This is a genomic window from Pseudomonas antarctica (assembly GCF_001647715.1).
Taxonomy (GTDB): domain Bacteria; phylum Pseudomonadota; class Gammaproteobacteria; order Pseudomonadales; family Pseudomonadaceae; genus Aquipseudomonas; species Aquipseudomonas antarctica_A.
In genome coordinates this window covers 402,715-518,057 of record NZ_CP015600.1, presented here as the reverse complement: position 1 = coordinate 518,057, position 115,343 = coordinate 402,715, and the positions used below count along the sequence as shown (strand labels likewise).

97 protein-coding genes and 3 pseudogenes (2 of these 100 only partly in view) are annotated in these 115,343 nt (G+C 60.9%); 49 read left to right on the top strand and 51 right to left on the bottom strand.

Annotated features, from left to right (window positions below):
• The 13 genes in view from A7J50_RS02095 to A7J50_RS02035 are tightly spaced (at most 33 nt apart) and all read left to right on the top strand, a layout consistent with a single transcriptional unit that may run on beyond the window.
• Positions 1-224: the final stretch of a glycosyl transferase gene (locus tag A7J50_RS02095; RefSeq protein ID WP_064450328.1), read on the top strand. Its footprint begins 712 nt before the window's first position; the window shows 224 of its 936 coding nt (coding positions 713-936); its start codon lies beyond the left edge, outside the window; its stop codon occupies positions 222-224.
• Entirely contained in the window at positions 208-1,749 is a 1,542-nt protein-coding gene (locus tag A7J50_RS02090) for an HAL/PAL/TAL family ammonia-lyase (protein ID WP_064450327.1), read from the top strand. Before A7J50_RS02095 ends, A7J50_RS02090 begins: the two co-directional genes overlap by 17 nt.
• A complete protein-coding gene (locus A7J50_RS02085; protein ID WP_064450326.1) occupies positions 1,742-2,167 on the top strand; it encodes an acyl-CoA thioesterase in 426 nt (141 codons plus the stop codon). Before A7J50_RS02090 ends, A7J50_RS02085 begins: the two co-directional genes overlap by 8 nt.
• Positions 2,164-2,847, top strand: a complete 684-nt coding sequence (locus A7J50_RS02080; RefSeq protein WP_064450325.1) for an outer membrane lipoprotein carrier protein LolA — start codon at positions 2,164-2,166, stop codon at positions 2,845-2,847. The genes A7J50_RS02085 and A7J50_RS02080 overlap by 4 nt, the downstream gene beginning before the upstream one ends.
• Positions 2,837-5,149 carry an MMPL family transporter gene (locus A7J50_RS02075; RefSeq protein ID WP_064450324.1) on the top strand — a complete coding sequence of 771 codons (2,313 nt, stop codon included), beginning with the start codon at positions 2,837-2,839 and terminating at the stop codon, positions 5,147-5,149. Before A7J50_RS02080 ends, A7J50_RS02075 begins: the two co-directional genes overlap by 11 nt.
• 33 nt (positions 5,150-5,182) lie before the next feature.
• Positions 5,183-6,430, top strand: a complete 1,248-nt coding sequence (locus A7J50_RS02070; protein WP_082895815.1) for an NAD(P)/FAD-dependent oxidoreductase — start codon at positions 5,183-5,185, stop codon at positions 6,428-6,430.
• On the top strand, positions 6,427-7,161 hold the full coding sequence (locus A7J50_RS02065) for a class I SAM-dependent methyltransferase (RefSeq protein WP_064450322.1): 735 nt from the start codon (positions 6,427-6,429) through the stop codon (positions 7,159-7,161). The genes A7J50_RS02070 and A7J50_RS02065 overlap by 4 nt, the downstream gene beginning before the upstream one ends.
• Entirely contained in the window at positions 7,158-7,640 is a 483-nt protein-coding gene (locus A7J50_RS02060) for a hypothetical protein (protein ID WP_064450321.1), read from the top strand. The genes A7J50_RS02065 and A7J50_RS02060 overlap by 4 nt, the downstream gene beginning before the upstream one ends.
• On the top strand, positions 7,637-8,803 hold the full coding sequence (locus A7J50_RS02055) for a beta-ketoacyl-[acyl-carrier-protein] synthase family protein (protein ID WP_064450320.1): 1,167 nt from the start codon (positions 7,637-7,639) through the stop codon (positions 8,801-8,803). Before A7J50_RS02060 ends, A7J50_RS02055 begins: the two co-directional genes overlap by 4 nt.
• The gene (locus A7J50_RS02050) at positions 8,800-9,261 is read left to right on the top strand and encodes a hotdog family protein (protein ID WP_064450319.1); all 462 of its coding nucleotides are present in this window, start codon (positions 8,800-8,802) and stop codon (positions 9,259-9,261) included. The genes A7J50_RS02055 and A7J50_RS02050 overlap by 4 nt, the downstream gene beginning before the upstream one ends.
• Positions 9,258-9,986 (top strand): 3-oxoacyl-ACP reductase FabG, encoded by a 729-nt coding sequence (gene fabG, locus A7J50_RS02045; RefSeq protein WP_064450318.1) that lies wholly within the window; start codon positions 9,258-9,260, stop codon positions 9,984-9,986. The genes A7J50_RS02050 and fabG overlap by 4 nt, the downstream gene beginning before the upstream one ends.
• Positions 9,986-11,212 carry a beta-ketoacyl-ACP synthase gene (locus tag A7J50_RS02040; RefSeq protein WP_064450317.1) on the top strand — a complete coding sequence of 409 codons (1,227 nt, stop codon included), beginning with the start codon at positions 9,986-9,988 and terminating at the stop codon, positions 11,210-11,212. The genes fabG and A7J50_RS02040 overlap by 1 nt, the downstream gene beginning before the upstream one ends.
• A 27-nt stretch (positions 11,213-11,239) precedes the next feature.
• Positions 11,240-11,689 (top strand): hypothetical protein, encoded by a 450-nt coding sequence (locus A7J50_RS02035; protein ID WP_064450316.1) that lies wholly within the window; start codon positions 11,240-11,242, stop codon positions 11,687-11,689.
• A gap of 299 nt (positions 11,690-11,988) precedes the next feature.
• On the opposite strand, the gene A7J50_RS02030 is transcribed toward A7J50_RS02035, so the two are convergent.
• Complete coding sequence (locus tag A7J50_RS02030; protein ID WP_064450315.1) at positions 11,989-12,882, bottom strand: LysR family transcriptional regulator; 894 nt, start codon at positions 12,880-12,882, stop codon at positions 11,989-11,991.
• A 172-nt stretch (positions 12,883-13,054) separates the two neighbouring features.
• Here A7J50_RS02030 and A7J50_RS02025 point away from each other — a divergent pair, with 172 nt between their 5' ends.
• The gene (locus A7J50_RS02025) at positions 13,055-14,281 is read left to right on the top strand and encodes an MFS transporter (RefSeq protein ID WP_410524789.1); all 1,227 of its coding nucleotides are present in this window, start codon (positions 13,055-13,057) and stop codon (positions 14,279-14,281) included.
• Positions 14,282-14,461: 180 nt separating this feature from the next.
• On the opposite strand, the gene hemE is transcribed toward A7J50_RS02025, so the two are convergent.
• The 10 genes from hemE to pilM all read right to left on the bottom strand — a co-directional run bounded on the left by hemE (position 14,462) and on the right by pilM (position 29,027).
• Entirely contained in the window at positions 14,462-15,529 is a 1,068-nt protein-coding gene (gene hemE, locus A7J50_RS02020) for a uroporphyrinogen decarboxylase (protein WP_064450313.1), read from the bottom strand.
• Positions 15,530-15,782: 253 nt separating this feature from the next.
• A complete protein-coding gene (locus tag A7J50_RS02015; RefSeq protein WP_064450312.1) occupies positions 15,783-17,201 on the bottom strand; it encodes an FAD-dependent oxidoreductase in 1,419 nt (472 codons plus the stop codon).
• A 124-nt stretch (positions 17,202-17,325) separates the two neighbouring features.
• Positions 17,326-21,771, bottom strand: coding sequence for a glutamate synthase large subunit (gltB, locus tag A7J50_RS02010; RefSeq protein ID WP_064450311.1), 4,446 nt, complete (start codon positions 21,769-21,771; stop codon positions 17,326-17,328).
• Between the two features lie 352 nt (positions 21,772-22,123).
• Entirely contained in the window at positions 22,124-23,698 is a 1,575-nt protein-coding gene (locus A7J50_RS02000; protein WP_064450310.1) for an AAA family ATPase, read from the bottom strand.
• Between the two features lie 10 nt (positions 23,699-23,708).
• Complete coding sequence (gene aroB / locus A7J50_RS01995) at positions 23,709-24,809, bottom strand: 3-dehydroquinate synthase (protein WP_053253955.1); 1,101 nt, start codon at positions 24,807-24,809, stop codon at positions 23,709-23,711.
• Between the two features lie 124 nt (positions 24,810-24,933).
• Positions 24,934-25,452 (bottom strand): shikimate kinase AroK, encoded by a 519-nt coding sequence (gene aroK, locus A7J50_RS01990; protein ID WP_064450309.1) that lies wholly within the window; start codon positions 25,450-25,452, stop codon positions 24,934-24,936.
• A 4-nt stretch (positions 25,453-25,456) separates the two neighbouring features.
• A complete protein-coding gene (locus A7J50_RS01985; RefSeq protein ID WP_064450308.1) occupies positions 25,457-26,785 on the bottom strand; it encodes a type IV pilus secretin PilQ in 1,329 nt (442 codons plus the stop codon).
• A 69-nt stretch (positions 26,786-26,854) separates the two neighbouring features.
• Complete coding sequence (locus A7J50_RS01980) at positions 26,855-27,826, bottom strand: pilus assembly protein PilP (RefSeq protein WP_064450307.1); 972 nt, start codon at positions 27,824-27,826, stop codon at positions 26,855-26,857.
• A complete protein-coding gene (locus A7J50_RS01975) occupies positions 27,823-28,374 on the bottom strand; it encodes a PilN domain-containing protein (RefSeq protein ID WP_064450306.1) in 552 nt (183 codons plus the stop codon). The genes A7J50_RS01980 and A7J50_RS01975 overlap by 4 nt, the downstream gene beginning before the upstream one ends.
• The gene (gene pilM / locus A7J50_RS01970; protein ID WP_064454842.1) at positions 28,371-29,027 is read right to left on the bottom strand and encodes a type IV pilus assembly protein PilM; all 657 of its coding nucleotides are present in this window, start codon (positions 29,025-29,027) and stop codon (positions 28,371-28,373) included. Before pilM ends, A7J50_RS01975 begins: the two co-directional genes overlap by 4 nt.
• A gap of 220 nt (positions 29,028-29,247) precedes the next feature.
• Between pilM and A7J50_RS01965 the strand changes: the two genes are divergently transcribed.
• Positions 29,248-31,710: a penicillin-binding protein 1A gene (locus A7J50_RS01965; RefSeq protein WP_407015984.1), complete on the top strand. Its 2,463-nt coding sequence runs from the start codon at positions 29,248-29,250 to the stop codon at positions 31,708-31,710.
• 117 nt (positions 31,711-31,827) lie between these two features.
• On the opposite strand, the gene A7J50_RS01960 is transcribed toward A7J50_RS01965, so the two are convergent.
• Both A7J50_RS01960 and rpmE read right to left on the bottom strand, forming a co-directional pair.
• Positions 31,828-33,096: a malic enzyme-like NAD(P)-binding protein gene (locus tag A7J50_RS01960; protein WP_064450304.1), complete on the bottom strand. Its 1,269-nt coding sequence runs from the start codon at positions 33,094-33,096 to the stop codon at positions 31,828-31,830.
• 288 nt (positions 33,097-33,384) lie between these two features.
• A complete protein-coding gene (rpmE, locus tag A7J50_RS01955) occupies positions 33,385-33,618 on the bottom strand; it encodes a 50S ribosomal protein L31 (RefSeq protein WP_064450303.1) in 234 nt (77 codons plus the stop codon).
• 358 nt (positions 33,619-33,976) lie between these two features.
• On the opposite strand from rpmE, the gene A7J50_RS01950 reads away from it, so the two are divergent.
• The 10 genes from A7J50_RS01950 (at position 33,977) to A7J50_RS01905 (ending at position 46,818) form a co-directional block, all read left to right on the top strand.
• Complete coding sequence (locus A7J50_RS01950) at positions 33,977-36,196, top strand: primosomal protein N' (protein ID WP_064450302.1); 2,220 nt, start codon at positions 33,977-33,979, stop codon at positions 36,194-36,196.
• Positions 36,197-36,400: 204 nt separating this feature from the next.
• Positions 36,401-38,137 (top strand): arginine--tRNA ligase, encoded by a 1,737-nt coding sequence (gene argS / locus A7J50_RS01945; RefSeq protein WP_064450301.1) that lies wholly within the window; start codon positions 36,401-36,403, stop codon positions 38,135-38,137.
• Between the two features lies 1 nt (position 38,138).
• A complete protein-coding gene (locus A7J50_RS01940; protein WP_064450300.1) occupies positions 38,139-38,840 on the top strand; it encodes an SPOR domain-containing protein in 702 nt (233 codons plus the stop codon).
• A 257-nt stretch (positions 38,841-39,097) separates the two neighbouring features.
• The gene (gene hslV, locus A7J50_RS01935) at positions 39,098-39,628 is read left to right on the top strand and encodes an ATP-dependent protease subunit HslV (protein WP_064450299.1); all 531 of its coding nucleotides are present in this window, start codon (positions 39,098-39,100) and stop codon (positions 39,626-39,628) included.
• Between the two features lie 37 nt (positions 39,629-39,665).
• Entirely contained in the window at positions 39,666-41,003 is a 1,338-nt protein-coding gene (gene hslU / locus A7J50_RS01930) for an ATP-dependent protease ATPase subunit HslU (protein ID WP_064450298.1), read from the top strand.
• Positions 41,004-41,082: 79 nt separating this feature from the next.
• On the top strand, positions 41,083-41,460 hold the full coding sequence (locus A7J50_RS01925; RefSeq protein ID WP_064450297.1) for a gamma-butyrobetaine hydroxylase-like domain-containing protein: 378 nt from the start codon (positions 41,083-41,085) through the stop codon (positions 41,458-41,460).
• Positions 41,461-41,709: 249 nt separating this feature from the next.
• Complete coding sequence (phaC, locus tag A7J50_RS01920; RefSeq protein ID WP_064450296.1) at positions 41,710-43,389, top strand: class II poly(R)-hydroxyalkanoic acid synthase; 1,680 nt, start codon at positions 41,710-41,712, stop codon at positions 43,387-43,389.
• 164 nt (positions 43,390-43,553) lie between these two features.
• A complete protein-coding gene (gene phaZ, locus A7J50_RS01915) occupies positions 43,554-44,399 on the top strand; it encodes a poly(3-hydroxyalkanoate) depolymerase (protein ID WP_053253943.1) in 846 nt (281 codons plus the stop codon).
• An 88-nt stretch (positions 44,400-44,487) separates the two neighbouring features.
• Positions 44,488-46,170: a class II poly(R)-hydroxyalkanoic acid synthase gene (gene phaC, locus A7J50_RS01910; protein WP_064450295.1), complete on the top strand. Its 1,683-nt coding sequence runs from the start codon at positions 44,488-44,490 to the stop codon at positions 46,168-46,170.
• A 27-nt stretch (positions 46,171-46,197) separates the two neighbouring features.
• Complete coding sequence (locus A7J50_RS01905) at positions 46,198-46,818, top strand: TetR/AcrR family transcriptional regulator (protein ID WP_064450294.1); 621 nt, start codon at positions 46,198-46,200, stop codon at positions 46,816-46,818.
• A 170-nt stretch (positions 46,819-46,988) separates the two neighbouring features.
• On the opposite strand, the gene A7J50_RS01900 is transcribed toward A7J50_RS01905, so the two are convergent.
• The 3 genes from A7J50_RS01900 to A7J50_RS01890 form a co-directional block, all read right to left on the bottom strand.
• A complete protein-coding gene (locus A7J50_RS01900; RefSeq protein ID WP_064450293.1) occupies positions 46,989-47,927 on the bottom strand; it encodes a phasin family protein in 939 nt (312 codons plus the stop codon).
• Positions 47,928-47,939: 12 nt separating this feature from the next.
• Entirely contained in the window at positions 47,940-48,362 is a 423-nt protein-coding gene (locus A7J50_RS01895) for a phasin family protein (RefSeq protein ID WP_064450292.1), read from the bottom strand.
• Between the two features lie 105 nt (positions 48,363-48,467).
• Positions 48,468-48,743, bottom strand: a complete 276-nt coding sequence (locus A7J50_RS01890; RefSeq protein ID WP_053253938.1) for a polyhydroxyalkanoic acid system family protein — start codon at positions 48,741-48,743, stop codon at positions 48,468-48,470.
• Between the two features lie 144 nt (positions 48,744-48,887).
• Between A7J50_RS01890 and ubiE the strand changes: the two genes are divergently transcribed.
• The 13 genes and pseudogenes from ubiE (at position 48,888) to A7J50_RS32160 (ending at position 59,024) form a co-directional block, all read left to right on the top strand.
• Positions 48,888-49,658: a bifunctional demethylmenaquinone methyltransferase/2-methoxy-6-polyprenyl-1,4-benzoquinol methylase UbiE gene (ubiE, locus tag A7J50_RS01885; protein WP_003171186.1), complete on the top strand. Its 771-nt coding sequence runs from the start codon at positions 48,888-48,890 to the stop codon at positions 49,656-49,658.
• Complete coding sequence (locus tag A7J50_RS01880) at positions 49,658-50,281, top strand: ubiquinone biosynthesis accessory factor UbiJ (protein WP_064450291.1); 624 nt, start codon at positions 49,658-49,660, stop codon at positions 50,279-50,281. Before ubiE ends, A7J50_RS01880 begins: the two co-directional genes overlap by 1 nt.
• Positions 50,278-51,882 carry a ubiquinone biosynthesis regulatory protein kinase UbiB gene (gene ubiB / locus A7J50_RS01875; protein ID WP_064450290.1) on the top strand — a complete coding sequence of 535 codons (1,605 nt, stop codon included), beginning with the start codon at positions 50,278-50,280 and terminating at the stop codon, positions 51,880-51,882. The genes A7J50_RS01880 and ubiB overlap by 4 nt, the downstream gene beginning before the upstream one ends.
• A gap of 41 nt (positions 51,883-51,923) precedes the next feature.
• Positions 51,924-52,316: a phosphoribosyl-AMP cyclohydrolase gene (gene hisI, locus A7J50_RS01870; protein ID WP_012721796.1), complete on the top strand. Its 393-nt coding sequence runs from the start codon at positions 51,924-51,926 to the stop codon at positions 52,314-52,316.
• 2 nt (positions 52,317-52,318) lie between these two features.
• Positions 52,319-52,651 carry a phosphoribosyl-ATP diphosphatase gene (locus A7J50_RS01865; RefSeq protein WP_053253935.1) on the top strand — a complete coding sequence of 111 codons (333 nt, stop codon included), beginning with the start codon at positions 52,319-52,321 and terminating at the stop codon, positions 52,649-52,651.
• Between the two features lie 25 nt (positions 52,652-52,676).
• A complete protein-coding gene (locus A7J50_RS01860; protein WP_064450289.1) occupies positions 52,677-52,955 on the top strand; it encodes a twin-arginine translocase TatA/TatE family subunit in 279 nt (92 codons plus the stop codon).
• A gap of 10 nt (positions 52,956-52,965) precedes the next feature.
• Positions 52,966-53,385, top strand: coding sequence for a Sec-independent protein translocase protein TatB (tatB, locus tag A7J50_RS01855; protein WP_064450288.1), 420 nt, complete (start codon positions 52,966-52,968; stop codon positions 53,383-53,385).
• The gene (gene tatC, locus A7J50_RS01850) at positions 53,382-54,173 is read left to right on the top strand and encodes a twin-arginine translocase subunit TatC (protein WP_064450287.1); all 792 of its coding nucleotides are present in this window, start codon (positions 53,382-53,384) and stop codon (positions 54,171-54,173) included. The genes tatB and tatC overlap by 4 nt, the downstream gene beginning before the upstream one ends.
• Complete coding sequence (locus A7J50_RS01845; protein WP_064450286.1) at positions 54,170-54,877, top strand: 16S rRNA (uracil(1498)-N(3))-methyltransferase; 708 nt, start codon at positions 54,170-54,172, stop codon at positions 54,875-54,877. Before tatC ends, A7J50_RS01845 begins: the two co-directional genes overlap by 4 nt.
• 186 nt (positions 54,878-55,063) lie before the next feature.
• Positions 55,064-56,122: pseudogene (locus tag A7J50_RS32175) on the top strand (methyl-accepting chemotaxis protein); the annotation flags it as partial.
• Positions 56,108-56,980, top strand: a complete 873-nt coding sequence (locus A7J50_RS32170; RefSeq protein WP_420492092.1) for a methyl-accepting chemotaxis protein — start codon at positions 56,108-56,110, stop codon at positions 56,978-56,980. The pseudogene A7J50_RS32175 and the gene A7J50_RS32170, both read left to right, overlap by 15 nt.
• 136 nt (positions 56,981-57,116) lie before the next feature.
• Positions 57,117-58,166, top strand: a pseudogene (locus tag A7J50_RS32165) (methyl-accepting chemotaxis protein); the annotation flags it as partial.
• Positions 58,161-59,024: a methyl-accepting chemotaxis protein gene (locus A7J50_RS32160; RefSeq protein WP_420492091.1), complete on the top strand. Its 864-nt coding sequence runs from the start codon at positions 58,161-58,163 to the stop codon at positions 59,022-59,024. The pseudogene A7J50_RS32165 and the gene A7J50_RS32160, both read left to right, overlap by 6 nt.
• 13 nt (positions 59,025-59,037) lie before the next feature.
• On the opposite strand, the gene A7J50_RS01830 is transcribed toward A7J50_RS32160, so the two are convergent.
• From A7J50_RS01830 to hutC, 22 genes and pseudogenes are all read right to left on the bottom strand, one after another.
• Positions 59,038-59,772: an amino acid ABC transporter ATP-binding protein gene (locus A7J50_RS01830; RefSeq protein ID WP_064450283.1), complete on the bottom strand. Its 735-nt coding sequence runs from the start codon at positions 59,770-59,772 to the stop codon at positions 59,038-59,040.
• Positions 59,765-60,724, bottom strand: coding sequence for an amino acid ABC transporter permease (locus tag A7J50_RS01825; RefSeq protein ID WP_064450282.1), 960 nt, complete (start codon positions 60,722-60,724; stop codon positions 59,765-59,767). Before A7J50_RS01825 ends, A7J50_RS01830 begins: the two co-directional genes overlap by 8 nt.
• Positions 60,725-60,870: 146 nt before the next feature.
• On the bottom strand, positions 60,871-61,668 hold the full coding sequence (locus A7J50_RS01820) for a transporter substrate-binding domain-containing protein (RefSeq protein ID WP_064450281.1): 798 nt from the start codon (positions 61,666-61,668) through the stop codon (positions 60,871-60,873).
• Positions 61,669-61,889: 221 nt separating this feature from the next.
• A complete protein-coding gene (locus tag A7J50_RS01815; protein WP_064450280.1) occupies positions 61,890-62,690 on the bottom strand; it encodes a transporter substrate-binding domain-containing protein in 801 nt (266 codons plus the stop codon).
• Between the two features lie 169 nt (positions 62,691-62,859).
• A pseudogene (gene mdoH / locus A7J50_RS01810) lies at positions 62,860-65,447 on the bottom strand (glucans biosynthesis glucosyltransferase MdoH); the annotation flags it as partial.
• The gene (locus A7J50_RS01805; RefSeq protein ID WP_064454841.1) at positions 65,440-67,224 is read right to left on the bottom strand and encodes a glucan biosynthesis protein G; all 1,785 of its coding nucleotides are present in this window, start codon (positions 67,222-67,224) and stop codon (positions 65,440-65,442) included. The pseudogene mdoH and the gene A7J50_RS01805, both read right to left, overlap by 8 nt.
• Before the next feature lie 266 nt (positions 67,225-67,490).
• Positions 67,491-67,928, bottom strand: a complete 438-nt coding sequence (gene dtd, locus A7J50_RS01800; protein WP_064450278.1) for a D-aminoacyl-tRNA deacylase — start codon at positions 67,926-67,928, stop codon at positions 67,491-67,493.
• Positions 67,925-68,896 (bottom strand): prolyl aminopeptidase, encoded by a 972-nt coding sequence (pip, locus tag A7J50_RS01795; RefSeq protein WP_064450277.1) that lies wholly within the window; start codon positions 68,894-68,896, stop codon positions 67,925-67,927. Before pip ends, dtd begins: the two co-directional genes overlap by 4 nt.
• A 104-nt stretch (positions 68,897-69,000) precedes the next feature.
• Positions 69,001-69,930, bottom strand: coding sequence for an alpha/beta hydrolase (locus A7J50_RS01790; RefSeq protein ID WP_064450276.1), 930 nt, complete (start codon positions 69,928-69,930; stop codon positions 69,001-69,003).
• Between the two features lie 244 nt (positions 69,931-70,174).
• Positions 70,175-71,122, bottom strand: coding sequence for a choline ABC transporter substrate-binding protein (gene choX, locus A7J50_RS01785; protein ID WP_064450275.1), 948 nt, complete (start codon positions 71,120-71,122; stop codon positions 70,175-70,177).
• A 258-nt stretch (positions 71,123-71,380) separates the two neighbouring features.
• Complete coding sequence (hutG, locus tag A7J50_RS01780; RefSeq protein ID WP_064450274.1) at positions 71,381-72,181, bottom strand: N-formylglutamate deformylase; 801 nt, start codon at positions 72,179-72,181, stop codon at positions 71,381-71,383.
• 29 nt (positions 72,182-72,210) lie between these two features.
• Entirely contained in the window at positions 72,211-73,416 is a 1,206-nt protein-coding gene (gene hutI / locus A7J50_RS01775; RefSeq protein ID WP_064450273.1) for an imidazolonepropionase, read from the bottom strand.
• A gap of 15 nt (positions 73,417-73,431) precedes the next feature.
• Entirely contained in the window at positions 73,432-74,841 is a 1,410-nt protein-coding gene (locus A7J50_RS01770) for an amino acid permease (protein WP_064450272.1), read from the bottom strand.
• Positions 74,842-75,002: 161 nt separating this feature from the next.
• Positions 75,003-76,541 carry a histidine ammonia-lyase gene (gene hutH, locus A7J50_RS01765; RefSeq protein ID WP_156526246.1) on the bottom strand — a complete coding sequence of 513 codons (1,539 nt, stop codon included), beginning with the start codon at positions 76,539-76,541 and terminating at the stop codon, positions 75,003-75,005.
• Between the two features lie 45 nt (positions 76,542-76,586).
• Complete coding sequence (locus A7J50_RS01760) at positions 76,587-78,110, bottom strand: HAL/PAL/TAL family ammonia-lyase (RefSeq protein WP_064454839.1); 1,524 nt, start codon at positions 78,108-78,110, stop codon at positions 76,587-76,589.
• A gap of 136 nt (positions 78,111-78,246) precedes the next feature.
• The gene (locus A7J50_RS01755; protein ID WP_046034013.1) at positions 78,247-79,071 is read right to left on the bottom strand and encodes a quaternary amine ABC transporter ATP-binding protein; all 825 of its coding nucleotides are present in this window, start codon (positions 79,069-79,071) and stop codon (positions 78,247-78,249) included.
• Positions 79,068-79,919 carry an ABC transporter permease gene (locus A7J50_RS01750; protein ID WP_064450271.1) on the bottom strand — a complete coding sequence of 284 codons (852 nt, stop codon included), beginning with the start codon at positions 79,917-79,919 and terminating at the stop codon, positions 79,068-79,070. The genes A7J50_RS01755 and A7J50_RS01750 overlap by 4 nt, the downstream gene beginning before the upstream one ends.
• A gap of 71 nt (positions 79,920-79,990) precedes the next feature.
• A complete protein-coding gene (locus A7J50_RS01745; protein ID WP_064450270.1) occupies positions 79,991-80,956 on the bottom strand; it encodes an ABC transporter substrate-binding protein in 966 nt (321 codons plus the stop codon).
• A gap of 69 nt (positions 80,957-81,025) precedes the next feature.
• Complete coding sequence (locus A7J50_RS01740) at positions 81,026-82,483, bottom strand: purine-cytosine permease family protein (protein WP_064450269.1); 1,458 nt, start codon at positions 82,481-82,483, stop codon at positions 81,026-81,028.
• A gap of 143 nt (positions 82,484-82,626) precedes the next feature.
• Positions 82,627-84,297 carry a urocanate hydratase gene (gene hutU, locus A7J50_RS01735; protein WP_064450268.1) on the bottom strand — a complete coding sequence of 557 codons (1,671 nt, stop codon included), beginning with the start codon at positions 84,295-84,297 and terminating at the stop codon, positions 82,627-82,629.
• A gap of 406 nt (positions 84,298-84,703) precedes the next feature.
• Positions 84,704-85,264, bottom strand: a complete 561-nt coding sequence (locus A7J50_RS01730; RefSeq protein ID WP_064450267.1) for a HutD family protein — start codon at positions 85,262-85,264, stop codon at positions 84,704-84,706.
• Positions 85,261-85,971: a histidine utilization repressor gene (gene hutC / locus A7J50_RS01725; RefSeq protein WP_232000148.1), complete on the bottom strand. Its 711-nt coding sequence runs from the start codon at positions 85,969-85,971 to the stop codon at positions 85,261-85,263. Before hutC ends, A7J50_RS01730 begins: the two co-directional genes overlap by 4 nt.
• 147 nt (positions 85,972-86,118) lie before the next feature.
• On the opposite strand from hutC, the gene A7J50_RS01720 reads away from it, so the two are divergent.
• The gene (locus A7J50_RS01720; protein ID WP_064450266.1) at positions 86,119-87,483 is read left to right on the top strand and encodes a formimidoylglutamate deiminase; all 1,365 of its coding nucleotides are present in this window, start codon (positions 86,119-86,121) and stop codon (positions 87,481-87,483) included.
• Positions 87,484-87,614: 131 nt separating this feature from the next.
• Here A7J50_RS01720 and A7J50_RS01715 read toward each other — a convergent pair whose 3' ends face one another.
• The 6 genes from A7J50_RS01715 to A7J50_RS01690 form a co-directional block, all read right to left on the bottom strand.
• Positions 87,615-88,184: a lipocalin family protein gene (locus A7J50_RS01715; RefSeq protein ID WP_064450265.1), complete on the bottom strand. Its 570-nt coding sequence runs from the start codon at positions 88,182-88,184 to the stop codon at positions 87,615-87,617.
• Between the two features lie 30 nt (positions 88,185-88,214).
• Positions 88,215-88,469, bottom strand: coding sequence for a hypothetical protein (locus A7J50_RS01710; protein ID WP_064450264.1), 255 nt, complete (start codon positions 88,467-88,469; stop codon positions 88,215-88,217).
• A 144-nt stretch (positions 88,470-88,613) separates the two neighbouring features.
• Positions 88,614-89,624, bottom strand: a complete 1,011-nt coding sequence (locus tag A7J50_RS01705; protein ID WP_053253909.1) for a class 1 fructose-bisphosphatase — start codon at positions 89,622-89,624, stop codon at positions 88,614-88,616.
• Between the two features lie 96 nt (positions 89,625-89,720).
• Complete coding sequence (locus A7J50_RS01700) at positions 89,721-91,064, bottom strand: DUF3999 domain-containing protein (protein ID WP_064454838.1); 1,344 nt, start codon at positions 91,062-91,064, stop codon at positions 89,721-89,723.
• Complete coding sequence (locus A7J50_RS01695; RefSeq protein ID WP_064450263.1) at positions 91,064-94,582, bottom strand: DUF2339 domain-containing protein; 3,519 nt, start codon at positions 94,580-94,582, stop codon at positions 91,064-91,066. The genes A7J50_RS01700 and A7J50_RS01695 overlap by 1 nt, the downstream gene beginning before the upstream one ends.
• Positions 94,583-94,753: 171 nt before the next feature.
• Positions 94,754-97,204: a glycogen/starch/alpha-glucan phosphorylase gene (locus A7J50_RS01690; RefSeq protein ID WP_064450262.1), complete on the bottom strand. Its 2,451-nt coding sequence runs from the start codon at positions 97,202-97,204 to the stop codon at positions 94,754-94,756.
• Positions 97,205-97,440: 236 nt separating this feature from the next.
• Between A7J50_RS01690 and A7J50_RS01685 the strand changes: the two genes are divergently transcribed.
• Positions 97,441-97,875, top strand: a complete 435-nt coding sequence (locus tag A7J50_RS01685; protein WP_064450261.1) for a YkgJ family cysteine cluster protein — start codon at positions 97,441-97,443, stop codon at positions 97,873-97,875.
• Positions 97,876-98,234: 359 nt separating this feature from the next.
• On the opposite strand, the gene typA is transcribed toward A7J50_RS01685, so the two are convergent.
• Both typA and thiI read right to left on the bottom strand, forming a co-directional pair.
• Positions 98,235-100,055, bottom strand: a complete 1,821-nt coding sequence (gene typA / locus A7J50_RS01680; RefSeq protein WP_064450260.1) for a translational GTPase TypA — start codon at positions 100,053-100,055, stop codon at positions 98,235-98,237.
• A 139-nt stretch (positions 100,056-100,194) separates the two neighbouring features.
• Positions 100,195-101,649 carry a tRNA uracil 4-sulfurtransferase ThiI gene (gene thiI, locus A7J50_RS01675; RefSeq protein ID WP_064450259.1) on the bottom strand — a complete coding sequence of 485 codons (1,455 nt, stop codon included), beginning with the start codon at positions 101,647-101,649 and terminating at the stop codon, positions 100,195-100,197.
• Between the two features lie 333 nt (positions 101,650-101,982).
• Here thiI and glnA point away from each other — a divergent pair, with 333 nt between their 5' ends.
• Positions 101,983-103,389 carry a glutamate--ammonia ligase gene (glnA, locus tag A7J50_RS01670; protein ID WP_017138628.1) on the top strand — a complete coding sequence of 469 codons (1,407 nt, stop codon included), beginning with the start codon at positions 101,983-101,985 and terminating at the stop codon, positions 103,387-103,389.
• 68 nt (positions 103,390-103,457) lie between these two features.
• Here glnA and A7J50_RS01665 read toward each other — a convergent pair whose 3' ends face one another.
• The gene (locus A7J50_RS01665; RefSeq protein WP_064450258.1) at positions 103,458-103,697 is read right to left on the bottom strand and encodes a DUF6124 family protein; all 240 of its coding nucleotides are present in this window, start codon (positions 103,695-103,697) and stop codon (positions 103,458-103,460) included.
• A 429-nt stretch (positions 103,698-104,126) separates the two neighbouring features.
• Between A7J50_RS01665 and A7J50_RS01660 the strand changes: the two genes are divergently transcribed.
• The 3 genes from A7J50_RS01660 to ntrC all read left to right on the top strand — a co-directional run bounded on the left by A7J50_RS01660 (position 104,127) and on the right by ntrC (position 107,569).
• A complete protein-coding gene (locus A7J50_RS01660; protein ID WP_064450257.1) occupies positions 104,127-104,663 on the top strand; it encodes a chorismate mutase in 537 nt (178 codons plus the stop codon).
• Positions 104,664-105,050: 387 nt separating this feature from the next.
• On the top strand, positions 105,051-106,136 hold the full coding sequence (gene glnL / locus A7J50_RS01655) for a nitrogen regulation protein NR(II) (protein WP_056860661.1): 1,086 nt from the start codon (positions 105,051-105,053) through the stop codon (positions 106,134-106,136).
• Entirely contained in the window at positions 106,133-107,569 is a 1,437-nt protein-coding gene (ntrC, locus tag A7J50_RS01650) for a nitrogen regulation protein NR(I) (RefSeq protein WP_008435682.1), read from the top strand. Before glnL ends, ntrC begins: the two co-directional genes overlap by 4 nt.
• Before the next feature lie 626 nt (positions 107,570-108,195).
• Here ntrC and A7J50_RS01645 read toward each other — a convergent pair.
• Positions 108,196-108,636 carry a hypothetical protein gene (locus A7J50_RS01645; RefSeq protein WP_064450256.1) on the bottom strand — a complete coding sequence of 147 codons (441 nt, stop codon included), beginning with the start codon at positions 108,634-108,636 and terminating at the stop codon, positions 108,196-108,198.
• Here A7J50_RS01645 and A7J50_RS01640 point away from each other — a divergent pair.
• Positions 108,635-109,090 (top strand): tRNA (cytidine(34)-2'-O)-methyltransferase, encoded by a 456-nt coding sequence (locus tag A7J50_RS01640; protein WP_064450255.1) that lies wholly within the window; start codon positions 108,635-108,637, stop codon positions 109,088-109,090. The two genes, A7J50_RS01645 and A7J50_RS01640, sit on opposite strands and share 2 nt — an antisense overlap.
• A 119-nt stretch (positions 109,091-109,209) precedes the next feature.
• Here A7J50_RS01640 and secB read toward each other — a convergent pair whose 3' ends face one another.
• From secB to A7J50_RS01625, 3 genes are read right to left on the bottom strand one after another with little or no spacing between them, the layout of a single operon-like run.
• The gene (gene secB, locus A7J50_RS01635; protein ID WP_064450254.1) at positions 109,210-109,689 is read right to left on the bottom strand and encodes a protein-export chaperone SecB; all 480 of its coding nucleotides are present in this window, start codon (positions 109,687-109,689) and stop codon (positions 109,210-109,212) included.
• 42 nt (positions 109,690-109,731) lie between these two features.
• Complete coding sequence (grxC, locus tag A7J50_RS01630) at positions 109,732-109,986, bottom strand: glutaredoxin 3 (RefSeq protein ID WP_064450253.1); 255 nt, start codon at positions 109,984-109,986, stop codon at positions 109,732-109,734.
• A gap of 1 nt (position 109,987) precedes the next feature.
• A complete protein-coding gene (locus A7J50_RS01625) occupies positions 109,988-110,401 on the bottom strand; it encodes a rhodanese-like domain-containing protein (RefSeq protein WP_064450252.1) in 414 nt (137 codons plus the stop codon).
• Positions 110,402-110,552: 151 nt separating this feature from the next.
• On the opposite strand from A7J50_RS01625, the gene gpmI reads away from it, so the two are divergent.
• The 4 genes from gpmI to A7J50_RS01605 form a co-directional block, all read left to right on the top strand.
• The gene (gene gpmI / locus A7J50_RS01620) at positions 110,553-112,079 is read left to right on the top strand and encodes a 2,3-bisphosphoglycerate-independent phosphoglycerate mutase (protein ID WP_064450251.1); all 1,527 of its coding nucleotides are present in this window, start codon (positions 110,553-110,555) and stop codon (positions 112,077-112,079) included.
• Positions 112,080-112,337: 258 nt separating this feature from the next.
• Positions 112,338-113,633: a murein hydrolase activator EnvC family protein gene (locus tag A7J50_RS01615; protein WP_064450250.1), complete on the top strand. Its 1,296-nt coding sequence runs from the start codon at positions 112,338-112,340 to the stop codon at positions 113,631-113,633.
• 30 nt (positions 113,634-113,663) lie between these two features.
• Positions 113,664-114,980, top strand: a complete 1,317-nt coding sequence (locus A7J50_RS01610) for a S41 family peptidase (RefSeq protein WP_064450249.1) — start codon at positions 113,664-113,666, stop codon at positions 114,978-114,980.
• Position 114,981: 1 nt separating this feature from the next.
• Positions 114,982-115,343 carry the 5' end (the start) of a divergent polysaccharide deacetylase family protein gene (locus A7J50_RS01605; RefSeq protein WP_064450248.1) on the top strand. Its footprint extends 412 nt past the window's final position, so only the first 362 of its 774 coding nucleotides appear in the window; it begins with the start codon at positions 114,982-114,984; the stop codon falls past the right edge of the window.

Here is a 115,343-nt window from a genome sequence, read left to right as displayed (position 1 = left end):
AATGCCCGGTCAACCTGCTGATGTGCCTGAAACACAACGGCCGCTATCGCCTGACCATCGAGCCGTTCACCCCATTGATCGAATGGAAGCGCAGCACCCGCGAGCAGGTGATTGCCCTGTGGACCGCGCGCTACGCCGCGCGCCTGGGCCAGTTCTGCCTGGAAGCGCCCCAACAGTGGTTCAACTTTTACCCTTTCTGGAAGACCGATGACGACGCATCTTGAGCCGGTAACCTTTGGCGAACACGCTTTGCGCATTGAAGACGTATTGGCCCTGGCTAACCGTCAGGTGCCCACGCAATTGCAGGATGATGCCGCCTATCGCCAGCGCATTGCCAAGGGCGCGCAGTTTCTCGACTCGTTGCTGGACAAGGAAGGCGTGATCTACGGCGTGACCACCGGCTACGGCGACTCCTGCGTGGTGGCGGTGCCGTTGCAGCACGTCGAGGCTTTGCCGCGTCACCTCTACACATTCCACGGTTGCGGGCTGGGCAAGTTACTGGACGCCCAAGCCACGCGGGCCGTACTGGCGGCACGTTTACAGTCGTTGTGCCACGGTGTTTCCGGTGTGCGTGTGGAGTTGCTGGAGCGTCTGCACGCGTTCCTTGAACACGACGTACTGCCGCTGATCCCGGAAGAAGGCTCGGTGGGCGCCAGCGGTGATCTGACCCCGTTGTCCTACGTCGCCGCGACCCTGTCCGGCGAGCGCGAAGTGATGTTCCGAGGTGAACGTCGCCAGGCCGCTGACGTGCACCGCGAATTGGGCTGGGAGCCGCTGGTATTGCGCCCCAAGGAAGCCCTGGCATTGATGAACGGCACCGCCGTGATGACCGGCCTCGCCTGCCTGGCCTTCGCCCGTGCCGACTACCTGCTGCAACTGGCCACACGCATCACCGCGCTGAACGTGGTGGCGCTGCAAGGCAACCCGGAACACTTCGACGAGCGCCTGTTCGCCGCCAAGCCGCACCCGGGGCAGATGCAAGTCGCCGCCTGGTTGCGCAAGGACCTGGCGATTGATGCGCCGACCGCGCCGCTGCACCGCCTGCAGGATCGCTATTCGCTGCGCTGCGCGCCCCACGTGCTTGGCGTGCTGGCCGACAGCCTGAACTGGCTGCGCTCGTTTATCGAAATCGAACTGAACAGCGCCAACGACAACCCGATCATCGACGCCGAAGAAGAACGCGTGCTGCACGGCGGGCACTTCTACGGCGGGCATATCGCCTTCGCCATGGACAGCCTCAAGACCCTGGTGGCCAACGTTGCCGACCTGCTCGACCGCCAGCTCGCACTGCTGGTGGACGTGCGTTACAACCACGGCCTGCCGAGCAACCTCTCGGGTGCCCCGGCCGACCGCGCGATGATCAATCACGGTTTCAAGGCTGTGCAGATCGGCACCAGCGCGTGGACCGCCGAAGCGCTGAAAAACACTATGCCGGCCAGCGTGTTCTCGCGCTCTACCGAGTGCCATAACCAGGACAAAGTAAGCATGGGCACCATCGCCGCCCGCGATGCAATCCGCGTGCTGGAGCTGACCGAGCAGGTCGCCGCCGCGACGCTGCTTGCCGCCAACCAGGGCGTGTGGCTGCGCGCCCAGGCTGACGATGCACGCGCGCTGCCACCTGCCTTGGCCGCCATGCATGAAGAACTGGCCAAGGACTTCCCGCCGGTCATCGAAGACCGCGCACTGGAAGGCGAACTGCGCCTGTGCCTCAAACGTATTGCCGAGCAACACTGGAGGCTGCATGCGTAGCCAGGGCGTGTTGCATTGCGACACCGAGATCCTCGTGCCGTTTTTCGATATCGACACCATGAATGTGGTGTGGCACGGGCATTACGTGAAGTACCTGGAAGTGGCGCGCTGCGCGCTGCTGGACATGATCGGCCACAACTACACGGCGATGCTCGAGTCGGGTTACGCCTGGCCGGTGATCGACATGCAGCTGCGCTACGTGCGCGGCGCCACCTTTGGCCAGACGATCAATGTGCGCGCCAGCCTGGTGGAATGGGAGAACCGTTTGAAGGTCAACTACCTGATCACCGACCTCGCCAGCGGCGAACGCCTGACCCGTGCAAGCACCGTGCAAGTCGCGGTGGAAATTGCCAGCCGCGAGATGCAATTGGCCTCGCCCAAACCATTCACCGACGCCGTCGAAAGGGCCCTGAAATGAGACCTCCTGTGGGAGCGGGCTTGCCCGCGATGGACGTTAACGATAACGCCGGGCGCCTGACACTGCGCAGCGCCCTCAGGTTCTTCGCGAGCAAGCTCGCTCCCACAGGAGCCGGATTGTTGCTCAGTCTCAGCGCCCACGCCTTCGACCTGCAGCAGCTAAGCGATCAGTTGGCAAAACCGTCCGTGATCCACGGCAGCTTTATCCAGGAAAAACACCTGCGCGCCTTGCCGCAGCCACTGGTCAGCAAAGGCACCTTCGTGCTCGCCAAAGACCACGGCCTGCTCTGGTTGCTGAAAACCCCGCTGCAACAGGATTACCGCATCAGCGCCCAGGGCATTGCCCGACGTGACGCCAACGGCTGGCAACTGCTGCCGAACAAGAGCGCCGGCGCCGAGCAGAATCGCCTGTTCCTCGCCGTGCTCCAGGGCGACAGCCGCGGCTTGCAGCGCGACTTCGAACTGCAACTGCAAGGCGCAGCCAACCAGTGGAAGCTGACGCTGACCCCACGTTCACTGCTGCTCAAGCAGGTTTTCACCCAGATCAATATCGACGGTGGCGAGCTGGTTAACACCATCGAATTGCTGGAAACCCAAGGCGACAGCACCGTGCTGCGCATGCAGGACAGCTCAGCCAGCCAGCCGTTGAGCGAATCGGAGCAACACGACTTTGCCCAGTGAGCGCCTGCTGCCGCGCCTGTTCCTGATCCTGCTGGTGGCCGTGCTGGCCCTGGCCGGCTGGCAATGGCGGCATGGCGCGCCGCTGTCGGCCAACTTGATGGAGCTGGTGCCCGGCAACACGCCGGATGCCCTCGAGCTGAAAGCCGAGCAGCGCATGCAAGAGCCCTTGAACCGCGAAATGCTGGTGCTGGTGGGGCATACCGACCGCCAGCAAGCGGTGGCCGTGGCACAACAACTAGGCGAGCGTTGGCAAGCCAGCGGCCTGTTTGAAAAGGTGCAGTGGAACCTGCAAGCCGACTTGCCGGCGCTGCGTGAGCAATTGCTGCGCGGGCGACTGGCGATGCTCTCGGCCAAAGACCGCGAACAACTGATCGACCACCCCGACGCCTTCATCCAGCAACGCGTGCAAGCACTGTTCGACCCTTTCACCGGGTTCAGCCTGGTGCCGAGCCAGGACGACTGGCTGGGCCTCACCGGGCGCATCCAGAACAGCCAGCCGCAACACGGTTCGGTACAACTGGATATCGGCAGCGGCGCGTTGATCGCCGACGCCGACGGCAAAAGCTGGGTGCTGCTGCGTGCACGCACCACCGGCAATGCCTTTGATATGAAACTGCCGCTGCAAGTGGCGGATTTGCTCAAGGCCAGCCGCGCGCAGGCCAGCGAGCAAGGCGCGCAATTGCTCGCCGCCAGCGGCTTGCTCTATGCGGCCAACGGGCAGCAGCAGGCCACCCGGGAAATCACCTGGGTCGGCGGCGGCGCGACCCTTGGCATTCTGCTGCTGTTGCTCCTGGCGTTCCGCCGCTGGCGCGTGCTGCTGGCCTTTGTGCCGGTGCTGGTCGGCATGCTGTTTGGCGCGGTGGCCTGTGTGGCGCTGTTCGGCCATATGCATGTGATGACACTGGTACTCGGCTCCAGCTTGATCGGCGTGGCGGTGGATTACCCGCTGCACTATCTGTCGAAAAGCTGGAGCCTGCAGCCGTGGCGCAGTTGGCCGGCCTTGCGCCTGACCCTGCCGGGGCTGAGCCTGAGCCTGGCGACCAGTTGCATCGGCTACTTGGCGCTGGCCTGGACGCCCTTTCCGGCGCTGACGCAAATCGCGGTGTTCTCGGCTGCCGGCTTAGTCGGTGCCTACCTCTCCGCCGTGTGCCTGTTGCCCGCGCTGCTCAAGGGCCTCGAACTGCGCCCGGCGCAATGGCCGCTACGCATTGCCGAATGCCTGTGGCTGTTGCGTGCGTCCTTGATCAAGCGCATACCGAGCCCGTTTTTGCTGGCGTGGGTGCTGGTTTTTTGTGCCGGTGGCCTGTGGCAACTGAACAGCAAAAACGACATCCGCCAATGGATCGGTGCCCCGCCACAACTGCTGCAAGAGGCCCAGGCCGTGGCGCGCATCACCGGGTTCCAGCCCACCAGCCAGTTCTTCCTGGTGCGTGCAGACAACCAGCAACAGTTGCTGGAACGCCAGGCCGGCTTGGGCAAACGCCTGGACCAACTGGTGAACATGAACAAGCTGCAAGGCTACCTGGCGCTCAACCAACTGGTCAGCCAGCCTGCCGAGCAGCAACAACTGCGTGATGCGCTGGACCAACTCCCGCAACACTGGCAGCCGCTGCTGGACCTCGGCGTTCCCGCCAGCGCCCTGCACGCTGAAGTCGCGCAACTGAAAGCACTGCCCACCGAAGACATCGACGCTGCGCTGGTGGGGCCATTGGCAGAACCGTGGCGCACGCTGTGGCTCGGCCCGGTAGACGGCGGCGTGGCCGCGATGGTCAGCTTGCAAGGCTTGAACAACCCGGCGCTGCTGCGGGTGCAGGCGCTGGACTTGCCCGGCGTGCAACTGGTGGATCGCCTGGGGGATTTGAACCGAGTGTTCGCCGACACGCAGATCAGCGCGGCTGAACTGAAATTGATGTCATGCGTGCTGATCGTAGTGTTGCTGATCCTGCCGTTCGGCTTTGGTGGTGCCTTGCGCATCGTCGCCCTGCCACTGCTCGCGGCGCTGTGCAGCCTGGCGAGCCTGGGCTGGCTGGGCCAGCCGTTGACGCTGTTCAGCCTGTTCGGCCTGCTATTGGTCACCGCCATCAGTGTCGACTACGCGATCTTGATGCGTGAGCAGATCGGCGGCGCCGCCGTGAGTCTTTTAGGTACGCTGCTGGCGGCGCTGACGACCTGGTTGTCGTTTGGCCTGTTGGCCGTGTCGAGTACACCGGCCGTGAGCAATTTCGGCCTGTCGGTCAGCCTGGGCCTGGCTTTCAGCTTTATGCTGGCGCCTTGGGCCGGCCATCAGAAGCACGCCTTATGAATGTGATTATCGCCAAAGTGGCAAGGAGCCCTCGTGCCCACAGTTGAAATGGAACGTCGCCAGGTGGTGGTGATCGGTGCCGGCCCGTCCGGTGCCATCGCTGCTGCGCTGTTAAAGCGCAACGGGCATGATGTATTGATTATCGAGCGCCAGCATTTCCCACGCTTCTCGATTGGCGAAAGCCTGTTGTCGCACTGCATCGACTTTATCGAAGAAGCCGGCATGCTCGACGCCGTGCAGGCCGCGGGTTTCCAGGTAAAAACCGGGGCCGCATTCGCCTGGGGCGAGCGCTACAGCGCGTTTGATTTCGGTGACACGTTCAGCAACGGCAAGCCCACCACCTTCCAGGTGCAGCGGGGCGAATTCGACAAATTGCTGGCTGACCAGGCCGCCTTGCAAGGCGTGGAAATTCGCTACGGCGAAACCATCGTCGGCGTGGATTTCGCCGGCGAAAGCCGCTACCTGCATGTGCGCCGCGAGAACGGCAGCGAATACCACCTCAAGGCCAAGTTCGTGCTCGACGCCAGCGGTTACGGCCGTGTGCTGCCGCGCCTGCTGGACCTTGAAGCACCGTCGAATTTCCCGGTGCGCCAGGCGGTGTTCACCCACGTTGAAGACCACATCGCCCACCCGGACTTCGACCGCAGCAAAATCCTTGTCACCACCCACCCAACCCAGCGTGATATCTGGTTCTGGACCATCCCGTTCAGCAACGGCCGTTGCTCGGTGGGTGTGGTCGCGGCCAAAACGCATTTCGACGGCCGCGACGGCGACCTCGACGCCTGCCTGCGCGGGTTTATCGACGAAACCCCAAGCCTGTCCGGCGTGCTGCAAAACGCCGTCTGGGACACGCCTGCGCGCACCATCGGCGGCTACTCGGCCAACGTCAAAACCCTGCACGGCCCGGGCTTTGCGCTGCTGGGCAATGCGGCGGAATTCCTCGACCCGGTCTTCTCCTCTGGCGTGACCATCGCCATGCGTTCGGCGAGCATGGCCGCCGGGCTGCTGCATCGCCAACTCAAGGGCGAAACAGTGGACTGGCAAACCGAGTTTGCCGAACCGCTGAAACGCGGTGTCGACACCTTCCGCTGCTACGTCGAAGGCTGGTACGCCGGGACCTTCCAGGACGTCATTTTCCACCCGGGCAGTTCGCCGGAGATTCGCCGGATGATCAGCGCAATCCTCGCCGGTTACGCGTGGGATGAGCGCAACCCGTTTGTCAGCGAGCCCAAGCGGCGGTTGCGGATGCTGTCGGAGATTTGTGCGAGTGAGCCGGTATGAGCAGCCAGTATTTAAGTAAGAACTACGTCGAAGAAACCAAATTCGGCTTCTGGTTCCTGCGCAGCCATACGTGGCAGCACCACGTATTGCGCGTAGCGATCAACGACCTGCGCGGCCTGTTCAGCGAGCCGCTCCCCGTGGCACCAGTGTTGCTGGACGCCGGGTGCGGCCAGGGCAAATCCTTCAAGCTGTTGCAGCACGCATTTGCGCCCAAGCACCTGATCGGCCTGGATGCCGACCTCCACAGCCTGGAGCTGAGCAAGGCCGAAGCCGCACGCCAAGGCCTGGCCATCGAGTTGATCGGCAGCGACTGCGCCACCCTGGAGGTGCCGGACGAAAGCGTCGATATCCTGTTCTGCCACCAGACGTTCCACCATCTGGTCGAACAGCATCGCGCGCTGAAAGAGTTCTACCGCGTGCTCAAGCCGGGCGGCTATTTGCTGTTTGCCGAATCCACCGAAGCGTATATCGACACCTGGGTAATTCGCTGGTTGTTCCGCCACCCGATGCACGTACAGAAAAGCGCCGAAGAATACCTGGAGATGCTCCGCGAGCAGGGCTTTGAATTTGGCCCGCAGAACGTTTCCTACCCGTATTTGTGGTGGAGCCGTTCGAGCGATTTTGGCCTGCTCGAGCGCTGGGGCCTGCGTAACCCGCCGCCGGTGGGCCAGCGCGAAGAAACCCTGGTCAACTGCGTCGCACGTAAACCTTTAGTGAGCGCCACAGCATGATCCGCATGCTGTTGATCGGTTGCCTGTTGCTGCTGAGCGCCTGCGCCAGCCAGCCGCCGCTGCCGGAGAGAACGCCGGTGTTGAGCTTGCCCATGCAATTGCACGTGCAGCGCCGGGCGGGCGGCCAGAGCCAGGACTGGCTGCTGGTGATCCAGCGCGAAGGCGCTGCCCTTCGCTGGTCGATGATGGACCCGCTGGGCATTCCCCAGGCCCGGCAAAAGCTGATCAATGGCGAGTGGCAGGCCGATGGCTTGCTGCCGCCCAATCCCCAGGCGCGTGAGCTGTTTGCCGCCTTGCTGTTTGCCCTGACCTCGGCGGATGACGTGCACACGCTTTACCCGAGTGCCCAGGCGAGGGACCTCACACGCACGCTGCCGGGCCATTGGCAAATCGTGTACCAGTCTTCCGAGGTGTTTAGCGTGAACATGACGGGCCAACCCTTGAGCTACCGCATCACGCCGCTTGGGGTCGCCCGATGACGGCTTATCTCAACGCGCTCGGCGTAATCTGCGCCCTGGGCCGCGACCCGTCCGAGGTCAGCCGCAGCTTGTTTGCCGGCGACTGTTCCGGCATGCGCGCCGAAAGTGGTTGGGTGCCGGAGCGTGTGGTGCCGGTGGCGGGTGTGCATGGCGAACTGGCGAGTATCCCGGCTGAGTTGAACCAGCAAAGCAGCCGCAATAACCAGTTGCTGCTGGAAGCGGCGTTGCAGATCGAGGTTGAGATCCGCCAGGCGATCCACACCTACGGTGCCTCCCGCGTCGGCGTGGTGCTTGGCACCAGCACCTCGGGCATCGACGAAGCCAGCCGTGGCATCGCGCACTACCTGCGCGACCAGCAGTTCCCCGGCGACTACGACTACCAGCAACAGGAACTCAGCGCCCCGGCGAACTTCCTGGCCGACTGGCTGCAATTGAGCGGCCCGGCTTATGTGATTTCCACCGCCTGCACTTCCAGCGCCCGCGCGCTGATGAGTGCCCAGCGCCTGCTGGACCTGGGCGTGTGCGACGCGGTGATCTGCGGCGGTGTCGACAGCCTGTGCAAGCTGACGCTTAACGGTTTTACCTCACTGGAAGCCGTCTCCAGTGAACGCTGCAATCCATTTTCGGTGAACCGCAACGGCATCAATATCGGCGAAGCAGCGGTGCTGTTTCTGATGACCAAAGCGCCCGCGCCCATTGCCTTGCTCGGCAGCGGTGCCAGTTGCGATGCGCACCATATCTCCGCCCCCGAGCCCACCGGCAAAGGCGCACTGCTGGCCATGCGCAAGGCCTTGGCCAGCGCGAAACTGGCGCCCGAGCAAATCGGTTACCTGAACCTGCATGGCACCGCGACCCATCATAACGACGCCATGGAAAGCCTCGCTGTCGCCAGCCTGTTCCCCGATGGCGTTGCCTGCTCATCGACCAAACCCATGAGCGGCCACACCCTCGGTGCGGCCGGCGCGCTGGAAGCGGCGTTCTGCTGGCTGAGCCTGACCCATGGCCGGGTTCCGCCGCACGTGTGGGACGGCCAGGCGGACCCGGCGTTGCCCGCGTTGCAATGGGCGCACACTGGCGACACCTTGAAAAAACGCTGCCTGATGAGCAACTCCTTTGCCTTCGGTGGCAACAACGTCAGCCTGATTATCGGAGAGGCCCCATGATCGATTGGCCACTCGCCGAACTGCTGCCTCACGCGGGCGACATGATCCTGATCGACCAGGTGCTGTCGTTCGATGAGGAGCAAGTTCACACCCGCACCACCGTCAAGCCCGGCGGCCTGTTCAACCGCCCGGACGGCAGCCTGCCGGCCTGGGTCGGTATTGAGCTGATGGCGCAAAGTGTCGCCGCCTATGCCGGTTGCCGCGCCCGCCAAAAAGGCGAAGCCGTGGAACTGGGTTTCCTGTTGGGCACACGTAAGTTCGAGTGCAACGTGGAATGCTTCCCGGCCGGCGCCGAACTGCGCATCCATGGCCTGCGCTCCCTGGAAGACGACAACGGCATGGGTGTGTTCGAATGCCACCTCACCGGCGACGGTATCCAGGCCAGTGCGCGCTTGAACGTATTTCGACCGCCCCAGGCGGCCAACTATTTAGATGAATCGAAGGACGAAACGCCATGACTGAATCCGTACTGGTCACCGGCTCCAGCCGTGGCATCGGCCGCGCCATTGCCCTGCGCCTGGCCCAGGCCGGGCATGACATCGTGCTGCATTGCCGCAGTGGTCGCGTTGAAGCCGACGCGGTGAAGGTCGAGATCGAAGCCCTGGGCCGCAACGCGCGGGTGCTGCAATTTGATGTGGCGGACCGCGCCAGCTGCAAAGCCATCCTTGAAGCCGATGTGGAGCAACATGGCGCCTATTACGGCGTGGTGCTCAATGCCGGCCTGACCCGCGACGGCGCGTTCCCGGCCTTGTCCGAAGACGATTGGGACGTGGTGATGCGCACCAACCTGGATGGCTTCTATAACGTTTTGCACCCGGTGATGATGCCGATGATTCGTCGTCGCGCGGCGGGCCGTATCGTCTGCATTACCTCGGTTTCCGGGCTCATCGGCAACCGTGGCCAGGTCAACTACAGCGCCTCGAAAGCCGGCTTGATTGGTGCGGCCAAAGCCCTGGCCATCGAGCTGGGCAAGCGCAAGATCACCGTCAACTGTGTGGCTCCCGGCTTGATCGACACCGCCATGCTCGATGAAAACGTGCCGGTGGAAGAGCTGATGAAGATGATCCCTGCGCAGCGCATGGGCACCCCGGAAGAAGTCGCCGGCGCAGTGAATTTCCTGATGTCGGCCGAAGCCGGCTATATCACCCGCCAGGTCCTGGCCGTGAATGGAGGCCTGTGCTGATGAAACGCGTCGTCGTCACCGGCATGGCCGGCATGACCTCCCTGGGCAGCGACTGGGACACCATCGCCGCCAACTTTCGCGCCAACCGCAGCGGCATTCGGCGCATGGACGAGTGGGACCGTTTCACCGAATTGAACACGCGCCTGGCCGGGCCGATCGACGATTTCGTGGTGCCCGCCCACTGGACACGCAAGCAACTGCGCAGCATGGGCCGTGTGTCGCGCCTGGCGGTGTGGGCGGCGGAGCAGGCGTTGCAGGACGCCGGCTTGCTCGGCGACGAGTCGATCAAGGACGGGCGCATGGGTGTGGCCTGCGGCTCGTCCACCGGCAGCACCGACGAGATCAAGGCGTTCGGCAATATGCTGCTGAATTCGGTGGCCGAAGGGCTGAACGCCAACTCCTATGTGCGCATGATGCCGCACACTACGGCGGCGAATATCAGCATCTTTTTTGGCCTCACCGGGCGCTTGATTCCCACGTCCAGCGCCTGCACCAGCGGCAGCCAGGGCATCGGCTATGCCTATGAGGCCATCAAGTTCGGCCGCTTGCCGTTGATGCTCGCCGGTGGCGCCGAGGAATTGTGCCCCACCGAAGCCATGGTATTTGATGCGCTCTACGCCACCAGCTTGAAAAACGATGCCCCACAAACCAGCCCGCGCCCTTATGACAGCGGCCGTGATGGCCTGGTGATAGGCGAAGGCGGCGGCATGCTGGTGTTGGAAGAACTGGAACACGCCCTGGCACGTGGCGCGCATATCCATGCCGAGATTGTCGGTTTCGGCAGCAACGCCGACGGCCAGCACACCACCCGCCCGGAGCAGAAAACCATGCGCCGCGCGATGGAACTGGCCCTGGAAGATGCCGGGCTGGAGCCGTCCGCCATCGGCTACGTCAACGGCCATGGCACCGCGACCGATCAAGGCGATATCGCCGAGACGTTGGCAACAAGCAGCTTGTTCGGCAGCCGTATGCCCATCAGTTCGCAGAAGAGCTTCCTTGGCCACACCTTGGGCGCGTGCGGGGCGCTGGAGTCCTGGTTCAGCATCGAAATGATGAACCGCGACCAGTACGTACACACCTTCAACCTGGATACCGTCGACCCGCAATGCGGCGAGCTGGATTACCTGCAAGGAGGCTTTCGCGAGATGCACCACGACTACGTGATGAACAACAACTTTGCGTTTGGCGGCGTCAATACCTCGCTGATCTTCCGCCGCTGGTCCTGAATTTTTTAATCGATTGGAGAAAACGGAATGTCTTCCTTGCTACGCGCCACCCTGATCACCCTGGCCCTGCTGAGCACCGCCGGCTGCACCAGCAAGCCGGTCCTGAACACCCAGCACGACCTGCCAGCCGCGACCCAGGTCAGCGAAGAAAAAATGAAGCAGGTGATCGTCACTGCGCTGCAAAAACGCGAGTGGACTGTACAACGCCTCAGCCCGCAACTGGTGCAGGCCGAGATCACTGTGCGTAACCAGTATTACGCGGCCATCGACATTCGCTACACCCGCAACAGCTACGCCATTACCTACCGCGACAGCCGCGACCTGGGCTACAAGGACGGCAAGATCCACCGCAACTACAACCGCTGGGTGAGCATGCTCGACCGCGACATCATGGCGGGCTTGCAGAGCAGTGGTGCGAATGTGCCGGGTTCGGCGGCGCAAGTGCTTGAGCAGCCGGGGGCTTCGAAGCAGAACTGAAGTTTTCCGATGCTGCAGAAACGACAAAGGGCGCCTTTCGGCGCCCTCTTCACAAACAGGTTGGCTTGTCATCGCCGCGTCCTGCCTGGCTCTGCGATGGCTGGATGCCCAGGATCCTCAGAGTCTCACAAGCCCCTTTCGGGAACTCGGCCAGTCTGCCTGAAAACAGCTCGCCTGCAATCGGTGGCAAAGCGCCGCTCATCTCTGATCCACTTCATCGCAACCCCAGCGCACTGCGCACCGCCGCTTTATTCTTGCGAATGACTAAGCCGGTTGCGTTACCTGATAGGTGACAGTCCCTACATCGCCGCCTTGCGCGTGAGAAGCTCCACAAACGCCCTGGCCATCGGGGTTTGCGCGCCCTTGCGTTGCACCAGCCACACGGCCGTCACCGCTTCCTGATCGAGCAAAGTGCGATACACCACGCCATCAATGCGTATGCGCTGGTACGACGCCGGCAGCACCGACACCCCCAACCCCGCCGCCACCAGCCCAATGATGGTCATCGCCTCCCCCGCTTCCTGGGCGAAGTGCGGGCTGAAGCCGGCGTCACGCGCCAGGGTGAGCAATTGTGCGTAGAGGCCGCTGCCGTAGCTGCGAGGGAAAAACACGAACGGTTCTTCAGCCAGCTGCGCCAGGTACAAGCCGCGCTCGCTGCCTTCCACCAAGGGATGGCCGGCGTTCAGTACGGCGACCAGGGGCTCACGCATCAGCTCGATGACACTCAACGAGTCCGGCAACGGCAACGGGCGCATCAGCCCCACCTGAATCGACTCATCCACCAGCGACTCGGCCACTTCGGTGCTGCTCATTTCCTGCAAACTCAGGTGCACCGCCGGGAAGGCCTGGCGAAATGCAAAAATCGCCTGCGGGATGCTGGCGTTGAACGGCGCCGACGAAGTGAAGCCGATCTTCAACTCCCCAAGCTCGCCCAACTGCGCGCGGCGCGCCACATCGGCGGCTTTATCGACCTGCGCCAGCACCAATCGCGCCTCGTGCAGAAACAACCGCCCCGCCTCGCTCAGCTCGACACGACGATTGGTCCGCTCAAACAAGCGCGCGCCCACCTCTTGTTCCAGCGCCTGAATCTGCTGGCTCAGCGGCGGTTGCGAGATGCCCAGCACCTGCGCGGCACGGCCGAAATGCAGTTCTTCGGCGACGGCGATGAAGTACCGCAGGTGACGCAATTCCATGCAAGCCTCATTAGGTCGTAAAAGCTATCAAACAGGTCGAACAATATATTGGAAAGAATCATTAGGCAGCTATATTCTTTTTTGCATTGCCAGTCCTGGCAGGCTTTCCCTCGCCGAGGTCCCCGTGAAATCTGCTGTCGCTCCCTTTGCTCAAGAAGTCCCGCCTACCGCCCTGGATGAGGTGGTGGCCCAGCTCAACGAGACGTTCATCGAAAAAGGCACGCCGATGTTCATGCGCACGGTGCTGGCGCTGTTCTCCGGCGGGTTTGCGACCTTTGCCCTGCTGTATTGCGTGCAGCCGATGATGCCGGCGCTGTCTCACGAGTTCTCCATCAATGCCGCGCAAAGCAGCCTGATTCTCTCTGTAGCAACGGCGATGCTCGCCTTGGGCTTGCTGATCACCGGCCCGATTTCCGACACTTTGGGGCGCAAACCGGTGATGGTCGCCGCGCTGTTCTGCGCGGCACTGGCCACCATTGCCAGCGGCTTGATGCCAACGTGGGAAGGCATTCTGCTGATGCGTGCGCTGGTGGGCCTGTCATTGAGCGGCCTGGCCGCCGTGGCGATGACCTACCTGAGCGAAGAGATCCACCCGCAACACATCGGCCTCGCGATGGGCTTGTATATCGGCGGCAACGCGATTGGCGGCATGAGTGGGCGCTTGATCATCGGCGTGTTGATCGACTTCGTCAGCTGGCACACTGCAATGCTGATCATCGGCGCCCTGGCGCTGATCGCGGCCACCGTGTTCTGGAAAATCCTCCCCGAATCACGCAACTTCCGCGCCAGCAGTCTCAAGCCGCGCAGCCTGGTCGACGGCTTCGTCATGCACTTCAAGGACGCGGGCCTGCCGTGGTTGTTCCTCGAAGCCTTCCTGCTGATGGGCGCGTTCGTGACGATGTTCAACTACATCGGCTATCGCCTGCTGGCCTCGCCCTATGAATTGAGCCAGGCCGTGGTTGGCCTGCTGTCGCTGGTGTATTTGTCGGGCATCTACAGCTCGGCAAAAATCGGCTCCCTGGCTGACCGCCTCGGCCGTCGCCGCGTGCTGTGGGGCACCATCGTGCTGATGCTCGCCGGCATGGCCCTGACCCTGTTCACCCCGCTGTGGCTGGTGGTGCCGGGCATGCTGATCTTCACCTTCGGCTTCTTCGGCGCCCACTCGGTGGCCAGCAGCTGGATCGGCCGGCGTGCAGTGAAAGCCAAGGGGCAGGCGTCGTCGCTGTACCTGTTCTGCTACTACGCAGGCTCGAGTATTGCCGGTACGGCGGGCGGGTTCTTCTGGCACTTTGCCGGGTGGAATGGGATTGGTGGGTTTATCGTGGCGCTGCTGGTTGGCGCGCTGTTGGTGGCGCTGAAGCTGGCGAAGTTGCCGCCGCTGAGTACCGTGAAAGCCTGAGGCGATTTTGCCTTAAGTGGGAGCTGGCTTGCCTGCGATAGCATCACCTCGGTTTAACGGATGGACCGAGTTGTTCGCATCGCAGGCAAGCCAGCTCCCACCTTTGAGATGTACCGTCTATGAGATGACATCACACACACAAAAGCCCGGCATAAGCCGGGCTTTTTTATTGGGTGAGGATCACTCGTGGTACTGCGCCGACAGCTCATGCACCGCGCGCAGGAACGCGCCGGCGTGTTCCGGGTTCACTTCCGGCGTGATGCCATGGCCGAGGTTGAACACGTGCCCGCTGCCCTTGCCGTAGCTGGCCAGGATGCGGCCGACTTCAGTGCGGATCGCTTCCGGCTTGGCGTACAGCACGGTGGGGTCCATGTTGCCTTGCAGCGCAACGCGGTTGCCCACGCGCTGACGGGCTTCGCCAATGTCGCAGGTCCAGTCCAGGCCCAGGGCATCGGCACCGGCGTCGGCGATGCTTTCCAGCCACAGGCCGCCACCTTTGGTGAACAGGATGACCGGCACTTTGCGGCCTTCGTGCTCGCGGATCAGGCCGCTGACGATCTTGCGCATGTAGGCCAGGGAGAACTCCTGGTACGCCGCCGCCGACAGGTTGCCGCCCCACGTGTCGAAGATCTGCACCGCTTGGGCCCCGGCCATGATCTGGCCGTTGAGGTAGCTGGTGACCGACTGCGCCAGCTTGTCGAGCAGCAGGTGCATGGCTTGCGGGTTGTCGTAGAGCATGGCCTTGGTCTTGCGGAAGTCTTTCGACGAGCCGCCTTCGACCATGTAGGTGGCCAGGGTCCATGGGCTGCCGGAGAAGCCGATCAGCGGCACGCGGCCGTTGAGCTCGCGGCGGATGGTGCTGACAGCATCCATCACATAGCCGAGGTCTTTGTGCGGATCAGGGATCGGCAGGGCTTCGATATCGGCCAGGGTGCTGACGACTTTCTTGAAACGCGGGCCTTCGCCGGTTTCGAAGTACAGGCCTTGGCCCATGGCGTCAGGGATGGTGAGGATATCGGAGAAGAGGATGGCCGCATCCAGTTGTGGGTAGCGGTCCAGCGGCTGCATCGTGACTTCGCAAGCGAACTCCGGGTTCATGCACAGGCTCATGAAGTCGCCGGCGTGGGCGCGACTGGCGCGGTATTCCGGCAGGTAGCGACCGGCTTGACGCATCATCCATACGGGCGTGACGTCTACGGGTTGCTTGAGCAGGGCACGAAGGAAACGGTCGTTCTTGAGGGCAGTCATGTCGGCATCCGCAAAAAAAGTGCGGGCATTTTCTCAGAGCGCGACGCAAAAGGCACGGAGTGAGCCGTGCCTTTTGTCTATCGGGTCAATTTGTCGCAATGGCTGGCACTCCAAGCCTCAATGTGAAATGAGGTTTGTGTGGGAGCTGGCTTGCCTGCGATAGCATCACCTCGGTGCATCTGATACACCCAGTTGCCTGCATCGCAGGCAAGCCAGCTCCCACATTTGACTGCATTCCACCTTTGGATCGGAGTCAGACTTGCAGGTAGTCCAGGATCCCTTCAGCGGCATTGCGGCCTTCGAAGATCGCCGTCACCACCAAGTCCGAACCGCGCACCATATCGCCACCTGCGAAGATTTTCGGGTTGCTGGTCTGGTGTTTGTACTGACCTTGTTCCGGGGCTACAACGCGGCCCTGGCTGTCGGTCTGGATCTCGAACTGCTCGAACCACGGCGCCGGGCTCGGGCGGAAGCCGAAAGCGATGACCACGGCGTCGGCCGGGATGATCTCTTCGGAACCCGGGATCGGCTCGGGGCTGCGACGGCCACGGGCGTCCGGCTCGCCAAGACGGGTCTCGACCACCTTCACGCCTTCGACGCGGTCTTCACCGACGATAGCGATCGGCTGGCGGTTGTAGAGGAATTTCACGCCTTCTTCCTTGGCGTTCTTCACCTCTTTACGCGAGCCCGGCATGTTGGCTTCGTCACGACGATACGCACAGGTCACCGACTTGGCGCCCTGGCGGATCGAGGTGCGGTTGCAGTCCATCGCGGTGTCGCCACCGCCGAGCACCACAACCTTCTTGCCTTTCATGTCGACGAAATCTTCCGGCGACTTTTCAAAGCCCAGGTTGCGATTGACGTTGGCGATCAGGAAATCCAAAGCATCGTAAACGCCCGGCAAGTCCTCACCAGCAAAGCCGCCCTTCATGTAGGTGTAGGTGCCCATGCCCATGAACACCGCATCGTATTCGGCGAGCAGTTGCTCCATGGTGATGTCTTTGCCAATCTCGGTGTTCAGGCGGAACTCGATACCCATGCCGGTGAATACTTCACGACGGTTGCTCAGTACGGTTTTTTCCAGCTTGAACTCGGGGATGCCGAAGGTCAGCAGGCCGCCGATTTCCGGGTTCTTGTCGAACACCACCGGGGTCACGCCGCCACGCACCAGCACGTCGGCACAGCCCAGGCCCGCCGGGCCTGCGCCGATGATCGCAACGCGTTTGCCGGTCGGCTTGACCTTGGACATGTCCGGGCGCCAGCCCATGGCGAACGCGGTGTCGGTGATGTACTTCTCCACCGAACCGATGGTCACCGCGCCGAAGCCGTCGTTAAGGGTGCACGCACCCTCGCACAGACGGTCTTGCGGGCACACCCGGCCGCAGACTTCCGGCAAGGTGTTGGTCTGGTGCGACAGCTCGGCGGCGGCGAGGATGTTGCCCTCGGCCACCAACTTGAGCCAGTTGGGAATGAAGTTGTGCACCGGGCACTTCCATTCGCAATACGGGTTACCGCACCCCAGGCAGCGGTGGGCCTGGTCGGCCGAGTGCTGGGGTTTGAAGGGTTCGTAGATTTCCACGAACTCTTTCTTGCGTTGACGCAACAGTTTCTTCTTCGGATCTTTGCGCCCGACATCGAGGAATTGGAAGTCGTTGCTGAGACGTTCGGCCATCTTTAAAACCTCGTACACGACAGTTTCAAGCTACAAGCTTGAAGCTGCAAGAAATCAAATAAACCGGCACACCGCGCACTGCTCTTAGCTTGCGGCTTGAAGCTTGCGACTTGCCGCTGCGTCGTCATTGCGGGCTCGCAAGTGTGCTGGAGAGCAGAGATTTCAAACTCGCTGCCTTCGGTTTGACCAGCCAGAAACGACGCAGGTAATCATCGAGGTTTTCGGCGAGGTTGCGGCCCCATTCGCTGCCGGTCTCCTCGACGTACTCGTCCAGCACGTGCTGCAAGTGGTTCCGGTAGGACTCCATGGCTTCGCCGCTGATCCGCTGGATCTCGACCAACTCGTGGTTGACCTTGTCGACGAAGGTGTTGTCCTGGTCCAGCACGTAGGCGAAACCGCCGGTCATGCCCGAACCGAAGTTGTAACCGGTCTTGCCCAATACCGCGACAAAACCACCGGTCATGTACTCACAGCAGTGATCGCCCGTGCCTTCCACCACGGTGTGGGCACCGGAGTTACGCACGGCGAAACGCTCACCGGCAGTACCCGCGGCGAACAGCTTGCCGCCGGTAGCGCCGTACAAGCAGGTGTTGCCGATGATGGCACTGTCCTGGGTCTTGTAGATGCTGCCTTTAGGCGGAACGATCACCAGTTTGCCGCCGGTCATGCCCTTGCCCACGTAGTCGTTGGCGTCACCTTCCAGGTACATGTGCAGGCCACCGGCGTTCCACACGCCGAAGCTCTGGCCCGCAGTGCCGTTGAAACGGAAGGTGATCGGCGCCTTGGCCATGCCCTGGTTGCCGTGCTTGCGCGCGATTTCACCGGAGATGCGTGCGCCGATGGAACGGTCGCAGTTGCAGATATCCAGGGCGAAGTCGCCACCGCTGGCGTCGTTGATCGACGAGCTGGCCATTTCGACCATCTTCTCGGCCAGCAGGCCTTTGTCGAACGGCGGGTTGCGCTCCACCTGGCAGAATTGTGGCTTGTCTGCCGGGATATGGTCGCTGCCCAACAGCGGCGTCAGGTCCAGGTGTCGTTGCTTGGCGGTCTGCCCTTCAAGGATGTCGAGCAAATCGGTACGCCCGATCAACTCTTCCAGCGAACGCACACCCAGCTTGGCCAGCCACTCACGGGTTTCTTCGGCGACGTAGGTGAAGAAATTCACCACCATGTCGACGGTGCCGATGTAGTGGTCTTTGCGCAGCTTCTCGTTCTGGGTCGCGACGCCGGTGGCGCAGTTGTTCAGGTGGCAGATGCGCAGGTATTTGCAGCCCAGGGCGATCATTGGCGCAGTGCCGAAGCCGAAGCTTTCGGCGCCGAGGATCGCGGCCTTGATCACGTCGAGGCCGGTTTTCAGGCCACCGTCGGTCTGCACCCGCACTTTGCCGCGCAGGTCGTTGCCGCGCAGGGTCTGGTGAGTTTCAGCCAGGCCCAGTTCCCACGGCGCGCCGGCGTACTTGATGGAGGTCAGCGGCGATGCGCCGGTGCCGCCGTCGTAGCCGGAGATGGTGATCAGGTCGGCATAAGCCTTGGCCACACCGGCGGCAATGGTGCCGACGCCAGCTTCTGCGACCAGCTTCACCGAGACCAGGGCCTGCGGGTTGACTTGTTTCAAGTCGAAAATCAGCTGCGACAAATCCTCGATGGAGTAGATGTCGTGGTGCGGCGGCGGCGAAATCAGCGTCACACCCGGCACTGCATAACGCAGCTTGGCGATCAGGCCGTTGACCTTGCCGCCTGGCAGCTGGCCTCCCTCACCGGGCTTGGCACCCTGGGCGACTTTGATCTGCAGCACTTCGGCGTTGACCAGGTATTCCGGGGTTACACCGAAACGGCCAGTCGCCACCTGCTTGATTTTCGAGCTCTTGATGGTGCCGTAGCGCGCCGGGTCTTCACCGCCTTCGCCGGAGTTGGAACGCGCCCCCAGGCGGTTCATGGCTTCGGCCAGGGCTTCGTGGGCCTCAGGCGACAAGGCGCCCAGGGAGATACCGGCGGAGTCGAAACGCTTGAGGATCGATTCCAGTGGTTCGATTTCGCTGATTGCGAGCGGCGTGTCCAGGGTTTTCACCTTGAACATATCGCGGATCATCGACACCGGGCGGTTATCCACCAGCGCGGTGTATTGCTTGAACTTGGCGTAGTCGCCCTGCTGCACAGCAGCTTGCAGGGTGCTGACCACGTCGGGGTTGTACGCATGGTATTCGCCACCGTGGACGAACTTGAGCAGGCCGCCTTGCTGGATCGGCTTGCGCGCGCTCCAGGCTTCGGCCGCCAGGGCTTTCTGTTCGGCTTCGATGTCGACGAAACGCGCGCCCTTGATGCGACTCGGCACACCCCGGAAACTCAGGTCGCAGACTTCTTCGGACAAGCCGATGGCTTCGAACAATTGAGCGCCACGGTACGAGGTGACGGTAGAGATGCCCATCTTCGACAGGATCTTCAACAGGCCCTTGGTGATGCCCTTGCGGTAGTTTTTGAAGACCTCATAGAGGTCGCCCAGCACTTCACCGGTGCGAATCAGGTCGCCCAACACTTCGTACGCAAGGAACGGGTACACCGCCGAGGCGCCGAAACCGATCAGCACCGCAAAGTGATGCGGGTCGCGGGCAGTGGCGGTTTCGACGAGGATGTTGGAGTCGCAGCGCAGGCCTTTTTCGGTCAAGCGGTGGTGCACCGCGCCAGTGGCCAGCGAAGCGTGGATCGGCAGTTTGCCTGGCGCTATGTGGCGGTCGGTCAGCACGATCTGGGTACGACCGGCGCGCACAGCTTCTTCGGCCTGATCGGCGACGTTGCGCACAGCGGCTTCAAGGCCGAGGCTCTCGTCGTAGTTCAGGTCGATGATCTGGCGGTCGAAGCCTGGGCGCTCCAGGGTCATCAACGAGCGCCATTTGGCCGGGGAAACAACCGGCGAACTGAGAATCACGCGGGAAGCGTGCTCAGGCGATTCCTGGAAGATGTTGCGCTCGGCACCGAGGCACACTTCCAGCGACATCACGATGGCTTCGCGCAGCGGGTCGATCGGCGGGTTGGTCACCTGGGCGAACTGCTGGCGGAAATAGTCGTACGGCGTGCGCACGCGCTGGGACAGCACGGCCATTGGCGTGTCATCACCCATGGAGCCGACGGCCTCGTAGCCTTGCTCGCCGAGCGGACGCAGCACTTGGTCGCGCTCCTCGAACGTGACCTGGTACATCTTCATGTACTGCTTGAGCTGGTCGACGTCATAAAAAGCCGAACCGTGGTCGTTGTCTTCCATGGTCGCCTGGATGCGCAGGGCGTTCTTGCGCAGCCATTGCTTGTACGGGTGACGCGACTTCAAGCGGTTGTCGATGGCGTCGGTGTCGAGGATCTGCCCGGTTTCGGTATCCACGGCCAGGATCTGACCAGGGCCGACACGGCCTTTGGCGATGACATCTTCAGGCTTGTAGTCCCATACGCCGATTTCCGACGCGAGGGTGATGAAACCGTTGGTCGTGGTGACCCAACGCGCCGGGCGCAGCCCGTTACGGTCGAGCAGGCACACCGCGTAGCGGCCGTCGGTCATGACCACGCCGGCCGGGCCGTCCCACGGCTCCATGTGCATCGAGTTGTACTCGTAGAACGCACGCAGATCCGGGTCCATGGTTTCGACGTTCTGCCACGCTGGCGGAATGATCATGCGCACGCCACGGAACAGGTCGATGCCGCCGGTGACCATCAGCTCGAGCATGTTGTCCATGCTGGAAGAGTCGGAACCCACGCGGTTGACCAGCGGGCCGAGCTCTTCGAGGTCCATCAAGTCGTTGGCGAACTTGGTGCGACGGGCCACAGCCCAGTTGCGGTTGCCGGTGATGGTGTTGATCTCGCCGTTGTGGGCGAGGAAGCGGAATGGCTGAGCCAGCGGCCATTTCGGCAGGGTGTTGGTGGAGAAGCGCTGGTGGAACACGCAGATTGCGGTTTGCAGGCGCTCATCGCTCAGGTCTGGATAGAAGGCGGTCAAATCCGCCGGCATCATCAGGCCTTTATAAATGATGGTCTTGTGCGAAAAGCTGCAGATGTAGTGGTCAGTATCGGCGGCGTTGGACACCGACGAGCGACGACGCGAGGTGAACAGCTTGATCGCCATGTCCTGATCGCTCAAGCCATCGCCGGCGATGAACACTTGCTCGATCTGAGGCAGGCGCTCCAGGGCCAGGCGGCCGAGCACACTGGTGTCGATCGGCACTTTGCGCCAGCCGACCAGCTGCAGGCCGGCAGCGACGATCTCGCGGTTCATGTTCTCGCGTGCGGCTTCGGCTTTGACCGGGTCCTGGTTGAAGAACACCATGCCCACGGCGTACTGCTTGGGCAGGTCGACAGCAAATTGTTCTTTTGCGACAGCGCGCAGGAACTGGTCGGGCTTTTGAATCAGCAAGCCGCAACCGTCACCGGTTTTGCCGTCGGCGTTGATCCCACCGCGGTGGGTCATGCAGGTCAGGGCCTCGATGGCCGTTTGCAAAAGGGTATGACTGGGCTCGCCCTGCATGTGGGCTATCAGGCCGAAACCGCAGTTATCCTTGAATTCATCGGGTTGGTACAGACCTGCTTTCATAGACACTTTCTCACCAGGCTGCCTCTGTTACCGAGGCAAATTTCTTTTCAATTCAACCCGTTACCTTCCACGCCGAACGTACGCCAGCTTTGCGGGGGCAAAAGGGAGGTCATTGTACACACCGACACGAACGCTCACAAATTTAGCGACGAAATGTCGCAAATCTATGTCGCATTTATGAAAGGTTTAAAGCGATATGCTGTGCTAGTCAAAACTTTTTTAATTCTGACCGCTACGACTCAAAAGCCACTGTGACGCAGACACCACAAAGCGCGCGGCCTTGAGGGCAGCACGCACTTGCGGATTTTTTTGAGGTGCCGGGAGAGGCGGCCTGGGTAAGGCCGCCGAATCTTCAGCGAGTTGTTGCGAGTTCTTGTTGAACGCTGGCAACAGTGCGAGGCCAAGGTTTACCAGCCTGAACCTTCGCTGGCAAGGCTTTGATAGCGGAATCAGCTGCTGCACGGCTTGGGAAGCTGCCGTAAGTGATCACGTAGAGAGGCTTGCCGTTGAGCACTTTCTTGAAATAACGGTACTCGCCGCCCTGCTCCTTCACGAAGGCCTGAGCATTAGCTTCGGAACTGGTGCCGAGGATCTGCACCACGAAGTGGCCAGCCGGCTGGCTGGTGTACCAGCTGCTACCGGCGGCGGCAGGGGCAGGGGCAGCTGCTTTGGCAACGGCGGCAGGTTTTTCTGCAGGTTTGGCGGCTGGCGCCGGTTTAGCCACTGGCGCAGGCGCGACAGGCTTGGCAACCGGAGCTGGCTTGGCAGTGGCGACGGTCGGTGCCGGGGTCGGCTTGGCCGCTGGAGTGGCTGCCGGGCCGGCGGGTACGCCCGCAGGCGGCGCGGTAGTGGTCACGGTTGGCGGCGTGGCGCTGGAGCCTTCCACCGGCACACCGTCGTCGCCTTCGGAGATGCCACCGGCTGCTTCGGCGAGCGGGCCGCGCATCACCGGCTGACCCACCATCGGCAGGTTGGTCGGCTGGCCGGAGTTGGCGAATTCAACATTTGGCGTGGGTTTGCCCAGTGGCAACTGCGCCTGTTCGGTTGGCGCACCGGCGGTGGCGGGTGCCTTGCTGCGGCCCGGAATCAACCAGGCGGCGGCAACAGCGACCACGACAACGGCGGAAATAGCCAATACGTGCTTCTTAGGCATAGTAAACCCCATCTTTGGACGCTTAACCGCAGAGCGGCTTGCAATCATGGCTTCGATCAAGGCATCCCGGGCAACCTGGTTGATGGTGCCAGGCCAGCCGTCGGAGCTTTCGTGAATATCAGAGATCTGCGAAGCGGAGAAAAGTTCGATACCGGCCCCGGCGCCTTCGAGGCGTTGAGCCAGGTATTCGCGGGTTTCTTCCTCTTCGTACGGTTGCAATTCGATGACGTGAAACAGCTCCTGGTCGCCACTGATCTGCTCCAGATCGGCGATCAACGACGACTCGCCAAACAGGAATACGTGCGGGCGACCTTCGGGCGTGCCCGCGGCCAGCGCCAGCAGCGCTTCCAGGGCGGACTCATCGAGTTGTTCGGCGTCATCTACCAGCAAATACACTTCTTGCCCGGTGAGGCCCAGTTGCACCACTTGCTTGAGAATCGCGTTTGGCTCGGCATTGGAAACGTTCAGCGCCTGGGCCACCTGGCGCAGCACGCCAGCCGCATCACCGGCGCCACGGGCCGACACCACCACGCTCTGTACCGATTGCTTGTTAGTACTGGCAACCAGCGCCTGGCGCAGCAGGGTCTTGCCACTGCCCAACGGGCCGGTCACAACCAGCAGCAATTGGCTGTAGCGCGCCAGATGGTGCAACTGACCGAGCACCGGCTTGCGCTGGGCAGGGAAAAATTTGAAACCAGGCACCCGCGGAGCAAAAGGGTCATGGCTTAACTGGTAATGGCCGAGGAACGCCTCGTCGGCATGCAAACTAGTCATCGGGATCTTATTAACCTTTAAGCTGGGCCAGGGCGCGGTAATCCGCTCCCAGCGTGGCCTGTAAAATCTCTTTCGGATAATCGTCGGTCACTACCGCTTCGCCCATGTGGCGCAGCAACACCAGTCGCAGGCGACCGTCGATCACTTTCTTGTCTATTGCCATATGTTCGAGGAAATCCGCCTCGGTCATCTCCAACGGTGGAACGACCGGCAAGCCGGCGCGCTGGAACAGGCGTATACCCCGATCCCGCTCCTGAGCACTGATCCAGCCCAGGCGTTGCGACATCTCCAATGCCATCACTGTGCCAGCCGCGACGGCTTCCCCATGCAACCACACACCATAGCCCATGTGCGTTTCGATCGCATGGCCGAAGGTGTGACCCAGGTTCAAAGTGGCCCGCACACCGGACTCCCGTTCGTCGGCATTCACCACCAGCGCCTTGGCCGCGCAGGAGCGGGAAATCGCTTCGGTCAGCGCCACTTGGTCCAGCGCGCGCAGGGCATCCATATGTTCTTCGAGCCAGGTCAGGAACGGCTCGTCGCAGATCAGCCCGTACTTGATGACTTCCGCCAACCCCGCCGACAACTCGCGCGGCGGCAGGGTGTTGAGGGTCGCGGTGTCGATCAGCACCACGTTGGGCTGATAGAACGCGCCGACCATGTTCTTGCCCAGCGGGTGGTTGATGCCGGTCTTGCCGCCCACCGACGAATCGACCTGGGAAAGCAGTGTGGTCGGCACCTGGATAAAGTCCACGCCGCGCTGGTAACAGGCTGCCGCAAAACCGGCCATGTCGCCAATCACACCGCCGCCCAAGGCGACCACGGTGGTACGACGGTCATGGCGCGCAGTCAGCAGGCCATCAAATATCAGTTGCAGGGTTTCCCAGTTCTTGTGGGCTTCGCCATCAGGCAAGATCACTGAGATCACCGAATACGCCGCGAGGCTGCGGCTCAGACGCTCAAGATACAGCGGCGCGACCGTTTCGTTGGAGATGATCGCCACCTGCCGCCCGGCAATATGCGGAGCGAGCAATTCGGGCAGGTCCAACAAACCTTCGCCAATATGGATTGGGTAGCTGCGCTCGCCTAGATCGACCTTAAGTGTCTGCATGTGTCCCCGCGTGAAGATATATGTACGATCGGCAACGCTCAGATCTGACGTCGCCCGATGGCTCTACGCCACACCTGGAAGGGTAATGACGTGCCGCCGAGAATAGCGCATTTCCGACCTGCCTTTAACGGGGCGGCAACTGCTGCAAGCGCTCAAGAATGTCGAGAACGACCATTCGTGGCGGCCGCTCATCGGTGTCCACCACCAGATCGGCGATTTCCCGATAAAGCGGATCGCGCAACGTCAGCAAATCCCGCAACGTTTTTGCCGGGTCGGCCGTGCGCAACAATGGGCGGTTGCGATCGCGAGCGGTGCGGCCCACCTGCTGCTCGACCGATGCATGCAGATAGACCACGCGACCACCGGCATGCAGTGCCCGGCGGTTTTCATCGCGCATGACGGCGCCGCCGCCGGTGGCCAATACCACGCCATCGCAGCCGCACAGTTCGGCAATCATCGCCTGCTCGCGGTCGCGAAAGCCCAGCTCGCCTTCCTTATCGAAGATCCATGGGATATTGGCACCCGTGCGCAATTCAATTTCCTTGTCGGAATCTTTGAACGGCAGGCGCAGCTCTTTGGCCAGCAAACGGCCGATGGTGCTTTTTCCAGCGCCCATCGGTCCTACAAGAATCAAATTTCGCACAGAATCAACGACTCACAGCAATCGCCTGGTTATTCATAATACGCGGAGTCAGGAATACCAGCAGCTCGGATTTTCTTTCCGCCAGCACATCGCGCCGGAAAAGGCGGCCAAGATACGGCACATCGCCCAAAAATGGCACTTTATCTACCACTTTGCTTTGGGTATTGGAGAAAACGCCCCCGATGACGATGGTCTCGCCATCCTTGACCAGCACCTTGGCGTTGACTTCGTTTTTCTTGATCGGCGGTACGTCATTGAGCTTGTTCAGATAGTCGGGCTCGTCCTTGGTGACCTTGACCTCCATGACCACCCAGCCATCCGGGGTGATTTGCGGCGTCACCTCCAGCGACAGCGAGGCTTCCTTGAACGACACCGATGTAGCACCGCGCGAGGTGGATTCCTGATAGGGGATCTCGGTGCCCTTGAGGATGCGCGCGGTTTCCTTGTCGGAGGTGACCACCTTGGGCTGCGAGACGATTTCACCGTTGCCGGTTTTCTCCATGGCCGTCAGCTCAAGATCCAGCAACAGGTTGTCGGTGATATAGGCGATACCCAGGCCTGAAGTACCCGTGAGCGAACCCATGTCGACAAACGGCGAGCTGGGCGGGTTCTCCGGCGGTTCAGCACCCTCGGCCGAAGGTTTGTTGATACCGCCCGCCCCCCACTTGCCACGGTTCAGGCGCCCACCCCAGCGCACGCCAAGGCTTTTGTCGTAATCGACATTGGCTTCAACGATCCGCGCCTCGATCATCACTTGGCGCACCGGGACATCCAGTTGCGCCACGATCCGCCGCAGCTCTTCGAGCCGTTCGCCGGTCTGGTAGGCAATAATGTTATTGGTGCGCTCATCCACGGCTACCGAACCGCGCTCATCGGGGATGCCTTCAAGGCTGGTGACTGATTGGAACAATTTGGCCAGGTCCGCCGCCTTGGCGTAATTGACCTGCAACAGTTCCCGGCGCAAGGGCGCCAACTCGGCCATTTGCTTGCGCGACTCCAGGGTCAGCAGTTCGCGGGCGGCCAACTCTTCGGCCGGCGCCACCAGCAACACACCGGCCTTCACCCGCTTGTCCAACCCCTTGGCTTGCAACACCAGGTCCAGTGCCTGATCCCAGGGCACCTCCTTGAGCCGCAGGGTGATGGAGCCTTGCACATCGTCGCTGGCCACCAGATTAAGCCCGGCGACATCCGCAATCTGCTGCAATACAGCGCGCAAATCGATGTTCTGGAAGTTGAGGTTCAGCTTGTCACCGGAATAGCTTGTATTTACCGCCGAGCTACCGGGAGGTGGCAGCTGGATCAGGTCCAGGCGATTGGGCACAGCAAATGCCATCGGTGCCGTGAACGCTATCCATAGCGCCACACCGAAGGACGAGAAAGTCCTTTTCATTGTTGGATTCCGTTATGAGTTGATAGTTAACACCAGGGTTCGGGAGCGCTCCAGCCATGCGCCCTGCTCATCCGGGAACAGCTCGGCCAGTTCAATGTGGCCTGCATGAATGGCCGTGACCCGGCCGTGGTTGGGCCCCAGGTAATCGCCAACCGCCAGCCGGTGCACAGCCGATGCTGCGCGCAGCAGGACGAAGGTTTGCATGCCGCGGGACAAGGTGCCGACCATTTCGACTTGATCGAGGGCCAGACCTTCCAGCACTCCACGTTTACGGGCCAAGTCCGGCGCACGTGCCGGCAGGCCTGCCGCGTGATAGGCCTGCGAGGTGGGCGGCTGGAACGGATCACGCAGAGAGGTCGCATCGTAGACAAATCGCGCCACCGGCTCGACAACGCGCTCAGGCTTGCCGCCAGGCAACCTGCCGCGATAAGCCTTGGCCAGTAGCTCAAGGCGCAGTAACGGCCCATCAGACCGAAGCGCAACATCGTGCACCGTGACCATCTGCGACAGCCCACCCAAGGCACTCACGAACATCGCCAGGTCGTGATAGGCGCCAAACACCCCAACCTGCACAGGCTCCTCGATGTAGAGCGGCAGAGACAGTTCGTCCAGGACCGTGACGCCCTCGACCACCACGCCGTTGGCCGCCGCCAGCCGAGCAATGGCTTCGAGTAGGCCAGGCATATCCGACTCGCCGGGCAATTGGCGTAAAAGCCCGCCAACCGCCTCCTGCATCACCTGCCCCTGACGGGCACGTTCCTCAAGACTGTCTGCCAAGCCAGCCTTTTGTGTGAGCTCCTGTTGCAGCGCCACTGCCTGCGCTTCCAACGTGTGCAGCCGCTCGCTTGCCGGGGCCAGCAGCCAACCATTGCCCACCACCCACACCAGACCTGCCAGCGCGCAGCCCAGCAGAACCTTGCCCGGCAAGGGCCATTTAGCAGCGTTGTAAGCGAGCGTGGAAAAGTCGAGCCTGGGCAGGCTCATGGCTGGGCCTCGGTGGATTCCCCCTGGCGCACCATCAATTGAAAGGCGTTGCCGCCACCTTGCGCCTCCGCACGCACATGTTGCAGGCGAGTGGCGTGAGCACCTTCAGACGCCTCCAGGCGGCGCATCAGTTGGGCGATATCCTGGCTGGATTCGGCACTGCCGCTGACACTCACGGTGTTGCCCTTGGCTACAACCTCGTGAAGATGCACCCCATCCGGCACCGCACGGGCCAACTGGTCCAATAGCTGGGCGCTGGCCGAGCGGGATTCGTGCAGGTCCTGCACGACCTTCATACGCGCAGCCAGTTGCTGGCTTTGCTCCTGTAAGTCGTCGATGGTCTTGATGCGGGAGTCCTGAACGGCGACTTCTTTGGTCAGGTGATTGTTGCGCGTCACCTGACGGTCTATAGCCTGATCGATGACCTGGTCCGCCAGCCAAACCGCCGCGAGCGCCACACCGGCGAACGCCAGCAGAAATATCAGGAAGTATTTGCGCCGCCGCTCCGCCAGCGCCTGGCGCCAAGGCAAAAGATTGATTCGTGTCATCCAGCGAAACTCCTCAGGGCCAACCCGCAAGCAACTCCCATCCCATGGGCATCCACGGCCCACTGTGCGCCATCAACGCGATAGCCCGGCGTGAAGCTGGCGAAATCCTGACTGCAAGCGCGCTCCAATGCAAACCCTTCGACATCCACCACCCGTGCCGCCAACCCGGCCAGGGCCAAAACCGCTTTGCGGGCCTCGACCTGCTCCTTGAGGCAGGCTGCCAGCAACACTTCGACCCGCGCCGAGCCCTGGGGCGAAGGGCCACGGACCTGAAAATCAATGGCGACATCGTCCAACGGGTAAGGAATGTACTGGTCGGCCTCCATCTGGATCTTCCAGACCATTTCCTCGTCACTGAGCCCCGCGTCCATTTCAATCACCCGTGTGATGACCGATGGGCCCGAGACTGCCACAGCTGCCTGCCGGGCGGATGTATGCAACCGAGATAACGCCTGCTGCAACGTCCGCGCTATCGCCTCGAGGTCCAACAGCGTGCCATCGACTACGGCATTGGCAGGCAGCCCCTGCGTAACATAAGACTGAACGCTGTAACCACCGACTGAATAGCCCAGCTCAATCAGCTTGATGCCTGTGTCATTGATGTCGACGCCCAGCAGGGTGCTGGCTTTTCGCCTGAAAAATCCCTTTCTCATAAAACTCCCCAAAACTTTGCCTGTCATACCGCCTGATTGCGGCCGGGTGTCGTGCATTCGGTCGACTTGTTTAACGGGTACGAATGACGCCCCAAGCCGAAAATGCTTTAATGCCCAGCGTTTTTTCCCGCTTTTTATTTGCAGCTCGGGTCGATCCATGGTTTGCCATGCATGCCCCGACGCCTAACTCATTCTTTTCTCTGGAAATCCAAAAGCCTTGATTCGTCTGCTGAAGTTTTTCGGGTACTCCATTGTCGCGATCGTCTGCGGGCTGCTGCTCGTGCTCAGCGGTGCCTACCTCTACCTTAGTCCGGGTTTGCCTTCCGTAGAGGCGCTCAGAAGTATCCAGTTGCAGATTCCTTTGCGGGTTTACAGCAGCGATGAAAAACTGATCGCGGAGTTCGGCGAAATGCGCCGTACACCGATCCGTTTCGCCGACATTCCACCCAATTTCATCAACGCGCTGCTGTCGGCTGAAGACGATAATTTCGCCAATCACTACGGCGTCGACCCCAGCAGCCTGGTGCGTGCAGCCACACAGCTGGTAAAAAGCGGACACATTCAGTCCGGCGGCAGCACCATCACCATGCAGGTGGCGAAGAACTTCTTCCTCACCAGCGAGCGCAGCTTTTCGCGTAAAGCCACTGAAATCCTGCTGGCATTGCAGATCGAACGTCAGCTGACCAAGGACGAAATCCTTGAGCTGTACGTCAACAAGATCTACCTGGGCAACCGCGCCTACGGGATCGAAGCGGCGTCCCAGGTTTACTATGGCAAGTCGATTCGTGACGCCAGCCTGGCGCAGATGGCAATGATTGCAGGCCTGCCCAAGGCCCCGTCACGCTTTAACCCACTGGCCAACCCTGCGCGCAGCAAAGAGCGTCGCGACTGGATCCTGGGGCGCATGTACAAGCTGGGCAAGATCGACCAGGCCGCCTATGAAAGCGCCGTAGCCGAGCCGTTGAATGCCAGCTACCACGTGCCGACACCGGAAGTGAATGCACCGTACATCGCTGAAATGGCGCGCGCCGAAATGGTCGGTCGTTATGGCAGCGAGGCCTACACCGAAGGCTTCCGCGTGACCACGACCGTTCCTAGCAACCTGCAGGACATCGCCAACAACTCAGTCCATGACGGCCTCGTCACCTATGACCAGCGCCATGGCTATCGCGGCCCCGAATCACGCCTGCCCGGCAAAACCCTGAGCGCCTGGACCACCGAACTGAGCAAACAGCGCCCAATCAGCGGCCTGGAACCGGCCATCGTCACCCAAGTGACGAAAGATGGCGTGCAAGTACTGACCCGCACCGGTGAAGGCCATGTGTCGTGGGACAGCATGAAGTGGGCGCGCCCCTTCCTGAACACCAACAGCATGGGCCCGATGCCCAAGCAGCCGGCGGATGTCGCGCAGGTGGGTGACCTGATCCGCGTAAAACGCCAGAAAGACGACAGCCTGAAATTCAGCCAGGTCCCTGTGGCTCAAGGCGCCCTGGTGTCTCTTGACCCACAGAACGGTGCGATCCGCGCCCTGGTCGGTGGTTTTGCCTTCGAACAAAGCAACTACAACCGCGCCACCCAGGCCAAGCGCCAGCCGGGATCGAGTTTCAAGCCGTTCGTCTACAGCGCCGCACTGGACAATGGCTACACCGCTGCCAGCCTGGTCAACGACGCGCCGATCGTGTTTGTCGACGAGTACCTGGACAAGGTCTGGCGCCCGAAGAACGACACCAACACGTTCCTCGGCCCTATCCGTATTCGCGAGGCGCTGTACAAGTCGCGTAACCTGGTGTCGATCCGCCTGCTGCAGGCGATGGGCGTTGGCAAGACTATCGACTACATGACGCGCTTCGGCTTCAACAAGTCGGACCTGCCACCCAACCTGTCCCTGGCCCTCGGCACCGCGACCCTGACGCCGATGGAAATCGCCACAGGCTGGAGCACGTTTGCCAACGGCGGCTACAAGATCACGCCGTACCTGATCGACAAGATCGAGAGTCGCAATGGCGACACACTGTTCACCGCCAACCCGCCACGCGTGCCAGGTGATGTGGTCAACGGTGTTGCAGCACCCGATGGCATCGCCGCACCCAGCAACGGCGGCATCACCATTGAGCCAACACCCGGTGCAGCACCAGCCGCAAACGCCCCTGCGCCAACCGAGCCACAAACACCTGCGGTTGCTGAACGTGTCGTGGATGGCCGTACCACCTATATCCTCAACAGCATCCTGGAAGACGTCATCAAGAAGGGTACCGGCCGTCGCGCCCTGGCCTTGGGCCGTGCAGACATTGCAGGCAAGACCGGTACCACCAACGAATCCAAGGACGCCTGGTTCTCCGGCTACAACGCTGACTACGTGACCACCGTATGGACCGGCTACGACCAACCGGAAAGCCTCGGTCGTCGCGAGTTTGGCGGCACCGTCGCCCTGCCGATCTGGATGAGTTACATGGGCGCGGCCTTGAAAGACAAGCCGCTGCACACCCAGCCTGAGCCGGAAGGCATTCTCAGCCTGCGGATTGATCCGGTGAGTGGCCGTGCGGCTTCGCCAAGCACGCCAAATGCGTACTTCGAGCTGTTCAAGAGTGAAGACACGCCACCGTCGGTCAACGAGCTGGGTAACGGCACCGCACCGGGCAGCCCGCTGCCGGCGGATGAGGCGGCGCCGATCGATCTCTTCTAACTCGGTCTGCGCCTGAACGCAGATCCAATGTAGGAGCGCCACCAGGCCCAAGCGAATCGCCACAAAAAAGCCCCGACTCGTGAGAGCCGGGGCTTTTTGTTGTAGCGTTACAACAGCTTAGCCGTTGAACACATCATCCACGCTTTGCAGTGGGTAGTGCTTCGGATACGGCAGGGTGGCCACACCCGTCTCGATGGCAGCTTTAGCCACGGCATCGGAGATCAGGGTGATCAGGCGCTTATCCATTGGTTTCGGAATGATGTACTCACGGCCGAACGCCAGCGGGGCACCACCGTAGGCATCGCATACGTCCTGAGGTACCGGCAGCTTGGCCAGTTCACGCAGGGCGTTGGCGGCAGCTACTTTCATCTCTTCGTTGATGCGCTTGGCGCGAACGTCCAGGGCGCCACGGAAGATGAACGGGAAGCCCAGTACGTTGTTGACCTGGTTCGGGTAGTCCGAACGGCCGGTGGCCATGATCACGTCGTTACGGGTGGCGTGCGCCAGTTCCGGGGAGATTTCCGGGTCTGGGTTGGAGCAGGCGAACACGATCGGGTTGGCCGCCATGGACTTCAGGCCTTCAGCGCTCAGCAGGTTCGGGCCGGACAGGCCAACGAACACGTCTGCACCGTTCAAGGCATCAGCCAGGGTGCGCTTGTCAGTGGCGTGGGCAAACATCGCCTTGTACTGGTTCAGGTCGGTACGCTCGGACTGAACAACGCCCTTGCTGTCGACCATGAAGATGTTTTCCAGCTTGGCGCCCATGCTCACCAGCAACTTCATGCAGGAGATGGCCGCAGCGCCAGCGCCCAGGCAGACGATTTGGGCGTCAGCCAGAGTTTTGCCAGCGATTTCCAGGGCGTTGATCATGCCGGCCGCGGTAACGATCGCGGTGCCGTGCTGGTCATCGTGGAATACCGGAATGTCGCACTGTTCGATCAGGGCCTTTTCGATCTCGAAGCACTCAGGTGCCTTGATGTCTTCCAGGTTGATGCCACCGAAGGTGATGGAAATGCGCTTAACGGTGTCGATGAAAGCCTGCGGGCTCTCGGAATCGACTTCGATGTCGAAAACGTCGATGCCGGCAAAGCGCTTGAACAGCACGCCCTTACCTTCCATGACTGGCTTGGAAGCCAATGGGCCGAGGTTACCCAGGCCGAGAATCGCGGTGCCATCGGAAATCACTGCAACCAGGTTGCCTTTGCCGGTGTACTTGTACGCCAGTTCAGGGTCGCGGGCGATTTCACGTACGGGCTCGGCAACGCCAGGGCTGTAGGCCAGCGACAGGTCGCGGGCGGTGGCAGTGGCTTTGGTGAGCTCTACACTCAGCTTTCCTGGACGAGGATGGGCATGATATTCGAGAGCGGCAGTTTTCAAATCAGACATATCGGCATTCCGCTTTTACTGTTGGTCGACGGACCGCCGAGGATACGCGTGTCGCAAAGTCCCTACAAGACTGGGCAGTCACAGGTGTCAAGGGCCCTGCGCTACGACTTTCGGCCAAGAGCCACGGGATACAAGGGCTCAACTGTTCACAATTGACATAAAAAATGTCTACAATTTTTTATTCGAGCGTCGTTTTTTAGCGACACTGCCAAATCACAGGCACAAAAAAGGCGTCCACAAGGGACGCCTTTTTCAACAGCCGGCAAAAACCCAGAGGGCTTTTGAGCCTTACTCTGCTGGAGTAGCAGCAGGCTTCTTGCCGAAAGTACCAAAGCGATCTGCGAAGCGCTGTACACGGCCGCCGGTGTCCAGAGTTTTCTGCTTACCGGTGTAGAACGGGTGGCACTCGTTGCATACGTCAGTACCCAGTGGCTTGCACAGGTTCGAACGCGTTTCGAACTTGTTGCCGCAGCTGCAGGTTACTTCGATGGTTTCGTACGCTGGATGGATATCGGCTTTCATGGTGACTTCCTCGGGCTAGCGTGCCGCCACTCGACACTATTGTCGAATACCGCACGTAATTAGGCCGCGGATTCTACCAGACCTTTTTAAACGCGCAAGCAGCGCTTCCCGTGGTTTACCCACATAAAAGCCCCTTTCATCAGAAAAACCCAACACACCAGCGTCCATGTGGGAGCTGGGCTTGCCCGCGATAGCGATATCTCAGGCACCCCATCTAGCGACTGACAAGCCGCCATCGCGGGCAAGCCCGGCTCCCACAGTTGAGCTGCCGTATTCCGAACAACGCGGGACACCCCCACAGCAGGTCTGCTAGGCTCCCGCCCCTGAGCCACCGCCTGCCTTTATATGAGACCCCCGCGTGCCCGACGCCATTTTGCGCCTAGCCCTGCCCTCGCCCCTGCGCCGCCTGTTCGACTACCGGGCCCCGGCTGGCGTGCTGCGGGCACAGTTGCAGCCAGGCATGCGCGTGCGCGTGCCGTTTGGTCGTCGGGAAATGATCGGCATCCTGATCGAAGTCGCCGATCACAGCGAAGTGCCCGCCGAAAAGCTCAAGCCGGCACTGGCTATTCTCGACGCCACGCCACCGCTGCCGCCCGCCTTGTTCAAACTGTGCCTGTGGACCGCCCAGTATTACCAGCACAGCCTGGGCGACACGCTGAGCTGGGCGCTGCCGGTGCTGTTGCGCCAGGGCGAACTGGCCGAAGCGCGCCAGGAACGCTTTTGGTCGATGGTGCCCGGTGCGCGCCTCGATGACCCGCGCATCGCCCGCGCCCCGCGCCAACGTGAAGCCCTGGCGACCCTGGCCCAACACCCACACGGCGTGGCCCATCAGCTATTAAGCAAGCTGATGCTGAGCAAGGACAGCCTCGACCTGCTGTTGGCCAAGGGCATGGTGCAGGTGGAAATCCGCAAGCACGCGCCGGACCCGCGCCACGAACACTGGCTGGCCCAGCCCGAACTGCCGCTGAACCCCGAGCAGCGCGCGGCGTATGAAGCCATTCGCGCCGGTTTCGACTGCTTTCATGCGTTTCTGTTGGCCGGCGTCACCGGCAGCGGCAAGACCGAAGTGTATTTGCAACTGATCCGCGAAACCCTGCAGGCCGGTAAACAGGCGCTGGTGTTGATCCCCGAGATCAACCTGGGCCCGCAAACCCTGGCGCGCTTCGAACAACGCTTTAACGCGCGCATCGCCCTGGTGCACTCGGCGGTCAACGACCGTGAGCGTTTGGAATCGTGGCTGGCGGCGCGGGACGGCGAGGCCGACATTATTATCGGCACCCGCTCGGCCCTGTTCACGCCCATGAAAAACCCCGGGCTGATCATCATCGACGAGGAGCACGACGGCTCCTATAAACAGCAAGAAGGCCTGCGCTACCACGCCCGTGACCTGGCGCTGGTGCGCGCACGCCAGGAAAACATCCCGATTGTGCTGGGCTCCGCCACGCCCTCGCTGGAAAGCCTGCACAACGCCTACACCGGCCGCTATGGGCTCCTGCGCTTGAATGAGCGGGCAGGCGGCGCCAAGCAACCACGCTTCCTGCGCCTGGATGTAAAAAGTCGCCCGCTGGACAGTGGGATTTCCGGGCCGATGCAACAGGCCATCGGCCAGACCCTTGCCGCCGGCCAGCAAGTGCTGGTGTTTCTCAACCGCCGGGGTTTTGCGCCGACGCTGCTGTGCCACGACTGCGGCTGGATGTCAGAGTGCGAACGCTGCGATGCGCGCATGACCGTGCACCAACGCTACGGCGAGTTGCGCTGCCACCACTGCGGCCATGTAGAGCGTGTGCCGCGCCACTGCCCGCAATGCGGCAAAGTCGACCTGCGCCCGGTAGGCGCGGGCACCGAGCGCGCCGAAGAGCGCTTGGGCATCCTGTTCCCGGATTACCCGGTGCTGCGGGTCGACCGCGACAGCACCTCGCGCAAAGACGCGATGAACCAGCTGTTTACCACCATCCAGAAAGGCCAGCCGTGCATTCTGGTCGGCACGCAGATGCTTGCCAAAGGGCATCACTTTCCACGCGTCACGCTGGTGTCGATCCTGGATGCCGACGGGGGCTTGTTCTCCGGGGACTTCCGCGCCAGCGAGCGCATGGCGCAGCTGATCGTGCAGGTCGCAGGCCGTGCCGGGCGCGCCGAAGAGCCAGGCAAAGTCATTATCCAAACTCACCTGGCCGACCACCCGCTACTGATACAGCTGACTGAACAAGGCTACTTTGCCTTTGCCGAACAAGCGCTTAGCGAACGCCGCTCCGCCGGCCTGCCGCCTTTCTCTCATCTGGCCCTGCTGCGGGCTGAAGCGCATAAACCGGGGCAGGCGGAAAGTTTTCTGGATGAGGCGTGCAGTGCCGCCGAACGTTTGCTGGGCGAACTGGGTCTGACCGGCATCGAATTGCTCGGCCCGGTGCCCGCCCCCATGGAACGTCGTGCCGGGCGCTACCGTGCTCAGCTACTCTTGCAGGCATCGTCCCGCGCACCGCTGCATCGGCTATTAAGTAGCTGGTTGCTTGCCCTGGAGCAAATGCCCAGTGGCCGCCAAGTGCGATGGTCGTTGGATGTGGACCCGGTAGATTTGTATTGACTGCAAAATCGCTATCGCAGGCAAGCCAGCTCCCACATTTTGAAATGTGAATACCCTTAAATGTGGGCGCGGGCTTGCCCGCGATGAGGCCCGCAGGTCTACCAACCCGTCTGAACGGTTGGCAAGCCCGCCCTCGCCACGGATAATGCCCAGTTTTTCCACCTGCGCATCGCGCGCCGCCGCTTGCGGTCGAAAGAGAACACCATGAAAGACACCATTCGCCAGCTGATCCAACAAGCCCTCACCCAACTCGTCAACGAAGGTGTGTTGCCTGAAGGCCTGACGCCGGCGATCCAGGTGGAAAACACCCGCGACAAGACCCACGGCGACTTCGCCAGCAACATCGCGATGATGCTGTCCAAGCCTGCGGGCATGAAGCCGCGCGACCTGGCGGAAAAAATCATCGCCGCGCTGCCGGTTGACGAGAGTGTCACCAAGGCTGAAATCGCCGGCCCTGGCTTCATCAACTTCTTCCAGAACACCCAGGCCCTGGCTTCGCGCCTGGACGCGGCCCTGGCCGACGCCAGCATTGGCGTGCGCAAGGCCGGCCCGTTGCAGCGCGTGGCCATCGACCTGTCGGCACCGAACCTGGCCAAAGAGATGCACGTCGGCCACTTGCGCTCGACCATCATTGGCGACGGCGTGGCGCGGGTGCTGGAGTTCCTGGGCGACGACGTGATCCGCCAGAACCACGTGGGCGACTGGGGCACGCAGTTCGGCATGCTGATGGCGTACCTGCAGGAAAACCCGATTACCAGCAACGAGCTGTCGGACCTGGAAAACTTCTACCGCGCCGCGAAGAAGCGCTTCGACGAATCCGAAGAGTTCGCCGACCGCGCCCGTGGCCTGGTGGTCAAGCTGCAAGCCGGTGACAAGGAATGCCTGGAACTGTGGGGCCGCTTCCGTGAGATCTCGCTGTCGCACTGCCAGGAAATCTACGAACTGCTCAACGTGAAACTGACCATGGCCGACGTGATGGGCGAAAGCGCCTACAACGACGACCTGATCAACGTGGTCAACGACCTCAAGGCCAAGGGCCTGCTGGTTGAGAGCAACGGCGCGCAGTGCGTGTTCCTCGAAGAATTCAAGACTGCCGACGGCGAGCCGCTGCCGGTGATCATCGTCAAGGCCGATGGCGGCTACCTCTACGCCACCACTGACCTGGCGGCCGTGCGCTACCGCAGCGGCGTGCTGAAAGCCGACCGCGCCCTGTATTTTGTCGACCAGCGCCAGGCCCTGCACTTCCAGCAGGTGTTTGAAGTGGCACGTCGCGCGGGCTTCGTCACCCACCCGATGCACATGGAGCATATGGGTTTCGGCACCATGAACGGCGCCGACGGCCGCCCGTTCAAGACCCGTGAAGGCGGCACCGTGAAGCTGATCGACCTGCTGAACGAAGCCCAGGAGCGTGCCTACAACCTGGTGAAGGAAAAGAACCCGGAACTGGCCGAGGCCGAGCTGCGCAACATCGCCCGAGTGGTGGGCATTGGCGCGGTGAAATACGCCGACCTGTCCAAGCACCGCACCAGCGACTACAGCTTCAACTTCGAGCTGATGCTGAACTTCGAAGGTAATACCGCGCCGTACCTGCTGTACGCCTACACCCGCGTGGCCGGTGTGTTCCGCAAGTTGGGCAAGGACTTCAGCGAAGTTGAAGGCCAGATCAATCTTGAAGCGCCGCATGAACAGGAACTGGCTGCCAAACTGGCGCAATTCGGCGAAGTGCTGAACAGCGTCGGCGAGAAAGGCACGCCGCATATCCTCTGCACCTATTTGTACGAAGTCGCCGGCCTGTTCTCCAGCTTCTACGAGAACTGCCCGATTCTCACTGCCGACGACGAAGCCCAAAAGCAAAGTCGCCTGCGCCTCGCCGCATTGGCTGGACGGACCCTCAAGCAAGGCCTGGAACTGTTAGGCCTGGAAACTCTGGAGCGTATGTAAGTTGGCTGCCAAGAAAAAACCTGCACCCAAGCGCGGCGCCAGCCGCTATCAGGCACCGGCGAAGAAACCTATTCCGGGCTGGCTATGGATGGCTATCGGCCTGGCGGTCGGCGCGTTTGTGGTGATTCTGATGAAGCTGGAGCCCGGCAAGGGCGACGACGTCAAACGCGCCAAGCAAGAGCAGCAGAAGGCCACGAAAATGGCCGAAGCCAACAAAACTGCGCCTAGCCCTACAGCACCGGTGAAGCCGAAATACGACTTCTATACGCTGCTGCCTGAATCGGAAGTGATCGTGCCGCCCGACGCCGTGCCGGAGAAAACCCTGCCGACGCCGCAAGTGCCGACCACGCCGGTGACCCCAGCGGAAGCCGCGAAAATCGACACGGCGCGTGCCCAGGCTGCGCTGGCCGGCATCACCCCGCCACCGCCGCCGCCCGTCGCGGCCACCAAGGCTGCGCCGGTGACCAAGTTCTTCCTGCAAGCGGGCTCGTTCCCGAAACAGGCGGATGCGGATCGCGTGCGGGCTCAGATCATTCTGTTGGGCCAAGCGGTGACGGTGGAGTCCGGCACAGTGAAGGACGCGACCTGGTATCGCGTACTGGTCGGGCCGTTCAGCAACCGCGAACAGCTGACCGTGGCGCAGAAACAATTGGCGGGAGCCGGCTTTAGTAACCTGTTGTTACAACAACGCCAGAGCCGCTGATTCTGAGAACACAGTAGGCCCCATGTGGGAGCGGGCTTGCTCGCGAATGCGGTAGATCAGTCACTATTTCCGGCGACTGACATACCGTATTCGCTAGCAAGCCCGCTCCCACATTTGGTTTCGGGGCGCTCTCAAAAATGTGTCAGACCAATAAACACCACTCGTCCGCCACACCCCCCTACGGTTGAAATCCCTCCCTCCACCCCCATATGAGTTTCCATCAGGGCATTTTCGCCCCGCTGCGTGGAGACTCCCCCTTGACCACCATCGTTTCAGTACGTCGCCACGGCAAAGTCGTCATGGGCGGCGACGGCCAGGTTTCCCTTGGCAACACCGTGATGAAAGGCAACGCCAAAAAAGTGCGTCGTCTGTACCACGGCCAGGTGCTCGCAGGCTTTGCCGGCGCCACCGCCGACGCCTTCACCCTTTTCGAGCGTTTTGAAGGGCAACTGGAAAAACACCAGGGCCACCTCGTTCGCGCCGCTGTCGAACTCGCCAAAGAATGGCGCACCGACCGTACCCTCAGCCGCCTGGAAGCCATGCTGGCAGTCGCCAACAAAGACGCGTCCTTGATCATCACCGGTAACGGCGATGTGGTTGAGCCTGAACATGGCCTGATCGCCATGGGTTCCGGCGGTGGCTACGCCCAAGCGGCAGCCAGCGCCTTGCTGAAGAAAACCGACCTGTCGGCCCGTGAAATCGTCGAGACCGCCTTGGGCATCGCCGGCGATATCTGCGTGTTCACCAACCACAACTTCACCATTGAGGAGCAGGACCTCGCCGAATAAGCCGTAGGCTTATTCCCGCTTGAGGCCGCCAAACACTATGTCCATGACTCCCCGCGAAATCGTCCATGAACTTAATCGCCATATCATCGGCCAGGACGATGCCAAGCGCGCCGTTGCCATTGCGCTGCGTAACCGCTGGCGCCGGATGCAACTGCCCGAAGAACTGCGCGTTGAAGTAACGCCGAAGAACATTCTGATGATCGGGCCGACCGGCGTCGGTAAAACCGAAATCGCCCGGCGCCTGGCCAAACTGGCCAACGCCCCGTTCATCAAGGTCGAAGCCACCAAGTTCACCGAAGTGGGCTATGTGGGCCGCGACGTTGAGTCGATCATTCGTGACCTGGCCGACGCCGCGCTGAAACTGCTGCGCGAACAGGAAATGACCAAGGTCAGCCATCGCGCCGAAGACGCCGCTGAAGAACGCATCCTCGATGCCTTGCTGCCGCCGGCACGCATGGGTTTCAACGAAGACGCCGCACCGGCCTCGGATTCCAATACCCGCCAGCTGTTCCGCAAGCGCCTGCGTGAAGGCCAACTGGACGACAAGGAAATCGAGATCGAAGTCGCCGAAGTGTCCGGCGTCGATATCTCCGCACCGCCTGGCATGGAAGAAATGACCAGCCAGTTGCAGAACCTGTTCGCCAACATGGGCAAGGGCAAGAAGAAAAGCCGCAAGCTCAAGGTGAAGGAAGCGCTGAAACTGGTGCGCGACGAAGAAGCCGGGCGCCTGGTCAATGAGGAAGAACTCAAGGCCAAGGCCCTGGAAGCGGTCGAGCAACACGGCATCGTGTTTATCGACGAGATCGACAAGGTGGCCAAGCGCGGCAACTCCGGTGGCGTCGATGTCTCGCGCGAAGGCGTACAACGCGACCTGTTGCCGCTGATCGAAGGCTGCACCGTGAACACCAAGCTGGGCATGGTCAAGACCGACCACATCCTGTTCATCGCCTCGGGTGCATTCCACCTGAGCAAGCCAAGCGACCTGGTGCCGGAGCTGCAAGGCCGCCTGCCGATTCGCGTGGAACTCAAGGCGCTGACCCCGGGCGACTTCGAACGTATCCTCAGCGAGCCACACGCTTCGCTCACCGAGCAATACCGTGAGCTGCTGAAAACCGAAGGCCTGGCCATCGAGTTCCTGCCAGACGGCATCAAGCGCCTGGCGGAGATCGCCTGGCAGGTCAACGAGAAGACCGAGAACATCGGTGCCCGTCGCCTGCATACCCTGCTTGAGCGCTTGCTGGAGGAAGTGTCCTTCAGCGCCGGCGACATGGCAGGCTTGCAGAATGGCGAAGCGATCAAGATCGACGCTGAGTACGTCAACAGCCACCTGGGCGAATTGGCGCAGAACGAAGATCTGTCGCGCTACATTCTGTAGAGCTCAAGCTGTAAGCTACAAGCGGCAAGTTGATCGCGTTCAACTTGAAGCTTGTAGCTTGCAGCCCAAGGTCTCCCACATGTTGAAATTTCCCACTGCTGTAAATCTCCACAAAACCTCCAACACCCTCGGCCTCACCTACGGGCCCGACGAGGTCTACCAGCTCCCCGCCGAACTGCTGCGCACCCACTCGCCTTCCGCCGAGGTCCAGGGGCACGGCAAACCCATCCTGCAATTCGGCAAACTCAACGTCCGGTTGATCAAGATAGAACCGGCCGGTCAGTACGCACTGAAATTGACCTTCGACGACGGGCATGACAGCGGACTGTTCACCTGGGACTACCTCTACCAACTGGCTGTGCGCCAGGAAGCGCTGTGGGCCGACTATCTTGCTGAACTCAAAGCCGCCGGTAAAACCCGCGATCCGAGTGAGTCGGTCGTGCGGCTGATGCTCTAGCCCAGGCTTCTTGCTCTTTAGAGGGCATTTTCTAATTTCATCTGCTTGAATGCCCTGTCGCGTGGCCAACGATTGGCCCGCTTGCGAAAAAAATTAAACTCGGGTAACCAATGGAACTGGCAAGTTCCCTGCATTTAACGATGCGGTATTTACGGTCACCCGAGTCGCAGTACCAGGCTGGTGTCGTGTATCGAAATTGGGTGCGCAGCAATCGCCGGTACTCGTCTTTCGGACAATGGAGCGTCGTAGATGAGTAACAAGAATAACGATGACTTGAAACGCCAGGCCTCGGAAAACACCCTGGGGCTGAACCCGATCATCGCGTTACGCAAAAAGGACTTATTAGCCTCGGCGAAGATGGTGCTGACCCAAGCCATCAAGCAACCGTTGCACAGCGTCAAGCACGTCGCCCACTTTGGCATCGAATTGAAGAATGTGATGTTCGGCAAATCCGCGCTGGTGCCCGAAAGCGACGACCGCCGCTTCCACGACCCGGCCTGGAGCCAGAACCCGCTCTATAAACGTTATCTGCAAACCTACCTGGCGTGGCGCAAGGAACTGCACGACTGGATCGGCGACAGCAACCTGTCGGAACAGGACATCAGCCGCGGCCACTTCGTGATCAACCTGATGACCGAAGCCATGGCCCCCACCAACAGTGCGGCCAACCCGGCGGCGGTCAAACGCTTCTTTGAAACCGGCGGTAAAAGCCTGCTCGATGGCCTGTCCCATCTGGCCAAGGACATGGTGCACAACGGCGGCATGCCGAGCCAGGTCAACATGGGTGCCTTTGAAGTGGGCAAGACCCTGGGCACCACCGAAGGCGCGGTAGTCTTTCGCAACGATGTACTGGAGCTGATCCAGTACAAGCCCATCACCGAACAGGTACACGAGCGCCCACTGCTGGTGGTACCGCCGCAGATCAACAAATTCTATGTGTTCGACCTGAGCCCGGAGAAGAGCCTGGCGCGCTTCTGCCTGCGTAATGGCCTGCAGACGTTTATCGTCAGTTGGCGCAACCCGACCAAGGCCCAGCGCGAGTGGGGCCTGTCGACCTATATCGAGGCGCTCAAGGAAGCGGTCGATGTGGTCACGGCGATTACCGGCAGCAAAGACATCAACATGCTCGGCGCCTGCTCCGGCGGCATCACCTGCACTGCGCTGCTGGGCCACTACGCCGCGCTGGGAGAAAAGAAGGTCAACGCCCTCACCCTGCTGGTGAGCGTGCTGGACACGACCCTCGACACCCAGGTGGCGCTGTTCGTCGACGAACAGACCCTGGAGGCGGCCAAGCGCCACTCCTACCAGGCCGGTGTGCTGGAAGGCCGCGACATGGCCAAAGTGTTTGCCTGGATGCGCCCCAACGACCTGATCTGGAACTACTGGGTCAATAACTACCTGCTGGGCAACGAGCCGCCGGTGTTCGACATCCTGTTCTGGAACAATGACACCACGCGCTTGCCGGCTGCCTTCCATGGCGACTTGATCGAGCTGTTCAAGAACAACCCGCTGGTGCGCGCCAACGCCCTGGAAGTGTGCGGCACGCCGATCGACCTCAAGCAGGTCACCGCCGACATCTACTCCCTGGCCGGCACCAACGACCACATCACGCCATGGCAGTCCTGCTACAAGTCGGCGCAGCTGTTTGGTGGCAAGGTCGAGTTTGTGTTGTCCAGCAGCGGGCATATCCAGAGCATCCTCAACCCGCCTGGCAACCCCAAGGCGCGTTATCAGACCAGCGATGGGCTGGCGGGCAAGGCGCTGGAGTGGCAGGAAAATGCGACCAAGCACACCGATTCCTGGTGGCTGCACTGGCAGGCATGGCAGGCAGAGCGGGCGGGAAAAATGAAGAAAGCACCTACAAGTTTGGGTAACAAAGCCTATGCCGCAGCTGAGGCTGCGCCGGGTACTTATGTGCATGAAAGATAAAAAATTGTGTGATTGAAATGAGATCGATGTGGGAGCTGGCTTGCCTGCGATGGCAATCTATCAGTCACCTGCTTGCTAGCTGATCCACCGCTATCGCAGGCAAGCCAGCTCCCACATAGACCGAGTTCCTACAGATAAGTAGCGCCACTCCACAGGGCTTGAGCATGCCGCAACCGTTCATCTTCCGTACCATCGACCTGGATGGCCAGACCATCCGCACGGCGGTGCGCCCGGGCAAGCCTCACTTGACGCCGCTGCTGATCTTCAACGGCATCGGCGCCAACCTTGAGCTGGTGTTTCCGTTCGTCCAGGCGCTGGACCCGGACCTGGAAGTGATCGCCTTCGATGTGCCGGGCGTGGGCGGCTCCTCGACGCCCAAACGGCCCTATCGATTTCCCGGATTAGCCAAACTTACCGCGCGCATGCTCGATTACCTGGACTATGGCCAGGTGAATGCGGTGGGTGTTTCCTGGGGCGGGGCACTGGCGCAACAGTTTGCGTATGACTACCCGGAGCGCTGCAAAAAACTGATCCTCGCAGCCACCGCTGCCGGTGCATTCATGGTGCCGGGCAAGCCGAAGGTACTGTGGCTCATGGCCAGCCCCCGGCGTTATATCCAGCCGTCCCATGTGGTGCGCATTGCGCCAATGATTTATGGCGGCTCGTTCCGCCGCGATTCAAAACTGGCCGCCGAGCACGCCAGCAAAGTGCGCTCGGCCGGCAAGCTGGGTTACTACTGGCAGCTGTTCGCGGGGCTGGGCTGGACCAGCATTCACTGGCTGCACAAAATCCGCCAACCCACCCTGGTGCTGGCGGGGGACGACGACCCGCTGATCCCGCTGATCAACATGCGCATGCTCGCCTGGCGCATTCCCAACGCACAGTTGCACATCATCGATGACGGCCACTTGTTCCTGATCACCCGGGCCGAAGCCGTGGCGCCGATCATCATGAAGTTTCTCGAGGAGGAGCGCCTGCGGGCTGTGATTCACCCGCGACCGGCGGTGTAAGGACTGCACCGCCGCGCAACTTGCCGAGAACCGACTATGGTTCTGAATTGGCGTGCCTGTTGTTGCCTTGACGAAGGAGTGTTGGCTCATGCGAGAAAGACCCGTGACGAACCCGGCGCCCATCCCTGCCGCGTTCATCAATGCGCAAAATGCGATTACCGGCCTCAGGGGGCGGGATCTGCTGGCGACCCTGCGCAGCGTTGCAGCTCACGGCTTGCGCAACCCGGTGCATACCGCGCGTCATGCGCTGGCACTGGGCGGTCAGCTGGGCCGCGTCTTACTGGGCGAAACCGTGCACGAGCCCAACCCTAACGACGCGCGCTTTATCGACCCCACCTGGAAGCTCAACCCGCTGTATCGACGCAGCCTGCAAGCCTATTTGAGCTGGCAGAAACAGACCCGCCACTGGATCGATGACAGCGCCTTGAGCGCGGATGACCGAGCCCGTGCGCACTTCGCCTTCGCCTTGCTCAACGATGCTGTCTCGCCCTCCAATACGCTGCTCAACCCGCTGGCCATCAAGGAGTTGCTCAACTCAGGCGGCAACAGTGTGGTGCGCGGCGCGAGCAATCTGTTTAACGACTTGCTGCACAACAATGGCCTGCCAAGCCAGGTCAGCAAACACGCGTTTGAAGTGGGCAAGACCGTCGCCACTACTCCGGGCTCAGTGGTGTTTCGCAACGAGCTATTGGAGCTGATCCAATACAAGCCGATGAGCGAAAAACAGTACGCCAAGCCCCTGCTGATCGTGCCGCCGCAAATCAACAAGTACTACATTTTCGACCTCAGCCCGGCCAACAGCTTTGTGCAGTACGCCCTGAAAAACGGCCTGCAGACCTTTATGGTCAGCTGGCGCAACCCGGATGTGCGTCACCGCGAATGGGGCCTGTCCACCTACGTAGCGGCGCTGGAAGAAGCGTTGAATGTGTGCCGGGCGATCACTGGCGCCCGCGAGGTCAACCTGATGGGGGCTTGCGCCGGCGGCCTGACCATCGCCGCGCTGCAGGGCCACCTGCAAGCCAAGCGCCAGCTGCGGCGCATTTCCAGCGCCAGTTACCTGGTGAGCCTGCTGGACAGCCAGATCGACAGCCCCGCCACGCTGTTCGCCGATGAACAAACCCTGGAAGCCGCCAAGCGCCGCTCCTACCAGCAAGGCGTGCTGGACGGTCGCGACATGGCCAAGGTGTTTGCCTGGATGCGCCCCAACGACTTGATCTGGAACTACTGGATCAACAACTACCTGCTGGGCAAGGAACCGCCAGCGTTCGACATCCTGTACTGGAACAACGACAACACGCGGCTTCCCGCCGCGCTGCATGGCGATTTGCTGGACTTCTTCAAGCACAACCCGTTGAGCCATCCCGGCGGCCTGGAAGTGTGCGGCACGCCTATCGATTTGCAGAAGGTCACGGTGGACAGCTTCAGCGTGGCCGGGATTAACGACCACATCACACCGTGGGACGCGGTGTATCGCTCCACACAATTGCTGGGCGGCGAGCGACGCTTCGTACTGTCCAACAGCGGGCATATCCAGAGCATCCTCAACCCACCGGGCAACCCCAAGGCCAACTACGTCGAAAACCCCAAGCTGAGCAGCGACCCACGCGCCTGGTACTACGACGCCAACCACGTCGAAGGCAGCTGGTGGCCGCAGTGGCTGGAGTGGGTTCAACAACGCTCCGGCGTACAACGCGAAACCCTGACCGCCCTGGGCAACCAGAATTACCCACCGATGGAAGCGGCGCCGGGCACTTATGTGCGAGTGCGCTGAGCTCAACGATCACATTAAGAAGACTGGATGAAGACCCGCGACCGTATCCTTGAATGTGCCCTGCTGTTGTTCAACCACAAGGGCGAACCGAACGTGTCGACCATGGAGGTGGCCAATGAAATGGGGATAAGCCCCGGCAACCTCTACTACCATTTCCATGGCAAGGAACCGTTGGTGCTCGGGCTGTTCGAGCGTTTTCAGAACGAACTGGCACCGCTGCTCGACCCACCGGCAGATGCGCAGTTGAGGGCCGAGGACTATTGGTTATTCCTGCACCTGATCGTCGAGCGCATGGCCCATTACCGGTTTCTGTTTCAGGACCTGTCGAACCTTGCAGGACGCCTGCCGAAGCTGGCCAAGGGCATTCGTAATTTGCTGACGGCGCTCAAGCGAACACTGGCTTCATTACTGGCGCGACTCAAGGCGGCGGGGCAGTTGGTCAGTGATACCCAGGCGCTGGGGCAACTGGTGGAGCAAATCACCATGACCTTGCTGTTTTCGCTGGATTACCAGCGGATTCTGGACCGTGAAGGGGAAGTGCGGGTGGTGGTGTACCAGATCATGATGCTGGTGGCGCCGCATCTGCTGTTGCCGGCGCGACAGGCGACCGAGAAGTTCGCACTGAAATACTTGGATGATCTGGATTGAACATGTGGGAGCGGGCTTGCCCGCGATAGCGGTGGATCAGCCAATTTCAATGTGACTGACACTGCGCCATCGCGGGCAAGCCCGCTCCCACATTGAATTTGAGGTGTTCATAAAGTCGCAAAAAAACGCCCGACCTTCGCAGGCCGGGCGTTTTTTTTGCCCTGAAAAAATCAGGACTGACTGGATGGCGTCGGGGTTGCCGGCGTTACAGTCGGGGCAGTAGCAGCGTGCGTCGGCGCGGAGACCGAGTTGGCTGTCGAAGCGGTTGGCGCTGGCGTTGCAGGCTTGGCCGCGATGGCAGGCTTTGGCGCTGCTGGCTTTTTCGCTACAGTGGGCTTCTTGGCGGCGGCTGGTTTTGCCGCTGGCTTGGCAGCCACAGGTTTTGCCGTTGCCGCTTTTGCTGCAGCAGGCTTGGCAGCTGGTTTTGCCGCTGCGGTTTTAGCTGCTGGCTTCGCGGCGGGTTTTGCGACCGCCTTGGCTGCAGGTTTAGCCGCTGGCTTGGCAGCTGCTTTAGCGGCCACTGGCTTAGCCGCAGACTTGGCGGCCGGTTTGGCAGCAGCGGTTTTCGCCGCGGGCTTGGCAGCCGCTTTAGCCGCAGGTTTGGCAGCCGCTTTAACCAGAGGCTTGGCCGCTGTTTTCACAGCCGGTTTGGCGGCGGCGGTTTTGGCGGCAGGCTTGGCAGCGGGTTTAGCCGCGGCGGTTTTAGCCGGGGCCACTTTAGCGCCGGTGAGCTTTTCGATTTGCTTGGTCAGGGTATCGACCTTGCCGTGCAGCGTTTTCAACTCCGCTTTGCTGGGCACGCCCAATCGCGAAATAGCACTGTTGAGACGCTTGTCGAAAGTCTCTTCCAACTTGCCCCATGTATCCGAAATACTTGATTTGGCAGAACCGGCGCTCGCTTTTGCCGCCTCTACTTTTTTACCGACTGTGCTCTTGGTCAACTTTTCGGCCTTCTCGCCGTCCTTGACCAAAGTCTCGAAGTATTTGCCGCCGTCACTGCTAACCTTCGAGTACACGCCTAAACCAGCAAGCCAGATTTTACGGGAATATTTTTCAACTTCCCCGATCCACGAGCTGCCTTCTTTCTGAGTCGTCTTTTTAACAGCCATCCCGATGTCTCCTTAGTGTTTACGCGCGACACGTTCTAGCAATGCCGTCAGCTCTTCGAGCTTAGCAGAGAGTGTCTCAACGTCATGTTTAGACGCAATGCCGATCCGATTCAAGGCACTTGCAACACGCGTGTCAAAAGCTTTTTCAACTTTATCCAGTTGAACTTCAACCAGGCCTTTGACGCTTGAGACATTACTCTTTACTTGGTCAATCTGACTGTTGGCGGCATCAAGTTGTTCAACCACAACTTTTTTGCCTTTACTTTCAACATGTTGACCGGTCTTAACCAGCTCTTTGAAGTACTCGGTACCCTCGCTGCCGACCTTGGCATAGGCACCAAGGCCCGCCAGCCAGATCTTGCGGGCATAGCTTTTAACGTCACTCAGGGCGGTAGACTGAACGTCGATTTTTTTCTTCAAAATAACTTTGGCCATGGTGCACCTCACGCAGATTAGGGTCGAGGAACGGCCCGCAGGAGTTGAGGGCTTGGGCACAAAGTAGGGTGAAAAATTAGAATCGGCACCCTAAGAACACAGCGATCAGGCCAATGCCTTATCCAGGGCTTTCTCGATTTCAGACTTGATAGTGCCACTCATGGCCGACATCAACAGTCCCAGTTCCACATCAATGCGCAACGAATCATCCGCAACCAACACGGTGCCTTTAACCCCCGAACGCTTGAGGTTCAAGGTATCGCCGGACCACGACGGCTCCAGGCCGTATTGCTCCTTGAGTTTGTTCGCCAACTTCTCGGCCTTCGCGCGCGCGCCGTCCTTACCCAGGGTGTGTGCACGTTCAACGGTAATACGGGCCATTGCTATGACTCCTCTTTATTGCGACTGGAACACCTGCCATGCGGCAAAAGGTCTCGGTGACCGTCTATCTTACCTTCAGCCTTGCCAAGACAAAGCAGGCCTTGGGGATTATCATGTCCCGCATTCTCTTTTGGTGACAGCGATATGACTGATCAGCGCAAAGGCAGCGATGCCGAACCCACCACTCACTTCGGCTTCAAGAACGTCCCGGAAAGCCAGAAAGCGGAAAAAGTCGCTGAGGTGTTCCACTCCGTAGCCGCCAAGTACGACCTGATGAACGACGTGCTGTCGGGCGGCATGCACCGCCTGTGGAAACGCTTCACTATCGAACTGTCGGGCGTACGCACCGGCAACCGCGTGCTGGATATCGCCGGCGGTACGGGTGACCTGGCGGCCAAGTTCTCCAAGCTCGTCGGCCCTACCGGCCAGGTCGTGCTGGCGGACATCAACGGCTCGATGCTCAAGGTCGGCCGTGATCGCCTGCTGGATAAAGGTGTGGCCGGCAATATCGAGTTCGTCCAGGCCGACGCAGAAAAACTGCCGTTCCCGGACAACCATTTCGACTGCGTGACCATCGCCTTCGGCCTGCGCAACGTGACCCATAAAGAGGACGCGATCCGCTCGATGCTGCGCGTACTCAAGCCGGGCGGCCGCCTGCTCGTGCTGGAGTTCTCCAAGCCGACCAACGCGCTGATGTCCAAGGTCTACGACACTTACTCGTTCGCCTTCATGCCGCTGATGGGCAAGCTGATCACCAATGACGCCGAAAGCTACCGCTACCTGGCTGAATCGATCCGCATGCACCCCGACCAGGAAACCCTGAAGTCCATGATGGTAGAAGCCGGTTTCGACCGCGTGACCTACCACAACATGACCTCGGGTATCGTCGCCCTGCACCGCGGTATCAAGCCCTGATGCTGTTCGCCGGTCTTCTCGCCAGCGTTGAACACGGCCTTAACCGTGTACTGCGCCTGGACAGCACCGCCCTGGCGCGGCTCGCGCACTTGAACGGCAAAATCATTGCCGTAGATTGCCGCAGCCCTGCCTTGCAGCTGTTTATCCTGCCCAGCGATGAAGGCCTGCTGCTCGCCAGTGATTGGGCCGCCGAAGCCGACTGCACCCTGCGTGCGCCGGCGTCGAGCCTGTTGCACCTGGTGTTGAGTCGCAATAAAACCGCCATCCTGCACAGCCCTGAAGTGGAGCTGGAAGGCGACAGCGCGGTGCTGATGGACCTGGCCGCCGTGCTGCAAGACCTGGAACTGGATTGGGAATACGAGCTGTCGCGCTGGATCGGCCCCGTCGCCACCCAACTGATCAGCGGGCACCTGCGCAGCCGCGCGCGCTGGTACCAGCAGGGGTTCGCCAGCCTCAACCAGAACCTCGCCGAATACCTGAGCGAAGAATCGCGCACCCTGGTCGGAGAACGCGAAGCGCAAGCGCGCTTTCGCGAACTCGACAAGGCCAAAATCGACCTGGAACGCCTTGAGGCGCGCTTCGAGCGCCTGAGCCGGTCCCTTGATCCAAGCGATAACGCATGAAGCTGCTCGCCGTCCGCCGTTTGTTTCGTATCCAGCGCGTCGTAATCCGCTACCGCCTCGATGACCTGCTGTTCGCCCTGCCATTGCCATGGTTTCTGCTGGCGGTGCGCTACGTACTGCCGTGGCGCTGGTTCCCGCGCAAACCGCTGGAGCTGAGCCGTGGCGCGCGCCTGCGCCTGGCGTTGCAGGACCTGGGGCCGATCTTTATCAAATTCGGGCAGATCCTCTCCACCCGGCGCGACCTGTTACCGGAAGATATCGCCGACGAACTGATGCTGTTGCAGGACCGCGTACCGCCCTTCGACTCCCAGCAATCGATGAAGCTGATCGAAGAACAGCTGGGCAAGAAAATCAGCGAAGTGTTCAGCCGCTTTGACGTCGAGCCGCTGGCCTCGGCCTCGGTCGCACAAGTGCACGCAGCGCAGCTCAAGACCGGCGAAGAAGTGGTGGTGAAGGTGATTCGCCCAGGCCTCAAGCCGATCATCGGTCAGGACCTGGCGTGGCTGTTCATCTTGGCCCGGGCCGCCGAACGCTTCTCTGCCGATGCGCGCCTGTTGCACCCGGTGGACGTGGTCGCCGACTACGAAAAAACCATCTACGACGAACTCGACCTGCTACGCGAAGCCGCCAACGCCAGCCAGCTCAAGCGCAACTTCGAAGGCTCATCGCTGCTGTACGTGCCGCAGGTGTATTGGGACTGGTGCCGCCCTAAAGTGCTGGTGATGGAGCGCATCTACGGCGTGCAGGTCACCGACCTCGCCACCCTGGCCGACCAGCGCACCGACATGAAGATGCTCGCCGAACGCGGTGTAGAGATTTTCTTCACCCAGGTGTTCCGCGACAGTTTCTTCCACGCCGACATGCACCCGGGCAACATCTTCGTCAGCACCGTGAACCCGTGGAGCCCGCAGTACATTGCGATCGATTGCGGCATCGTCGGCAGCCTGACCCCGGAAGACCAGGATTACCTGGCGCGTAACCTGTTCGCCTTCTTCAAGCGTGACTATCGCCGCGTGGCGCAATTGCACATTGATTCGGGCTGGGTGCCGGCGGAAACCAAGCTCAACGAATTCGAAGCAGCGATCCGCACGGTGTGCGAGCCAATCTTTGAAAAACCGTTAAAAGATATTTCATTCGGACAGGTGCTGATGCGCCTGTTCCAGACCGCGCGCCGCTTCAATATGGAAGTGCAGCCGCAGCTGGTCTTGCTGCAAAAAACCCTGCTCAACATCGAAGGCCTGGGCCGTCAGTTGTACCCGGACCTCGATCTGTGGAATACCGCGCAGCCGTTCCTCGAACGCTGGATGCGCGAGCGCGTCAGCCCGAAAACCCTGCTGGGCAACCTGCAAAGCCAAGTGGAGCAACTGCCGCACCTGGCCAACATGACCCGCGACCTGCTGGAACGGATGTCTCAGCCCCACGCCAAAGACCCCGCACCGCCATGGCAAACGCGCAAGGACGACTGGTTCCTGCGCCTGCTGGGTGCCGCGCATCTGGTCGGCGGCGTGATGCTGGCCATTGGCGGGCCGCTGAACCAACTGGGGCATTGGCCGGCGGGCATCATGGTCGCCGTGGGTGTTTATCTGATCGTGCGTCGATAACCCATCCGGTTATACACTGTCGCAAATTGCCGGAGCCGAACATGAAAGACTGGCTGGACGAGATCAAGTGGGACAGTGACGGCCTGGTGCCGGCCATTGCCCAGGACTACAAGACCGGGCGCGTACTGATGATGGCCTGGATGAACCGCGAGGCCCTGAGCCTCACCGCCACTGAGCAGCGCGCCATTTACTGGTCACGTTCGCGTGGCAAACTGTGGCGCAAGGGCGAAGAGTCCGGGCACGTGCAAACCCTGCACGAGATGCGCATCGACTGCGACGCCGACGTGGTGATCCTCAAGGTCGAGCAAATCGGCGATATCGCCTGCCACACCGGCCGTCACAGCTGCTTCTATCGCGTGTTCGAGAATGGCGAATGGAAGGTTGTGGAACCGGTGCTCAAAGACCCGCACGCCATTTACTCGGCAGGACACTGAACATGAGCGATACCCTGAACCGTGTGGCCCAGGTGCTGGAAGACCGCAAAGGCGCGGATGCCGACAGCTCCTATGTCGCCAGCCTGTACCACAAGGGCCTGAACAAGATTCTGGAAAAACTTGGCGAAGAATCCATCGAGACGATCATCGCCGCCAAAGACGCGCAGATCAGCGGTGATTGCAGCGATGTGATCTACGAAACCGCTGACTTATGGTTCCACAGTCTGGTCATGCTCGCCCAACTGGGGCAGCATCCGCAGGCCGTGCTGGATGAACTGGACCGTCGCTTCGGCTTGTCCGGGCACGTCGAAAAGGCCTCGCGCCCGTCCGCCTGAATAACTTTTACAGAGGAATTGCAGCATGGGCATTTTTGACTGGAAACACTGGATCGTCATTCTCGTGGTGGTCGTTCTGGTATTCGGCACCAAGAAACTCAAGAACCTGGGCACCGACGTGGGCGAGTCGATCAAGGGCTTTCGCAAAGCCATGAACGATGATGAAAAGCCCGTCGACCCGGTGGTCAACCCGGTACCTCCGGCCCAGCCTGTGCACCCGCAGGCGACCCAGCCGATCACCGAGCGTCGTACCTTCGACGTGCAGGCTGAAAAAGTCGAAGAGCCGACCCGCAAAGACTCGTGAGCACTGACTAATGTTTGGTATCAGCTTCTCTGAACTGCTCCTCGTCGGCCTCGTGGCCCTGCTGGTACTGGGGCCGGAACGCCTGCCCGGTGCCGCACGCACGGCCGGCCTTTGGATCGGGCGCCTGAAACGCAGTTTCAACGCCATCAAACAGGAAGTTGAACGGGAAATCGGCGCCGACGAGATCCGCCGCCAACTGCACAACGAACATATTCTGTCGTTGGAGCAGGAAGCGCGGAAGATTTTGTCGCCGGTGCAAGAGCCGCCCAAACCGGCCGAGCACAGCATCGCACCACCGCCCGTGGCCGACGTTGCACCGGTGGTGGAACACACCCCCGCGCCGCCCGCTCACACCCCGACCGAGCCAGCGCCGACGCCCGTTGCGTCGCCCGCTCCCCATGACCCTACATTGCCGCCGCGAGCCCCATGAGCGCTGATAAACCGGAAGACGACCATCACATGCCGCTGGTCTCGCACCTCACCGAGCTGCGTACCCGCCTGCTGCGTTGCGTAGCGGCCATCTTCATCATCTTTGCCGGGCTGTTCGCCTTCACCCAGCAAATCTATACCTTCGTCTCCACGCCGCTGCGCCAGTACCTGCCGGCCGGCGCGACGATGATCGCCACCGACGTGTCGTCGCCGTTCCTGACGCCGCTGAAGCTGACCATGATGGTCTCGCTGTTCCTGGCGATCCCGGTGATCCTGCATCAGATCTGGGGCTTTATCGCACCGGGCCTGTACAAGCACGAGAAGCGCATCGCGGTGCCGTTGCTGGTGTCGAGCATCCTGCTGTTCTACACCGGCATGGCCTTCGCCTACTTCCTGGTGTTCCCGCTGATCTTCAAATTCTTCGCCGCCGCCACCCCGGCCGGCGTGGAGATGATGACCGACATCACCAGCTACCTCGACTTCGTGATGACGCTGTTCTTCGCCTTCGGCGTGGCCTTCGAAATCCCGGTGGCCGTGGTGCTGCTGGTGTGGATTGGTGTGGTCGACGTCAAATACCTGAAGAAAGTCCGCCCGTACGTCATCATCGGCTGCTTCGTGGTCGGCATGATCCTCACGCCGCCGGACATCTTCTCGCAGACCCTGCTGGCTGTGCCGATGTGGATGCTGTTCGAAATCGGCATCCTGTTTGGCAGCCTGATCAGCAAGCGTGGCGACCACCCGGATGACCAACCCGCCGACGACGACCAGCCGCCAGCGACGCAGCCGTGAACCTGCTGCTGCTTGAAGAGGCCGACTTTATCGCGGCCGACCGGGTGATATTGCGTGATCGGCGCCTGGTGCACATGCAGGAAGTCCACCGCGCTGCGGTGGGCGACAACCTGCGCGTGGGCCGTATCGGCGGCCTGATGGGCAATGCGCAACTGCTGCGCCTGGAAGCCCTCGAAGCAGAGCTGCAAGTCAGCTTCGACCAACCGCCGCCGACCAAACTGCCCCTGACCCTGCTGCTCGCCCTGCCACGCCCCAAGATGCTGCGCCGGGTGCTGCAAACCGTGGCGGCGATGGGCGTACCGAAGGTGGTATTGGTCAACAGTTACCGGGTTGAAAAGAGCTTCTGGCAAACCCCGTTTCTGGAGCCTGAGGCGATTCGCGAGCAACTGATCCTCGGCCTGGAACAGGCACGGGACACCGTCCTGCCCGAAATCGTTATCGAAAAACGCTTCAAACCGTTTGTCGAAGATCGCCTGCCGGCCATGACCGAAGGCACCCTGGGCCTGATCGGCCATCCCGGCGATTACCCGGCCTGCCCCCGTGGGCTGGATACGCCTGTGACCCTGGCCATCGGCCCGGAAGGTGGCTGGATTCCTTACGAAGTGGACCTGCTGGCCAAGGCCGGCTTGCAACCGGTGCAACTTGGCGCACGAATCCTGCGCGTAGAAACCGCCGTCACCGCCCTGCTCGCCCGCCTGTTCTAACAACGCCAAACCCTGTGGGCGCGGGCTTGCCCGTGATAACGGTGGATCAGTCAGACTATCTGCCACTGGTACACCGCTATCGCGAGCAAGCCCGCTCCCACAGTGGATTGGCGTCGCTACAGAATCTTCCTACACGGCCGATAGCCTCTGAATAAGTCCAAGCCTTGTTCAAAGGGAGTTCGCCGTATGTATCGTTGGTTAGCCGAAAAACTGGGGAATGTGAGCGTCAATCGCAAGCTGAGCATTGGCTTTGGCCTGGTGTTGGTCCTGACGCTGTTGACCACCTTCACCGGTTGGACCGGCCTGGGTGATGTGATCAGTCGCGGCGACAAACTGGGCTTCATCTCCAGCCTCAACGGCCTGACCAAAGACCTGCGCCTGGCGCGCCTGGACTTCGAAATGCGTCGCGGCGAACAGGGCACGGATGCGGTCAACGGCCTGCTCACACAGCTGGACAACGGCCTGAAAACCGCGCAAGCCCTGATCGAGCAACCCGATGACAAGGCCCTGGTAGAACAACAGCTGGACGCCCTGAACCAATACAAAAAGGCCTTCACCACCATGGTGCAGGCGGGACTGAAGCGTGAAGGCGCCCGCAGCAAGCTCGGCGACACCGCCGACAACGCCGTGGCCAAGATCAACGAGATCGAAGCCGCCTTGCTGCAAGGCGATAGCGTCACGCAGTTCAACAGCGTGGTCGACCTGAGCAAGCTGATCCAGCAATCACGCTTCCAGGTTCGCGGCTACACCTACAGCGGCAAGACGGAGGCCGAACAGCCTGCCCTGGACGCTATCGACAACGCCCTGAAGAAAATCACCGAACTCCAAGGCCAATTGCCGGCCCAGTATCAGGCCAATCTGCAAGAGGCCGGCGTCTCGCTGCAAGCCTACCGCGCCGCCGTCAGCCAATACCGCGACTCCCAGGTCGCCAGCGCTGCTGCCCTGAAAATCATGACCGCCCAAGGCGATATTCTGCTGGGCCACAGTGAGAAACTCACCACCTCGCAAACCGCCGTGCGCGATGCCGACGCCGCACACGCCAAACAACTGCTGCTGCTGGCCACCGTGCTGGCGCTGATCTTCGGCATGGTCGCCGCCTGGGCCATCACCCGTCAGATCGTCATTCCGCTGAACCAGACCCTCAATGTCGCTGAACGCGTAGCCTCCGGCGACCTGAGCCACAACCTGAACTCCGCGCGCCAGGACGAACTGGGCCAACTGCAACGCGCCATGCAAAGCATGACGGTCGGCCTGCGCGAATTGATCGGCGGCATCAGCGACGGCGTCACCCAGATCGCCAGCGCCGCCGAGCAACTGTCCGCCGTGACCGAGCAGACCAGCGCCGGGGTCAACAGCCAGAAGATCGAGACCGACCAGGTCGCCACCGCCATGAATGAAATGGCTGCGACCGTGCAGGAAGTGGCGCGCAACGCCGAGGAAGCCTCGGAAGCCGCCGTCGCCGCTGATCAGCAGGCCCGCGAGGGTGACAAGGTGGTCGGTGAAGCCATCGCCCAGATCGAGCGTTTGGCTACCGAGGTCGGCAATTCCACCGAGGCCATGAGCCATCTGAAACGCGAAAGCGACAAGATCGGCAGCGTGCTCGACGTGATCAAATCGGTGGCCCAGCAAACCAACTTGTTGGCACTCAACGCCGCGATTGAAGCGGCGCGTGCCGGTGAAGCCGGCCGCGGCTTCGCGGTGGTGGCCGATGAGGTGCGCAGCCTGGCCCAGCGCACCCAGAAGTCCACCGAAGAGATCGAAGAGCTGATCGTCGGCCTGCAAAGCGGCACCCAACAGGTAGCCACCATCATGGACAACAGCCGTGGCCTCACCGACAGCAGCGTCGAACTGACTCGTCGAGCCGGCAACGCACTGGGCAATATCACCCGCACGGTCTCGACCATTCAGGCGATGAACTCGCAGATTGCCACCGCCGCCGAGCAACAAAGCGCCGTGGCCGAAGAGATCAACCGCAGCGTGCTGAATGTGCGCGACGTGTCTGAACAAACGTCCTCGGCCAGTGAGGAAACCGCGGCGTCAAGCGCTGAGCTGGCACGCTTGGGTGTCTATTTGCAGACCCTGGTTGGACGGTTCCGCATCTGACCTGCGCCTTCGCGGCGGCCAAGCAAGGCCGTCGCAACTTGTGAAAATTCCTACGCAGTTATCAGCCCGCCACAACCCCGAATCGATTTAGCGTTTCAGCTGTAGCGAAGCGCTTTCTCTGATTTGGAGGTTCACTATGTTTCCTCGGCTGACCCGCTGGCTGGTCAATGCCAGCGTCCGTCTCAAGCTCGCACTGGGTTTTGGCCAAGTGCTGATCTTGAGCTTCCTGATCGCCGCGACGAGTTGGCAAGCCCTCAACGCCGTCCTTTACCGTTCCAGCAACCTCACGACCCTGGGGCAACTGGCCCTGGACGCAGAGGCCATGCGTGCTGACCGCATCGTGTATCGCACCCTCACGGACGCTGCCAGCCTGGGCAAAATGACCTTGCAGATTGAAAAGATCGACCGACACCTCACCGACCTTTCCCAACGATTGAAAGACCCCGCCGAAATGCAGCGGCTTCAGGATGCGATGCGCCTCGTGGCGAGTTTCAAGGCAGCCTTGGTGGCGTTGCCCCCGTTGATCGAGCAACGGGAAAGCATCCGTCCCGCCATCAAGCGAACGGCTCTGCAAGCCAGCGAGGCCCTTGCCGAACTCGCCGGCGCGCTGCCCGCTCAACAGGACGAGAAGGCTCTCAACGCCATCGAAAACCTGCGCCAGGCCATGGAGCAGGCCGAAGACAGCGCGCAAAGCCCCGCATGGGCTGCCGAATCGCTACAGGCTTATGCCGAGACGCTCGGTAAGACTCTCGACGCACTGGAGGTGGCACAGACCGCCGTCACCACACTGCCGGTGGACGCGGCACTGCTCAAAACCGACATGGCCAACTATCGCGAGCAGTTGATCAAGCTCAAGGAGGCTCAGCTCACTACCGAAACGGTGCAAAATCGGTTTGAACAACAACTCAATGAGTTGCGTGAACATAGCTTTCAGCTAAGCGAGGGCCAAAATGCCAAGCGTGACAGCGAAGCGGATCAGACCCGTACATGGCTGATCTGGGTCACGGTGGCCGCATTGTTACTGGGCGCCCTTGCGGCGTGGTGGATCGCTCGACAAATCGCGCTACCGTTGCGAGAAATCCTCAACGCCGCGCACCGTGTAGCCGAAGGAGATCTGAGCCACGACACTCAGGTTGACCGCCGCGATGAAATGGGCCAATTGCAGCAAAGCATTGGGCAAATGACCCGTAACCTGCGCAACCTGATCAGTAGCATCGGTGACAGCGCCCGACAGATCGCCAGTGCGGCCACCCAGTTATCGACCGTCACCGAGCAGACCCGCTCCGGCGTCAACAACCAGAGAGATGAGACCGACCAGGTTGCGACAGCCATGAACGAAATGCTCGCAACCTCTCAGGAAGTCGCTCGGCATGCCGAACAAGCGTCGGTAGCAGCGAATGAGGCGGATCAACAAGCCTGCGCCGGTGACAAAGTCGTCACACAGGCAGTCGAGCAGATAGGCAACCTCGCCAGCGAAATGGAACTCGCCAGCCGCGCGATGGTGGCGCTGCAGCAGGAAAGCCAAAAGATCGGCAGTGTACTGGACGTTATCAAATCAGTGTCCCAGCAGACCAACCTGCTGGCATTGAATGCCGCCATCGAAGCCGCACGCGCGGGCAGTGCGGGCGAAGGTTTTGCGGTGGTGGCCGATGAAGTGCGCAGCCTCGCCCAACGGACACAGGAATCAGCAGAAGAAATCGAGGGGTTGATCCAAGGCCTGCATAGCGGCACCCAGCAGGTCGCGGACATCATGGACAGCAGCCGCAGCCTCACCGACAACAGCGTCGGTCTGACCCGCGACGCCGGTGAGGCATTGGCAGCGATTGCCCGCACCGTGTCGATCATCCAGGAGATGAACCCACAGATTGCCGCCGCCGCCGAGCAGCAAAGCGCGGTGGCCGAGGAGATCAATCGCAGTGTCTTGAAAGTGCGCAATGTGTCGGAACAAACGGCGGCCGCCAGTGAGGAAACGGCGGCCGCCAGTGTTCAGTTGACGAGGTTGAGCCTGGATTTGCAGACGCTGGTCGGTAAATTCAGGCTCTGAGGCTCGCCCTGCGCTACAGCACCTGGCGCAGGAAAGCCTGGGCCCGTGGGTCTTTCGGCGCATCGAAGAACTCGGCCGGGGCCGCATCTTCCAGCAACTTGCCGTGATCGAAAAACAGCACCCGGTCCGCTACTTCGCGGGCAAAACCCATCTCGTGGGTGACGCAGACCATGGTCATGCCTTCCAGCGCCAGGGTCTTCATCACGTCCAGCACTTCGCCGACCATTTCCGGGTCCAGCGCCGAGGTGGGTTCATCAAACAGCATCACCTTGGGCTCCATGGCCAACGCGCGGGCGATCGCCACCCGCTGTTGCTGGCCACCGGACAACCGTGAGGGGAACTCGTTGGCCTTTTGCGCAATGCCGACTTTCTCCAGCAGCGCCAATGCCTTGGCTTCACGCTCTTGCTTACCGCGCTTGCGCACGACTTTTTGCGCCAGGCACAGGTTTTCCAGCACGGTCATGTGGGGGAACAGGTTGAAGTGCTGGAACACCATGCCGACTTCGCGGCGATAGGCGTTCACGTCAGTCTTCGGGTCGGCCAGTTGCAGGCCGTCGATGCTCACCGAGCCTGCGTCAAACTCCTCCAACCCGTTAAGACAGCGCAGAAAGGTGGATTTGCCCGAACCCGAAGGGCCGATCACCACCAGCACTTCACCCTTGGCGACTTGGGTGGTGACGTGGTCCACCGCGCGCACCACCTGACCACGGGTGTCGAAGACTTTTACCAGATCGCGGACTTCAATCACTTTGCGCGAGCCTCCGCTCAAGCCGGCTGGCCATTTTCGACAGCGGCAGGTTGATCAGCAGGTACAGGCCTGCCACACAGAACAGGATTTCAAACGGCGAAAACGAGGTGGTGATGACTTCACGACCACTTTTGAGCAACTCGGTAATCGCGATCACCGACACCAGGGACGTGTCTTTCACCAGGCTGATAAATTGCCCGGCCAGCGGCGGCAACACGCGCTTGAACGCTTGCGGCAACACCACGTGGCGCATCGACTGGCTGGCACTCAACCCCAGGGACCGTGCGGCTTCGTTCTGGCCACGGGTGATGGACTGCACGCCGGCGCGGACAATTTCCGCCACGTAAGCGCCGGTGAACAGCGACAACGCGGCGATCCCGGCGAATTCCCGGGACAGGTTGAGCACCGTCCCGATGAAGAAATAGAAAATAAAGATTTGCACCAATAGCGGCGTGCCGCGCACCAGTTCGACGTAGATCGTCGATAGATCGCGCAAGGTCGGGTTGCTGGACAGACGGCACAAGCCGGTTGCCAGGCCAATCACCAGCCCCAGAATTCCGGAGATGACCGACAGCCACAAGGTGGTCCACAAGCCCCACATCAGCGGGCCAAGCGCCCAATGCCGGGTTACGCCAATAACATCGCCTTCGGCCACGTCGTCACCGCGCGCCACTTGCAGGCTATTGTCGGCAACCGTCAGCTTTTGTTCGGCACCGGCATCATTGCGCAGGGTCACTTCGGCTACGTCGCCTTTACGCACCAGTTCAATGACCGTGGAGATGTCGGCTGCACGCTGGGAGGTTTCGGCCTGATAGGCGAAGTACTGCGGTACGCGGTTCCAGCGCCATTCGTAGGACATCAGCGAGGTGGCGTAGTACAACGCGCCAGCCAGGCCAACCAGCACGACCACGGTCAGCAGGTGCCAGGGCCATTGGGCTTTTTTCTGTTTCATTTCAGCTTCCGGGATTGATGTCGCCTGTCAGGCCGCTTTCGCGAGCAAGCCCGCTCCCACATTTTGACCGCATTCTCATGTTTGAACTCGGTCAAGTGTGGGAGCGGGCTTGCTCGCGAAAGGCGCGACTCGGTATTCAGACTGGCTTATTCCATGTCCTTGAGCCACTCGGAGCTCTTGAACCACTTGTCATGGATACGATCGTAGGTGCCGTCGTTACGGATCTGGTGCAGGAAGTTGTTGATGTAGTTGAGGCTGTCGTAATCGCCCTTTTTCAGGCCGAATGCCAACGGTTCGAAGGTGAAGGGCTCGTCCAGGAACACCAGCTTGCCGTTGCCGACTTTTTTCTCGGCAACCACGTTGTACGGAGCGTCATACACAAAGGCATCGGCCTTGCCATTGACCACGTCCAGCACGCCTTCCTGCTCATTGTCATAGCCGTGGTACTTGGCTTTGGAAATCATCTTTTTGGCGATCATCTCACCCGTGGTGCCGAGCTTGGAGGTCAGGCGGTATTTCTCGTCGTTCAGGTCTTTGTAGGACTTGATGGTGCCTTCCAGGTCTTTGCGAATCAGCAACGTCTGGCCAACCACGATGAAGGGTTCGCTGAAGTTCAGGCGCAGGTTACGTTCCTGGGTCAGGGTCATGCCGCTGCCGATCATGTCGAACTTGCCGGTCAGGAACGCAGGGATGATGCCGTCATAACCGGTGGACACCAGCTCCAGTTTGACGCCCATGGACTTGGCCATGGCCTTGAGGATGTCGACTTCGAAACCGATGATTTCACCGCGCTTGTCTGTCATTTCGAACGGCATGTAGGTCGGGTCCATGCCGACCTTCAGCGTGCCGCGCTTGACCGCATCGTCGATGGCGCCAGCGTGCGCTGCAGTGACGGCGACCAGCGCGGTGACGCCGAGCATCAGCCTCGAAAGATACTTTTTCATCATCAAGTCCCCTGAACGATTTCTTGTAAGGTCGGCGCGCAAAAGGGCTGCACCATTTCGGGGTGCGATCCTAACCCACTCGCTCCCCGTCACAAAGGTTTCACGGGTAAATGTTATCGGGGTATGTCGGAAAAGCCCCACAACGGTGCAGCGAAACACGGGGGATAGACACGTCTGCAGAGAGGATCGGCAACTGATTGATGTGTAAGCAGTTATGACGATCAGTCCATCTCCCCGACCCAGGCGGTGTCCTTGAACCACTTGTCATGGAGCCGATCGTAAGTGCCATCCTGCGCTATTTGATTGAGGAAATGATTGATCCAGTTAAGGCTGTCGTAATCACCTTTCTTCAGGCCGAATGCCAGGGGCTCAAAGGTAAACGGCTGCTCAAGTGCAAAAAGTGTGTGGTTTTCCGGCCTGGCCATCGCAATCAGGTTGTAGGGTGCGTCATGAATGAAAGCATCGGCCTTGCCCTCCACCACCTGCCGCACGCCTTCTTCCGGGGTGGCGAAACTGCGCAGGCGAGCGGCGCCCAGAAAACGTTGCGCCGCGGCTTCCCCCGTGGTGCCTTCAATGGCGACGATCCGGTAACCCGCCTCATCCAGGTCTTCTATGCTGGAAACCTTGCCGGCAAGGCTCGGATGCAGCAGTACGGTCTGGCCCACCACGATAAAGGAGTCGCTGAAATTCAGCTTGAGATTGCGCTCCTGGGTCACCGTCATACCACTGCCAATCAGATCAAACTTTTTCGCCATCAGCCCCGGCAACAACTCGGTATAGGGCACCGCCACCAGTTCCAGCTCGACGCCCAAGGCATGGCTCATCGCCTGGAGCAAGTCGATCTCAAAGCCTACGATGCGCCCCTGCTTGTCCATCATTTGAAAGGGCACGTAGGTGGGCGTGGTGCCGACTTTAAGCACTCCACGCCGAACGGCATCATCTAGGACGCCGGCATTCACCCAGCCGGTATATGCCAATGCGACAACGCCGATCAGCCACGCCGAACAATACCTTTTGATCATGAATCCCCCTGCGGCCTCGTCAATGTGGGGGGCGATGCTACCCCAGCAAAAGGCACGACAATACGTCTCGAACAAAGGTATTTTGTTTCGAAATAACAAGGGGTTAGGGCTAAGAGGAAGAAGCGTGAAACGCTGTAGGACCAGCGCTTCGAACACCCCCGAGGTGAGCCCTCGGGGGCGTCTGAATCAGGCCAGTTGGGCCTGGGACGACAGCGGTTGCAGCGGCAGCAATGGCGCGTGCGGATCAGCTTTGATCGATTCACGCCAAGCGCCGAGCCACTCGGCGTGGCCTTCGCTCCACACCTGCTGGTGCAGACGAGCCAGGGCCACCGGGTCACTGAGCAGCGCCAGGCGCTCGCCGTTGTTGAGGCCGGCAGGGCCGACTTTCAACGCGTGGCGAACACGCTCCTGACGCAGGTGCTCGATCGGCTCCGCCTCACGGTGACGCGAGGTCGCCAGAGCGCAGGCCAAGGCGTTTTGCTGCGGGTCGACCACCGAACGCACAAACCCGTCATTGAGGGCGTGCCAACGGTTTTCGTGGGTGTACTTCTCGGTCGACAACAGGGCTTGCGGCGGATTGTATTCCTCGGGGATCAGGAACAGGCTCTCGTCGCGGGACTTGAGGCCCAGCTTGACCCGGCTGGAAATCACCGACACTGGAATCGACAGCATCAGCGAACCCACGATCGGGATCAGCCACCACAAGAAGCTTGGGTTCAACCACACCACCAACAGCGCCCACAGGAAGCCGAGCAGGGTTTGTGGACCGTGGCGCTTGACGGCCTCGCTCCATGGCGTGGAATCGTCGTCACGCTGCGGCGAGTTCCAGGTCGCAGCCCAGCCGAGGAACGCGGCGAGCACGAAACGGGTGTGGAAGATCATCCGCACCGGCGCCAGCAGCATGGAGAACAGCATCTCCAGCAGCATCGACAAGGTCACCTTGAACTTGCCACCGAACTCTTTCGCGCCCTTGGCCCAGATCAGGATGATGCTCAGCAATTTAGGCAGGAACAGCAGCACAATGGTGGTGGAGAACAGCGCCACAGCCTTGTCCGGATGCCATTGCGGCCACAGCGGGTACAACTGGCGTGGCGCCATGAAGTACTGCGGCTCCATCAGGGTGTTCACCGCCAGCAACGCCGTCGACAACACCAGGAAGAAGAACCACAGCGGCGCCGACAGGTAGGACATCACGCCAGTCAGGAACACCGCGCGGTGCACCGGGTGCATGCCTTTTACCAGGAACAGGCGGAAGTTCATCAGGTTACCGTGGCACCAGCGACGGTCACGCTTGAGTTCATCCAGCAGGTTCGGCGGCAGCTCTTCATAGCTGCCCGGCAGGTCGTAGGCAATCCACACGCCCCAACCGGCACGGCGCATCAGCGCTGCTTCAACGAAGTCGTGGGAAAGAATCGCACCGGCAAACGCACCTTTACCCGGCAACGGCGCGAGGGCGCAGTGCTCGATAAAGGGCTTCATGCGGATAATGGCGTTGTGGCCCCAGTAGTGCGACTCACCCAACTGCCAGAAGTGCAGACCGGCCGTAAACAGCGGGCCGTACACGCGAGTGGCGAATTGCTGCATGCGCGCATACAGGGTGTCCATGCCCGACGCACGTGGCGCGGTCTGGATAATCCCGGCATCCGGCGTGGCTTCCATCAGGCGCACCAGGCTGGTCAGGCATTCGCCGCTCATCACGCTGTCGGCGTCGAGCACCACCATGTATTTGTAGTCACCGCCCCAACGACGGCAGAAGTCGTCGAGGTTGCCGCTCTTGCGCTTTACGCGACGGCGACGACGGCGATAGAAGATCTTGCCGAAACCACCCGCTTCGCGGCACACGTCGAGCCAGGCTTGCTGTTCGGCGATGCAGATGTCGGCTTCGTTACTGTCACTGAGGACGAAGAAATCGAAGCGATCCAGGTCGCCCGTGGCGGCTACCGATTCAAACGTCGCGCGCAGACCGGCAAATACCCGGGGCACGTCTTCGTTGCAGATCGGCATCACCAACGCTGTACGGGCATCTTTCGGAATCGGCTCGTCCCCGGCACTTTTACCGGAGATCCGGTATTTATCGTGACCGGTGAGCAATTCGAGAAAGCCCATCAGCGCGGTCCAGAAACCGGCCGACACCCAGCAGAACAAGATCCCGAACATGATCAGGATGCTGGTTTGCAGGGCGTAAGGCAGTACCTGGGTGGCGGTTTGCAGCAGGGTCTGATTGCGAACCTCGTCGAAGTCGACCAGCGACCAGCCCTGGTACGGCATGATGCCTTTCATGTACCAGCCGGCGACGATGGTCTGGCCGAGCATCAGCACCAGCAAGATATAGCGACGGATCGAACCCACGGTACGCCAGCGAGCCGCTGGCAATACACGCTCGTCCTTCGGCGGGGCCGGAGGGTTGGTGCGACCGGTCATCCGGCGCCAACCGCGCACCAGGATGTTGGTACGCCAAGGCTCGGGCACCACTTTGGTCCGACGGATCGGCGGCGTGGCTTTCAGGCAAACACGGCCACTGGCGTCGAGCGCCAGCATTTCCGCATCTTGCAGCTCTTCAGCGGTGTTGAGGGTCAGCCGACGGCCAACCGACGCTTGGGCAGCGTCGGAAGGTGCGTCGAAGGTTGCGGACGACAAACGTTGGTGCAGCTCGCTGAAGGAAGTGCAGCCCGCCAGTTCGGCGCGCTGCTCTGCGGTCATCGGGAGGTGCGCCAGGTACTCGGACAGAGTCTCGGGCGTAACTTGAGAATTACTCATCGGCAGGCAACTGATAGCTCCAGGTCTCGGTCAGGACATGTTCTGTCTTGGCCTGATCTGGGTTAGAGAGTGGAGTGGCTGAGGCAGCGTCTGGCTGCTTAGCTTCCTTGTCTTTCGCGTCTTTCGCGTCTTTAGCTTCTTTAGCTTCTTTAGCTTCTTTCTTGGCCTGTTTCTCGTGTTGCTTGGCCAAAAGCTTGTCGGCTTTGAGCACCTGGGTCGAGACCTTCTCAGGCTCAGGTTTCACGATGTCCTCAACCAGTGCGGCACGCATTTCGGTCGGCTTGCCTGCGTCCTTGATCTTCATGCGCAGGGTCAGGCGCCAGCCTTTGGTGTGCTCGTTGTAGCGCACACTGTTTTCAACGATTTCGGCGTTGTCGCCAACACTCACCTGGCTGCGAACCGGGGCATCCGCAGGCAGGTTCTTCAGGGCCGGGCCCTCGAAGTCCACCAGGTAAGCCACGCTGCCGTCAGGCTGACGGATCAGGTTGGATTGCTTCACGTCACCCGTGGAACGCAGGGTTTGCTTGACCCAGGCGCTGTCGGCCGGGTGCAGGGCTTTTTCGTCCATGGTCCAGTGCAGGCGGTAGCTGACGTCCAGCGGCTCGCCGACTTTCGGCAGCTCGGCCGGGCTCCAGAACGCAACGATGTTGTCGTTGGTTTCGTCGGCGGTCGGAATCTCTACCAGGTCGACGGAACCCTTGCCCCAGTCGCCTTCAGGCTCGATCCAGGCGCTTGGGCGCTTGTCGTAGTTGTCGTCCAGGTCTTCGTAATGGCTGAAGTCGCGGCCACGCTGCAGCAAGCCGAAACCACGCGGGTTCTCGACGCTGAAGTTACTGACAGACAAGTGTTTAGGGTTGTTCAGTGGGCGCCAGATCCACTCGCCGTTGCCGGCATGGATCGACAGACCGCTGGAGTCGTGCAGTTCACGACGGTAATTAAGCACTTTCGACGGCTGGTTGGCGCCGAACAGGTACATGCTGGTCAACGGGGCAATGCCCAGCTTGGTGACCTTGTCGCGCAGGAACATCTGCGATTTGACGTCGACAACGGTGTCGGTGCCAGGGCGCAGGGTCAGGCGATAGGCGCCGGTCGCGCGTGGCGAATCCAGCAAGGCGAAGATCACCAGCTGTTTTTCGCCCGGTTTTGGACGCTCGATCCAGAACTCGGTGAAACGCGGGAACTCTTCACCGGACGGCAATGCAGTGTCGATCGCCATGCCACGGGCGGACAGACCATAGGACTGGCCTTTGCCGACGACGCGGAAGTAGCTGGCGCCGAGCATGGTCATGATTTCGTCTTGCTTGTCGTCTTTGTTGATCGGGTAAAGCACACGGAAACCGGCGTAACCCAGTTGTTCGGTGGACTTTGGATCATATTTCACGTCGCCGAAATCGAAACGAGTCGGGTCGTATTTGATTTCATGAACGCTGTCGGTGGTCACTTCGTTGATTTTCACCGGCGTGTCGAAGTGCATGCCCTGGTGATAGAAGGACAGTTTGAACGGCGTGTTCTGGTCGGCCCATTCGGCTTTTTCGTTACGGAAACGAATCTTCTGATAGTCGGCGAATTTCATTTCGCGAAATTCGTTCGGCAGATTGCTGCGCGGAGCTTCGTATTTCTGCCCGGCCAGCTCTTTTGCCTTGGCCGACACATCATCCAGACTGAATGCCCACAGTTGACCCGCGCCGAACAGGCAAAACAGGGCAGAGCCCGTTACCAGTGCGTTTCGTAACCGTTTGGCAGACAATTTTGGTGCATTACAGGGACTAACAATCACGAGCAACCCTCGCCGAAAACAGATCAAAAAACCAACGGCCAGCTATCTATATGCCAGGTTGGCGAGCATTGTTCCGACTCCCCTGGGTCAAAATGATTCCCCAATGGTCGCCGGACAAGTCTCTACCTAAGTCAAAAATGGACCAAACAACGCTGATCCCCGTAGCGCGCGATTATCTAGTAGCCCGCGAAACAACGCATCAGGGACAACGAAGTATTTGTAGCGAAACCCTGCGTTTTTAGGCATTAAAGTCGTTTTTAATACATTCATGTCTGTAAGAGGAAGGTCACAGGGCCATCATTGACCAAATGCACCTGCATATCCGCGCCAAAACGCCCTGACGCCACCTTGCCATGCAATTGTTGCGCTTGTAACAACAAGTGTTCAAAAAGCGCTGCTCCGAGTGCCGGAGGCGCCGCCGTGGAGAAGCTCGGCCGCAGCCCGCTTTTGGTATCCGCCGCCAGGGTGAACTGCGACACCAGCAACAAACCGCCACCGATATCCTTCAAGGACAAGTTCATTTTGCCCTCGTCGTCGCTGAATACACGGTAGTTAAGCAGCTTGTGCAACAGTTTGTCGGCGCTCTCGGGCGTATCTGAAGGTTCGACGGCTACCAGCACCAACAAACCCTGGTCAATTGCCCCTACGACGTCGCCCGCAACTTCGACCCGGGCGCCACGCACCCGCTGCAACAGGCCCTTCATGCTTCTTCTGGCGGCAGATCAAGCAGGCGACGTGCCATCTCGCCGGTCGCGCGCACCAACGCATCGGTAATGCCGGGTTCGGACGCGGCATGGCCCGCTTCGCGGATCACTTGCAGCTCACTGTTGGGCCACGCCTGATGCAGCTCCCAGGCATTGTCCAGCGGGCAGATCATATCGTAGCGGCCATGAATGATTACGCCAGGCAGATGGGCGATCTTGTGCATGTCGCGAATCAGCTGGTTAGGCTCCAGGAAGGAGTCGTTGGTGAAGTAGTGGCACTCGATACGCGCAATGGACAGCGCGCGCTGCGGCTCGGAAAAACGCTCGACATGCTGCGGGCTCGGGCACAGGCCCAGCATACGGCCTTCCCAGCCGGACCAGGCTTTGGCGGCGTGCATCTGGGCGATCTGGTCGTTGCCGGTCAGGCGCTTATGGTAGGCCGCAACCATGTTGTGGCGCTCATCCGCCGGGATCGGTGCAAGGTAGTCCTGCCAGTAATCGGGGAACATGCGGCTCGCACCTTCCTGGTAGAACCAGTGGATGTCTTGCGGGCGAGCCAGGAAGATGCCGCGCAGGATCAAGCCATGCACACGCTCAGGATGGCTTTGTGCGTAGGCCAGGGAAAGGGTCGAACCCCAGGAGCCGCCGAACAGCACCCATTTTTCGATGCCCAGGTGCTCGCGGATGCGCTCAAGGTCGGCGACCAAGTCCCAAGTGGTGTTGTTTTCCAGGCTCGCGCGAGGGGTGGAGCGCCCGCAGCCACGCTGGTCAAAGGTAACGATGCGGTAAAGGTTCGGATCAAAATAGCAGCGGCTCTGGGCGTCGCAACCGGAGCCAGGGCCTCCATGAATGAAGACGACGGGCAAGCCTTCGGGGGAGCCACTTTCATCGACATACAGCGTGTGGGTGTCATCGACTGCCAGATCGTGCCGGGCGTAGGGTTTGATCTGCGGGTACCAAGTCTGCATTGCGCGCTCCGTAGGGTGTCGGTTCATCCCTGGGGGGACGTCTATTATTTTTTGCCGTCTGGCATCATAAACCCGAATTGTGCAATGAGCATGTCCTTGAGCGCTTAGACCTGTGTCAGCCCTTCGCTCCTCAGGTAATGCAGCAGATAGTTGTACAGTTGATCCACCTCCGGCACTTGGCCGCGCGCGCGCAAGCAGCCGTGGACCAGACCCTTGCCCGGATACAGCACGGCGGACACGCCCGCCGCTTGCAGGCGTTCGGCGTAGAGCATGCCGTCATCGCGCAGCGGGTCGAACTGGGCCACGGCGATCAATGCCTTGGGCAAACCGCTGAAATTCTCGGCCAGCAGTGGCATGGCATAGGCCGACGGATTGCCGGCGCCCAGCAGGTAGAGCGCCAGGTAGCAGTCGGTGTCGGCAGTGCTAAGCAGCGGCGCATCCATGCAATCACGGCGCGACGGCAAATCAGACGCGCCGCCCAACCCCGGATAAATCAGCACTTGAGCCAGAGGCAGCGGCTGGCCGTCATCGCGCAAGCCCAGGCACAGCGCCGCAGCCAGGTTGCCGCCCGCGCTGTCACCGATCACCGCCAGGCGCTGCAGGTGGATGGCGTGCGGCCCCTCGCCTGCCTGGATCGCCTGCCACACCGCGCGGCAATCCTCGTAAGCCGCCGGGAACGGGTGTTCGGGGGCCAGGCGATAATCGATGGCGATCACCAGCACCTGCAACGCATCTGCCAACTCGAAGCAAATGAAGTCATGGGAATCCAGCCCACCGACCACCCAGCCGCCGCCGTGCATATAGAGCAGGCACGGCCAGCCCTCGGGCGGGGTGGGTGTGGTGGGAAGATAGCTGCGCACGCTCACACCGCCGAGAGAATAGTCCCAGACTTGCAGCCCTTCCGGCTTCGGCGGGGTGAATGCCTGGCACATCCGGTCGTAATTCCGGCGCAACCCCACCAGCGATGAGTCGTCGCTGCTGAAGGATTCGGTGTGTGTGACGAAGGCTGCAAGCTGCGGAGAAATCGGATACATGCGCAAATATCCCAAACGATGGTGATCCAAATGTGGGAGCGGGCTTGCTCGCGAAAGCGGTGGGTCAGTCGCCAGGTAAGCTGCCTGGCGCACGCAAATATCCCTGGCGATGAAATCAAATGTGGGAGCTGGCTTGCCTGCGATAGCGGTGTATCAGCCACCCGTTCACTGCCTGAGACTCCGCCATCGCGGGCAAGCCCGGCTCCCACATTTGCGCTCTATTATTAGGTCTGGCGCGTACGGTTCAGGGTTTGAGGCTGGCGTGTACGGCCGCCATACCATCGCTGCCATCAAACGCCGTCACCCCGGCCAACCAGCGCTGCAAATCCTCAGGATGGTCACGCAGCCATTGCTTGGCCACATCCTGCGGCGACTGGCGCTCCATGATCGGCACCATCAACTGGCTTTCCTGGGCCGCGGTGAAGGTCAAGTTCCCCAACAAGCGGTTGGCGTTGGGGCAGCGCTCGGCGAAGTCCGGCGCGGTGACGGTAGAGACGGTCGCGCGACCTTCATCAGCGCCAAACACATCTTCACTGCCGGTGAGGTAGGCCATTTTCATATTGATGTTCATCGGGTGCGGGGTCCAGCCGACGAACACCACGAACTCCTTGCGATTCACCGCACGCTGCACCGCCGCCAGCATGCCCGCCTCACCAGAGGCGACCAGCTTGAAGTCGCCGAGGCCGAAGTGGTTGGTGTCGATCATTTTCTGGATATCGGTATTGGCACCGCTGCCGGGCTCGATACCGTAGATCTTACCGCCCAATTTATCCTTGAAGCGGGCGATGTCGGCAAAGGTTTTCAACCCGGCATCGGCCACGTATTGCGGCACGGCCAGGGTGGCCTGGGCGTCAGAGAGGCTGGGCGTGTCGAAGACCTTGACCTGCTGGGCGGCCACGAACGGCGCGATATTGTTGTCCATCGCCGGTTTCCAGTAGCCGAGGAAGATATCCAGGCGCTTGTCGCGGATGCCGGCAAAGATGATCTGCTGCACTGCACTGGTCTGCTTGCTGTCGTAGCCCAGGCCGTTGAGCAGCACGTCGGCCATGCCCGAGGTCGCGATCACGTCGGTCCAACTGACCACGCCCATGCGCACGGCTTTGCAGGAAGCCGGTTCAGCGGCCATGGCTTGTGCACTCAGGAGTGCGGCGCCGATGAGGGTCAACAGGTAACGGTTGAACGGTCTTTTCATGAAAGAAGTCTCACTCGGCAGGTTTTATTGTGGGGAGTGGCGTCTGGCGCGCCCTACTCACAACCTTACCCAGTGGGACCTCTGTTAACACGACCTGTGGCGACCGGCAGTTGCACTGGGGCGACCGTGAGGCCGCCATCGCGGGCAAGCCCGCTCCCACACTTGATCGAGTTCCAACATGAGAATGCGATCAAAATGTGAGAGCGGCGGTGCGACGGTTCGACTTGCTCGCGAACGCTATTTCAGCAGCACCGAAAATTACCGGTAGTGCTTTTGCCCCCAGTTCAGGAACCCTTCCAGCAATTGCTTCAACACCACCCGCGTCGACTCGGCCAGATCAGGCCGATAACGAAACGGCTCGAACTCTTCCATATAAGCGCTCTGGCACAACTCCAATTGCACGGCATGGATATCCTGCGCCGGGTCGCCGTAGTGCCGGGTAATATGCCCACCCTTGAAGCGCCCGTTCAGCACATGGGTGTACTGCGGATGCGTGGCGCAGATGGCTTCCAACTGGCTCGCCAGTTCAGGGTCACAGGCAGCGCCGTTGAAGGTGCCGAGGTTGAAGTCCGGCAGCTTGCCGTCGAACAGGTGCGGGATTACCGAACGAATCGAGTGCGCATCAAACAGCAATGCATAGCCAAACTCAGCCTTGAGCCGCGCCAGTTCTTCTTGCAGGGCGCGGTGGTACGGGCCCCAGATCTTTTGCAGGTAGGTGGCGCGCTCCTCTGGGGAAGGCTCCAGGCCTTCGCGGAACAACGGCACCCCGTCGAACAACGTCGCCGGGTACAGCCCGGTGGTGGCACCGGCGTACAACGGCTTGTCGTCCGAAGGCCGGTTCAGGTCGATGACAAACCGCGAGTACTCGGCCGACAAGGTGCTGGCGCCCAGCTCCTCGGCAAAGTCATACAGCGTGGGGATGTGCCAGTCAGTGTCCGGCAGGCTTTGCGCCTCGGGGATCAACCCGGCCTCCACCGCGGGCGTCAGGCGCAGGCCGGCGTGGGGCATGCTGATCAGCAGCGGTACGCGGCCTTGTTTGAAGTTCAGAACCTTATCCACAGCGGTACTCCTCGTTCACAAAGGCAGCCTTAAACAGTGACATCGACGCCGTGGCGCACGACGCGTTTATCCAGCTCCCCGCCCAGCCAATAGGCCAGGTCGGCGGGACGATCAATCTGCCAGGCGACAAAGTCGGCGACCTTGCCCACCTCCAGCGAACCATGGGTCTCGCCCATGCCCAGCGCGGTGGCCGCGTGTTGCGTGGCGCCCGCCAGGGCTTCTTCAGGGGTCATACGGAACAAGGTGCAGGCCATGTTCAGCATCAGGCGCACCGACAACGCCGGTGAGGTGCCGGGGTTGAGGTCGCTGGCGATGGCGATCTTCACGCCGTGTTTGCGCAAGGCCTCCATCGGCGGCAACTGGGTTTCGCGCAGGAAGTAGAACGCGCCCGGCAACAGCACCGCGACGGTGCCGGAAGCGGCCATGGCGATGGCATCTTCTTCGGTCATGAATTCCAGATGGTCCGCCGACAACGCGTGGTAACGCGCGGCCAGGCTGGAGCCGTGCAGCGACGACAGTTGTTCGGCGTGCAGCTTCACCGGCAGGTCAAGTTGCTGAGCGACTTTAAACACCCGCTCCACCTGTTCCGGGGAAAACGCCAGGTATTCGCAGAACGCATCCACCGCGTCCACCAGTCCCTCCGCTGCCAGGGCTGGCAGCATCTCGGTGCAGATGTGGTCGATGTAATCATCCGCGCGGTCCTTGTACTCCGGCGGCAACGCATGGGCCGCCAGGCACGTGGCACGCACGCTGACCGGCAGCGCTTCGCCGAGGCGACGAATCACCCGCAGCAATTTGCGCTCGCTGGCCAGGTCCAGGCCGTAGCCGGATTTGATCTCCACCGTGGTCACGCCGTCGCGCAGCAGACTGCGCAGGCGCTTGTGAGCGCTGGTGAACAGTTCATCTTCAGTGGCGGCACGGGTGGCGCGCACGGTGCTGGCAATACCGCCGCCCTTGGCCGCGATTTCGGCGTAGCTCACGCCTTCCAGGCGCTGCTCGAATTCGCCGCTGCGATTGCCACCGAACACTGTGTGGGTGTGGCAGTCGATCAGCCCGGGGGTGACCCACGCGCCTTGCAGGTCATGCACCTGGGCGTAATCCGCCGCTGGCGCCTGGCTGCGGGGGCCGATCCACTCGATGAGCGAACCCGCTGTGACCATGGCGGCATCCTCGATGATCGAGTATTTGCCATGGGCCATGGTTGCGACGTGGCAGTGTTGCCAAAGCGTTTTCATCAACGCCTCCCTAAGTTATCGATGAGACAAAGCCGAGTCGTAATGGACCTTGGCCGCTTGCCCTGCGGCGGGCTTGACCCACAGCAGGTAGGCGAGCACCAGCAGCACGATCCAGACGGCGCCGACCAGCAAAGCGGCCTGGGTGTCCGGGAAGTAACCCAGCACGCCAAACACGAACAGCATGAACACAATGGCGGCCGCTGGCGCGTAGGGCCAGAACGGTACCGGGAATTTCAGCTCGGCGACCTGCGCCTTGGTCATCGAACGGCGCATCGCGACCTGAGTGAACAAAATCATCAACCACACCCACACCGTGGCGAAGGTGGCAATCGAGGCGATCAGCAGGAACACGTTTTCCGGGATGAGATAGTTGAGCACTACGCCGCCAAGCAGCGCCGCGCCCATCACCACCACGGTCATCCAGGGCACGCCTTGCTTGGACAACTGAGCAAAGCCCTTGGGCGCGTGGCCTTGCTGGGCCAGGCCGTACATCATGCGGCCGGCGCCGAAGATGTCACTGTTGATGGCCGAGACCGCCGCCGAGATCACCACGATGTTGAGGATGGTCGCTGCCGAGCCTATCCCTAAGTTGCTGAAGATCTGTACGAACGGGCTGCCCTGGCTGCCGATCTGCGGCCACGGGTAAATCGCCATCAGCACAAACAGGGTCAGCACGTAGAACAACAGGATGCGCAGCGGCACCGCGTTGATCGCCTTGGGGATAACGCGTTGCGGGTCCTTGGCTTCACCGGCGGTGATGCCGATGATTTCGATGCCGCCGAAGGCAAACATAACCACCGCGAACGAGGCAATCAGGCCGCCGATGCCATTGGGCATGAAGCCGCCGTGGGCCCACAGGTTGCTGAGGCCACTGGCTTGAGTCTCACCCGCCGAGTGGATGCCGAACAACATGATGCCGAAGCCGCCGAGGATCATCGCCACAATGGCGCCAACCTTGAGCAGCGACAACCAGAACTCCATCTCGCCAAACACTTTGACGCTGCACAGGTTCAGGCCGCCGATCAAAAACACGATGCCGAGCACCCACACCCAACGCGCGACTTCAGGAAACCAGAAGCCCATGTAAATGCCGAAGGCGGTGACATCGGCGAGGCAGACGATGATCATTTCAAACGCGTAGGTCCAGCCGAGGATAAACCCGGCCATGGGACCCAGGTAGGTGCTGGCGTAATGACCGAAGGAGCCGGACACCGGGTTATGCACGGCCATTTCGCCGAGGGCGCGCATCACCATGAAGACCGCGGCACCGCCAATCAGGTAGGCCAGCAGGACGGCTGGGCCCGCCATCTGGATGGCCGAGGCGGAGCCATAGAACAACCCGGTGCCGATCGCGGAACCGAGTGCCATGAAGCGAATATGTCGGGCGCTGAGCCCGCGTTTCAAACCCTTTTCTTGCTGGTGCATTTCTCTTCCCTAGTTATTTTTATCCCGAGAAAATTCAAAGCTGCGAACGCTCAAAATGTGGGAGCTGGCTTGCCTGCGATGGCTATCTGTCAGTTGATACATCTTTGACTGATACACCGCTATCGCAGGCAAGCCAGCTCCCACATTGGACAGCGGCGAGCTTAGAGGCTTGGCAGCAACTTGACCGGCACCAGCTCATTCAGACAGCGGCTGGCGAGCAGCTCCGTGGCGGCGATGATGTCCGGGGCAAAGAAGCGGTCCTTGTCGTAGAACCCCACTTTGGCGCGCAGGATGTCACGGGCTTTTTCCAGCTTCGGCGAAGTCTTCAGGCCGTCGCGCAGGTCCAGGCCCTGGCAGGCAGCCAGCCATTCAACGGCGAGGATGCCACGGGTGTTCTCAGCCATTTCCCAAAGACGCTTGCCCGCAGCCGGGGCCATGGACACGTGGTCTTCCTGGTTGGCCGATGTCGGCAAGCTGTCGACGCTATGCGGATGGGACAGCGCCTTGTTCTCGCTGGCCAGTGCTGCCGCCGTCACCTGGGCGATCATGAAGCCGGAGTTCACCCCGCCATTGCCCACCAGGAACGGCGGCAGTTGCGACATGTGCTTGTCCATCATCAGCGAGATACGACGCTCGCTCAGGGAGCCGATTTCAGCGATGGCCAGCGCCATGTTATCCGCGGCCATGGCCACCGGTTCGGCGTGGAAGTTACCGCCGGAGATCACGTCGCCTTCGGCTGCGAACACCAGCGGGTTATCCGACACGGCGTTGGCTTCTACCACCAGCACTTCGGCGGCCTGGCGGAATTGAGTCAGGCAGGCGCCCATGACTTGCGGCTGGCAGCGCAGGGAGTACGGGTCTTGCACCTTGTCGCAGTTCTGGTGCGACTGGGAGACCTGGCTGCTTTCGCCCAGCAGGTCGCGATAGGCCGCAGCCGAATCGATCTGCCCACGTTGGCCACGCGCCGCGTGAATACGTGCATCGAACGGCGAGCGCGAGCCCAGCACGGCTTCCACGGTCAGGCCACCACACGCGAGTGCGCCGGCGAACAAATCTTCGCCTTCGAACAGGCCACGCAGGGCGTACGCGGTGGACACCTGGGTGCCATTGAGCAGCGCCAGGCCTTCCTTGGCGGCGAGGGTCAGCGGCGCCAGGCCGGCGACTTTCAGCGCTTCGGTGGCTTCCAGCCATTCGCCTTTGTAGCGCGCCTTGCCTTCGCCCAGCAGCACCAGCGACATGTGCGCCAATGGCGCCAGGTCACCGGATGCACCGACCGAACCTTTGAGCGGGATGTGTGGGTACACCTCGGCGTTGATCAACGCGATCAGCGCGTCGATCACCTGGCGGCGAATCCCGGAGAAGCCACGGCTCAGGCTGTTGACCTTGAGCACCATGACCAGCCGCACCAGCGCATCGCTGATCGGCTCACCGACGCCGGCAGCGTGGGACAGCACCAGCGAACGCTGGAGGTTTTCCAGGTCTTCGCAGGCGATGCGGGTCGAGGCCAGCAGGCCGAAACCGGTGTTGATGCCGTAGGCGGTGCGATTCTCGGCGAGAATCTGCTCCACGCAGGCAACACTCGCTTCGATCTGCGCCGTGGCGCTGTCATCCAGGCTGAGGGTTACCGGCTGCTGGTAGATGGCCCGCAGTTGGGCGAGGCTCAGTTGGCCTGGAATCAGATTTAGCGCAGTCACATTCATACTCCTTGTGAATTGTTCTTGTGAATACTTCTTTTGAATAAGTATTCAGTGCAAATTCGGTAATACGTGGTGCAGCAAAGCGGTGTCGTTGAGCAGCGCGGCGGCGCTCGCGATGTCCGGCGCCAGCCAACGGTCCTGTTCGTACGGCGGGACCTTTTCACGCAGCAAGCGCCAGGCGCTGTCAGTGCCTGCGCCGAAACGCTGATCCTTGAGAAACTCGAACGCCTGGGCCGCCAGCAGGTACTCGATGGCGAGAATCTGGGTGACGTTGGCCAACAGCTGATGCAGCTTGAGCGCGGCATTGGTGCCCATGCTCAGATGGTCTTCCTGCAGGCCCGAGGTGACGAAGTTGTCGAGCACCGCCGGTTGCGCCAGTTGGCGGTTTTGCCCACACAGCGAGGCGGCGACGTACTGCACGATCATCATCCCGGAGTTGACCCCGGGGTTGCTGACCAGGAACGCCGGCAAGCCGCTGACATGCGGGTTGATCAGGCGGTCCAGGCGGCGTTCGGCCACGGAGCCGATTTCGGCCATGGCGATGGCGAGCATGTCGGCCGCCAACGCCACGGACTGCCCATGCGGGTTGGCCTGGGACACCACGCGGTAGTTGTCCGGGGTGCCGAGCACCAGCGGGTTGTCGGTGGCGCTGTTGAGTTCGGTCTCGATCTGGCGCGTGGCGTGTTCAACCTGGTCACGCGCCGCGCCGTGAATCTGCGGGATCGAGCGGATGCTCAAGGCATCCTGAGTGCGAATACCTTTGCTGCTGGCGATCACTTCACTGCCGTCGAGCAAGGCGCGCAGGTTGATACCCACGTGTTGCATGCCGGGGTGCGGCTTGAGGGCGATGATGGCTTCGTCAAACGCGTCGATCTGGCCGCGCTGGGCCTCGAAGCTCATGGCGCCGATTACGTCGGCCCATTGCAGCAAATGATGCGCATCGGCCAGGGCCAGGCAGCTCAGGCCGGTCATGCACGGCGTGCCATTGACCAGGCACAGGCCGTCCTTGGCGCCGAGCACCACCGGCTGCAAACCTTCTGCGCTCAGGGCCTGTTGCGCCGGGACGACGCGGCCCTGGTAGCTCACATTACCAACGCCGAGCAAGGCCACGCCGACGTGGGCCATGTGGGTCAGGTAACCCACCGAACCCTGGGACGGCACTTGCGGCGTGATGCCGTGGTTAAGCAGTGCCAGCAACGAATGCACCACCTGCGGATGCAGGCCGGATTTGCCGTGGCTGTAGTTGATGATGGCCGCGCAAATAATCGCGCGGGTCTGCTCGTCGCGGAGCACCGGGCCGACGCCACAGGCGTGGCTCAGCAAGGTATTGCGCGACAGCTGGCTGAGTTGCTCACCCTTGAGCGACACATTGCACAGCGCGCCCAGGCCGGTGTTCACGCCATAGGCGCGTTCACCGCGGGTGACGATGCGCTGCACGATGGCCTGGGCATTGTCGATGCGCGCCCAGGCGTGGCCCGAGAGTTCGAGCACTGCGCCGTGACGAGCCACGGCGACCACGTCCTGCCAGCGCATCGGGGCGTCGGCGATGATGATTTTTGCTGCCTGGGACATCTTCATACCTTCTTCAATTCTTGTGCAGCCTTACCGGCCTCTTCGCGGGCAAGCCCGCTCCCACAGGGGACCGCACTCCAAATGTGGGAGCGGGCTTGCTCGCGAAGAGGCCAGCCGGCTCACCACAAAATCCGGATCAGACCACCGCCGCCCGCCGCTGAACAAACCGGTCCACATACTCATCCGCCGGCGAATGCAGAATCTCGCGCGGCGTGCCGACCTGGATCAGCTTGCCGTCCTTGAGGATCGCAATGCGGTTGCCAATACGTACGGCTTCGTCGAGGTCGTGGGTGATGAACACGATGGTCTTGTGCAAAGTCTTTTGCAGCTCCAGCAACTGGTCCTGCATCTCGGCGCGGATCAGCGGGTCGAGCGCACTGAAGGCTTCGTCCATCAGAATGATGTCGGTGTCAGCCGCCAAGGCGCGGGCCAGGCCCACACGCTGGCGCATGCCGCCGGAAAGCTGGTGCGGGTATTTGTTTTCGTAGCCTTTGAGGCCCACGGTTTCGATCCAGTGCAGCGCGCGTTCGGCGCAGACCTGCTTGGTTTCGCCACGCACTTTCAAGCCGTAGGCGACGTTGTCGAGCACACTCTTGTGGGGCAGCAGGCCGAAGCTCTGGAACACCATGCTGATCTTGTGCCGACGGAATTGGCGCAGGGCTTCCATGTCCAGTTGCAGGATATCTTCGCCGTCCACCAGGATCGCGCCGCTGGTGGGGTCGATCAGGCGGTTGAAGTGGCGCACCAGTGTGGATTTGCCGGAGCCCGATAGCCCCATGATCACAAAGATCTCGCCGGTGCCGATGCTCAGGGACAGGTCGTTCACGCCGACCACGCAGCCGGTCTCGGCCAGCACCTGGTCCTTGGTCTTGCCCTGGCCAACCAGCGCCAGCGCTTCCTTGGAGCGGTTGCCGAAGATCTTGAAGACGTTCTTGACTTCAATTTTGCTGACAGTAGTCATTTGTTCGCCTCATGCCGTGGACGACCATAGGCCTGGGTAATGCGGTCGATGACCACTGCAAGAATCACGATCGCCAGCCCGGCTTCGAGGCCACGGCCAACGTTAAGGGTCTGGATGCCGACGAGGACGTCTTCACCCAGGCCACGGGCACCGATCATCGAGGCGATCACCACCATCGACAGCGCCATCATGGTGGTCTGGTTGATCCCGGCCATGATACTCGGCAGCGCCAGCGGCAGTTGCACGCCGAACAGTTGCTGCCAGCGGTTGGCACCGAAGGCATTGATGGCTTCCATGACTTCGCCGTCGACTTGGCGAATGCCCAAATCCGTCAGGCGAATCAGCGGCGGCGCGGCGTAGATCACCGTGGCGAAAATCGCCGGCACCTTGCCGAGGCCGAACAGCATCAGCACCGGAATCAGGTACACGAAGCTGGGCATGGTTTGCATGATGTCGAGCAACGGCATCAGCACCGAACGCAGGCGATTGCTGCGTGCCGACAGAATGCCCAGCGGAATGCCGATCAGCACCGAGATCACCGTGGCGACCATCATCAGTGCGAGCGTTTGCATCAGCTTGTCCCACAGGCCCACCGCGCCCACCAGGAACAGCAACCCGACGATGACCGCCGTGGTCACCACCTTGCGGGTGGCGTGCCAGGCGATCCCGCCGACGATGGCCAGCATCAGCCACCAGGGCGCCGCGCGCAGCAACCCTTCCAGGTTGACGATGGCCCACAGCAGGGTATCGGAGATGTGCCGGAACACATCGCCGTAGTTGGTGACCAGCGAGTCCACCCAACCGTTGACCCAGTCGGCGATGGAAAACGTAAAACTCTCAGGAAACATAGCGTGCTCTCGATCCAGTGGGTTGTGGCCGGGCGCCCGGTTGCCTGTGAGGGCAACCGGGAACGCTCAACCTACAAGGCCGCGTCGATTTTCTTGGCTGCGTCGTCGCTCACCCATGCGTGCCAGACTTCAGGATGTTCCTTGAGGAAAATTTTCGCCAGTTTTGGCGACTCAATTCGCTCTTTGGCCATGCGGCCCAGGTTCTGGTTCAGCAGTTCGATGGGCAGGTTGACCTTCTCCAGCACGGCCACCAGCTCCGGCGCTTGCTCGTGGAAGGTCTTGGACAAGCCAACCTTGATGCTCACGGTTTTATCCACACCGGGTTTTTCTTCCAGCTTGACCAGATCAACCTGGCCCATCAGCGGGGTGGGTGACCAGTAATAAAAGAGGATCGGCTCGCCACGCTTGTAGCTCGACAGCACCGCCGCATCCAGCGCCGGGCCGGTGCCTGGGCGGAAGTTGGTGTAGGTGCTTTCCAGGCCATAGCTTTTAAGCATTTCGCTGTTGTCCAGCTCACAGGTCCAGCCGGCCGGGCAGTTGTAGAAGCGGCCCTTGGATGGCTCTTCCTGATCCTTGAACACCGAAGCGTATTTGGCCAGGTCGGCGATGTTTTTCAGGTCCGGCGCCTTGGGTTCCAGCTTGCGCTTGGCGTCGCCTTCAATCACGTAACGCGGCACGTACCAGCCTTCGACAGCACCGACAACCGGGGCACCGACGCCGACGACTTTGCCGGCCTTCTCGGCCTTGTTCCAGACTTCGCTGCGGCCGACCCACTCTTCGGCAAACACCTGGATGTCGTTGCTGCTCAGGGCGTTTTCCATGGTGATGGAGTTGCCCGGCAGGCTGTCGGTTTTGCAGTCGTAGCCTTTTTCCAGCACGGTTTGCAGGATGTCGGTGAGCAACATGCCGCTTTCCCAGTTCAGGCCGGCGAATTTCACCGGTTTGCCGGATTCGCACCAACCGGCCGCCTGGGCGCCGGCGCTAGCCAGCAAGCCTGCAGAAAACAGTGATGCCAGCAGGGTTTTATTCATCTTCATTGTTGTGACGCTCCCAATCTTGAAATGGATTACGGCAGTCAGTAGGCGTCCTGCCCTGTCCACGTCCCATCAGGCTTGTGCGGCCAGCCCGTTTGTCGTTGGTGCAGCGCCCTGCTCTCGCGGCAGGATCAGTCGTTCAGGAATTGCGCTGTGCCACTTTTTCGCACAGACGTAATAGAGGGCTGCGGGAAGTACCAGACCGATGATCCAGGAAATATCCACATCACCCAGCGCGGCCACCAGCGGGCCGGTGTAGAACTTGGTGGAGATGAATGGCAATTGCACCAGCACGCCGAAGACATAGACGCTGATACCGAGCAGGTTCCAGCGACCGTAGCGACCGTTCGGGTCGGCCAGCGCCGGCACGTCATAGCGCTCGCGGGTGATGCAGTAGTAATCCACCAGGTTGATCGCACTCCAGGGCGTAAAGAACGCCAGCAGGAACAGGATGAAAGACTTGAAAGCACCGAGGAACGAGTGCTGGCCGAGCAACGCGATCAGGGTCGCAGTACCGACAATGACCAGCACGAAGACCAGGCGTTGCAGACGCGTGACCTCCAGGCGACCCCGAAAGCCGCTGATGATGGTCGCGATGCACATGAAACTGCCGTAGGAGTTCAGCGTAGAGATGGTGACCTTGCCGAAAGCGATGCTGAAGTACAGCAGCGCAGCCGTGGCACCCGTACCACTCAAACCAACGATGTAAGCCACTTCGTGACCTGCGAATTGCCCGTTGGACATGGCCGCGGCAAACACGCCGAGGATCATCGCTACCTGTGCACCAATGACCGAGCCCGCGCCAGCGGCGAGAAAGGTTTTCAGCGAAGACGTCTTGCTCGGCAAGTAACGTGAATAGTCCGCCACGTAAGGGCCGAAAGCGATCTGCCAGGAGGCCGCGAGCGACACCGCCAGCAAAAAACTGCTCCAACTGAAGTGACGGATTTGCAGGAGTGCGCCAACGTCGGTCTGGCTGATCAGGCGGCTGAACAGGTAGACGAAGGCAACCACACCGATGACGCTGGCGACGCGACCGATCCAATGGATCACCCGGTAACCGAGCACCGTGACCAGCACAATGACACTGGCGAAAATAAGGATACCGACGCTGTCGCTGACGCCAAACAACTGGCCCAGCGCTTGGCCGGACAGTACGGTGCCGGTCGCGGTAAAGCCGAGGTACATCAAACAGACCAGCACGATCGGGATGGCCGCGCCATAAACACCGAACTGTACCCGGCTGGAGATCATCTGCGGCAGGCCAAGCTTCGGCCCTTGCGCCGCATGCAACGCCATGACACCGCCACCGATCAATTGGCCGATCAACAGACCGATCAACGACCAGAACACATCACCGCCCAGCACCACGGCCAGGGCCCCGGTGACAATCGCGGTGATTTGCAGGTTGGCACCCATCCATAGGGTGAACTGACTGAACAGACGACCGTGTCTTTCCGCTTCCGGGATGTAGTCGATCGAACGCCTTTCGATCAACGGTGTGGTGCTTGCACGTGCGTCATTTGCAGCCATGTGTGTTCAACCTCTGATGGATTGTTTTTGTTTGCAACACAGATCAAATGTGGGAGCGGGCTTGCTCGCGAAAGCGGAGGGTCAGCTAACGATTACGGTGACTGGCACACCGCATTCGCGAGCAAGCCCGCTCCCACCTTGCATTACTTGATCATCGGAAGATCGAGGCCCTGCTCTTTGGCGCAGTCGATTGCGATCTGGTAACCGGCGTCTGCGTGGCGCATCACACCGGTGGCCGGGTCGTTGTGCAGTACGCGGGCGATCCGCTCGGCGGCTTCATCGGTACCGTCGCAAACGATCACCATGCCGGAGTGCTGGGAGAAGCCCATGCCCACGCCGCCGCCGTGGTGCAGCGAAACCCAGGTCGCGCCGCTGGCGGTGTTGAGCAAGGCGTTGAGCAGTGGCCAGTCGGACACAGCGTCGGAACCGTCCTGCATGGCTTCGGTTTCGCGGTTCGGGCTGGCGACCGAGCCGGAGTCGAGGTGGTCACGGCCGATCACCACCGGTGCCGACAGCTCGCCGCTGCGCACCATTTCGTTGAACGCCAGGCCCAGCTTGGCGCGCTGGCCCAGGCCCACCCAGCAGATACGTGCCGGCAGGCCCTGGAAGCTGATGCGCTCGCGCGCCATGTCCAGCCAGTTGTGCAGGTGCGCGTCGTCGGGGATCAGCTCTTTGACTTTGGCGTCGGTCTTGTAGATGTCCTGCGGGTCGCCGGACAGCGCCGCCCAGCGGAACGGGCCGATGCCACGGCAGAACAGTGGGCGGATGTAGGCCGGTACGAAGCCTGGGAAGGCGAAGGCGTCTTGCACGCCTTCTTCTTGCGCCATCTGGCGGATGTTGTTGCCGTAGTCGAAGGTCGGGATGCCTTGCTTCTGGAACTCGAGCATGGCTTTGACGTGCACGGCCATCGACTGCTTGGCGGCCTTGATCACAGCAGCCGGTTCGGTTTTGGCGCGGGCGCGGTATTCGTCCCAGGTCCAGCCGGCCGGCAGGTAGCCGTTGAGTGGATCGTGGGCGCTGGTCTGGTCGGTGACCATGTCCGGGCGCACGCCACGCTTGACCAGCTCCGGCAGGATTTCCGCCGCGTTACCCAGCAGGGCGATGGAGATGGCCTTGCCTTCCTTGGTGTATTTGGCGATGCGGGCCAGGGCGTCGTCGAGGTCGGTGGCTTGCTCGTCGACATAACGGCTGCTCAAGCGGAAGTCGATACTGACCTGCTGGCACTCGATGTTCAGCGAGCACGCCCCGGCCAGGGTTGCGGCCAGCGGCTGGGCGCCGCCCATGCCACCGAGGCCGGCGGTGAGGACCCAACGGCCGGTCAGGTCGCTGTTGTAATGCTGGCGACCGGCTTCGACGAAGGTTTCGTAGGTACCCTGGACGATGCCCTGGCTGCCGATGTAGATCCAGCTGCCGGCAGTCATCTGGCCGTACATGGCCAGGCCCTTGGCATCCAGCTCGTTAAAGTGTTCCCAACTGGCCCAGTGCGGTACCAGGTTGGAGTTGGCGATCAGTACGCGCGGAGCGTTGCTGTGGGTCTTGAACACGCCGACCGGCTTGCCGGATTGCACCAGCAGGGTCTCGTCGTCATTCAAATTGGTGAGGCTCTCGACGATCTGGTCGTAGCACTCCCAGTTACGCGCCGCACGGCCGATACCGCCGTACACCACCAGCTCTTTCGGGTTCTCGGCCACTTGCGGGTCGAGGTTGTTCATCAGCATGCGCAGCGGCGCTTCAGTCAGCCAGCTTTTGGCGGTGAGCTTGTTACCGCGGGCGGCGCGGATTTCGACGTCACGGTATTTTGTAGGCTTGGTCACTGCTAAGACTCCTCGGCGATCGATGCGCGAACATTGATGGTGCGAAGGAGAGTCTTACGCACACATCTTTACTTGTACATACAAGCATATGCAATCAAGCGGCCAACTTTCTTAGCGAGGGCGTGAGATTTTTTGGGAAGGTGTGTGAAAGCCTTGGAAATTAAGGCTTGGAAGCTTGATGAAATTTCTTACGGAGGAGTTTTGCAGCGAGGGAGATTGTTCATAACAGCGTGGCTTTGCGCCACGCTGGGGCATTCGGTAACAAATTGGTGCGCTGGCCGGAAACAGATCCCTTGAACAACACAGAAACAAATGTGGGAGCGGGCTTGTCTGCGATGACGGTGTGTCAGCCAGCACATCCAGTACTGATACACCGCCATCGCAGGCAAGCCAGCTCCCACAGTTTTTAACCGAGTGCGGTCAGTTCGATAATGCAGCAGCGGCCGGTAACCGAGAGGTCCAGCAGGTCGGTGTTACCGTCGATTTGCAGGCAGTCGTGATGACCCAGCTTTTGGTCCAGCACCTTCACTTCATCCGCAACGCTGAACACCAGCACGGTCTGCGCCGTACTGAAAAAACGCTGCACACCATCCATCCACTGCAAGCGTGCGTGGTAACGCTGCGGCGAATAAATCAGGTTGAAATCGCGGATCGGCCCGGTGATCAAACGGCATGACACCGTGCTTTCACCCTTGAACGCAAAGGGCTGTAGCGGTAACAGGCCGCGCTGTTCCTCGCCATCCACGGTCAGCACCATGCCCGCACCCTTGATCACGGTGATGATGCGCTGGTAGCCGGCGAAGGTGGAAAACCCACCCGACTCACCGATATCGGCAATCGACAGGCGCCAGCCAAAGCCATCCAGGCCTAAGCCTGCGTCACGGGTAATTTCTTCGGTGCTGCCGCCGCCGTTTTTCCAGGGCATACGGATGTAATCGGTGGCGCGCCAGACTTTCACTGCACTCATTTACTGAAACGTCCTTCCAGGCTATGACGGGAACCGGGGTGGATCAAACGCGCGGCGGTCACCGGCTGGCGACCGGACCAGGTGCGACGGCGGATCAACAGGCACGGCTCGCTGGGCTCGATCTGCAGCAACTTGCACTCTTCGGCATCGGCAAGGATCGCTTCGACCACGTGCTCGCCTTCGGTCAGCGGCGCAACCTGATTCAAATAGGCGTAAGGCGTTTGCTGGGTGAAATCCTGCTGCAAGTAATCCGGTGCCACCAGGGCGTTGACGAAACGGTCTTCGATTTGCACAGGAATGTCGTTCTCGAAGTGCACGATCAACGAGTGGAACACCCGCCCGCCTTCGCGCATTTCCAGGGCGACGGCGCGCTCGGAGCCTGCGGCCTCTTCGCACAGGTGAATGACCTGGCAGGTATGCCGATGACCGCGAGAGGCGATCTCATCGGCAATGTTGTGCACTTCAAACAGCGCCGACTGGCTCTTGGGTTCGGCGACGAAGGTACCGACGCCTTGCATGCGCACCAGCAACCCCTCCGCGGTGAGTTCGCGCAGGGCGCGGTTGATGGTCATGCGGCTGAAGCCCAGTTGGCTGACCAGCTCGCTCTCCGACGGCACGCGGTAATGGGGCGGCCAGTTGCCGTTGAGGATTTGCTGGCTGATCATCTGTTTGACGCGGGCATACAAGGGCGCCGGACTTTCGTCCATGTGGGCAGCCAGCGAAGACTTGGCGGGCGGAGTCGGCACAGGGAATCCTTGCAGGGGGAAAAGATGCATAGATTGCCGGAGTTTACCGAGCAGGCAAACGTCTGTATATGTATATACAAATAAACACACGACCGGGGTGCCTTGATCATGTCCGCTTTCTTTGCCGAACGCGCGCTGCTGCCTAATGGATGGGCCAACGATGTACGCTTTGAAGTCAGTGCCGATGGCTTGCTGACCCACGTTGAGCCCAACGCCAGTGCAGACGGCGCCGAACGGCTTAGAGGTCCGGTGTTGGCGGGTATGCCAAACCTGCATTCACATGCCTTCCAGCGCGCAATGGCAGGTTTGGCCGAAGTGGCCGGCAACCCGAATGACAGCTTCTGGACCTGGCGCGATTTGATGTACCGCATGGTCGGCAAGATCAGCCCGGAGCAATTGCAGGTCATCGCCCGCCAGTTGTATATCGAGATGCTCAAGGCCGGTTACACCTCAGTGGCGGAATTTCACTACGTGCATCACGACGTCAGCGGCCAGCCGTATGCCGACCGTGCGGAGCTGTCGCGGCAAATCAGCCAGGCGGCCGCCAGCAGTGGGATTGGCTTGACCTTGCTGCCCGTGCTCTACACCCACGCCGGGTTTGGTGGCCAGGCGCCGAACGAAGGCCAGCGACGCTTTATCAACAGCACCGAAAATTATCTGGACCTGCAAGCACGCCTCAAGCCGATGCTTGCCGCACAACCGGCGCAGCAGTTGGGCCTGTGCTTCCACTCGTTGCGCGCCGTCACGCCGCGGCAAATCAATGAAGTGCTGGCCGCCAGTGACAAGGCTTGCCCGGTGCACATCCACATCGCCGAGCAACAAAAAGAAGTCGATGACTGCCTGGCCTGGAGTGGCAAACGCCCGCTGCAATGGCTGTATGACAACGTTGAAGTCGATGAGCGCTGGTGCCTGGTGCACGCCACCCACGCTGATCCTGACGAAGTCACGCGCATGGCCAAGAGCCGCGCAATTGCTGGCCTGTGCCTGACCACCGAAGCCAACCTGGGCGACGGGATTTTCCCGGCGGTGGATTTCCTCGCCCAAGGCGGACGCATGGGCATTGGCTCCGACAGCCATGTGTCACTCAGCGTGGTAGAAGAATTGCGCTGGCTGGAATACGGCCAGCGCCTGCGCGACCAGCGGCGTAACCGCTTGTACCGCGGTGATCAGCCAATGGTCGGCCGCACACTGTTTGATGCTGCATTGGACGGTGGCGCCCAGGCGCTGGGCCAGACGATTGGCCGCTTGGAAGTGGGCAAACGCGCGGACTGGCTGGTGTTGGATGGCAACGACCCGTACCTGGCAACGGCGACGGAGGACGGCATTCTCAATCGCTGGCTGTTCGCCGGTGGTGATCGGCAGGTGCGCGATGTGCTGGTCAACGGGAAGTGGGTAGTACGGGACGGGCATCATGCCGGTGAAGAGGAAAGCAGCCGCGCCTTCACGCAAGTGCTGAGGGATATGCTGGGCTAACAAACACTGCAAAACAAATGTGGGAGCGGGCTTGCTCGCGAATGCGGTGTATCAGTCATTACATCTGTCGACTGACACTCCGTATTCGCGAGCAAGCCCGCTCCCACATTTTGATTGGCGATGGTCCAGGTTTACTGCGAAGTCTTCGCCATCTGCTTGTCCGACGTACGCCAGATCAACCGCGTGGTGTCATACCCTTGCTGCCGCGCCCTGCTCAGCAGGTCTTCGCGGGTGTCGGCGCTGACCGTCGGCGTGCGCGACAAGATCCACATGTAGCGCCGGCTAGGGCTGCCAACGAGAGCGGTCTTGTAGTCATCACTGACGTACAGCACCCAGTAATCGCCCTTGGCGACGCCCGGCAGCAGCGCCGTGAACCAGTTATTGAATTCCACCCAGAGCTTGTCGGTCTTGCCGGGCACTTGCGGCGTGGCCGTGCCCTTGGCTTCTTCCCACTTCCACTCAGGCGTCAGGCAGCGGTTGAACACCGACATGTCGCCATCCGGCAGCAGGCTGTAGCGGGCTTCGGACTGCGCACAGTTACGCTGGAAATACATCGGCAATCGGGCCAATTCGTACCAGGTCCCCTGGTAACGCTTCAGGTTGACGTTGCTCGCTGTCTTGGGTTGCAGATCATCGCCAGAATGGCTGGCGCAGCCCGCCAAAAACAGGCTGGCGCAAAGGAACAAAACAAAACGGATCATTCTTCTTCTCCCGCAGGCTCGCGCCCCGGTTTACTTCAGGCCTTGCCCGGAAAACATCAGAACTTTGTCACCGGCGTACTGCACGCTGATAAAGCTGTTTTTATCGCCCCACGTGCAACTGGACATACCCAGTGCGCCGGAACAATCGGTCGGCTTGCCCAGCAACGACTCAACGTCGGCCTTGGCCATGCCAGCCGACAGCTTCGCGTAATTTTCTTGATTGACCTTGCTGCAAGCGGCTAACAGCACGCAAAAAGCCAGCAAGGCGAGACGGCGTAAAGACATGGAAAAGCTCCTGAAGAGACGAAGCAGCTGGGGTATCTGCCAGAAGCTTAGAAGGGAAAAGGGGTGTCTGGTTCCCGACGAGCGAAAACAAAAAAGCCCCGAAAACGCTGAAACGTTTCGGGGCTTTTTAATTACCGCAAAGTTTTACTTCTTGTGGTAACCGGTCACACGCTCAACCTCTTCCTTCGAACCCAGGAACACCGCCACACGCTGGTGCAGGCCTTCAGGCTGGATGTCGAGGATGCGCTGGTGGCCGTCGGTGGACGCGCCGCCTGCTTGCTCAACCAGAAACGACATCGGGTTGGCTTCGTACATCAAGCGCAGTTTGCCAGGCTTGGAGGGCTCGCGGCTGTCACGTGGGTACATGAACAGGCCACCACGGGTCAGGATACGGTGCACGTCGGCCACCATCGCGGCGACCCAGCGCATGTTGAAGTTCTTCTTCAACGGGCCTTCCTCACCTGCCATCAACTCGCCGACGTAGCGAGTCACCGGCTCTTCCCAGTGGCGCTGGTTGGACATGTTGATCGCAAATTCCTGGGTGGAGGCAGGAATAGTGATGTCTTCGTGGGTCAGCACGAAGCTGCCCATTTCACGGTCCAGGGTAAAGCCTTTGACGCCGTCGCCCAGGGTCAGCACCAGCATGGTCTGTGGGCCGTAGATCGCATAACCGGCAGCGACCTGCTCGGTGCCTGGCTGCAGGAAGGCCTTTTCGTTCAGGGCTTCGTTCTGGCTCAGGTACTCGTTCGGGCAACGCAGTACCGAGAAGATGGTGCCGACCGGCGCGTTGATGTCGATGTTGGACGAACCGTCCAGTGGGTCGAATACCAGCAGGTACGCGCCTTTTGGGTACTTGCCCGGGATCTGGTAGGCATTGTCCATTTCTTCGGACGCCATGCCGGCCAGGTGACCGCCCCATTCGTTGGCTTCGAGCAGGATCTCGTTGGAGATGACGTCGAGCTTCTTCTGCACTTCGCCTTGAACGTTTTCAGTGCCCATGCTGCCCAGGACACCACCCAGTGCGCCTTTGGACACGGCGTGGCTGATTTCCTTGCAAGCACGCGCCACCACTTCGATAAGGAAGCGCAGATCGGCAGGCGTGTTGTTGCTGCGGGTCTGCTCGATCAAATAGCGACTCAGGGTAACGCGGGACATGTAAGGCTCCGGAGAATGGGGGGCTTATAAACCCGCGCAGTTTAACGCGAGTCGAGGCGTATTTCCTCTAATCAGAGGATTTAACTCCAATAGAGTTCACGGTTTGCCCGCTGGCGTGCGCAACAAACTGTAGGCCATCGCCCCCAGTGCCGCCACACCCAGCAGGAGCACGGCCCACAGGCCAAGTTTCTTCCAGTCGGTGCCCATTTCGGGCAATGGGGCAACGGCGAGGGGTTTGACCACCGCCTCTCCTGTGACCGTGGCCTGACCCAACGTCTTGAGGCGCTCGGCGCTGTAGTCGGGGATCAGGGTCGACAACGGCAGGTTTGCTGCCTTGACTGAGCCATTACCCAACGCCAGGGTGAACGGCGGTTCACCCCGCGCCAGGAATACCAACTGGGTGGTGCGCACAGCAAAGCGCAAAGCCGGGGCTTCGATGCCCAAGCCGCCGCCGCGCTCATCCACCTGCAGTTTTAGCTCGGCCACGGCCTGGCCAGGCAGCTGCAATTCGTCCTGCACCACGTCCTGGCCGTTTTGGGTCAGGCGGTACAACAAACCGTTGCTCAGCGGCTGCCAGGCTTGATTGGCGTCACGGCGCCCCGCCAACGTTACCGGCGCCAGCGTATTGGGCTGCTTCAACTCAATGCGCAAGCGCTCGACATGCAGCCCCGTCGGCAGCTGCCAGCTGTATTCGCCCGCCTTGAGCCGCGTCCCCGACAAGGGCTGTGACCACACCAACGGCAGCGGCAGGCTGCTGCTTGTGGCGCTCACAAGCTTGGCCGAGGTCAGCGTCGGCGCGACCTGGCCCTGCCACACCAAACGCAGGTAACGCGCCGACTGCCCCGGCAGGCTGACGTCATGCTGTTCGACGCGCTCATCGGCAAACGACAGGCGTGCCACCTGCCCATCGCCCCACGACTGCCAGTGCTGCAAGTCATCACTGGCTTCAATGCTGAAACGCTGGAAGCCATCCTGCTCACGGCTCCAGTCCAGGCTCAGTTGCTGCAACGGCGCCTTGATCGCGCTGGCATCCAGCACCCAGCCACGCAGCACTTCTTTGCCCGCCTTGGCTGGGCGGACTTCCAACAACGTGCCTTCGGCGGTGGATTTCATCACCACGTCCGGCACGTTCTCACGGGTGTCTGCGGCGTACAGCGGGAACCACTTCACGTCAGCCACATCGCGGCTTTCAGTACGCTGCGCCGATTGACGCGACAGCGCATAGGCTTGGGGCTCACCGGCGGCATTGAACACTCGCACATCACTGAGATCAGCCTGGCGCGCACTCAATTGCACCGCCAATGGCAGCTCCAGGCGATACCAGGGGCCGTTGCCGCTCACAGCCAGCGGCACGTGCGAGGTGAAGTCGGCGGGCGTTTCCTCGGCCCACACCGACAACGTCGTACACACGCCCACCGCGATTACGCTCAACTTACCGATCAAGAGGATGCTCCTTCAGTTTCCAACACCGGTTCGGCGCGCTTGGGCGGCAGCGGCGCAAAGTAGCCCACCACCAGCAACAACCCGCCCACACCGATAAACGACACGATCCGCGCCAGCCCGCCACGGTTGCTCAGTTCGACAAAGAACAGCTTGGCGACCACTAGCGCAATCAGCGCCGCGCCGATCAGCCACACTTCGCGACGATGGCGCAGATGGCCGCCGATCATCAGGCCGAGAGCGACCAAGGTCCACACAATCGACAGGCCGGCCTGGACCAACATCGACTCCAGCAATGCATCCAGCTCGAAGGGCACGCCAGCCCAATGGTGGGCAGTACGCATCACCAATGCCGTAAAGAAGGCAAACAGCGAAATACCCGCGACACCTTGGGCGATCAGCTCAGTACGCGGCCCGCGTTGCGGCGCCACGCTGCGCGACCATAAATACACACCCAGCAGTGCAAACAGCAGGCCCAGATCCAGCGGGTTGAGCAGCGGTACATACGGCAGCGGTTTGGCCGTACCGTCACTGAAGATATTTGCCAGCCAGAACCAGCCGAGCATCAATACCGCCAGCGGCAACGCGGCCAGCACGCGGTATTCACGCGGATACGCCGACACCGGCCACGGCCAGCTGCGCGGCGCAGCCGCCAGCACCAGGTACAGGCTCGGCAGAATCGCCCAACCCAACCAGCGCCAGGCGTTGTACTCGCTCGACAGCAACAGCAGGCCGTAACGCAGCTCCAGCGCCAACACGCCGATCAACATCCAGCAGCCGAGCACGTGAGCGATGCTCAACACGTTGCCCGGCACCCGCGCAGCCAAACGGCGCAGCGCGATGAAATGCACAACGAACACCGCCAACCAAGCCAGCCAGCCGTACTGCGCCGCCGGGTGGTAGTAGTCATGGGCAGACACCAGCAACACCACGCCCGCCGCCGGCATCAGCAAGGCGCACAGCATGCCCAGCGACGCCCAGCGCAAACGTTCGGCCAGCACTGCCCAGATCGCCACGCTCACCGCCGCGATGCCGAGCAAAAATGGCCCCTGCAGCTCCTGCGGGATAAACCGCAACACTTCACCGATCAGCGCCAGCGTCCACCAGGCCGCGCCCCACACCAGCAGCAGGTCGGACAGGCGTTGCAGCTTCAACACAGCAAACACCGGCGCATGCGGTTCACGCTGCAAGCGCCAGGCGCCCACCATCGCGGCCAAGCCCAGCACCATCGGCGTCCAGAAACCGCTGTGCGCCAAGGGGCGCAAGCCTTCGCTGCTCAGCGGCCCGAGCAACTGCGGCGCCGCCAACAGGAACGAGCCGCCGCCGATCAATTGCAGCAGCAATCCAAACACGAAGCTGACACGCTGTTGCAGGTACAGGCTCAGCCAGATGATCAACAAGCCACTGGCCGCCCACACGCCGCTGGCACTTTCCCAAGGCAGTACAAACAGCACGGCGAGATTGATCAGCACCAAACCTGCGAGCAACACCACTGACAGGCCACGCAGCAGCCGCACATCGCTGCGCACCCTGTCGTCGCGCGCCGCCAGCAGCATGCCGCCGATCAAGGCGAGGCCGATCAGCGAGGCCGTCAACAAGCCGGACCAACCCGCACTGAAGACCGCCGCCCCGTCGCCGCCTTGCAAGCGCAGCAGGAACAACGCCCCGCCAAGCAATTGCACGGCGAAGGCGGTAAACAGGAAGGTACGCGAGCCGATGCGCAGGCCGATAAACAGAGTGACCAGACCGGCTATTGCCCAACTGATGGCGGTGCCTTGGGTCAGTAACAGCAACGGCGCGAGCAGGTACAAAAAGGTCAGGCCCAGGCTTGCTAGCACGGGCAGGCCTTTGCGCTCCCAATCCGCAGCCTGTTCAGTCGGTGCCTTGCGCAACTGAGCGAAGCTGAACAGCAATGCCCCGCCCAGCAGCAGCGCACCCAACGGCGCACCGTCGAGCAAGGTCTGTGCGCCAACGCGCAGCTCGCTGAGGAACGCCAGCGCCGACCCCAACTGCAACAACAGGCCAAATGCCCGTGCCAACGGCCGCTGCTGACGCAAGCCAAGCCAGAAGATCCCGGCGCCCTCCACCGCCCACGCGGCAGCCGTCCAGCGTGCATCGAGGCCCAGGGGAATCGCCAGGCTGGCAAAGATCACACCCAGCGCCAGGCAGGTTTCCGCCAGCAACAAGGCGCGCCCACCCCTCAACAACCGGGCCAGGCCCATGTAGATAATTCCCAGGCCCAACGCACTGAACGCGGCGGCAAAGTCCAGGTGCTGCACCAGCGCGAACTGCAAGCCAAAGCCCACCAGCGGCGGGCCGAACAGCATGCTGCCGTCGACATAATCGCCCTTGGCCGCCGACCAGCGCAGCAGTGCGCCACGGCTGTCGTCCTCAGGCGCGCCGCTCATCTCCTGCAATTTTCGCCGGGCGAACAACAAGCCGATGGCCAGGTACATCAGGAAAAACACAATCAGAAACGGCTCGGTGCTCCACAGCAGTTCCGGTGTGTAGGAACGCATGCCCCAGGCGAAACCGATGCCGAAGGTGCCAACAAAGCCGATCAGGTTGAGCAAGCGCCAGGCCTTGAACCAGGCGATGGCGAGGATGCCGGCGTTGAGCAGTGCGAAGTAGCTGAACAGCGCCACATGGTTACCGGCGCCGGTAGAGGTCAGGATCGGCGCGGCAAAACCACCCAACGCTGCCGCGCAGGCCAGGCCGAGGGCGTCCTGGGTGATCGCCAGGATCGCCGAGAACACCGTGACCGCCACCAGCAGGCCGAGTGCCGCGCCTGGGTCGATCAACGGGTGCAGGCGCATCGCAGCGAACACGGTCAGGTACAACACGGCAATGCCGGTGCCTTGCAGCATCAAGCCGTAATTGCTGTTACGCAGCCGCAGCCACCAGCCCAGGCCAAGCAGGCCGATGGCGGCGGCGGCAACGCCGGCGTAACGCAGCTCGATCGGCACCACCACGCCTTCGGTGGCGTAGCGCAGCAGAAAGGCCAGGCCGAGAAATAGAAGCACGACGCCGACGCGCAGCACGGTGTTACCGCCAAACAGCCAATTGCGCGCGCCACTGATGGCCCGTTCGATCAGGTTGGGGCCTCGGGGAATGGCAGGTGCTTCAGGTTGCGGCGTCGGCGCTGGGGCCCAGACGTCAGCCAGCAGTGGCTGGCTGGCCTCGGCCATCACGGCGACAGGCGCCAGTTCGGCAGGCAACTCCCAGACAAGTTCGGGTTTTTCAACGACAGGTGCAGGTTCAGGGATGGGTGCTTCGACAATCACGCTGTTGGTCGGCGCGGGCACTTCCAGTTGCCGCAGGCGCTCACCCAGCGCTATCAATGCCTTCTGTGTAGTCTCTAACTGACGCGCTTGCTGGTCTGCTTGGTCGGACAGCCTCGACAGACGAATCGCCTGGCCAATGCCCAACCCCAGCAGCGCACCGAAGCCGGCATCGGTGAACGACTCATCGAGTGTCCAACCGAGCACCAGGCCAATCAGCATGAAAATCCATTGCATGGTCGATATCCCTAAGCAGCCCGAGGCGGGCGTAAGCGTTGCTCAGTATATCGACACCGAACCAATGTGGGAGCGGGCTTGCCCGCGATAGCGGTGTGTCAGTCGACATATTTGCAAACTGACAGCGCGCTATCGCGGGCAAGCCCGCTCCCACATTTGGATCTGCGGTGCTTAGTCGAGCGCTTTCCAGATCTCGGTGGCGTATTCGCGGATCGTCCGGTCCGACGAGAACCAGCCCATGCGCGCCGTATTGAGCACCGCCGAACGCCACCACGCCTTCGAGTCGTGCCAATGCGCCTCGACACGCGCCTGGGCATCCCAGTAGGAGTCGAAGTCGGCACACACCAGGAAGCGGTCGTAGTCGATCAGGCCGTCGATCAAGCCCACATAACGGCCCGGATCATCCGGCGAGAACACCCCGCCGCGGATCGCTTGCAACACATCGTTGAGACGATGGGAGGCTGCCACTTCCGGCCCGGCGTGGAATTCACCAGCGTGCTTGCGGGCTTCCACTTGTTCGGCGCTGAGGCCGAAGATAAACATATGCTCGGCGCCCACGCGCTCGTGCATCTCCACGTTAGCGCCGTCCATGGTGCCGATGGTCAGCGCGCCATTGAGGCCGAACTTCATGTTACTGGTGCCCGAGGCCTCAAAACCGGCAGTGGAAATCTGCTCCGACAAGTCCGCCGCCGGAATGATGCTTTCCGCCAGGCTGACGTTGTAGTTGGGCAAGAACACTACCTTGAGCAAACCGCGCACGGTGGGGTCGTTGTTCACGGTGCGGGCGATGTCATTGGTCAGTTTGATGATCAACTTGGCCTGGTGATAACTCGCGGCCGCCTTGCCCGCGAAGATTTTCACGCGGGGCACCCAATCGGTGCCCGGCTCGGCGCGGATTGCCTGGTACAAGGCCACGGTGTGCAGCAGGTTCAGCAGTTGGCGTTTGTACTCGTGGATCCGCTTGACCTGCACATCGAACATCGCCGCCGGGTTCACCGAAATGCCCAGGCGCTCGTGGATGATCTCGGCCAGTGCGCGCTTGCTGTGCAGGCGCTGTTCGGCGAAGGCTTTGCGGAAAACCTGCTTCTCGGCGAAGGTTTCCAGCTCCGTCAGGCGGGTTTCCATGGTGTCGAGAATGTCCGGGCCCAAGGCTTCCACCAGCATCTCGGTAAGCTTGGGGTTGGCCTGGTACAGCCAGCGGCGGAAGGTGATGCCGTTGGTTTTGTTATTGATGCGCTCCGGGTACAGCTTGTGCAGTTCGGAGAACACCGTGCTGCGCATCAGTTGGGTATGCAAACCGGACACGCCGTTGACGCTATGGGAGCCGAGGAACGCCAGGTTACCCATGCGCACGCGGCGGCCGTTGTCTTCTTCGATCAGCGACACCGCGCGCAGCACGTCGAAATCGTGGATGCCCTTGGCCCGCAGCGAGTCAATATGCTGGGCGTTGATCAGGTAGATGATTTGCATGTGCCGCGGCAGCATGCGTTCCATCAGGCCGACAGGCCAGGTTTCCAACGCCTCCGGCAATAAGGTGTGGTTGGTGTAGGAAAGCGTTTCAACCGTCACGTCCCACGCGGCTTCCCACGGGATGTCGTGCAGGTCCACCAACTGGCGCATCAGCTCGGCCACGGCGATGGATGGGTGGGTGTCATTGAGCTGGATGGCAGCGTGCTCGCCCAGGCTGAGCACCGAGCCGTGCATGTTTTTGTGGCGGCGCAACAAGTCTTGCAGCGATGCGGAAACGAAGAAGTATTCCTGGCGCAGGCGCAGTTCCTGCCCTGCTTCGGTGCTGTCGGCCGGGTAAAGCACACGCGAGATGCTTTCGGCGCGGGCCACTTCGGCGACGGCGCCCAAGTGGTCACCGGCGTTGAAACGCTCCAGGTGCAGGTCCTCCACGGCCCGTGCACGCCACAGACGCAGGGTGTTCACGCTGGCGCCGCGCCAGCCGACCACCGGGGTGTCATAAGCAACGGCGCGCACGGTTTCGTTGGGCGTCCACACCTGGATGAGCTTGCCGGAGGCGTCCGGCAGGGTTTCGACGCTGCCGCCAAAACCGATCGGGTAAATCACTTCGGCCCGCTCAAACTCCCACGGGTTGCCGAAGTCCAGCCAGCGCTCGGTCTGCTCCTGTTGCCAGCCATCCACAATCGCCTGGCGGAACAAGCCGTGCTCATAGCGAATGCCGTAACCGTGGCCGGCAATGCCCAAGGTGGACATGCTTTCCATAAAGCAGGCCGCCAAGCGGCCAAGGCCGCCGTTGCCGAGCGCCGCATCGGGCTCCAGCAGGCGGATGCGTTCCAGGTCGACGCCCAGTTCGGACAGGGCTTCGCGCGCAATCTCCAACACGCCGAGGTTGCTCAGGCTGTCATAGAGCAAGCGGCCGATGAGGAATTCCAGGGAGAGGTAATAAACCCGCTTCTGGCCTTTGCGGTAAATACGTCGCGTATGGTCCATCCAGTGGTCGACCATCTGGTCGCGGGCGGCCAGGGCAATGGCTTCAAACCAGTCGTGGTCGAAGGCGTGGTCGGGGTCTTTACCCACCGCGTAAGTGAGTTTGGTCAAGACAGCATCGCGGAATGCGGCTACCTCTGCTTCTCGTGCAAGCGGTTCCTGAGACATCGGTGCGACCTCGGGCGAGATTGAAGGAGTTGCTAGAGCCTAGTCGGTCTGACAGACGGTGAACGTGCTCGTTCGGCAGTTTTTTAACTCATTCACCTTTGCGGGAAATTGATGCAGGGGTCGTGCCCGATCGGTGGTTGAGCAGCCTTCGGGCTGAAAACCGCAAAATACTGTTCAAAAAATCATCAATCCCGGTATTATCGCGCGCCCAGATAGCGCCCCACCTTGGAACCCTGATGAAGCCTCAACTGATCGCCGCCGCGGAACTCGACCGTCTCGAGACTTGGCAGAAATATTCCGCCCACATGTGCGGTGGCTGTGTGTCCAGCTGTTGCACGCTGCCGGTTGAGGTGAAGATCAAGGACCTGATCCGCATTGGCATCGTCGATGAGTTCGAACGCGGCGACCCGCCGAAGAACATCGCCAAGCGTTTGCAGAAAGAAGGCATCGTCGAGCGCTACAACTCCAAATCCGAGATTTTTACCCTGCAGCGCATGAGCAACAACGATTGCCTGTACCTGGATCGTAAGACGCGCTTCTGCACTATTTATGACAAGCGCCCGGATACCTGCCGCAACCACCCGAAAATCGGCCCGCGCCCGGGGTATTGTGCGTACAAGCCGAAGGAAGTGGTGCGCGAAACCACGTTCAAGACGCTCGACAAGTTCTGATCCGGATTTTGTAGTGCCCTCAAGGGCCTCATCGCAGGCAAGCCAGCTCCCACATTTGAATGTATTCACAGATCCAAAATGTGGGAGCCGGGCTTGCCCGCGATGAGGCCGGCACAGTCACCACAAAAACTACAGGCATAAAAAAACGCCCCCGGCCTTTCGACCGGGGGCGTTTTTCATTCAGCCTGAGTTAACTCAGTTCTTGGCTTTCTCCCACATTTGAATGCATTCACAAATCCAAAATGTGGGAGCCGGGCTTGCCCGCGATGAGGCCGGCACAGTCACCACAAAAACTACAGGCATAAAAAAACGCCCCCGGCCTTTCGACCGGGGGCGTTTTTCATTCAGCCTGAGTTAACTCAGTTCTTGGCTTTCTTGGCAGCGCGGGTACGCTCGCCTTCGTCCAGGATCTTCTTACGCAGGCGGATCGACTTAGGCGTAACTTCGCACAGCTCGTCGTCCTGGATGAATTCCAGGGCTTGTTCCAGAGTGAACTTCACTGGTGGAACCAGAGCGATGGTTTCGTCTTTACCCGAAGCACGCATGTTGTCGAGCTTCTTGCCTTTGGTTGGGTTGACGCCCATGTCGTTGTCACGGCTGTTCAGACCAACGATCTGACCGTTGTAGATCTCTTGACCGTGTTCAACGAACAGCTTGCCACGCGCCTGCAGAGTTTCCAGGGAGTAGGTCAGTGCCTTACCGGTTTCTACCGATACCAGAACACCGTTCTGACGGCCGGACATGTCGCCGGACTTCATGGTGTCGTAGCGATCGAAGATCGAGGTCAGGATGCCAGCACCGTTGGTCAGGGTCAGGAACTGGTTACGGAAACCGATCAGACCACGAGCAGGGATGTTGTATTCCAGACGCACACGGCCTTTGCCATCCGGCACCATGTTGGTCAGGTCGCCGCGACGCAGGCCCATCTCTTCCATGACCTTGCCCTGGGATTCTTCCGGGGTGTCAATGGTCACGTCTTCAAACGGTTCCTGCTTCACGCCGTCAACCTGGCGGATGATCACTTCTGGACGACCAACGCCCATTTCGAAGCCTTCGCGACGCATGGTTTCGATCAGTACCGAGAGGTGCAGCTCACCACGGCCGGAAACCTTGAACTTGTCAGCCGAGTCGCCTTCTTCAACGCGCAGAGCAACGTTGTACAGCAGCTCTTTGTCCAGACGTTCCTTGATGTTACGGGAAGTCACGAACTTGCCTTCTTTACCGCAGAAAGGCGAGTCGTTTACCTGGAAGGTCATGGAAACGGTTGGCTCGTCAACGGTCAGAGGCTTCATCGCCTCGACAGTGTCCGGCTGGCACAGGGTGTCGGAGATGAACAGCGAGTCCATACCGCTTACGCACACGATGTCGCCTGCGAAAGCTTCTTCAACGTCAATACGGTGCAGACCGTGGTGACCCATCAGCTTCAGGATACGACCGTTACGCTTCTTGCCGTCAGCACCGATAGCCACAACCGGGGTGTTCGGCTTGACGCTACCACGAGCGATACGGCCAACGCCGATAACACCCAGGAAGCTGTTGTAGTCCAGTGCCGAGATTTGCATCTGGAACGGGCCTTCACGGTCAACCTTCGGCGGTGGAACGTGGTCAACGATCGCTTGGTACAGCGGGGTCATGTCTTCCGCCATGGCGGTGTGTTCCAGACCGGCAATACCGTTCAGGGCAGAGGCGTAGATCACTTGGAAATCAAGCTGCTCTTCGGTTGCACCCAGGTTGTCGAACAGGTCGAAAATCTGGTCCAGAACCCAGTCCGGACGTGCGCCTGGACGGTCAACCTTGTTGATGCACACGATCGGACGCAGGCCGGCTTCGAAAGCCTTCTTGGTCACGAAACGGGTTTGCGGCATAGGGCCGTCTTGAGCGTCAACCAGCAGCAGAACGGAGTCAACCATCGACATTACGCGTTCAACTTCGCCGCCGAAGTCGGCGTGGCCCGGGGTGTCCACGATGTTGATGTGGTAGCCGTTCCAGTTGATGGCGGTGTTTTTCGCCAGGATGGTAATACCGCGCTCTTTCTCCTGGTCGTTGGAGTCCATCACGCGCTCGTCGTTGAGCTCGTTGCGCTCCAGGGTGCCGGATTGACGCAAGAGTTTGTCTACCAGGGTGGTTTTACCATGGTCAACGTGAGCAATGATGGCGATGTTACGTAGATTTTCGATCACTTGTGTATCTCGATCAGAGGATTCGGTGTGCTGACAGGTCGTGGCAGCGATTAACAGTAGAGTCAGGCCTTGCCGTTACAGCTTGACGGCAGAGTCGGGGGGCCGGTGACGCAGGCCACAGGCAAACAGCCCCGGGCTCTTAGCTCGGTCGATAAACGCGCACATTGGCATGCCCCTCACTGAGCAAATGGTGGGCATGCAGGCGACTCATCACGCCTTTGTCGCAATACAGCAGGTACTGACGGCTGTTATCCAGTTCCTTGAAACGCGCGTTCAATGCGTAGAACGGCAGCGTTTGCACGTCGATGCCAGCGATTTCCAGCGGCTCATCTTCGGCGGCATCCGGGTGACGGATGTCGACGATAATCTGGCCGGCCAGGGCTTCGCTGACTTCTTCGATTTGCACGTCTTGGCCCAATTCTTCGATTACGCGATCGATCGGGACCATTTTAGCGTTCTCGAGCGCACGCTCCAGAATCGCCATGTCGAACTGTTGTTCTTCGTACTCCACGCGGTTGCGCTTGGCGTGGGTCTTGGGGTTCACCGAGATGACCCCGCAATATTCAGGCATGTGCTTGGCGAAATCCGCCGTGCCGATTTCTTCGGCCAGGTCGATGATGTCCTGCTTGTGACTGGCAATCAGCGGGCGCAGCACCAGCTTCTCGGTCACGCAGTCGATCAGCGACAGGTTCGGCAGCGTCTGGCTGGAGACCTGGGAGATCGCTTCACCGGTCACCAACGCGTCGATCTGCAACTGATCGGCGATTCGGGACGCAGCGCGCAACATCATACGCTTCAATACTACGCCCATATGACTGTTATCGACTTTGCCGAGAATTTCGCCCAGCACTTCCTCGAACGGCACGCTTACAAATAGCACGCGTTGGGAGCTGCCGTACTTCTTCCAGATAAAGTGCGCGACTTCCATCACGCCCAATTCATGTGCACGCCCGCCCAGATTAAAGAAGCAGAAGTGGCTCATCAGGCCGCGGCGCATGATCTGGTAGGCCGCTACCGTGGAATCGAAACCGCCGGACATGAGCACCAGGGTCTGTTCCAGGGCACCCAGCGGGTAGCCGCCGATGCTGTTGTGCTGGCTGTGAATCACAAACAACCGTTGGTCGCGAATTTCCATGCGCACTTCAATTTGCGGCGCTTTCAGGGAAATTCCGGCGGCGCCGCACTCGCGACGCAGCTTGCTGCCAACGTATTTCTCGACGTCCATGGAGCTGAAGGTGTGCTTGCCGGCGCGCTTGCAGCGCACCGAAAAAATCTTGCCTTCAAGCTCATTGCCAAAGTGCTGTTTGCACTTCTCGGTGATGTCGTCGAAGTCGCCCAGCGGGTACTCATCCACCTGCAGGAAATGCGCGATGCCCGGCATGCAGCTCAGGCGCTCGGTCATGTCCTTCAAGGCTTTGGCATCGGTGATACGGGTTTCCAGCTCGAGGTTGTCCCACACGCCATTCACCACCACAGCCGGGTCCAGGTCACGGAGCACGGCACGGATGTTCTTGGCCAACTGACGGATGAAACGCATCCGTACCGGTCGGCTTTTGATGGTGATTTCGGGGAACACTTTAACGATTAATTTCATGGAAACAGCGCGCGCCGGGCCTGCTGAAAAAGGGGGGCGCGGATTATAGCGGAAATCGCTCAAGGTTTAACCAGTTAATATGCATCACACGCAGCACGCACCAAAACGGGTCATTTATGTGAATTAGCGCTACATTGCAGTGCGTGATTTATTCCGTTTCAGCGGATTGCACCGTTATAGGGGCGATTTTGAGGCAAAAAGGCCATGTTGGCGCACTGGCATGCAATTTGCTCTCTTGTGAGGCAGGTTGCCTTGGTCGAGTATTCGCGCCGGCATCACCCACATTCTAAGGGCTAACTCCACTATCCAGCCCGAAGCCACCCGGAGGACACCATGTCGAAGTCGGTTCAACTCATCAAAGATCATGACGTTAAATGGATTGATCTGCGCTTCACGGACACTAAAGGTACTCAGCACCACGTGACCATGCCGGCTCGCGACGCGCTGGATGATGCTTTCTTCGAAGAAGGCAAAATGTTCGACGGTTCCTCCATTGCCGGTTGGAAAGGCATCGAAGCTTCCGACATGATCCTGATGCCGGACGACAGCACTGCCGTTCTCGACCCGTTCACCGAAGACCCAACCCTGATCATCGTCTGCGACGTGATCGAGCCTTCGACCATGCAAGGCTACGACCGCGACCCACGTGCGATCGCCAAGCGCGCCGAGGAATACCTGAAGTCGACCGGTATCGGCGACACCGTATTCGTAGGTCCGGAGCCAGAATTCTTCATCTTTGATTCGGTCAAGTTCAAGTCCGACATCTCCGGCTCCATGTTCAAAATCTTCTCCGAACAGGGTTCGTGGATGTCCGACCAGGACATCGAAGGCGGCAACAAAGGCCACCGTCCAGGCATCAAAGGTGGCTACTTCCCGGTTCCGCCGTTCGACCACGACCACGAAATCCGTACCTCCATGTGCAACGCCATGGAAGAAATGGGCCTGGTCATCGAAGTTCACCACCACGAAGTGGCGACTGCAGGCCAGAACGAAATCGGCGTGAAGTTCAACACCCTGGTTGCCAAGGCTGACGAAGTTCAGACCCTGAAGTACTGCGTACACAACGTGGCTGATGCCTACGGCCGTACCGCTACTTTCATGCCTAAGCCGCTGTATGGCGATAACGGTTCGGGTATGCACGTTCACCTGTCCATCGCTAAAGATGGCAAGAACACCTTCGCTGGCGAAGGTTATGCCGGCCTGTCCGACACTGCCCTGTACTTCATCGGCGGTATCATCAAGCACGGTAAGGCCCTGAACGGCTTCACCAACCCGTCGACCAACTCCTACAAGCGTCTGGTCCCAGGTTTCGAAGCACCGGTAATGCTGGCCTACTCGGCGCGCAACCGCTCCGCCTCGATCCGTATTCCTTACGTGTCCAGCCCGCGCGCTCGCCGTATCGAAGCTCGCTTCCCGGACCCGGCAGCCAACCCGTACCTGGCCTTCGCGGCCCTGGTCATGGCTGGCCTGGACGGTATCCAGAACAAGATCCACCCTGGCGACGCTGCCGACAAAAACTTGTACGACCTGCCGCCTGAAGAGGCCAAAGAGATCCCACAAGTGTGCGGCAGCCTGAAAGAAGCCCTGGAAGAGCTGGACAAGGGCCGCGCGTTCCTGACCAAAGGCGGCGTATTCAGCGACGACTTCATCGATGCCTACATCGAGCTGAAAAGCGAAGAAGAAATCAAAGTACGCACCTTCGTACACCCACTGGAATACGAGCTGTACTACAGCTGCTGATCCGGTAGCGCCGCTTAACGTGGCGTGACGAAAAGACCTCCTTCGGGAGGTCTTTTTTTGCCTTGCGTTTAGCGAGCCGGGGCGTGGCGGTCGAGCATTTTTCCAACCATCAAGGTGCCGAGAGCACTGAGCTGATGAATCGCCAGTACGGTATCGCGGTGTTTGCCTTCCAGCGCCTCGGACAAATCAAGCAACAAGGTGCTGACTGAGGAGAAGGCTTCGAAGCTGTTGACCAGCAGGGACTCGTCATCGCTGCCGGGATCGACGGTGAAGACGGATGGAGGTGGATTTGGGTTTGCTTTGAACATGTCTTAACTTCCTCGAATGAGGCCGCCATCGACTCGCTACTAAACGATAGGGTGGCAGCTATGCGCAGGTTAGTAGACCGGGGAAGTTAAGCAAAAGCCGGCGCACCCGAAGGTGCCCTACGCACAGCCGCCATGAAGGTCGGAGTGGTACGACTTAACTTAACCCTCAGGCTACTAAACCTGATCGCTGATGAGCAGCGACCGAGCAACCTTAGAGACGACAAGCTAGCCGTACAAGCCGGCGGATTCTGGCTCACCTGTAGGCAAGCACGCAAGCTAAGGTAGCCTCTGGCTGACACTGCCAGAAATCTGCAAACCCAATCAAAATGTGGGAGCGGGCTTGCTCGCGAAGGCGGTATATCAGTTAATGCATCGGGTGACTGACACACCGCCTTCGCGAGCAAGCCCGCTCCCACAAGGAGATCTACGTTGAAACATAAACTTGCATTCGCCCTGTTGTTCGCCTGCGCCACAGCCAGCGCCGCGCCGCCCACGCTGGAGCCTCTGCTCAACAGCATCGCCGAACGCCTGGAGATCGCCGACCAGGTGGCCCTGAGCAAATGGGACAGCCACAAGCCCGTAGAGGACAAGAAGCGCGAAGAGGACGTGATCGCCAGCGTCGTCGCCCAGGCGCCTACTTACAAACTGGACCCCGCCGCCGCCGAGCAATTTTTCTCGGCACAGATCGAAGCCAATAAGTTGGTGCAATACACCCATCTATCCGACTGGCAGTTCCAAGGCAAAGCGCCCGACGACCCGCGCCCAGACCTGGTAAAGCAAATTCGCCCGCAACTGGACCAACTGCAAAAACGCCTGCTCCAGCAACTGGCTGACTTTACCCCCCAGCGCACCGACCCACAGTGCCCGCAGTGGCTGACCACAGCCATCCATGAGCCGTTGAATGACCCGACGCGCCAGCTGGCGATGATTCGCGCCACGGCCGAGCTGTGCATTTACAAAGGTTAAAGACTGCAAACCCAATCAAAACTGTGGGAGCGGGCTTGCTCGCGAAGGCGGCGAATCAGTCGATACATGTGTTGACTGACACACCGCCTTCGCGAGCAAGCCCGCTCCCACATTTGGACTCGGTGCATTCAGTTGCGCCTTCCAAGCCTTCCTGAACAACTTTCACAAAACCGCACTATATTGGTGCGATAGCCTGCACGCTTCCCACCTGACCAGCCCATTTTGGTTCGATTCTTCCCGAACAAGCTGGCAGAACGCCACAGTTTCGCGCCTTAAACGCCTATTTCAGGGCTTTAACGCTTCTTTTCGGAGCCTTGGTTTGGTTTTTGCATTTTCCTTGTATCAGCGTGTGCCTTAAGCCCGCGCCTTGCTCCAAAAGAGGTCCTGATGACCATTAGCGATGCACTGCACCGTTTGTTACTCGACAACCTGACCACCGCGACCATTCTGCTCAATGACGACCTGCGTCTTGAGTACATGAACCCGGCGGCGGAGATGCTCCTGGCCATCAGCGGCCAGCGCAGCCATGGGCAGTTCATCAGCGAATTGTTCACCGAGTCGGCCGAAGCCTTGAGCTCGTTGCGCCAGGCGGTGGAACAGGCACACCCGTTCACCAAGCGTGAAGCGATGCTCACCGCCCTTACCGGCCAGACGCTGACCGTCGACTACGCCGTGACCCCGATCCTGAGCAACGGCGCGACATTGCTGTTGCTCGAAGTGCACCCCCGCGACCGCTTGCTGCGCATCACCAAAGAAGAAGCGCAGCTGTCCAAGCAGGAAACCAGCAAGATGCTGGTGCGCGGCCTGGCCCATGAGATCAAGAACCCGCTGGGCGGGATTCGCGGCGCGGCGCAACTGCTCGCGCGCGAACTGCCGGAGGAGCACCTCAAGGACTACACCAACGTCATCATCGAGGAAGCCGACCGCCTGCGTAACCTGGTGGACCGCATGCTCGGCTCCAACAAGTTGCCATCGTTGGCCATGACCAACGTGCACGAGGTGCTGGAGCGCGTTTGCCAGTTGGTGGAAGCCGAAAGCCAGGGCTGCATCACCCTCGTACGCGACTACGACCCGAGCATTCCCGATGTATTGATCGACCGCGAGCAGATGATCCAGGCGGTGCTCAATATCGTGCGCAACGCCATGCAGGCCATCAGCAGCCAGAACGAGCTGCGCCTGGGCCGCATCAGCCTGCGCACCCGCGCCCTGCGCCAGTTCACGATCGGCCATGTGCGCCATCGCCTGGTGACCAAAGTCGAGATCATCGACAACGGCCCGGGCATACCTGCGGAATTGCAGGAAACCATCTTCTTTCCCATGGTCAGCGGCCGCCCGGACGGTACCGGGCTGGGCCTGGCCATTACCCAGAACATCATCAGCCAGCACCAGGGTTTGATCGAATGTGAAAGCCATCCTGGCCACACCACGTTCTCGATCTTTCTGCCTCTGGAACAAGGAGCCCCATCGACATGAGCCGTAGTGAAACCGTCTGGATCGTCGATGACGACCGTTCTATCCGCTGGGTCCTCGAGAAAGCCTTGCAACAGGAAGGCATGACCACCCAAAGCTTCGACAGCGCCGACGGGGTGATGAGCCGCCTGGCGCGTCAACAGCCGGACGTGATCATCTCCGACATCCGCATGCCCGGCGCCAGTGGCCTGGACTTGCTGGCGCGCATCCGCGAGCAGCACCCGCGCCTGCCGGTGATCATCATGACCGCCCACTCGGACCTGGACAGCGCTGTCGCGTCCTATCAGGGCGGCGCCTTTGAGTACCTGCCCAAGCCATTCGACGTGGACGAGGCGGTGGCGCTGGTCAAGCGCGCCAACCAGCACGCCCAGGAACAGCAGAACCAGGAAGCCCCTCCCGCCCTGACCCGCACCCCGGAAATCATCGGCGAAGCGCCGGCGATGCAGGAAGTGTTTCGCGCTATCGGGCGCTTGAGCCACTCCAACATCACCGTGTTGATCAACGGCGAGTCGGGTACCGGTAAAGAGCTTGTGGCTCATGCACTGCACCGTCACAGCCCACGGGCGGCCTCGCCGTTTATCGCGCTGAACATGGCGGCGATTCCCAAGGACTTGATGGAGTCCGAGCTGTTCGGCCATGAGAAAGGCGCGTTCACCGGCGCCGCCAACCTGCGCCGTGGCCGCTTTGAACAGGCGGACGGCGGCACGCTGTTCCTCGATGAAATCGGTGATATGCCGGCCGACACCCAAACCCGCTTGCTGCGCGTATTGGCCGACGGCGAGTTCTACCGCGTTGGCGGGCACACGCCGGTCAAGGTCGACGTGCGCATCATCGCGGCGACGCACCAGAACCTCGAAACGCTGGTGCACGCGGGCAAATTCCGTGAGGACTTGTTCCACCGTCTGAACGTGATCCGTATCCACATCCCACGTATGTCGGACCGCCGCGAAGACATCCCGACCCTCGCCCGCCACTTCCTCAGCCGCGCCGCCCAAGAGTTGGCCGTCGAGCCGAAGCTGCTCAAAAGCGAGACCGAGGAATACCTGAAGAACCTGCCATGGCCGGGCAACGTACGCCAGCTGGAGAACACCTGCCGCTGGATCACGGTAATGGCATCCGGGCGTGAGGTGCATATCAGCGACCTGCCGCCGGAGCTGTTGAGCTTGCCGCAGGACTCGGCACCGGTGACCAACTGGGAGCAGGCGCTGCGCCAATGGGCCGACCAGGCCCTGGCACGCGGCCAGTCAAACCTGCTGGACAGCGCCGTACCGGCTTTCGAGCGAATCATGATCGAAACCGCCTTGAAGCACACCGCCGGCCGCCGCCGCGACGCCGCTGTGCTGCTCGGCTGGGGCCGCAATACCCTGACGCGCAAGATCAAGGAGCTGGGGATGAAGGTGGATGGCGGGGATGATGATGAGGGTGATGAGGCTTAACACCTCTTCCTGATCCACTGAAGATCCCCTGTGGGAGCGGGCTTGCTCGCGAAGGCGGTGTGTCAGTCAGCAGATGTATTGACTGACACACCGCCTTCGCGAGCAAGCCCGCTCCCACATTTGGATCTCCACAAAGTTCCAGGACTGTGCACCGCTTCAATGCACCATGAACTAGCATCGCGCACATCCAGCCAGCCTGAAACACCCGCCGAATCAAGAAAAAATCAAATCGCAAAAACATCAAAGCCCCGTATTCCGGGGCTTTGCGCATTCTGGAAATTTTTTTTGGCACACATTGCAAACTCTGGCACGCGCCCTGCAATAACCCTTGTACTACCCAGTTTCGGGGACCTTGGTACAGGCAGGCCGAGAATCCCCTCTTTACACCCGGGGTGCTTGATGCGAACCGCGTCGTGCCCCACACCCGTTTCGGGAACCTCGGTACAGGCAGGCCGGGGATTCCCTCTTTAATACCGAAGCCTTGTAAGGCTTCACCCCGTTTTGGGAGCCCTGGTACAGGCAGGCCGGGAACTCCCTTCTTTACACCCGGGGCTTATGCGGCGCAGCGCCCATAGCCCCAGCCCGTTTTGGGAACCTTGGTACAGGCAGGCCGGGAATTCCCTCTTTTATTGCTCTCGGAGAAGGATCTCCAACCGCCAGCGGCCCTCGGCCTTCTCGCCTTTCCACTCCCCGCGCAACGGCCGAGCCGCCACCAGGTTCAGCAGCAAGCCGCCATCGGTCTTGCGGATGCGCCAATTCACATCGTTGTCATTGACCTTGAGTTGCCCGCTGGCGGCCTTGCCTTGCGCGTCGAACAGCAGCGCCACGGTGCCGTCGATATGTTCGCCGTGCAGCTTGGGCTCGCTGTTGAACCACACCACCACGCTGTCCGCAGCTGTCTCTACCTGCTGCAACTCAACCGGGTCCGGGGTGGTCAGGCGGCCGATCATCAGGCCGATCATCAAACCGACAATCACCAATGAGCCCATGACCTTCGGCAATAGCTTCGGTCTTGGGTCATCTTCGGGGGTAGAATGCAGCGCATCTTTGCCTTCGGAGCCGTGCATGTTTCACGTCATCCTTTTTCAACCAGAAATTCCGCCGAATACCGGCAACGTTATCAGGCTGTGCGCCAACAGTGGCTGCCACCTGCATTTGATCGAGCCCCTGGGCTTCGACATGGACGACAAGCGCCTGCGCCGCGCCGGGCTGGACTACCACGAGTACGCCACTCTCAAGCGCCACGCCGACCTCGCAAGCTGCCTGGAAAGCCTGGGCCACCCACGGCTGTTCGCGTTCACCACCAAGGGTTCGCGGCCATTTCACGATGCCAGCTTTGCCGAAGGCGACGCCCTCCTGTTCGGCCCGGAAAGCCGAGGCCTGCCGGCCGAGGTGCTCGACGCACTGCCCGAGGGCCATCGCCTGCGCTTGCCGATGCGCGAGGGCTGCCGCAGCTTGAACCTGTCCAACACCGTGGCTGTTGCCGTCTACGAAGGCTGGCGCCAGCTCGGTTTCAAATAACACCGCATAACAAATGTGGGAGGGGGCTTGCCCCCGATAGCAGTGGGTCAGCCAACACCTATTCAGCTGACACACCGCAATCGGGGGCAAGCCCCCTCCCACATTTTTAGCGCATCGACTTATTGAACGGTCGACGAACCTTCCTGTTGCATGCGCTGCAGCTCTTGAGCGTACAGGGCATCGAAGTTCACCGGAGCCAGCATCAGCGCCGGGAACGAGCCACGGGTGACCAGGCTGTCCAGGGTCTCACGGGCATACGGGAACAGGATGTTCGGGCAGAACGCACCCAGGGTGTGGCTCATGGACGCTTCGTCCAGGCCCTGGATCAGGAAGATACCAGCCTGTTGCACTTCAGCGATGAAAGCGACTTCTTCGCCGTTCTTGACGGTGACCGACAGGGTCAGCACGACTTCGTGGAAGTCGCCTTCCAGTGCCTTTTGACGGGTGTTCAGGTCCAGCGCAACGCTTGGCGTCCATTCCTGACGGAAGATGGCCGGGCTTTTCGGCGCTTCGAACGACAGGTCACGCACGTAGATCCGCTGCAGCGAGAATTGTGGGCCTTGCTCTTGCGCTGCTTCGGTGTTCTGTTGGTCAGTCATCGCAGATCCTTCTTGATCTTGGGGTCTTTTAGGGTTTTGGAGTCAGACGAGCAGCAGCGCATCGAGTTTACCGGCGCGCTCCAGAGCGAACAGGTCATCGCACCCACCGACATGCTTGGCGCCGATCCAGATCTGCGGCACGGACGTGCGTCCCGCTTTTTTGGTCATCTCGGCGCGCACCTGCGGCTTGCCGTCGACCTTGATCTCTTCGAAGGCAATGCCCTTTTTCTCAAGCAGGGCCTTGGCCCGAATGCAGTAGGGGCAATAATCGCTGGAATACACGACAACCTGGCTCATATCACTTCACCAGCGGCAGGTTATCGGCCTTCCAGCTGCCGATACCACCGGACAGTTTGGCGGCGGTGAAACCGGCCTTGAGCATCTCGCGGGCGTGGGTGCCGGCGTGCTGGCCTTGGGCGTCGACCAGAATAATGGTCTTGGCTTTGTATTTTTCCAGCTCGGCCAGGCGTGCGATCAGCTTGTCCTGTGGAATGTTCAGTGCGCCGACGATATGACCGGCAGCGAAATCCTTGACCGGGCGAATATCCACGACAACGGCCTCATCCTTGTTGACCAGCGCGGTCAGCTCCGACGTGCTCAGGCTGCGGCCACCGCGGCTCATTTCATGAGCGATCAGCAGCGCCAGCAGGATGACGAAGGCACCCGCGAGCAGGTAGTGGGCAGTGGCAAATGCAATCAGGTGATCAACCATCAAGGAGGTTCCAGGGCGTTAAAATGGCGGTAAGTATACACAGCCGTCAGGGGCGGCCAACCCCCGTAAAGCGGTGACGTGGTCGGAACTTCGCTTTAAACTGCTACTCCCTTTTAGATTGCCTTCCTTTATTACCGCCGCGAGAGGATCTATGACTACTACGCCTAAACCTTTGGTCCTGATAATTCTCGATGGCTTCGGACACAGTGAAAGCCACCACGACAACGCCGTGTACTCGGCCAACAAGCCGGTCCTGGACCGCCTGACCGCCACCGTACCCAACGGCCTGATCTCCGGTTCCGGCATGGACGTGGGTCTGCCGGACGGCCAGATGGGTAACTCGGAAGTCGGCCACATGAACCTCGGCGCCGGACGAGTGGTATACCAAGACTTCACACGCGTGACCAAATCGATCCGCGACGGCGAGTTCTTCGAGAACCCGACCATCTGCGCGGCGGTGGATAAGGCAGTCGCAGCCGGCAAGGCCGTGCACTTCATGGGCCTGTTGTCCGACGGCGGCGTTCACAGCCACCAGGACCACCTGGTCGCCATGGCCGAGCTGGCCTTCAAGCGCGGCGCCGACAAGATTTACCTGCACGCCTTCCTCGACGGCCGCGACACCCCGCCCAAAAGCGCGCAATCGTCCATCGAACTGCTCGACGCCACCTTCGCCGCACTCGGCAAGGGCCGTATCGCCAGCCTGGTCGGCCGTTACTTCGCCATGGACCGCGACAACCGTTGGGACCGCGTCTCCCAGGCTTACAACCTGATCGTCGACGGCCAGGCCGAATTCAACGCCGCCACCGCCCAGGAAGGCCTGGAAGCCGCCTACGCGCGTGGCGAGAGCGATGAGTTCGTCAAAGCCACCACCCTCGGCGAGCCGGTCAAGGTCGAAGACGGCGATGCCGTGGTGTTCATGAACTTCCGCGCCGACCGTGCCCGCGAACTGAGCCACGTGTTCGTCGATGCCGGCTTCAAAGACTTCGAGCGCGCCCGCCAGCCGAAGGTCGAGTTCGTCATGCTCACCCAATACGCCGCCAATATCCCGGCCCCGGCGGCTTTTGCCCCGGGTAGCCTGGAAAACGTGCTGGGCGATTACCTGGCGAAAAACGGCAAGACCCAGCTGCGCATCGCCGAAACCGAGAAATACGCCCACGTGACCTTCTTCTTTTCCGGCGGCCGTGAAGAACCGTTCCCGGGCGAAGAGCGCATCCTGATCCCATCGCCAAAAGTCGCCACCTACGACCTGCAGCCGGAAATGAGCGCGCCGGAAGTCACCGACAAGATCGTCGATGCCATCGAACACCAGCGTTACGACGTGATCGTGGTCAACTACGCCAACGGCGACATGGTCGGCCACAGTGGCAATCTGCAAGCGGCTGTAAAAGCAGTGGAATGCCTGGACCTGTGTGTCGGCCGTATCGTCGACGCCCTGGAGAAAGTCGGCGGCGAGGCACTGATCACCGCCGACCACGGCAACTGCGAGCAGATGTCCGACGAATCCACCGGCCAGGCCCATACCGCCCACACCACCGAGCCGGTGCCGTTCATCTACGTTGGCAAGCGCGACTTCAACGTGCGGCGCGGCGGCGTGCTGGCAGATGTGGCGCCAACCATGTTGATGCTCATGGGGCTGGAGAAGCCGAAAGAGATGACCGGCACCTCAATCCTCGTCTGACTTTAAAACACACCGCAAAACCTTGTGGGAGGGGGCTTGCTCACGAAAGCGGTGGATCAGTCGACATCTATTTGACTGACTCACCGCCTTCGGGAGCAAGCCCCCTCCCACATTTGATCTCCAGCGTTTGGCAGATGTCTTTTTGCCATATGCCCGCCACTCGGCACCTATCTTGCCTTCCAGCCCGAATTGGGCGTTTTTTTTGCGGCGCTTGGCGGGCATACTAGGCCGTCCCTTTCCCTGGTGTCGCCCGCCTCTATGCTTCGCGCCTTGATTACCCTCGCTCTAGTCTGCCTGCTCCAACCGGCGTTTGCCGATGAGCGCGCACAAACCCAACAACAGTTGGACGCTACGCGTCAGGACATTACCGAGCTTAAAAAGCTGCTCGGCAAGCTCCAGGAAGAGAAATCCGGGGTGCAGAAAGACCTGCGCGGCACGGAAACCGAGATGGGCAAGCTGGAGAAGCAGGTCCAGGAGCTACAAAAAGAATTAAAGAAGAGCGAGTCGGAACTGGAGCGACTCGACGCTGAGAAAAAAAAACTCCAGAGCGCACGCGTTGAACAGCAACGCCTGATCGCGATCCAGGCCCGCGCCGCTTACCAGAGCGGCCGCCAGGAATACCTCAAGCTGCTGCTCAACCAGCAGAACCCGGAAAAATTCGCGCGCACACTCACCTATTACGACTACCTGAGCAAGGCGCGCCTGGCGCAATTGAAGGGTTTTAACGAAACCCTGCGGCAACTGGCCAACGTCGAACAGGAAATAGCCGACCAGCAGTCGCAATTGCTCGACCAGAAGACCGCCCTCGATACCCAGCGCGATCAGTTGGACAAAGTGCGCAAGGAACGCCAGCAGGCCCTGGCCAAGCTTAATGACGATGTAAAAGCCCGCGACGCCAAGCTGCAAGCCCGCGAGCAAGACCAGGCCGACCTGGGCAAAGTCCTCAAAACCATCGAAGAAACCCTGGCCCGCCAGGCACGTGAGGCCGAAGAAGCGCGGCAAAAAGCGCTGATTGCCCAGCAGGAAGCGGAAAAAAAGCGCCAGCGTGAGGCCGAGCTGGCCGCCACGAGCGACGCGCCAGCGCCGCGTAAACCGGCGCATGCAGCCCCTGGCCCAGTGGTTTCCAGCAGCGGCGAGTCTTTCGGCGGACCTTTTGCTTCAGCCCGTGGAAAACTTCCATGGCCTGTTGATGGTCGACTACTGGCACGCTTCGGTGAAACCCGTGGCGATGACACCCGCGCCAAGTGGGATGGCGTGATGATCAGTGCTGCCGCCGGTAGCCAGGTCCACGCCGTCCACGGTGGGCGTGTGGTGTTTGCCGATTGGTTGCGAGGCGCCGGTTTGCTGGTGATTCTTGACCACGGTAATGGCTATTTGAGCCTTTACGGCCACAATCAGACTTTACTCAAGTCGGCAGGTGATGTTGTAAAAGCCGGTGAATCCATCTCCACTGTCGGTAACAGTGGCGGCCAGGACACTCCGGCGCTGTACTTCGCTATTCGTCAGCAGGGCCGCCCGAGCGACCCTGCACAATGGTGCCGTTCCCAAGGATAGGGCCGCATCTACATTAGGAGTTCGTTCGACATGCTGCATTTGTCCCGCCTCACTTCGCTGGCCCTGACGATCGCCCTGGTGATCGGCGCGCCTCTGGCTTTTGCCGACCAGGCTGCACCGGCTGCACAAGCTGCCACAGCCGCGACCACCAAGGCGCCGCTGCCGCTGGACGAGCTGCGCACCTTTGCCGAGGTCATGGACCGGATCAAGGCAGCCTATGTCGAACCCGTAGACGACAAGACCCTGCTGGAAAATGCCATCAAGGGCATGCTCAGCAACCTCGACCCGCACTCCGCTTACCTGGGCCCGGAAGATTTCGCCGAGCTGCAGGAAAGCACCAGCGGTGAGTTCGGCGGCCTGGGCATCGAAGTCGGCTCTGAAGACGGCCAGATCAAAGTGGTCTCGCCGATCGACGACACCCCGGCGTCCAAGGCCGGCATCCAGGCCGGCGACTTGATCGTGAAGATCAACGGCCAGCCGACCCGTGGCCAGAGCATGACCGAAGCCGTCGACAAGATGCGCGGCAAGCTCGGCCAGAAAATCACCCTGACCCTGGTGCGCGATGGCGGCAACCCGTTTGACGTGACCCTGGCCCGCGCGACCATCACGGTCAAAAGCGTGAAGAGCCAGCTGCTGGAGTCGGGCTACGGCTATATCCGTATCACCCAGTTTCAGGTCAAGACCGGCGACGAAGTGGCCAAGGCCCTGGCCAAGCTGCGTAAAGACAACGGCAAGAAGCTCAACGGCATCGTCCTCGACCTGCGTAACAACCCGGGCGGCGTGCTGCAGTCTGCGGTGGAAGTGGTCGACCACTTCATCACCAAAGGCCTGATCGTCTACACCAAGGGCCGTATCGCCAACTCCGAACTGCGCTTCTCGGCCACCGGCAACGACCTCAGCGAAAACGTGCCGCTGGCTGTGCTGATCAACGGCGGCAGCGCCTCGGCGTCGGAAATCGTCGCCGGCGCCCTGCAAGACCAGAAGCGCGGCGTGCTGATGGGCACCACCAGTTTCGGCAAAGGCTCGGTGCAAACCGTGTTGCCGCTGAACAACGATCGCGCATTGAAGATCACCACGGCGCTGTACTACACGCCGAACGGTCGCTCGATCCAGGCCCAGGGCATTGTGCCGGACATCGAAGTACGCAAAGCCAAGATCACCAACGAGATCGACAGCGAGTACTACAAAGAGGCGGACCTGCAAGGTCACCTGGGCAATGGCAACGGCGGCGCCGACCAGCCGACCGGCAGCGGCGCCAAAGCCAAGCCAATGCCACAGGACGATGATTACCAACTGGCCCAGGCACTGAGCCTGCTTAAAGGCCTGAGCATTACGCGCAGCCGTTGATATGCGTTTTGCCCTGATCATCGCTGTGCTGTGCAGCCTGGCCGGAGTCGCCCATGCGACTCCGGCCGAAGAGCCTCGCAAAGCCTACCTGACCCTCATCATCGACGACCTGGGGCAAAACCTGCCCCGGGATCGTCGCGTGCTGGCCCTGCCCGGGCCGGTGACCACGGCGATCATGCCCGACACACCCCACGCCGCCGAATTCGCTCGCGAGGCGCACAAGGCCGGCAAAATCGTGATCCTGCACATGCCCATGGACCCGGCCACCGGCCCATTTGCCTGGCACCCTGACCTGCCCATCGAAGAACTCGGCAAGCGCCTGGACGCCGCCTTCAAGGCCGTGCCTTACACCGCCGGCATCAA

Excerpts from the sequence above, each read along its gene's own strand:
- A7J50_RS02090 (WP_064450327.1), top strand. The coding sequence starts at position 208 with ATGACGACGCATCTTGAGCCGGTAACCTTTGGCGAACACGCTTTGCGC.
- A7J50_RS02085 (WP_064450326.1), top strand. The coding sequence starts at position 1,742 with ATGCGTAGCCAGGGCGTGTTGCATTGCGACACCGAGATCCTCGTGCCG.
- A7J50_RS02080 (WP_064450325.1), top strand. The coding sequence starts at position 2,164 with ATGAGACCTCCTGTGGGAGCGGGCTTGCCCGCGATGGACGTTAACGAT.
- A7J50_RS02065 (WP_064450322.1), top strand. The coding sequence starts at position 6,427 with ATGAGCAGCCAGTATTTAAGTAAGAACTACGTCGAAGAAACCAAATTC.
- A7J50_RS02060 (WP_064450321.1), top strand. The coding sequence starts at position 7,158 with ATGATCCGCATGCTGTTGATCGGTTGCCTGTTGCTGCTGAGCGCCTGC.
- A7J50_RS02055 (WP_064450320.1), top strand. The coding sequence starts at position 7,637 with ATGACGGCTTATCTCAACGCGCTCGGCGTAATCTGCGCCCTGGGCCGC.
- A7J50_RS02050 (WP_064450319.1), top strand. The coding sequence starts at position 8,800 with ATGATCGATTGGCCACTCGCCGAACTGCTGCCTCACGCGGGCGACATG.
- fabG (WP_064450318.1), top strand. The coding sequence starts at position 9,258 with ATGACTGAATCCGTACTGGTCACCGGCTCCAGCCGTGGCATCGGCCGC.
- A7J50_RS02040 (WP_064450317.1), top strand. The coding sequence starts at position 9,986 with ATGAAACGCGTCGTCGTCACCGGCATGGCCGGCATGACCTCCCTGGGC.
- A7J50_RS02035 (WP_064450316.1), top strand. The coding sequence starts at position 11,240 with ATGTCTTCCTTGCTACGCGCCACCCTGATCACCCTGGCCCTGCTGAGC.
- A7J50_RS02030 (WP_064450315.1), bottom strand. The coding sequence starts at position 12,882 with ATGGAATTGCGTCACCTGCGGTACTTCATCGCCGTCGCCGAAGAACTG.
- hemE (WP_064450313.1), bottom strand. The coding sequence starts at position 15,529 with ATGACTGCCCTCAAGAACGACCGTTTCCTTCGTGCCCTGCTCAAGCAA.
- A7J50_RS02015 (WP_064450312.1), bottom strand. The coding sequence starts at position 17,201 with ATGGCCGAACGTCTCAGCAACGACTTCCAATTCCTCGATGTCGGGCGC.
- gltB (WP_064450311.1), bottom strand. The coding sequence starts at position 21,771 with ATGAAAGCAGGTCTGTACCAACCCGATGAATTCAAGGATAACTGCGGT.
- A7J50_RS02000 (WP_064450310.1), bottom strand. The coding sequence starts at position 23,698 with ATGACTAGTTTGCATGCCGACGAGGCGTTCCTCGGCCATTACCAGTTA.
- aroB (WP_053253955.1), bottom strand. The coding sequence starts at position 24,809 with ATGCAGACACTTAAGGTCGATCTAGGCGAGCGCAGCTACCCAATCCAT.
- A7J50_RS01985 (WP_064450308.1), bottom strand. The coding sequence starts at position 26,785 with ATGGCATTTGCTGTGCCCAATCGCCTGGACCTGATCCAGCTGCCACCT.
- A7J50_RS01980 (WP_064450307.1), bottom strand. The coding sequence starts at position 27,826 with ATGAGCCTGCCCAGGCTCGACTTTTCCACGCTCGCTTACAACGCTGCT.
- A7J50_RS01975 (WP_064450306.1), bottom strand. The coding sequence starts at position 28,374 with ATGACACGAATCAATCTTTTGCCTTGGCGCCAGGCGCTGGCGGAGCGG.
- pilM (WP_064454842.1), bottom strand. The coding sequence starts at position 29,027 with ATGAGAAAGGGATTTTTCAGGCGAAAAGCCAGCACCCTGCTGGGCGTC.
- A7J50_RS01960 (WP_064450304.1), bottom strand. The coding sequence starts at position 33,096 with ATGTCTGATTTGAAAACTGCCGCTCTCGAATATCATGCCCATCCTCGT.
- rpmE (WP_064450303.1), bottom strand. The coding sequence starts at position 33,618 with ATGAAAGCCGATATCCATCCAGCGTACGAAACCATCGAAGTAACCTGC.
- argS (WP_064450301.1), top strand. The coding sequence starts at position 36,401 with ATGAAAGACACCATTCGCCAGCTGATCCAACAAGCCCTCACCCAACTC.
- hslU (WP_064450298.1), top strand. The coding sequence starts at position 39,666 with ATGTCCATGACTCCCCGCGAAATCGTCCATGAACTTAATCGCCATATC.
- A7J50_RS01925 (WP_064450297.1), top strand. The coding sequence starts at position 41,083 with ATGTTGAAATTTCCCACTGCTGTAAATCTCCACAAAACCTCCAACACC.
- phaC (WP_064450296.1), top strand. The coding sequence starts at position 41,710 with ATGAGTAACAAGAATAACGATGACTTGAAACGCCAGGCCTCGGAAAAC.
- phaZ (WP_053253943.1), top strand. The coding sequence starts at position 43,554 with ATGCCGCAACCGTTCATCTTCCGTACCATCGACCTGGATGGCCAGACC.
- phaC (WP_064450295.1), top strand. The coding sequence starts at position 44,488 with ATGCGAGAAAGACCCGTGACGAACCCGGCGCCCATCCCTGCCGCGTTC.
- A7J50_RS01905 (WP_064450294.1), top strand. The coding sequence starts at position 46,198 with ATGAAGACCCGCGACCGTATCCTTGAATGTGCCCTGCTGTTGTTCAAC.
- A7J50_RS01900 (WP_064450293.1), bottom strand. The coding sequence starts at position 47,927 with ATGGCTGTTAAAAAGACGACTCAGAAAGAAGGCAGCTCGTGGATCGGG.
- A7J50_RS01895 (WP_064450292.1), bottom strand. The coding sequence starts at position 48,362 with ATGGCCAAAGTTATTTTGAAGAAAAAAATCGACGTTCAGTCTACCGCC.
- A7J50_RS01890 (WP_053253938.1), bottom strand. The coding sequence starts at position 48,743 with ATGGCCCGTATTACCGTTGAACGTGCACACACCCTGGGTAAGGACGGC.
- ubiE (WP_003171186.1), top strand. The coding sequence starts at position 48,888 with ATGACTGATCAGCGCAAAGGCAGCGATGCCGAACCCACCACTCACTTC.
- A7J50_RS01880 (WP_064450291.1), top strand. The coding sequence starts at position 49,658 with ATGCTGTTCGCCGGTCTTCTCGCCAGCGTTGAACACGGCCTTAACCGT.
- ubiB (WP_064450290.1), top strand. The coding sequence starts at position 50,278 with ATGAAGCTGCTCGCCGTCCGCCGTTTGTTTCGTATCCAGCGCGTCGTA.
- hisI (WP_012721796.1), top strand. The coding sequence starts at position 51,924 with ATGAAAGACTGGCTGGACGAGATCAAGTGGGACAGTGACGGCCTGGTG.
- A7J50_RS01865 (WP_053253935.1), top strand. The coding sequence starts at position 52,319 with ATGAGCGATACCCTGAACCGTGTGGCCCAGGTGCTGGAAGACCGCAAA.
- A7J50_RS01860 (WP_064450289.1), top strand. The coding sequence starts at position 52,677 with ATGGGCATTTTTGACTGGAAACACTGGATCGTCATTCTCGTGGTGGTC.
- tatB (WP_064450288.1), top strand. The coding sequence starts at position 52,966 with ATGTTTGGTATCAGCTTCTCTGAACTGCTCCTCGTCGGCCTCGTGGCC.
- tatC (WP_064450287.1), top strand. The coding sequence starts at position 53,382 with ATGAGCGCTGATAAACCGGAAGACGACCATCACATGCCGCTGGTCTCG.
- A7J50_RS32170 (WP_420492092.1), top strand. The coding sequence starts at position 56,108 with ATGCAAAGCATGACGGTCGGCCTGCGCGAATTGATCGGCGGCATCAGC.
- A7J50_RS32160 (WP_420492091.1), top strand. The coding sequence starts at position 58,161 with ATGACCCGTAACCTGCGCAACCTGATCAGTAGCATCGGTGACAGCGCC.
- A7J50_RS01825 (WP_064450282.1), bottom strand. The coding sequence starts at position 60,724 with ATGAAACAGAAAAAAGCCCAATGGCCCTGGCACCTGCTGACCGTGGTC.
- A7J50_RS01820 (WP_064450281.1), bottom strand. The coding sequence starts at position 61,668 with ATGAAAAAGTATCTTTCGAGGCTGATGCTCGGCGTCACCGCGCTGGTC.
- A7J50_RS01815 (WP_064450280.1), bottom strand. The coding sequence starts at position 62,690 with ATGATCAAAAGGTATTGTTCGGCGTGGCTGATCGGCGTTGTCGCATTG.
- dtd (WP_064450278.1), bottom strand. The coding sequence starts at position 67,928 with ATGAAGGGCCTGTTGCAGCGGGTGCGTGGCGCCCGGGTCGAAGTTGCG.
- pip (WP_064450277.1), bottom strand. The coding sequence starts at position 68,896 with ATGCAGACTTGGTACCCGCAGATCAAACCCTACGCCCGGCACGATCTG.
- A7J50_RS01790 (WP_064450276.1), bottom strand. The coding sequence starts at position 69,930 with ATGTATCCGATTTCTCCGCAGCTTGCAGCCTTCGTCACACACACCGAA.
- choX (WP_064450275.1), bottom strand. The coding sequence starts at position 71,122 with ATGAAAAGACCGTTCAACCGTTACCTGTTGACCCTCATCGGCGCCGCA.
- hutI (WP_064450273.1), bottom strand. The coding sequence starts at position 73,416 with ATGAAAACGCTTTGGCAACACTGCCACGTCGCAACCATGGCCCATGGC.
- A7J50_RS01770 (WP_064450272.1), bottom strand. The coding sequence starts at position 74,841 with ATGCACCAGCAAGAAAAGGGTTTGAAACGCGGGCTCAGCGCCCGACAT.
- hutH (WP_156526246.1), bottom strand. The coding sequence starts at position 76,541 with ATGAATGTGACTGCGCTAAATCTGATTCCAGGCCAACTGAGCCTCGCC.
- A7J50_RS01760 (WP_064454839.1), bottom strand. The coding sequence starts at position 78,110 with ATGTCCCAGGCAGCAAAAATCATCATCGCCGACGCCCCGATGCGCTGG.
- A7J50_RS01755 (WP_046034013.1), bottom strand. The coding sequence starts at position 79,071 with ATGACTACTGTCAGCAAAATTGAAGTCAAGAACGTCTTCAAGATCTTC.
- A7J50_RS01750 (WP_064450271.1), bottom strand. The coding sequence starts at position 79,919 with ATGTTTCCTGAGAGTTTTACGTTTTCCATCGCCGACTGGGTCAACGGT.
- A7J50_RS01745 (WP_064450270.1), bottom strand. The coding sequence starts at position 80,956 with ATGAAGATGAATAAAACCCTGCTGGCATCACTGTTTTCTGCAGGCTTG.
- A7J50_RS01740 (WP_064450269.1), bottom strand. The coding sequence starts at position 82,483 with ATGGCTGCAAATGACGCACGTGCAAGCACCACACCGTTGATCGAAAGG.
- A7J50_RS01730 (WP_064450267.1), bottom strand. The coding sequence starts at position 85,264 with ATGAGTGCAGTGAAAGTCTGGCGCGCCACCGATTACATCCGTATGCCC.
- hutC (WP_232000148.1), bottom strand. The coding sequence starts at position 85,971 with ATGGACGAAAGTCCGGCGCCCTTGTATGCCCGCGTCAAACAGATGATC.
- A7J50_RS01720 (WP_064450266.1), top strand. The coding sequence starts at position 86,119 with ATGTCCGCTTTCTTTGCCGAACGCGCGCTGCTGCCTAATGGATGGGCC.
- A7J50_RS01715 (WP_064450265.1), bottom strand. The coding sequence starts at position 88,184 with ATGATCCGTTTTGTTTTGTTCCTTTGCGCCAGCCTGTTTTTGGCGGGC.
- A7J50_RS01710 (WP_064450264.1), bottom strand. The coding sequence starts at position 88,469 with ATGTCTTTACGCCGTCTCGCCTTGCTGGCTTTTTGCGTGCTGTTAGCC.
- A7J50_RS01705 (WP_053253909.1), bottom strand. The coding sequence starts at position 89,624 with ATGTCCCGCGTTACCCTGAGTCGCTATTTGATCGAGCAGACCCGCAGC.
- A7J50_RS01695 (WP_064450263.1), bottom strand. The coding sequence starts at position 94,582 with ATGCAATGGATTTTCATGCTGATTGGCCTGGTGCTCGGTTGGACACTC.
- A7J50_RS01690 (WP_064450262.1), bottom strand. The coding sequence starts at position 97,204 with ATGTCTCAGGAACCGCTTGCACGAGAAGCAGAGGTAGCCGCATTCCGC.
- A7J50_RS01685 (WP_064450261.1), top strand. The coding sequence starts at position 97,441 with ATGAAGCCTCAACTGATCGCCGCCGCGGAACTCGACCGTCTCGAGACT.
- thiI (WP_064450259.1), bottom strand. The coding sequence starts at position 101,649 with ATGAAATTAATCGTTAAAGTGTTCCCCGAAATCACCATCAAAAGCCGA.
- glnA (WP_017138628.1), top strand. The coding sequence starts at position 101,983 with ATGTCGAAGTCGGTTCAACTCATCAAAGATCATGACGTTAAATGGATT.
- A7J50_RS01665 (WP_064450258.1), bottom strand. The coding sequence starts at position 103,697 with ATGTTCAAAGCAAACCCAAATCCACCTCCATCCGTCTTCACCGTCGAT.
- glnL (WP_056860661.1), top strand. The coding sequence starts at position 105,051 with ATGACCATTAGCGATGCACTGCACCGTTTGTTACTCGACAACCTGACC.
- ntrC (WP_008435682.1), top strand. The coding sequence starts at position 106,133 with ATGAGCCGTAGTGAAACCGTCTGGATCGTCGATGACGACCGTTCTATC.
- A7J50_RS01640 (WP_064450255.1), top strand. The coding sequence starts at position 108,635 with ATGTTTCACGTCATCCTTTTTCAACCAGAAATTCCGCCGAATACCGGC.
- A7J50_RS01645 (WP_064450256.1), bottom strand. The coding sequence starts at position 108,636 with ATGCACGGCTCCGAAGGCAAAGATGCGCTGCATTCTACCCCCGAAGAT.
- secB (WP_064450254.1), bottom strand. The coding sequence starts at position 109,689 with ATGACTGACCAACAGAACACCGAAGCAGCGCAAGAGCAAGGCCCACAA.
- grxC (WP_064450253.1), bottom strand. The coding sequence starts at position 109,986 with ATGAGCCAGGTTGTCGTGTATTCCAGCGATTATTGCCCCTACTGCATT.
- A7J50_RS01625 (WP_064450252.1), bottom strand. The coding sequence starts at position 110,401 with ATGGTTGATCACCTGATTGCATTTGCCACTGCCCACTACCTGCTCGCG.
- gpmI (WP_064450251.1), top strand. The coding sequence starts at position 110,553 with ATGACTACTACGCCTAAACCTTTGGTCCTGATAATTCTCGATGGCTTC.
- A7J50_RS01615 (WP_064450250.1), top strand. The coding sequence starts at position 112,338 with ATGCTTCGCGCCTTGATTACCCTCGCTCTAGTCTGCCTGCTCCAACCG.
- A7J50_RS01610 (WP_064450249.1), top strand. The coding sequence starts at position 113,664 with ATGCTGCATTTGTCCCGCCTCACTTCGCTGGCCCTGACGATCGCCCTG.